Genomic DNA, 111,310 nt, shown 5'->3' with positions numbered 1-111,310 from the left:
TCAGCCCCGTGGGCAACACGGTGGCCGAAGGCTGGGCCAATATCCTGGCCGGTCAGTCCGGCATTGACCGCATCACCCGTTTCGATGCCAGCAACTTCGCCTGCCAGTTCGCCGGCGAGGTCAAGGGCTTCGACGTCAACGCTTACTTGAACAGCAAGGAAGCGCGGACGATGGACACCTTCATCCACTACGGGATGGCGGCGTCCATTCAGGCGGTGCAGGACGCCGGCCTGCCGACGAACGATCAGCTGACCGAGGAGCAGGCCGAGCGCATCGGCGTGCTGGTCGGTTCGGGCATCGGTGGTCTGCCGATGATCGAGGAAACCCACGCTGAACTGGCGGCTCGCGGCCCGCGCCGCATCACGCCCTTCTTCGTGCCGGCCTCGATCATCAACATGATTTCGGGCCATGTCTCGATCAAATACGGTTTCCAGGGTCCGAACCTGGCCATCGTCACCGCCTGCACCACCGGTCTGCACTGCATCGGTGAAGCGGGCCGGATGATCGAGTATGGCGATGCGGACGTGATGATCGCCGGCGGTGCCGAGTCGACCGTCTCCCCGCTGGGCATCGGCGGCTTTGCCGCGGCCCGAGCGCTGTCGACCCGCAACGACGATCCCAAGACCGCCTCGCGGCCCTGGGACAAGGACCGCGACGGCTTCGTGCTGGGCGAGGGCGGTGGCGTGCTGGTGCTCGAGGAGTACGAGCATGCGCTCAAGCGCGGCGCCAAGATCTACTGCGAGCTCGCCGGCTTCGGCATGGGTGCCGATGCGTACCACATGACGGCGCCCAACGTCGACGGGCCGAAGCGCTCGATGCGCGCGGCGCTGCGCAATGCTGGCATCAATCCGGACCAGGTGCAGTACATGAACGCGCATGGCACCTCGACGCCGCTGGGCGACGTCAACGAGACCAACGCGATCAAGCTGGCCTTCGGCGAGCATGCCAAGAACATGGTCGTCAGCTCGACCAAGTCGATGACCGGCCACCTGCTGGGCGGCGCCGGCGGTATCGAGTCGGTGTTCACCGTGCTGGCCGTGCACAACCAGGTCGCGCCGCCGACGATCAATATCTTCAACCAGGATCCCGAGTGCGACCTGGACTACTGCGCCAACGAGGCGCGGCAGATGGAGATAGCCTACGCCGCCAAGAACAACTTCGGCTTTGGCGGCACCAACGGCACGCTGATCTTCAAGCGCGTCTAAGCGCAGGGCGCTGGCCGTGAGTGCGGCCCGCCCCTTCCATCGCCATGCGCCGGCGCTGCAGGTCGAGACCTCGGCGCGGCCGCGCTTGCAGGCGCTGATCGCCGCGCTGGCAGGCCTCTCGGCCCTGGCCGCCTTGGCAGCGGCGGCCACCCATATCCCCGATTGCTGGTGGCTGCTGCCCGCCGTGCCGCTGGCCGCGCTGCTGGGCTGGAGGCTGGCGCGTGTGCGGCCGCTGCGCCTGCAGTGGGACGGCCAGGCCTGGCATCTGGCGCCCAGCGAATCGCGCGAGCCCGGCCCGGCGGTGCGGGTCGAGGTCGTGCTGGATTTCGACGACTGCTTGCTGCTGCGCTGCGAGGAGCCGGGGCGCGGGTCGCCGCTGGGCCTGCCCGGGCGGCGGCGCTATCTGCCGCTGGCGCGCGCAAGCGTCGGCGCCGCCTGGGGCGCGCTGCGGGCCACGCTATATTCGACGCATCCCGACGCCCCGGCCCGCTAGCCGCGCTTCACCGCATGAGTTCCGCCGATCCCGATGCGCCGCTGGTCGAACTGGCCCAGCGCGGCGATATGCGGGCCTTCGAGATGCTGGTGATCAAGTACCAGCGCCGCATCGAACGGCTGATCGCGCGCAGCGTGCGCGATGTCGATCTGGTCGCCGACATCAGCCAGGAGTCCTTTCTGCGCGCCTACCGCGCATTGCCCGGCTTTCGCGGCGACAGCGCCTTCTACACCTGGCTGTACCGGATCGCGATCAATACCGCGCGCAAGAGCATGGCGCGGCTGCAGCGCGACCCGGTGCGCGTCGAGTCATCCCTCAAACAAGGGGATGGCGAGGAGGAACCTCTGCGGGCGGAGCAGACACTAAGCGACGGAGCGACGCCGGAAGGGCTGCTTTCCAGCAAGGAGGTCGCCGCCGCCGTCAATGCGGCGGTCGATCAGTTGCCGGAGGACTTCCGGCGCGCGCTGCTGCTGCGCGAGGTCGACGGCCTGGCCTACGAGGAGATCGCCGTGTTGATGGACTGTCCGGTCGGCACGGTGCGCTCGCGCATCTTCCGCGCGCGCGAGGCGGTGGCGGCCAAGCTGCGGCCGCTGCTCGACACGAGGACCGGCGGGCGCTGGTGAAGGCTATGGACGATGGAAAGCAAAGGACGATGAAGCACGAGGCGGTTGCCGCCGAAGATCTGTCGGACCTGCTCGATGGCCGGGCCAGCCCGGCGCAGCTGCGCGCGCTGTGCGCCGCCTGGGCCGACGACGCGGAACTGCGCCGCAGCTGGCAGGCCTGGCATCTGCTCGGCGACAGCCTGCGTTCGGCCGAGCTGGTCGGCCAGGCGCAGCGCAGCGAAGCGTTACTGGACGCGCTGCACCAGCGTCTAGCGCAGGAACCACCGCGCTCCGCGACACAGCCGCTGGCTCGCTGGCTGGCGCCCTTGGCGGTGGCCGCCGGCTTCGTCGGCCTGGCGCTGTTGATGCCAGGGCTGCGACCCGAGTTGCCGCAGTCCCAGCTGCAGGTACGCGCCTTGCCGAACGCATCGCTGGCCTTGTTGCCGGCGCCTGGCGGTCTGATGCTGGACCGCGCGGCGCCCAGCTTTGCGCAGACGATGACGGCGCCCGTGCATCCGGCCCTGCTGGGCGCCGCCGCGCCGCTGCCAGACGGCGCGGGCGAGGTGACTTCCGGGGCGCCGGCGCGCTGATGGCATCATCGGGCTTGCCCGCCCCGCACTTGAATAGTCGGACGCGCATCCCCACGTCGGCGACGTGAAGACCCCTCGAACCTCGAATGCCATGCATACAAAGTCTGCCGCAGTCCCCTCCCGCTCCGCGATGACGCGCTGGTCCGGCGCCTTGCTGTCGGCCTCGCTGCTCTCGCTGAGCCTCGGCCTGGCGCCGCAGATCAGCGTCGCGCAGGCCCGCGAGCTGCCGGACTTCACCGAGATGGTCGAGCGCGTCGGCCCCGCCGTCGTCAACATCCGCACCTCGGAGCGGGTGCGCATGAGCCGCAGCGAGAACCCAGAGATCGACGAGCAGATGCAGGAGTTCCTGCGCCGCTTCGGCATTCCGGTGCCCAATCAGCGCCGCGGCGCGCCGCGTGATGAGGACGCGCCGCAGCGCCGCGGCGTCGGCTCCGGTTTCATCCTCAGCGCCGACGGTTTCGTGATGACCAACGCCCATGTGGTCGAGGGCGCCGATGAGGTCTTCGTGACCCTGACCGACAAGCGCGAGTTCAAGGCCAAGATCATCGGCAGCGACCGCCGTTCGGACGTCGCCGTCGTGCGCATCGAGGCCACCGGCCTGCCGACGGTAAAGATCGGCGACATCAGCCGGCTCAAGGTCGGCGAGTGGGTGATGGCGATCGGCTCGCCCTTCGGCTTCGACAACACGGTGACCGCCGGCATCGTCAGCGCCAAGGCGCGCGACACCGGCGACTTCCTGCCGCTGATCCAGACCGACGTGGCGATCAACCCCGGCAACTCCGGCGGGCCGCTGCTGAATATGCGCGGCGAGGTGGTCGGCATCAACTCGCAGATCTACAGCCAGTCCGGTGGCTTCATGGGCATCTCTTTCGCGATTCCGATCGACGAGGCGATCCGCGTTTCGGACCAGCTGCGCAGCAGCGGCAAGGTCGTGCGCGGCTTCATCGGCGTGCTGCCGGATGACCTGACCAAGGAGGTGGCCGAGTCCATCGGCCTGGGCAAGCCCAATGGCGCCATCGTTCGCCGCGTCGAGCCCAATGGCCCGGCCGACAAGGCCGGCATGGAAGGCGGCGACGTGATCACCAAGTTCGATGGCAAGGCGATCGAGAAGGCGGTCGACGTGCGCCGCGTCGTCGCCGCGATCAAGCCGGGCAGCAAGGTGCCAGTGCAGGTCTTCCGCCGCGGCGCCCACAAGGAGCTGAGTCTGACCGTCGGCGAGATGCCTGACGACCGCCAGGCCAGCGCCGGTGGCGGCAGCGAGCCTAGCAGTCCGTCCAGCCCGCCGGCGGCCTCCCAGGCCCTGGGCCTGACGGTATCCGAAATCCCCGATGCGCAGAAGCGCGAACTGAAGCTGCGCGCCGGTGTGCGCGTCGATGCGGTCAGCGGCGCGGCCTCGCGCGCCGGCCTGCGCGAGGGCGACCTGATCCTCTCGGTCGAGAACGTCGAGATCGGCAACGTCAAGCAGTTCCAGGCCCAGCTGGCCAAGCTGGAGAAGGCCAAGGTGATCAATCTGCTGGTGCGCCGCGGCGACCAGGTGAACTTCATCCTGCTGCGTCCGTCGCGCTGAAGACGGGGCTGTGGATGGCGGGGTCCGGTCGCGGGTCTTTTCGCAATGCGGAAATATCGACACCTGCCGGCCCGGATCAAGGAGCGCGCTGGCGTCGAAAATCGACGTTGGCACCCGCTAACTTGGCCGGGGCCAGGCCGGATTGTTCGAGCCATCGCGTAGAATCGGGGCTCGCAAAGGCGTCTTTGCTCGCTTTCGGCGACGCAAATCGAAGGCCTTCCAACAATCCCCAGGCCATCCACAAGAGTCTGTGGATAACTTGTTGACAACTTCGATGTTGGCGGGCCGCAACGACCGGAGATGACGCAACGGCGCGGTTTCCAGCGGGGGGCTTTTGGCTACAATGGAAGCCCAACAAGCAGTTGCCATACGTTTTTGTTGGAAGGCGCGTCACCGTTTCGACGTGCCTTTTTTTTATGTCCGGCACGGCCCCTCTGGGGCCTTCACATCGCTGCGCGATATGAGCCTTCCATGCAACGGCTTTCGCCGTTGAAGCTTACGGCCGCGCATCGCGAGACAGAGCATGAACCACATCCGCAATTTCTCCATCATCGCCCACATCGATCACGGCAAGAGCACGCTGGCCGATCGCATCATTCAGCGTTGCGGCGGGCTGTCCGATCGCGAGATGGAGGCGCAGGTGCTGGACTCGATGGACATCGAGCGCGAGCGCGGCATCACGATCAAGGCGCAGACCGCCGCACTGCAATACAAGGCCAAGGATGGTCAGGTCTACAACCTGAACCTGATCGACACGCCGGGGCATGTGGACTTCTCCTATGAAGTGAGCCGGTCTCTCTCGGCCTGCGAGGGCGCGCTGCTGGTCGTCGATGCGAGCCAGGGCGTGGAGGCGCAGACGGTTGCAAATTGCTACACGGCCCTGGATCTCGGCGTCGAGGTGGTGCCGGTGCTGAACAAGATGGATCTGCCAAATGCCGATCCCGACAACGCCAAGGCCGAGATCGAGGATGTGATCGGCATCGATGCCGACGACGCCATCCCCTGCAGCGCCAAGACCGGCATGGGCATCGACGAGATCCTGGAGGCGGTGATCGCCCGCATGCCCGCCCCGCGAGGCGTCGTCGAGGCGCCGCTGCGGGCGATGATCATCGACAGCTGGTACGACGCCTACGTCGGCGTGGTGATGCTGGTGCGCGTCGTCGACGGCACGCTGAAAAAGGGCGAACGCATCCGCATGATGGCGACCGACGCCGTCTATCCGGCCGACCAACTGGGCGTGTTCACGCCCAAGAGCGAGTCGCGCGAGGCGCTGAACGCGGGCGAGGTCGGCTTCATCATTGCCGGCATCAAGGAACTGGCCGCCGCCAAGGTCGGCGACACGATCACCTTGGAAAAGAAGCTGCCGAACAACCTCGGCCCGGCGGACAGCCCGCTGCCTGGCTTCAAGGAAATCCAGCCCCAGGTATTTGCCGGCCTCTACCCGACCGAGGCGAGCGAGTACGACTCGCTGCGCGACGCGCTGGAAAAGCTCAAGCTCAACGACTCCTCGCTGCGCTATGAGCCGGAAGTCTCGCAGGCGCTGGGCTTCGGTTTCCGCTGCGGTTTCCTGGGCCTCTTGCATATGGAAATCGTCCAGGAGCGGCTCGAGCGCGAGTTCGACCAGGACCTGATCACGACGGCGCCCAGCGTGGTCTACGAGGTGGTGGCCGGCGACGGCCAGATCATCGAGGTCGAGAACCCCTCGAAGATGCCGGAGCAGAGCAAGATCGCCGAGATCCGCGAGCCCATCGTCACCGTGCATCTGTACATGCCGCAGGACTATGTCGGCCCGGTGATGACCCTGGCCAACCAGAAGCGCGGCGTGCAGCTGAACATGGCCTACCACGGCCGCCAGGTGATGCTGACCTACGAGATCCCGCTGGCCGAGATCGTGCTGGACTTCTTCGACAAGCTGAAGAGCGTCTCGCGCGGCTACGCCTCGATGGACTACGAGTTCAAGGAATACCGAGCCTCGGACGTCGTCAAGGTCGACATGCTGATCAACGGCGATCGCATCGACGCGCTGTCCATCATCGTCCACCGCAGCCAGAGCCAGTACCGCGGCCGCCAGGTCGCCGCCAAGATGCGCGAGATCATCCCGCGCCAGATGTACGACGTGGCGATCCAGGCGGCGATCGGCGCCAACATCATCTCGCGCGAGAACATCAAGGCGCTGCGCAAGAACGTGCTGGCAAAATGCTATGGCGGCGACATCACGCGCAAGCGCAAGCTGCTGGAAAAGCAAAAAGCCGGCAAGAAACGCATGAAGCAAATCGGCTCCGTCGAGGTGCCGCAGGAAGCGTTCCTGGCCATTCTGCAAGTCGAAGACTGAACCCAAAACCAAGCCATTGATGAGTGCTCTGACCGGACTTCTCTACGCCGCCCTGCTTGCCTATCTGGGCGGCTGGTACACCGGCTACTGGAACGGCAACTTCTCGCTGCTGCTGTTCATCCTCACCGTCGTGACGCTGGGCTACTGGCTGGCCGAGCGCTTCCACTTCCAGCCGGCGCGCGCCGCCGCGGCCAGCCAGCTGGTCGCCAGCGATTTGCAGCGCCGCGAGAAGCTGGCGGCCCAGGGCATCTCGCGCGTCGATGGCGACATCGAGGGTGCGCGCCAGCAGATCCTGCAGCAGCCCTGGTGGCTGGACTGGACCGCCGGCCTGTTCCCGGTCATCCTGGCAGTGTTCTTCCTGCGCAGCTTCCTGGTCGAACCGTTCAAGATCCCGTCCGGCTCGATGGTGCCGACGCTCCTGGTCGGCGACCTGATCCTGGTCAACAAGTTCCACTACGGCGTGCGCCTGCCGGTGCTGAACAAGAAGATCATCGAGAACAATCCGGTGCAGCGCGGCGACGTGATGGTGTTCCGCTACCCGCAGAACCCGAGCCAGGACTACATCAAGCGCGTGGCCGGCATTCCCGGCGACGAGGTCACCTACGCGAACCAGCGCCTGTACATCAACGGCCAGCTGGCCGCCGTCCAGCCCCAGGGCAATTACTACGACGAGGACGCGATGAGCTACCGCCCGCGCTTCCTCGAGAAGCTGGGCGAGAAGGAGCACCAGATCCTCGTCAATCCGCAGATCAATCCGCTGGCGCCGCAGTTCTTCCATCCGGACGAGTTCCCCTTCAAGGAAAACTGCCGCTACAACGTCGACGGCCTGAGCTGCAAGGTGCCCGCCGGCCATTACTTCATGCTCGGCGACAACCGTGACAATTCGCGCGACTCGCGCTTCTGGGGCTTTGTGCCGGACGAGAACATCGTCGGCAAAGCCTTCTTTGTTTGGATGAATTTCGGTAATCTCAAGCGCATCGGTTCATTCAACTGAGGGACCGCGGCGCGCAGCGCCGCCGGTGAGAAAGACCAACACCAAGAGGGACAAGATCGAGATGACGCATCCTCGTCAAAGCGCCAAGCAGCGCCAGGCAGCCCGCCGGCAGCGCGGCATCAGCCTGCTGGGCCTGCTGTTCTGGGCCGTGCTGATCGCCTTCACCGGCGTCGTCGCGGCGCGCGTCTTCCCGACGGTGCTCGAGTACTACACGATCAAGCGCGTCATCGACCGCATCGCCGTCTCCAACCCGGCCACCGTGCCGGCCGTGCGCGCCGAGTTCGAGCGCGCCAAGCAGGTCGAGTATTCGATCACCAGCATCTCGGCCCAGGACCTGGTGATCAGCAAGGAAAACGACAAGCTGAAGATCGCCTTTGCCTACGACAAGCAGGTCGATCTGGCCGGCCCGGTCTTCCTGCTGATCAAGTACGAAGGCCAGTCGCGCTGAGGCGCGGTCACCTTGCGGCAGTACCGATGAGTTCGCAGCTCGCCTCCCTCCAGCAGCGCCTGGGCTACCGTTTCAAGCAGCCCGAGCTGCTGATCCGCGCGCTGACCCATCGCAGCTTCGGCGCCGAGCACAACGAGCGCCTAGAGTTCCTTGGCGATGCGGTGCTGAGCTTGGCCGTGTCCAGCCTGTTGTACGAGCGCTTCGGCGGCTCCGACGAGGGCGATCTGACCCGCGTGCGCGCGCATCTGGTGCGCGAGGACAGCCTGCACAAGCTGGCCCTGGGCCTGGATCTGCCGCAGGTGCTGCGCATGTCCGAGGGCGAGGCCAAGGGCGGCGGCGCGCAGCGCCCGTCCATTCTGGCCGACGCGATGGAGGCGCTGATCGGCGCCACCTTCGTCGACGGCGGCTACGAGGCCGCGCTGGCCCTGGTCGCGCGCCTGCTATCCGAGGTGATCGCCGGCGCCGGCAGCTCGGACAACTGGGCCAAGGACGCGAAGACGGCCTTGCAGGAATGGCTGCAGGCGCGCAAGCTGCCGGTGCCTGGCTACCGCATCACGGAAACGCGCGGCCAGGCGCATGCCCAGACCTTCGAGGTCGAGTGCGCGGTGCCCTCGCTGAACCTGGTCTCGCATGGCGAAGGGCGCTCGCGCCGCGCCGCCGAGCAGAGCGCCGCCCGTCGTATGCTCGACGAACTGATTGCACGCGACAAGCCAGGTTCTGGCCTGCGCGACTGATTGACCGGAGGCCGGCCCCGCGCCGTCACAGCATGAGCGACGTTCCCCCATCCCCCGCGCCCGAAGACGCGGCGCCCAGTCAGCGCTGCGGCCTGATCGCCATCGTCGGCCGCCCGAACGTCGGCAAGTCGACCCTGCTCAATGCGCTGGTCGGCCAGAAGGTCTCGATCACCTCCGACAAGGCGCAGACGACCCGCCACCGCATCACCGGCGTGCGCACCGTCGACGAGGCGCAGTTCGTCTTTGTCGACACGCCCGGCTTCCAGACCCGCCACAACGCGGCCCTGAACCGCAATCTGAACCGCACCGTGCACGGCGTGCTGTCCGACGTCGACGTCGTGCTCTTCGTCGTCGAGGCGGGCCGCTTCGGGCTCGATGACGCCAAGGTCTTGTCGCTCTTGCCCGAGGACAAGCCGGTCGTGCTGATCGCGAACAAGCTCGACGCCGTGCACCGCCGTGCCGAGCTGGCGCCCTGGCTGAAGAGCATGCAGGAGCGCCGCAACTTCAGCGAGTTCGTGCCGCTGTCGGCCAAGAAAGAGTCCGACGTCACCCGCCTGTTCAAGATCCTCAAGCCCTATCTGCCCGAGCAGGGCTGGTTCTACGAGGAAGACGCGCTGACCGACCGCAGCGAGAAGTTCCTTGCCAGCGAGATCATCCGCGAGAAGCTGTTCCGCCTGACCGGCGACGAGCTGCCCTACACCTCGACCGTCGTCATCGACAAATGGGAAGACGAGGGTGAGCTGCGCCGCATCAGCGCCTCTATCGTCGTCGAGCGCGATGCCCACAAGGGCATGATCATCGGCCAGGGGGGCGAGCGCCTGAAGCGCATCGGCTCCGAGGCGCGCCAGGAGCTCGAGCACCTGATGGACGGCCGGGTCTTCCTGGAACTGTGGGTCAAGGTCCGCTCCGGCTGGGCCGACACCGAGGAACATCTGCGCACCTACGGCTACGAATAGATCGTGAGCCCCCCGGTCGCTTCGCTCCTGTCCCACGGACCTGTGGGGTCCGCCGCGCGGCCCCTGGAGGCTGCCCGGCTTGGGGCGGCCCGGCGCCGGGCATGATGCGGAAAGCTCCTGCCGTCCAGCAGGCCTTTGTCCTTCATCACTACGACTGGAGCGAATCCAGCCTGATCCTGGACCTGTTCACCCGCGAACAGGGCCGCATGGCCGTGGTCGCCAAGGGGGCGAAACGGCCTTACTCGCAGCTGCGCGCGGTGCTGCTGCCCTTCCAGCGCATCCAGGTCACGCTGTCCAAGCCGGCAAAGTCGGCCGACGGCGAGGGGCCCGAGGTCGTCACCTTGCGCGGCGCCGAATGGGCCGGCGGCGCGACCATGCCGGCCGGCGCGGCGCTGTTCAGCGGCTACTACCTGAACGAGCTGCTGCTCAAGCTGCTGGCGCGCCAGGACCCGCATCCGGCGCTGTTCGATGCCTATGCCGACACCTTGCCCGAGCTGCACGCCAGCGAGGACGCGCAATCACAGGCGGCGCTGCGCGCCTTCGAGCTGCGCCTGCTGGACCAGCTGGGCCTCCTGCCCGATCTGAGCCTGGCGACCTTGACGCAGACGCCGGTGCAGGCCGAGCGCGGCTACGCGATCTCGCCCGAGGCCGGCGTGATCGCCAGCGAGGAGGCGGCCGCGCTGGACGGCGCAGCGCTGGTGCAGCTGCAGGCGGCGCTGTTGCACGGCAGCGGCGCCGCCTTGCGCCAGGCCTGTGCGCCGGTGCTGCCGGCCTTGCGCGCGCAGCTGCGCGGCCTGCTTCACTATCATCTGGGGCAGAAGCCGCTGCGCACCCGCCAGGTGATGCTCGATGTGCAGAAACTGATGGAAAGAATATGAAGCCCCCACGCTCACTTCGTTCACTGCCCCCCGAGGGGGCGCGCTGGGCCCTTCGGGCGGCCGGGCGGGCCCAGCGATGAACCCCCTCGTCGCTCCGGAATCTTCGGGCCATGGCGCGCGCTGCGCGCTGTCGGTCAATGTCAACAAGGTCGCGCTGCTGCGCAATACCCGGCACCTGGGCATCCCCAGCGTCACTCGCGCGGCCGAGCTGTGCCTGGAGGCGGGCGCGCAGGGCATCACCGTCCACCCGCGGCCCGATGCGCGCCATATCCGCACGCAGGACGTGCATGAGCTGGCCGCGTTGATGCAGCGCTGGCCGCAGGCCGAGTACAACATCGAGGGCAACCCGACGCAGAACCTGATGGACTTCGTGCGCCAGCTGCGCCCGCATCAGGTCACCTTCGTGCCCGACAGCGAGGACCAGTTCACCTCCGACCATGGCTGGAACCTGCCGGCCGATATGGCGCGCCTGAAGCCGCTGATCGAGGAGTGCCAGGCACTGGGCGTGCGCGTCAGCCTCTTCATGGATCCGCAGCCGCAGGCGATGGCCCTGGTCGCCGAGCTCGGCGCCGAGCGCATCGAGCTCTATACCGAGACCTATGCCAGCGCCTGGGGCACGCCGCGCCAGGCCGAGCTGCTGGCCGGCTTCACCGCCACCGCGCAGGCGGCGCTGGCGCTCGGCCTGGGCATCAACGCGGGCCACGACCTGAACCGCGACAACCTCACGGACTTCCTGCGCGCGGTGCCCGGCGTGCAGGAGGTGTCGATCGGCCACGCGCTGATCGCCGACGCGCTGGAACTCGGCTATGCCGAGACCGTGCGCGACTACCAGCGCTGCATCCAGCGCGCCTATGGCTGAGCTGCGCGCGGCCGTCGAGGCCGATCTGCCGCGCATCGCCGCGTTGGCGCGCTGGGTCTGGCTCGATAGCTATGCCGGGCCCGGCGTCAGCGACAGTTTTGCGCGCTATGTCGACGCGGCCTTCGACCCGCGCACGCTGCGCCAGGCACTGCCGGGCGGCATGTGGGTGATCGAAGAGGGCGGCTTCCTGCTGGCCTGGGCCCAGGCCGATGCCGGCGCGCCTTGCCCGGTCGAGCGCGATGAGGCGCTGGTGGAGCTGGTGCGCCTCTACGTCGCGCCGCCCCAGTGCGGCCAGGGCCACGGCAAGCGGCTGCTGGACCATGTCCGCGCGGCCCATCCCCGGCGATCGCTCTGGCTGACGCCCTGGGAAGGCAATGCCGGCGCGCTGCGCTTCTACCGCCGCGAGGGCGCCGAGCTGTGGGGCGAGACCTGGTTCGAACTCGAGGGCCAGCGCCACCGCAACGAAGTGCTCGGTTGGAGTCCCCTGCAATGATTTACGGCATCGGCACCGATATCTGCGACATCCGGCGCATTCGTGAGACCCTGGCGCGGCGTGGCGAGCGCTTTGCGGAGAAGGTGCTGGGGCCGCATGAGATGGCCGTCTTCCGCGAGCGGCGTGCGCGCGTCGAGGCGCGCGGCGTCGCCTACCTGGCCACCCGCTTCTCGGCCAAGGAGGCCTTCTCCAAGGCGATCGGCATGGGCATGCGCATGCCGATGACTTGGCGCCATTGCGAGATCGTCAAGGCGCCCAGCGGCAAGCCCGAGATCCGCCTGCATGGCGCACTGGCCGAATGGTTCGAGGCCAAGGGCCTCAAGGCCCATGTGACCGTCACCGACGAAACCGAATACGCGGCGGCCTTCGTGGTCGTCGAAACGAAGAACTGAAGAAGATCGGAAGATGAACGAGAAGATCCTGCATGCCCCGCTGCTGCTCGATGTGGCGGGCCTGGAACTGAGCGCGGCCGAGCGCCGCCGCCTGGCCCATCCGCGGGTTGGCGGCCTGATCCTGTTCGCGCGCAATTTCGAGAGCCGCGCCCAGTTGACCGCGCTGACGGCTGAGGCCAAGTCGATACGGCCCGATCTGCTGATCGCCGTGGACCATGAGGGCGGGCGCGTGCAGCGCTTCCGCAGCGATGGCTTCACCCAGCTGCCGTCGATGCGCGCGCTTGGCGAGCTGTGGATGGACGATGCGATGCGGGCTACGGCCGCCGCCACCGCCTGCGGCTTCGTGCTGGCGGCCGAGCTGCGAGCCTGTGGTGTCGACTTCAGCTTCACGCCGGTGCTCGATCTGGACTTTGGCGAGAGCGGCGTCATCGGCTCGCGCAGCTTCCACCGCGATCCGCGTGTCGTCAGCCTGCTGGCGCAAGCCCTGATGCAGGGCCTGCTGATGGCCGGCATGGGCAGCTGCGGCAAGCATTTCCCCGGCCATGGCTTCGTCAAGGCCGACAGCCATGTGGACCTGCCGGTCGACCGTCGCGGCCTGAAGGCCATCCTGGCCGAGGATGCGAAACCCTATGACTGGCTGGCGCTGAGCCTGTCGGCCGTCATGCCGGCGCATGTGATCTACCCCAAGGTCGATGCGCGGCCGGCCGGCTTCAGCCGCCGCTGGCTGCAGGACATCCTGCGCGAGCGCCTGGGCTTCGGTGGCGCCATCTTCAGCGACGACCTGGGCATGCAGGGCGCGCGCGTGCTGGAGGGCCGCGCGATCGGCTTCGGCGAGGCGGCGCTGACCGCGCTGCAGGCCGGCTGCGATCTGCTGCTGCTGTGCAACCAGTCCGCTATCGACGAGGGCGCGGCGATCGACGCGCTGCTGGCCGAGCTGGAGGCCGCCGCGGCCGATGGCCGCTGGACGCCCGAGCCGGACAGCGAATCGCGCCGTCTCGACCTGCTGCCGCAGACGGTGCCGCTGACCTGGGACGAGCTGATGCGCAACCCGCGCTATCTGGCCGCGATCGAGCGCCTGGTCTGAACGCTTTCTCTCTCGTCATGTACTGAGCTATATTTCCTCATCGCCGCGCGAAGCGGCCGCAGGAGGATGCGCGCATGACCATCGATGGCCGAAAGTCGGGCCGCCGCCTGGCGCTGACCCTGCTGCTGCTGACCGGCATGGCCGCCCAGGCCGCCGAGCTGACCATCTCGGCCGCCGCCAGCCTGGCCAATGCCTTCAAGGAACTGGCCCCGGGCTTCGAGGCCCAGCATCCGGGCACCCGGCTGCTGTTCAATTTCGCTGCCTCCGACGCGCTGCTGGCCCAGATCGCCAAGGGCGCGCCGGTCGACGTGTTCGCCTCGGCCGACCAGGAGACCATGGACAGGGCGCAGGCGCAAAAGCTGATCCTGCCCGACAGCCGGCGCAATTTCGTTCGCAACGCCCTGGTGCTGGTGACGCCGCGCGAGGGCGGCGTCGCGCTGAGCAGCCTGGCCGATCTGCAGAAGCCCGCGGTGCGCCGCATCGCGCTGGGCAAGCCGGAGGCCGTGCCGGCCGGCCGCTATGCCAAGGGCGCGCTGGAGGCGGCGCGGCTGTGGCCGGCCCTCGAGCCCAAGGCCGTCTACGCCGGCAATGTGCGGCAGGCGCTGGACTATGTGGCGCGCGGCGAGGTCGAGGCCGGCTTCGTCTATGCGACCGATGCGGCGGTGCAGCGGGACAAGGTCAAGCAGCTCTTCGTCGTGCCGATCGACACGGTGATCCGCTATCCGCTGGCGGCCGTCGCCGGTGGTGCGCATGCCGAGCTGGCGCGGCGGTTCATCGAGCATGTGCTGTCGCCGACCGGCCAGGCCGTGCTCGCCCGGCACGGCTTCCAGCAACCCTGAGATGAAACCCCTCGTCCAAGGAATACCTTGGCCGGTCCCCCGGGGGGACGGCGATGCTCGCGGCATCGGACCGCGAGCACATCGCCAAGGCGGGCCGGCTTGGGAGCGGCCCGGCGCTCGGCCCGCGACTTTGATACATCGCGCGTTTCGCGAGTGCGCTGGGGTTTGCTCAAATGGCTGAAGCCTGGGTCGCGCTGGCGCTGTCGCTGAAGGTGGCCGGCTGGGCCACCGCCCTCAATCTGGTCTTCGGCACGGCCGCCGGCTTCGCGCTGGCGCGGCTGCGCTTCCCGGGCCGCGACCTGCTGGACGCGCTGCTGACCCTGCCCATGGTGCTGCCGCCGACGGTGCTCGGCTACTACCTGCTGGTGCTGCTGGGCCGGCGCGGTGCCTTTGGCGCCTGGCTGCACGAGCAGTTCGGCATCCAGCTGATCTTCAGCTGGCAGGGCGCCGTCATTGCGGCGTCCATCGTCGCCTTCCCGCTGGTGATGAAGTCGGCGCGTGCCGCCTTCGAGGGCGTCGACGCCCAGCTCGAGCGCGCCGCGCGCGTGCTGGGTCTGAGCGAGGCGGCTGTCTTCTTCCGCGTCACCTTGCCGATGGCCTGGCGCGGCCTCTTGGCCGGCCTGCTCCTGGCCTTCGCCCGCGCGTTGGGCGAGTTTGGCGCGACGCTGATGGTGGCCGGCAGCATCCCGGGCCGCACCCAGACCTTGTCGGTGGCCGTCTACGAGGCGGTGCAGGCGGGCCAGGACGATGTCGCCAATCTGCTGGTGCTGATCATCTCGCTGACCTGCGTCCTCGTGCTGCTGGCGGCCGGGCGGCTGGCGCCGGCGCGGAGCGTGCCGGCATGAGCTTCACGGTGCAGATCCGCAAGCAGCTGCACAGCGGGGCGCGCAGCTTCGAGCTCGATGTCGGCTTCACGACGGCGGCGCGGCGCACGGTTGTCTACGGCCCCTCGGGCGCGGGCAAGAGCCTGACCTTGCGCGCGATCGCCGGGCTCCTGCGGCCGGACTCGGGCCGCATCCTGCTCGACGAGCAGCCGCTCTTCGACGCCGAGGCCGGCATCGACCTGCCGGCGCGCCATCGCGGCCTCGGCTATCTGTTCCAGGACTATGCGCTGTTCCCGCATCTGAACGTGCGGCAGAACATCGCCTTCGGTCTGCGCCGCGGCCTGCTGAACCCCTCGCGGCGCGAGCGCGATCCGGCCGTCGAGCGCTGGCTCGAGGTCTTCGAGCTGGGCCCGGTCGCGCAGCAGCATCCGCATGAGCTGTCCGGCGGCCAGCGCCAGCGCACGGCCCTGGCCCGCGCCCTGGTCAGCGGGCCGCGCGCGCTGCTGCTCGACGAGCCCTTCTCGGCCCTGGACCCGGAGCTGCGCCTGCGCATGCGCGAGGAGTTGCTGGCCCTGCTCGAGCGCATCGCCATGCCGATGCTGATGATCACCCACGACCCCGAGGATCTGGCCTGCTTCGGCCAGGCGCGGCTGCGCTTGCGCGAGGGCCGCATCGTCGACGAAGCATCGGCGCGGCCCGGCGCAAACGCCCTTGTGGCGGACGAGGGCGGACGGTGAGCGGGAAGGAGTCCGCCGCCACGCTGGGTGTCGGTGCCGAGCTGCGCCTGCAGCAGGGCGGCGTCGACCTGGGCGGCAGCCGGCATCTGGCGCTGCTGGCCGAGATCGCGCGCCTGGGCTCGCTGACCCATGCAGCCCGGGCGGTCGGCTTCAGCTACAAGGGCGCCTGGAACGCGATCGAGCACATGAGCAATGTGGCGGGCGAACCCTTGCTGGAACGGATGGCCGGCGGCCGCAGCGGCGGCTTCACGCGGCTGACCGCGCGCGGCGCCGGGCTGCTGCGCAACTACCAGCTGATCGAGCAGGAGCATGCGCGCTTTGTGGCTCGGCTCAATGCCCAGGCGCGCGGACTCGGCGCCGACTATGCCCTGATGGAGAGCTTGGCGATGAAGACCAGCGCGCGCAACCAGTTCGCCGGAGTGATCACCGCGATCCGCGCCGGCGCGATCAACGACGAGATCGAGCTGCGGGTGATCGGCGACCAGACCCTGGTCGCCACCGTCACCCACGAGAGCTGCGTCGAGCTGGGCCTCGCGGTCGGCGCCAAGGCCTTTGCCCTGATCAAGGCCTCGTCCATCCTGCTGATGACCGGGGCCGATGATGTGAAGCTGTCCGCGCGCAACCAACTGCGCGGCCGGGTCGCGCGGCTGGGCGAGGGCGCCGTCAACAGCGAGGTGATCGTCGAGCTGCCCGGCGGCGGCTCGATCGCGGCCATCGTCACCCGCGCCAGCGTGGAGTCGCTGGGCTTGGCCGTGGGCGTCGAGACAACGGCCGTCTTCAAGGCCTCCAGCGTCATCATCGGTGTAGCGGTGTGAACCCCTCGTCCAAGGAATACCTTGGCCGGTCCCCCGAGGGGACGGCGATACTTGCCGGATCGACCGGCAAGCACATCGCCGAATCGGGCCGGCTTGGGGCGGCCCGGCGCTCGGCCCGCAGGTCCGTGTGCCGCGAAGCGCCATAAAAAAGCCACCCGAGGGTGGCATTGTTTTGACCTGCAGCGATCAAGCTCGGTAGTTGTTCAGCATCCGGTAGCTGCGCGCATAGAGCGCGAAGACCAGGGCCGCCACGAGCGCGAAGCCGGCGAAGAAGAACATCTGGAAGGCGGTGACGCTCAAGCCGGTGCTGGCGATCTGCGCGGTCACGGCCTCGCTCTTGACACTGGAGTTCGACAGCAGCACCCAGAGATTGCCGATGGTCACCGACAGGCTCCAGAAGCTCATGATCACGCCCTTCATCGCCAGCGGCGCCTGGCTGTAGGCGAATTCGAGGCCGGTGGTCGAGACCAGCACCTCGCCCAGGGTCAGGATTGCATAGGGCAGCACCTGCCAGACGATGGAGACGGCGTGCTTGTCGTCGATCCACAGCTGCAGGCCGCCGACGACGATCCAGGCCAGGCCCGACATCGCAATGCCGGCGCCCATGCGGCGCAGCGCCGTCAGCCGCAGGCCCATCCGCTTCAGCAGCGGGTAGAGCAGCAGGTTGTTGAAGGGGATCAGGATCATCACCAGGGCCGGGTTCAGCGCCTGCATCATCGAGGACTTGAACCACTCGGGTTTGACCATCTGGTCGGCCTGCAGCACCCAGGTCGAGGCCTTCTGATCGAACAGCGACCAGAAGGGCGTGACCAGGGCGAACAGCACCAGCAGGCGCAGCACCGCGCGCACGCCATCGACCGCCTCGGCCGGATGGACGGCGCGGGCGCGTTCGAGCTGGATCCAGGCGCCGATGCCGGCCAGGCCCAGGCTCAGCACCAGCACCAGGCACAGCGCGGCGACGATGCCGATCTGCGGCGTCAGCGCCAGCGCGCCGAGCGACAGCACCAGGCCCAGGCCGGCCAGCGCCTTGCCCTGCGGGCCGGCGCCCAGCGCCGTGCGCACGACGGGCAGGAAGCCATGCGGGTTCTTCGCCGTCGGCGGCAGATGGACGTACTTCTTGCGGCCGCTCCAGAAGCACAGCGTCGCGATCGCCATCAGCACGCCGGGGATGCCGAAGGCGACGCTGGCGCCGAACTTGTCCAGGAAGATCGGCATCAGCAGCGAGGCGAAGAAGCTGCCGAAATTGATGATCCAGTAAAAGGCGTCGAAGACCTTCTGCGCCAGCGAGCGATTGCTCTTGTCGAACTGGTCGCCGATGAAGGAGCTGACCAGGGGCTTGATGCCGCCCGAGCCGAGCGCGATCAGGAAGAGGCCGGTGTAGAAGCCCTTGATGCTGCTCTCGAAGATGGCCAGGCAGGCGTGTCCGGCGCAGTAGACCAGGCTCAGCCAGAGGATGGTGCGGTACTTGCCGAAGAAGCGGTCGGCCAGCCAGCCGCCCAGCAGCGGGAAGAAATAGACGCCGATGACGAAGGTGTGGAAGACCTCCTTGGCCTCGCCCTTGCGCAGATGTTCCGGCACGGCCAGCAGCAGGCTGCTCATCAGGAACACGGTCAGGATGTTGCGCATGCCGTAGAAGCTGAAGCGCTCGCAGCCCTCGTTGGCGATGATGAAGGGGATCTGCGGCGGCATCTGAGGCCGGCCGGCGGCTTGGCTTGGAGTGCTCACTAAAAACTCGGGCTCGATGGCGGAAAGAAAAAACCGCCGGACTGGCGAACCAGACCGGCGGTGTCGTGGGGCCTTGGCTTACTGCTGTTCGAAAGGCAGCTTGATCTGGGCCAGATCCTTGCGCGTCTCGACCAGCACCAACGGGCCCTCGTCGATCGTCACGACCGGCGGACGCTCGCGCGGCACATGGATGGGCTTGGGCTCGGCGGCGATGGCCTCCTGGGCCGCGCGCACCTTGTCGGCGTCGGAGTTGACCCATTGCAGACCGGCGCCTTCGGCGACCGCCTGCAGCGCGGTGACCGACAGCTCGAAGGCCGGCACGGTCACGGCCGGGGCGGCTGCAAGCGCGGCGGCCGGTGCCGGCACCGCCTGCTCGGCGACCACCGGCTGCTCGATCACCGGGGCCGGCTCGGCCTGCACCGGCAGGCCGGCTTCGACGACCGGCTCGTTGCCGGCGGCGAGCTCGCCGTTCGCGGCGGCTTCGCCCTCGCCGGCGGCGTCGATCTGGCCATCGGCCTGACCTTCGCGGCGCTCGCGGCGGAAGCGGTCGCGGCTGCGGCGGCGGCGGCCGTCGCGGGCCTGACCCTCGCCGACATCGTCACCCTCGCTGCGCTGCACATCGGCCTCGGCGCCCGGCTCGACCGCCTCGCCTGCCTCGGTCGCGTCGACCTGGCCGGCGGCGACTTCGCTGCCGCTGGCTTCGCCGGCACGGTCCTCGCGATCGCGACCACCACGGCGGCGGCGACGGCCACGGCCCTGGCGCTCTTCGCTGCCGGCGGCCTCGCTGGCGCCGGCGGCTTCGCTGCCCTCGGCCTGCGTGTCGACAAAGGCCGGCGCGTCATGCTCGGCCGCGACCGGCATGTCCAGCGCTGCCTGCACCGGCAGCGTGGCGACCTGTTCGGCCGTCGCCGCCGGCGTCACGCCGCGTTCCTGGCGCTCGCCACGCTCACCGCGCTCGCCGCGGTTGCGGCGGCCACCTTCGCCGCGCTCGGCACGTTCACCGCGCTCAGCGCGCTCGCCGCGTTCCTGGCGCTCGGCGCGCACGACCTCGTTGCCGGTCTCCGGCTTGGCCTCCCCGCGTTCGCCGCGACGGTTGCCGCGCTCGCCACGCTCCGGACGCTGCTGGGTCGACGCGGCCTCGCCACGGGCTTCCTGCGGGCGGCCTTCGCCGCGCTTGCGCTCGCCGGCACGCTCGCCGCGTTCGCCACGCTGCTCGCCATTGCGCTCGCCGCCACGGCCACCGCGGCCGCCACGGCCGCCATCGCGGCCGCCGCCCTCACGCTTGCCGGCGCGTTCGCCGGCCGGCTTGGCGCCAGCTTCGGGCTTGGCCGCCGCCGGGGCCGGCGCGGGCGCTGCCTCGCCGCCGAACAGGCTCTTGATCCAGCCGAAGAAGCCACCGCCGGCCGGAGCCGGGGCAGGGGCTGCCACCGGCGCGGGCGCCGCGGCCTTGACCGGCTCGGGCTTGGGCGGCGTCGGCGCGGAGACCGGCGCCGGCTGCTCGGGCAGGATGCCCTTGATCACCGGCTCCTGCTTGTTCTTCTTGTCGCCAGCATCGCGGCGGGTGATGCCCACCTCGTCGTCCGGCTCCTCGATCATCGTGTAGCTGGCCTGCAGATTCTCCAGGCGCGGATCGTCGTGGCGCAGGCGCTCGAGCTTGTAGTTGGGCGTCTCGAGATGCTTGTTCGGCACCAGCAGCACGGTGACGCGCTGCTTCAGCTCGATCTTGGTGATCTCGGTGCGCTTCTCGTTCAAGAGGAAGGAAGTCACCTCGACCGGCACCTGCACATGCACGGCGGCGGTGTTGTCCTTCATCGCCTCTTCCTGGACCATGCGCAGGATCTGCAGCGCCGACGATTCGGTGTCGCGGATATGGCCGGTGCCGTTGCAGCGCGGGCAGGTGATGTGGTTGCCTTCGCTCAAGGCCGGGCGCAGACGCTGGCGCGAGAGCTCCAGCAGGCCGAACTTGCTGATCGAGGCGAACTGCACGCGGGCGCGGTCCTGGCGCAGCGCATCGCGCAGGCGCTGCTCGACCTCGCGGCGGTTCTTCGACTCTTCCATGTCGATGAAGTCGACGACGATCAGGCCGCCCAGATCGCGCAAGCGCATCTGGCGGGCGATCTCGTCGGCCGCCTCGAGATTGGTGCGGGTCGCGGTTTCCTCGATGTCGCCGCCGCGGGTGGCGCGGGCCGAGTTGACGTCCACCGAGACCAGGGCCTCGGTGTGGTCGATCACGATGGCGCCGCCCGAGGGCAGGTTGACCGTGCGGCTGAAGGCCGTCTCGATCTGGTGCTCGATCTGGAAGCGGCTGAACAGCGGCGCGTCGTCGCGGTAGCGCTTCACGCGATGGCCCTGGTCGGGCATCACGTGGTTCATGAACTGGTGCGCCTGCTCGAACAGATCGTCGGTGTCGATCAGGATCTCGCCGATGTCGGCGGTGAAGTAGTCGCGGATCGCGCGGATCACCAGCGACGACTCCTGATAGATCAGGTAGGCACCCTTGCCGCCCTTGGCCGCGTCGTCGATCGCCGACCACAGCTTGAGCATGTAGTTCAGGTCCCACTGCAATTCAGCAGCGGAACGGCCGATGCCGGCGGTGCGGGCGATCAGGCTCATGCCCTTCGGATACTCGAGCTGGTCGAGGTTTTCCTTCAGCTCCTCGCGGTCCTCGCCCTCGATGCGGCGCGAGACGCCACCGCCGCGCGGGTTGTTGGGCATCAGCACCAGGTAGCGGCCGGCCAGCGAGACGAAGGTGGTCAGCGCCGCGCCCTTGTTGCCGCGCTCTTCCTTCTCCACCTGGACCAGCAGTTCCTGGCCTTCCTTGATCGCGTCCTTGATCGTCGCGTTGCGCACCTCGACGCCGTCGCGGAAGTACTGGCGCGAGATTTCCTTGAAGGGCAGGAAGCCGTGGCGGTCCTCGCCGTAGTCGACGAAACAGGCTTCGAGCGAGGGCTCGACCCGGGTCACCACGGCCTTGTAGATATTGCCCTTGCGCTGTTCCCGGCCTTCGATCTCGGTCTCGAAGTCGAGCAGCTTCTGGCCATCGACGATCGCGAGGCGCCGTTCTTCCGGCTGCGTCGCGTTGATCAGCATGCGCTTCATGTCATCACTCCTCGCGCGCCCTTCCTGGGCGCGCAGCATCACGCCGCCGCTGCTTTGAAGCCAGCGACGGACCAACCGATGCACGGGCAAGGAGGAAAGAACCGAGGAAGGAATCGCCCTGGACTGGTCGTGATCGCTACCGCGGTCGGCGGGCGCTCAGAGAATCAGCGTTGGCGCGTGCGACGCAACAGTCGCGGCGGCGCTTGCCCGCTCCCGTGAACGCGCGTCATCTTGACGATGCAGCGCGGCCCGGCCACGGCGACGCCCGGCAGCCGCATCGGTTTCGAACCGGGGCTGCACCTGCGTGCGGTGGGGGGTGGGGGGAGTGAAAGGGCTCATCCGCGTGGACTGTTGGACGCTGGCGCGAGGCGGCCGGACATCGTCCGCCTCACGCCGTGGAAACCTTTTTCTTGTGTCCGGCCGGCTCAGTGGAGCCGCGCCCGACGTGGTTCGTTCTTCATTGCTCTGCCGCACGGCAGCCCGAGCCGCCTTGTCGCTTGGGGACAAGGCCCGCTCTCGCGGCCATGCGTTGCATCACCCTTTGTTCGGTGCGCTCGAATCGAATCGCCGCGCGCCTACACCCTGCCGCCCGCGTAAAATCTGAAAAATCAAATACTTACGGCGGCAACGTGGTGAGCAACATTATAAGGGCCAAAGCCCGGCCGCCGAGCGCCGCAAAAGCCAGGCCGCCGGCCGCCGTCAAAAAACCGGTCCCGGCGGCCCCGCAGCAGAGCGTTAACGGCGCCGCTGCTGCAGCAGCCGGTAAGCGCGCGCCAACATCGGTGCCCCAGGCCGCACCGGCCGTGCGTCGTGTGACGATCGACGAAGGCTCGGCGGGGCAGCGCCTGGACAACTTCCTGCTGCGCGAACTGAAGGGCGTGCCCAAGACCCATGTCTACCGCCTGATCCGCGCCGGCGAGGTGCGGGTCAACAAGGGCCGGGCCCAGGCCGACACGCGGCTGGAGCTGGGCGACGAGGTGCGCGTGCCGCCGGTACGCCTGCCCGAGCGGGTGGAGGCCGAGAAGGACTTCGTACCGGCGCGCGAATTCCCCATCGTCTACGAGGACGAGCACCTGATCGCCGTGAACAAGCCGGCCGGCGTCGCCGTCCATGGCGGCTCCGGCGTCAGCTTCGGCGTGATCGAGCAATTGCGCCGGGCGCGGCCGCAGGCCAAGTTCCTGGAACTGGTGCACCGGCTGGACAAGGAAACCTCGGGCCTCTTGCTGATCGCCAAGAAGCGCAGTGCGCTGACCTCGCTGCAGGACCAGTTCCGCGAGCGCGAGACGGGCAAGACCTATGCCGCGCTGGTGATCGGCGACTGGGCCGAGAACAAAAAGGTCATCGACGTGCCGCTGCTGAAATTCGTCGGCAGCGACGGCGAGCGCTGGGTGCGGGCGGTCGAGCACTCGCACGATCCGCAGGCCGGCCAGGCCAAGCGCTCGATCAGCCTGGTCAAGGTCGCGCGCAAGCTTGACGGCCACACCTTGCTCGACGTGACCATCAAGACCGGCCGCACGCACCAGATCCGCGTCCATCTGCAGCATGCCGGCCACCCGATCGTCGGCGACCCCAAATACGGCGATTTCGAGGCCAACCGGGCGCTGGCGCGCGGCGCGCTGAAGTTCGAGCGCATGTTCCTGCACGCCAAGCGCCTGCGCTTCCAGCACCCGGCGCGCGAGGAAGAGATCGAGCTGAGCGCGCCGCTGCCGCCCGAATGTGAGAAGCTGATTGCCGCCCTGACACCGAAACAATGAGACCCCAACGTTTTGATCTGATCGCCTTCGACTGGGATGGCACCTTGTTCGACTCCACCGCGCTGATCACGCGCAGCATTCAGAACGCCGCCGTCGATCTGGGCCTGCCGCGGCCCAGCGACGCGGCCGCCAGCTATGTGATCGGCATGGCCCTCTATCCGGCGCTGGCCCATGCGGTGCCCGAGCTGCCGCCGGAGCGCTACCAGGAGATGGGCCTGCGCTACCGCCATCATTACCTCGGTGCCCAGCACGAGATCAGCCTGTTCGACGGCACCTTGGAAATGCTGGCGGCGCTGAAGGACCGGCATCACTGGCTGACCGTGGCCACCGGCAAGAACCGCCGCGGCCTGGACGAGGCGCTGCGGCTGGCCGCGCTGCAGCAGATGTTCGACGGCAGCCGCACCGCCGACGAAACGGCCGGCAAGCCGAATCCGCAGATGCTGCTGGAGCTGATGCGCGAATTCGGCGCCGAGCCGGAGCGCACGCTGATGATTGGCGACACCACGCATGACCTGCAGATGGCCGTAAACGCCGGCTGCGCCTGCGTCGGCGTCAGCTACGGCGCGCACGATCACGAGAGCTTCGCCGAGTTCAATCCGCTGTTCGTCGCCCACTCGACGGCCGAGCTGCGCGATTGGCTATTGCAACACGCCTGATGCTTCCACGATGAACGACACCAAGGACAAGTCCGCGCCGCTGCCCCTTTGCGCATCCGAGGATCTGCAGGAGCGCGGCCGCGCCTTTGGCTTCGATGTGCTGCAATACCGGCAACCGGCGCGCGCCTTCGCCTTGCGCTTCGAGGGCCAGGCGGTGGCCTATCTGAACCGCTGCGCCCATGTGCCGACCGAGATGGACTGGCAGGAAGGCGAGTTCCTCGATGGCGACAAGCGCTTCATCATGTGTTCGATTCACGGCGCGGTCTACGATCCGCTCAGCGGGCGCTGCGTGAGCGGCATGTGCGGCCGCATCGGCCTGAGCAAGATCGAGCTCGAGGAGCGCGAGGGCAAGGTCTATTGGTATCCTTCCCGTGACACCCGGCCCGTGTTCGAGGACTGAGCAGACAGCCAAGCACCGGGCCCCAGCCCCCACACCCCATGAACTCCGACGACTCCCTGCCCCCGCCGATCCGCGACCCGCTGCCCGAACCCGCCGCGCCCAAGGCGCCGGCCGGCTACGAGCATTTGCTGGCCCAGTTCGCCCATGACTACCTGCGCGACCGCCGCAGCGAGCGGCGCTGGAAGCTGTTCTTCCGCCTGCTCTGGCTGGCCCTGATCGTGTTCGCCGCCTGGGCCTTCTGGGCGCAGAGCCACCATATCGCCTCGCCGTCGACGCCGCACACGGCCCTGGTCGAGGTGCATGGCGAGATCGATGCCGACACCGAGGCCAGCGCCGAGCTGATGCTGTCGGCGCTGAAGAGCGCCTTCGAGGATCCGGGCGCGCAGGCCATCGTGCTGCGCATCAACTCCCCCGGCGGCAGTCCGGTGCAGGCCGGCATCGTCTACGACGAGATCCGCCGCCTGAAGGCCAAGCATGGCAAGAAGGTCTATGCCGTGGTCGAGGAGATGTGCGCCTCGGGCGCCTACTACATCGCCGCCGCGGCCGACGAGATCTATGTGGACAAGGCCTCCATCGTCGGCTCGATCGGCGTGCTGATGGACGGCTTCGGCTTCACCGGCCTGATGGACAAGCTGGGCGTCGAGCGCCGGCTGCTGACCGCCGGCGAGAACAAGGGCATGCTGGATCCGTTCACCCCGCTGCAGCCCAAGCAGCGCGCCTATGCGCAGCAGATGCTGGACCAGATCCACCAGCAGTTCATCGCCACCGTGCGCGAGGGCCGCGGCAAGCGCCTGAAGGAAACGCCCGAGATGTTCTCGGGCCTGTTCTGGAACGGCGAGCAGGCGGTCGCGCTGGGCCTGGCCGATCACTTCGGCAATCTGGACTTCGTCGCCCGCGAGGTCGTCAAGGCCGAGGACGTGATCGACTACACGCCGCGCGAGAACGTCGCCGAGCGCCTGGCCAAGCGCTTCGGCGCCGCCATCGGCGAGGGCGCCGTCAAGGCGCTGCGCTCGCTGGCGCCGCTGCGCTGATCGATCAGCCGCGCATGCGCACCTCGCGCGATTCGCCCAGATCGCGCGGCGGCTCGCCGCCCAGGGCCGCCTTGGCCATCGCGAACAGCTGCACCAGCTTGTTCTCCTTCACGTCCCAGTAATGGGCGTGGGTGATCTGCACCTCGACCAGGGCCAGGTCCGGGTCCTCGGCGCCGCCGGGAAACCAGGCCTCGGCCAGCTTGTTCCACAGCTGCCGGGCCTTGGCGCGGTCCTCGACGACGCGGGCGCGGCCCGAGACCGAGACATAGCGGTCCTGGCCGCCGTCGGCATAGCTGACGTTGACCTCGGCCCCGCTGGCCAGATCGCCGACCGGCTCGCTGCGGCGCGACATGAAGAACCACAGGCTCTCGTCCTCGTCGATCGCCCGGTTCTGCGTCGTCATCGGGCGCGAGTGCAGATGGCCGTTGCCGTGGCGGGTGGTGAACATCGCGAAGCGGATGTCCTTGATCAGTTCCCAGAGTCGTTCGCGCGAACTTTCGGCTGCTTCCATGGCGTGCTCCCGTTGCTGAAAACCCATTGAAGCCCGCGCGCCGAGCGCCGGTAATCGGCCCGCGACGGGCGCGCTTGTAGGACGGGACCGGCTTGCCGCATTGATTGATAGACTGCGGCCCGTGTCCGCGAAGCTTTTGCCCCGACTGCTGACGACCACGCTGCTGCTGGCCGGCGGCCTTGCCGCGGCGCAGGTGCCGGGCCTGAGCCTGGAATCGCTGCCGCGGCCGAGCACGCCGCCGCCCGAGGCCGGTCCGGTGGTGCCGGCCCAGGTCGAGCGCTGGCGCCGCGAGGGCGAGGCCTACGAGCATGGGGACGGCGTGCCGCGCGATGCGGTGCAGGCGGCCCAGCTCTACTGCCGCGCCGCGCGCTATGGCGATCCGGTCGCCCAGTACAACCTGGCTTGGATGCTGACCAATCCGCGCGGCATCGAGCGCGATGATGCCCAGGCCGCGCACCTGTTTGCCGCCGCCGCCGAACAGGGCCTGGCCCAGGCGCAGAACATGGCCGCCGCGATGGGCACGCCGCAGGGCCCGCCGCCGGCCTGCCTGCGCCCGCCGGACAGCGATCCCAAGCCGCTGGCCGCCGCCGCCAAACGCCAGCCCTGGACCCTGCCGCCCCCGGCGCCGCCGGCCAATGCGCCGGCGGTGATCGTGCGCTTCGTGCAGCTGGTGGCGCCCGACTACCAGCTGGCGCCGCATCTGGTGCTGGCCGTGATGGCGACCGAATCGAACTTCGACCCGCTGGCCCTGTCGCCGAAGAATGCCCAGGGCCTGATGCAGCTGATCCCCGACACGGCGGCACGCTTCAACGTCAAGAAGCCCAGCGACCCGACCCAGAACATCCGCGGCGGCATGGCCTATCTGCGCTGGCTGCTGGCCTATTTCGAGGGCGATGTCGCGCTGGCGCTGGCGGCCTACAACGCCGGCGAGAAGGCGGTCGACCGCTACCGCGGCGTGCCGCCCTATGCCGAGACGCGCCTCTATGTGCGCCGCATCCTCGCGGCCATCGGCGGCCAGCGCTCGCACCCCTTCGACCCCTCGGTGACGCCGCCCTCGCCGATGCTGGCCCTGATGCGCGGCGGCGATTCGATCGCGGCGACCGCGGCGCCGGCGCGGCCGCCGCAGCGGCGCCCTTAGCGGCGCAGCCTCCGCCGGCTTGTCGACGGCGGCGCGGCCGGCGCTATTGCACACTGCGGCGATTTACTCATTCATTCCGCTACGGAGCCTTGCAGCACCATGGTCACCCCCGAGCAATTCAATCAGCGCGGCGCCGGCAATCTGCCCGGCCATCTGGGCATCGTCGTCACCGCGGCCGGCGCCGGCGAGGTGCAGGCCGAGCTGAGCGTGCGACCCGAGCTGATGGCGCCGAACGGCTTCCTGCACGCCGGCAGCGTCGTCACCCTGGCCGATACCTCGGCCGGCTTCGGCTGCCTGGCCCATCTGCCCGAGGGCGCGACCGGCTTCACCACCATCGAACTGAAGTCCAACCACCTGGGTACCGCGCGCGAGGGCACCATCGTCAGCACCGCCAAGGCCGTGCACCTGGGCAAGACGACCCAGGTCTGGGATGCGGTCGTCACCCACCGCGAGACCGGCAGGACGATCGCGCTGTTCCGCTGCACGCAGATGATTCTCTACGCCAAGTAGGCCTCGGCCACGGCGCTCGCCGGGGCTAGCTCCGGCAGCAGCGTCAGCGCGCGCCGCGCCTGCTGCTGCTCGGCCGGGCTCATCGGCTGCAGCAGCGTGATCTCGCCGGCCGCCAGGGTCGCCACCGGCAGCGCGTCGCGGTAGAGCACGCGCGAGCCGGCCAGGCGCGGCAGCCGCGGGCCGGGCAGCAGCGTGCCCAGCAGATTGGCCGGATCGCTGGCCGACAGGCAGAGCAGGCCCGTGGCCGGCGGATGGCGGCGCAGCTCGCGCATGCGCGCCACCGCCTCCGGCAGCGCGAACTGCTCGCCCGACAGGCCGGCAATGAAGCGCCCGCCGCGCAGCTCGCCGCGCGCCTCCAGCCGCCGGCACAGGCGCACCAGCTCGCGCCAGGGCGGCAGCCAGGCCGCCTCGCGCTCCAGCAGGCGCCAGGCAATCACGCCATAGCGGCGCAGCAGGGTCTTCAGCACATGCTCGATGTCCTCGGGCGCGGCCGGCTGCGTGCGCGTCGGCAGCAGCGACCAGCGCCCGGCGTCGGCGATGCCCGGCAGCGGCCGCGCGCGCTGGCGCCGCGCCGAACGGCTGGGCACGCGCTTGGACGGCGGCACCATCAGCGCCCGCAGGCCGGCGAAGCTGTCGCAGCTGGCGCGGCCGCGCAGCACCAGCTCGGCCAGCGCGTCCTCCAGCTCCGAGGGCAGCAGCCGCGTGCCCTGCAGCATCTCGTCGAAGAAGGAGGCGCCCTGGGCGGCCAGATGGTCGGCCAGGCGCTGCGCGCGCGGGCTCAGCAGCTCGGCGTCCTGCGCCGGCGCCGGCGCGACGCGCGCCCACAGCGCGGCGCTGCGCCGCGGCAGCAGCAGGATGGGCGTGGCGCGCAGCGAATTGCCGCCGCTGCCGGGACCGCTGGCGCTGGCCGGCCGCAGCCGGATCCAGGTCGTGCGGCCGGCGGTGCAGAGCTCGTCCAGCCAGGCGCTCGCGTAGTCGCGCAGCCGCGCCGGCAGGATCTCGCTCTCCCACAGCCCGGCCGGCGCCTCGTAGCCCTCCAGCTGGACCAGCAGCGCCGGCAGCGCCTCGGCACCCTCCAGCTGGCTGCCAGGGCCGAGCTGCTGCCAGTCGAACAGAAAGCGCTGGAACTCGCGCGGCTCGACCGGCGCGATCTCCTGGCGCAGGCGCTTGAGCGTGTAGCGGTGGATGCGCGCCAGCAGATGGCGCTCGCACCATTCGACGGCCGCCGCGTCCGCCGTGAAGCGCCCCTGCAGCACGCTGCCCTCCGCCTGCAGGGCCAGCAGTGCCGGCTCGATCTGCTCGCGCGGCAGCCTCAGCTGCGCCATCAGCGCCTCCACCGTCACCGGCCCCAGGCCGGCCAGCCGCGCGCGCAGCAGCTCGCGCAGCGCGTCCTCGCGGCCACCAGGCGGGATCTCGTAGCCGGCCGGCGGCGCGATTGCCGGCTGCAGCGCCGCCGCCGGGTAGAGCAGGCGCAGCTCGGCCAGGCGCTCGGCCACGGTCCACAGCCCCTCATCGTCATCGAGCGCCAGCCGCGTCGTCCGCTGCGCCTGGGCCAGCGCCGCCAGCCAGCCGGCCCAGCCCTCGTTGGCGCGGACCTCCGCGTCGGTCACCACGCCCAGCATGTTCAGGGCCTCGTGCATCTCGTCGGCATGGCGCGCCAGCGGCCAGGCCTCCTCGCGCACGGCGTCGATGGCGGCCGGGTCGAGCCGGCCGAGTTCGTCGGCAGCTTCGGGATCGGCATAACGGCGTGCCTGCACGGCCTGCGTGCGGCGCTCCTCCAGCGGCGCGTCGTCGAGGAAGGCGTAGGGCTTGGCGTTCAGCGCCTCGGCCGCCAGCGGCGAGGGCGCGGGCAGATCGCGCGCGACGAGCTCGATCTCGCCGGCCTCCAGCCGACGCAAGAGCGCCAGCCAGCCCTCGGCGTCCATCGCCTCGTAGAGGCAGTCGTCCAGCGTCTGGCGGACCAGCGGATGGTCCGGAATCTCGCGCTCGCCGGCGATGTTCTCCAGGCAGGCCACCTGGTCCGGGAACACCGCGGCCAGCAGGTCCTCGGCGCGCATGCGCTGCAGCTGCGGCGGCACCTTGCGGCCGCCGCGAAAGCGCGGCAGGGCCAGCGCATTGGTCGCGTTCCAGCGCCAGCGCTGGCCGAACAGCGGCGCGTCCAGCAGCGCCTGCACCAGCACGTGCAGGGCGGTGGCGCTGTGCAGATAGCGCGCCACCTCGGCCAGCACGAAGCTGTGGCCGGTCGACAGCGAGAGCACGATGGCGTCTTCGGTGGCCGCCGCCTGCAGCTCGAAATTGAACTGTCGGCAGAAGCGCTTGCGCAGCGCCAGGCCCCAGGCGCGGTTGAGCCGGCTGCCGCGCGGCGAGTGGACCAGCAGCTGCATGCCGCCCGATTCGTCGAAGAAGCGCTCGAGCACGATGCGCTGCTGCGTCGGCAGCACGCCCAGGGCGGCCAGCGCGCGGCCCAGGTAGTCGACCAGCTGGACGGCCGCGGCCTCGTCGAGGCGCAGGGTCTCGCGCGCCCAGGCCAGCGGATCAGGCGCGGCCTCGAACTCGGCGCGCAGCCGCGCGACCGCGAAGCTCAGCTCGTCGCTGCGGCCCGGCGCCTCGCCGAGCCAGAAGGGGATGTTGGGGGCCGCGCCCTGCGCGTCCTCGACCCGCACCATGCCCGGCTCGACGCGCAGGATGCGGTAGCTGGCGTTGCCCAGCTGGAACACGTCGCCGGCCAGGCTCTCGACCGCGAAGTCCTCGTTGACGGTGCCGATCTTCTCGGCCTGCGGTTCCAGCATCACCTGGTAGTCGCCGGCCTCCGGAATCGTGCCGCCCGAGGTCAGGGCCGTCATCCGCGCACCGCGGCGCTCGCGCAGGCGGTGCTGCACCGCATCGCGATGCACATAGCCGGCGCGCGGGCCCTGGCGGGTCGTGAAACCCTCGGACAGCATGCGCAGCACGGCCGTGTACTGCTCGCGGCTCAGCTGCCGGTAGGGCCAGGCGCGGGTCAGCAGCGCGAACAGCGCATCCTCGTCCCATTCGCGGCAGGCGACCTCGGCGACGATCTGCTGCGCCAGCACGTCCAGCGGCGCCGGCGGAATGCGCAACGCATCGAGTTCGCCGCGGCGGACGGCGTCCAGCAGGGCTGCGCATTCCACCAGCTCGTCGCGCGTCTGCGGGAACAGCCGCGCCTTGGGCACGCCGCCCACCGCATGGCCCGAGCGCCCGGCGCGCTGCAGCAAGGTGGCGATGGAACGCGGCGAGCCAAGCTGGCAGACCAGCTCGACCTCGCCGATGTCCAGCCCCAGCTCCAGCGAGGCGGTGGCGACCAGCACGCGCAGCTCGCCGCGCTTGAGCCGCTGCTCGGCCAGCAGGCGGGCCTCCTTGGCCAGGCTGCCATGGTGGGCCGCCACCGCCTCGTGGCCCAGGCGCTCGCCCAGCTGGCGCGCCGCGCGCTCGGCCATGCGCCGCGTGTTGACGAAAACCAGGGTCGTGCGATGGGCCAGCACCAGCTCGGCGACGCGGCCGTAGACCTGCTCCCACTGGTCGTTGGAGATCACCGCCGACAGCGGCGTGGGCGGCACTTCGAGCGCCAGATCGCGCCGGCGCGTGTAGCCGATGTCGACGATCTCGCAGGCAGTGCCGCCGGTCAGGAAGCGCGCGACCTCGTCGATCGGCTTCTGCGTCGCGGACAGGCCGATGCGCTGCACCGGCCGGCCGCACAGCGCCTGCAGCCGCTCCAGGCTTAGCGCCAGATGGCTGCCGCGCTTGCTGGCCGCCACCGCATGGATCTCGTCGACGATGACGCTTCGCACCGAGGCCAGCATGCGGCGGCCCGAGACCGAACCGAGCAGCACATAGAGCGACTCCGGCGTCGTCACGAACACATGCGGCGGCTTGCGCAGCAGCTGCGCGCGCTCGCGGGCCGGCGTGTCGCCGGTGCGCACGGCCGTGCGGATCTCGACATCGGGCAGGCCCAGGCGCTGCAGCTCGGCGCGGATGCCGGCCAGTGGCAGCTCCAGATTGAGCTGGATGTCGTTGGACAGCGCCTTTAGCGGCGAGACGTAGACGACCGCGCATTCATCCGGCAGGCCGCCCGGCGCCAGGCCGGCGCGGACCAGCTCGTCCAGCGCCGACAGAAAGGCAGTCAGCGTCTTGCCGGAGCCGGTCGGCGCCGCCACCAGCGTGTGCCGCCCGGCCTGGATCGCCGGCCAGGCCGCCCGCTGGGCCGGCGTCGGCGCGGCGAAGCGCTGCTGGAACCAGGCCTGGACGGCGGGGTGGAAGGCGGAGGACGACATGGCTAACGATATCGGGGCGGGCGGGACGATCTCAAGCCTCGGGCATCGATAACCGGACGGCTCAGAAACCGATCGCCAGCAGGCTCCAGCTGGTTACCACGGTGATCAGGGCCGCTACGCCGTAGCAGAGCAGGCGCGTGCCGGCGCTGGCATGGATGCCGACGTCGTGCAGGCTGTGATAGATGCGGTGGGCCGCATGCCAGGCGAACAGCGCGATCACGGCGAACAGAAAGGCCTTGCCCAGCCAGTGCTGGGCGAAGGCGAGCATGCGCGGGTAGCTCATGAAGTCGGCGGGCAGGATCAGGCCCAGCGGCACGAGCAGGCCGGTGATTAGCACCAGCATGGGCCCGAGCAGGGCCGACAGCATGCCGCCGGCGCCGAACAGGCCCCAGAAGATCGGCGCATTCGAGCGCCGGCGCGGCAGCGGCTTGCTCGTCATGGCTTCAGCATCCAGGCCAGCAGCAGGAGCACGAGGGCGGCGGCGGCGGCAATCATGCCGACGCGGGTGATCGTCGTGGCCGCGACGCGCTCGCCGCCGACGAACATCATCGGCATCGTCTTGGGCATGATCTCGAACCAGCTGATCGTGTGATAGACCATGGCGACGAGCAGCAGCAGATGGAAGACGAGCGCGGGCCAGCTACGCAGCGCCTGCAGCCAGCCCTCGAAGGCCTCGGGCCCCTGGGCCAGGCGCCAGACGCCCGTCATCAGCACGATGGCATAGGCGAGCACGCCCAGGGCGGTCGCCTCGCGCCACATATAGCGGACGAAGAAGGGATCGCGCTTCCACCAGCCGCTCATCGGCCGCTTGTAGGGCTTTCTTGTCATCCTGCGGCTCCCTTCGGCGCGACGAAGCGCAGGAAGTAGTCCTTGGTGCTGGCGACCTTGTTCTGGTTGACCGCATTGGCCGGGTCCACGCCCTTGGGGCAGACCTCGCTGCAATAGCCGACCGCCGTGCAGCTCCACACGCCTTCCTCGGCGTTGACGATCTGCATCCGCTGCTCGCGGGCGCCGTCGCGCGAGTCGGCGTTGTAGCGGTGCAGCAGCGCCATCGCGGCCGGGCCGATGAACTTGTCGTCGATGCCGTACTGCGGGCAGGCCGCATAGCAGAGCAGGCAGTTGATGCAGGAGCTGTACTGCTCGAACAGCTCGAGCTCATGCGGCGTCTGCAGGTATTCGCCGGCCTCCAGCGGCTGCGGCGTCTTCGGCACGATATAGGGCGTGATGCTCTCGAGCTTGCCGAGGAAGTCCTCGATGTCGACGATCAGGTCGCGCTCGATCGGAAAGTGGGCGAGCGGCTCGACGCGCAGGCCCGCCGGCGCATAGTCGCGCAGAAAGGTCTTGCAGCCCAGGCGCGGCTTGCCGTCGACCATGACGCCGCAGCTACCGCAGATCGCCATCCGGCAGCTCCAGCGGAAGCTCAAGGATCCGTCGAGTTCGTCCTTGATCAGCTGCAGGCCCTGCAGCACCGACATGTCATCGGTATAGGGAACCTCGAAGCGTTGCCAGACGGGCTCCTGGTCCTGCTCGGGGCGGTAGCGCAGCACCTCGATGGCAATCGTCTTCATTCGGTGGCCTCGGCCTTCTCGCCGGCGGCGCCGTAAGCGCGCACGCCGGGTTGGGACTTGGTGATGCGCACATCGGAGTAGGCGATGCCGGGGGCGTCGTCGCCGCGGTAGCGCGCCAGCGTGTGCTTGAGGAAGTTCTGGTCGTCGCGCTCGGTGAAGCCGTCCAGGCGCTGGTGCGAGCCGCGCGACTCGCGACGCTCGAGCGCCGAATGCGCGATCGCCTGCGCGACGTCGAGCTGGTAGGACAGCTCCAGCGCCAGCAGCCACTCGGTGTTCCAGCCGCGCGAGCGGTCGTCGAGCCGGATCTTCTTGCAGCGCTGCCGCAGCTCGGCGAGCTTGTCGCAGGTCTGCTGCATCTGCGCTGCGCTGCGGTAGATGCCGCAGCCGTCTTCCATCGTCGCGGCCATCTCGCGGCGCAGCGTGGCGATGCGCTCGCTGCCCGCCTGCGCAGTGAGCAGGCCCAGCGCCCGCTGCTGGGCCTGCTCGGCCTGCGCGGCCAGCTTGGCGGCGTCCGCCCGCTGCGCCTGCGCCGCATGACGCGCCGCCTGCACGCCGGCCACCTTGCCGAAGACCAGCAGCTCGGTCAGCGAGTTGGAACCGAGCCGGTTCGCGCCGTGCAGGCCCACGCTAGAGCATTCGCCGGCCGAAAAGAGGCCCGGCAGCGAGGCCGAGGTGTCCGCGGCGGCCTCGATGCCGCCCATCGTGTAGTGCACGGCCGGCAGCACCGGGATCGGCGCTTTGGCCGGATCGACGCCCAGATACTCCTCGGCCAGTTCGTAGATCTGCGGCAGGCGCTCACGCAGCTTCCTCTCGCCCAGATGGCGCAGGTCCAGGTGCACGACGGGCACGCCGTTGGGCCCGTCTATCGTGCGGCCCTTGCGCTTCTCGTGCCAGTAGGCCTGGCTCAGGCGGTCGCGCGGGCCCAGTTCCATCGCCTTGTTGCGCGGCTCGGGCGACGCCGGCCCGAGGCCGTAGTCCTGCAGATAGCGGTAGCCGTCCTTGTTCAGCAGGAAACCGCCCTCGCCGCGACAGGCCTCGGTGAACAGCAGGCCGGTGCCGGGCATGCAGGTCGGGTGGTATTGCACGAACTCCATATCGCGCAACGGCACGCCATGCCGGTAGGCCAGCGCCATGCCGTCGCCGGTGACGATGCCGCCATTGGTGTTCTCGCGGAACACACGGCCGGCGCCGCCGGTGGCGATGATGACGGCCGGGGCCTGGATCAGGCGGAACTCGCCGCTGGCGATCTCGATCGCGACGACGCCCTGCACACCGCCATCGTCGCTGAGCAGATCGACGGCGAAATGCTCGTCGAAGCGCTTGATCATCGGGTATTTGATCGAGGTCTGGAACAGCGTGTGCAGCATGTGGAAGCCGGTCTTGTCGGCGGCGAACCAGGTGCGCTCGATCTTCATGCCGCCGAAGGCGCGCACATTGACATGGCCGTCCGGCTTGCGGCTCCAGGGGCAGCCCCAGTGCTCCATCTGCACCAGTTCGCGGTGCGCCTCCTTGACGAAGAACTCGACGACTTCCTGCTCGCACAGCCAGTCGCCGCCGGCCACGGTGTCGTTGAAATGGTGATCGAGGCTGTCGTGCGCCTGCGTCACGGCGGCCGATCCGCCCTCGGCGGCCACCGTGTGGCTGCGCATCGGATAGACCTTGGAGACCAGCGCGATGCTGAGCTTGGGGTTCTCCTCGGCCACCGCGATGGCTGCGCGCAGACCGGCGCCGCCAGCCCCGATGATCGCAACGTCGGCCTTGAAGATGTCCATATCGGCGAGGGGCCGCAGACGGCCACACGGTTAGCGGACGGACGAAGGGACGGAAAGACCTGTCACCCGGCGGTGCCAGGTCATCGGCGATCATAGTGAGGCGAGGCGCAAGGTCAATCCCGGCGCGGGTGCCGCCGGACTTCGGGTCGGATGCGTCGGGTCGGTCCCGGGAGTGACAATTGCCGGTGCTGTCGCAGCAGCCTCGTCGCTGCGCTTCACACCCATTGCTAAAGGAGAACGGCAGTGACCAGCAAGAACACGATCTGTCTCTGGTACGACGGCGCGGCGCTGGACGCCGCCCAGTTCTATGCCCAGACCTTCCCGGACAGCGCGGTCGGCGCCGTCCATCGCGCGCCCGGCGACTATCCATCCGGCAAGCAGGGCGATGTGCTGACGGTCGAGTTCACCGTCGCCGGCATTCCCTGCCTGGGCCTGAACGGCGGGCCCGCCTTCAAGCACAGCGAGGCCTTCTCCTTCCAGATCGCGACCGAGGACCAGGCCGAGACCGACCGGCTGTGGGACGCGATCGTTGGCAACGGCGGCCAAGCCAGCGCCTGCGGCTGGTGCAAGGACAAATGGGGCCTGTCCTGGCAGATCACGCCGCGCGCGCTGACGGCCGCCATCACCGATCCCGATCCGGCCGCCGCCAAGCGCGCCTTCGAGGCGATGATGCAGATGGGCAAGATCGACATCGCGGCGATCGAGGCGGCCCGGCGGGGATAGCGCCGGCTTGAATCCCTCCTCGCGCGGCGCCACCCTGCTGGGCCTGCTTGCCATCCTGTTCTGGAGCACCTCGGTCGGCGTCACGCGCAGCACGATCGAGTTCCTGGGCCCGACCGGCGCGCCGGCGCTGCTGTTCAGCCTGTCGGCCCTGCTGCTGTGGCCGCGGCGCCGCCCGCTGCGCGAGCTGCCGCGCCCGTACCTGATCGTCGGCGCGACCTTGTTCGTCGCCTACGAGCTCTGCTTCGTGCTGGCCCTGGGCCTGGCGCGCGACCGCGGCCAGGCGATCGAGATCGGCATGGTCAACTATCTATGGCCCAGCCTGACCGTGCTGTGCTCGGCGCTGGCCGGCCGCCAGCGCCTGAACGCGCCCATGCTGGGCGGCCTGGCGCTGGCCTTCGCCGGCGTCATCGCCGCCTCCTCGCCGCCCGAGGGAATGTCGCCGACGCGCTTTTTCCTGAACGCCGCCGACAACCCGCTGTGCTACGGCCTGGCGCTCGCCGGCGCGATCGTCTGGGCGCTGTACAGCACCGCCACCAAGCATCTGGCCCAGGGCAGGAACGGGCTCTGGTTCTTCATGCCGCTGAGCGCCGTCGCCTTCTGGATCATTCATCTGCTACAGGCCAGCCCGCCGCCCATGGACTGGTCCGCCCGCGTGGTCGTTCAGGTCGGCCTGGCCGGCGCGGCCGTCACGCTGGCCTACAGCCTGTGGAACACCGGCGTGCTGCACGGCAATATCCATCTGCTGGGCCTGGCCGCCAACGGCACGCCGCTGCTGTCGGCGCTGTTCGCCTCCATCCTGCTCAGCACGCCGCTGACCGGCATGTTCTGGATCGGGGCGGCCACGGTGGCCCTGGGTTCGCTGCTGGCGGCCCTGGGCGCAAGACGGCGTGGCGGCGCGGCGGCCTGAGGAATGGCGGCCTGGCGAACTGCATCGTTCGCAACCCCTAGCCGTCGATGCTGAACTTTAGGGTTAGCCCTGTTCTCGCTTGCATCGAGCGGCCGTACGGTCGCTACGACCAATCACAGGAGACGACCGATGCCGAGCATGAAGTCACTTCTCGCCTGTCTGGCCTTGCTGGGACATGCCATGTCCTTTGCGCAGGCCCCCTCGGACAGTGTTGAACGCGTCACGCGCTTTGGCAAGATCGTCGGTATCGACGATTCCGCCGCCAGCGGCACCTATGCCTGGAAGGGCGTGCCCTTTGCCAAGCCGCCGGTCGGTGCGCTGCGCTGGCGAGCACCGGTCGACCCCGAGGGCTGGAAGACGGCCCGGCCCACCCAGCAGTTCGGCCCGGCCTGCGTCCAGTACGGGCGCATCTACGGGCCCGGCGCCAACAACCGCTACGACCCGACGATAGGCACGACGCTGGGCCAGGCGGTCGGCAGCGAGGACTGCCTCTACCTGAACATCTGGCGCCCGGCGGACCGCCGCGGCAATCTGCCGGTGATCGTGTTCGTGCATGGCGGCAGCAATGTCTCGGGCTATACCGCCGACCCGGTCTACGACGGCGCTGCCCTGGCGAAGAGCGCCAATGCGGTGGTCGTCAGCGTCAACTACCGCCTGGGCATCTTCGGCTTCCTGAACCTGCCGCAGCTGAAGAGCGGCAGCGATCCGCTCGAGGATTCGGGCAATTTCGCGCTGCTCGACATCGTCAAGGCGCTGCAATTCATCCGGCACGACATCGCCAAGTTCGGCGGCAATCCGACCAATGTCACCCTGATGGGCCAGTCGGCCGGGGCCATCAATGTCTACGCCTTGCTGACGACGCCGGTGACCGTTCAGGCGCGACCGCAGCTCTTCCATCGCGCGGTGCCGCTGAGCGGCGGCATCTCGCTGAGCGCCAACCTGCCGCCCGGCCGCCTGCCGACGCTCAATCCGGCCAGCGTCTACCTGAACCAGGGCAACCGGCTGCTGCAGGAATCGCTGGTGGCCGACGGCCTGGCGGCCGGCCTGCCGGAAGCCGCTGCCTGGGTCGCTAGCCACACGCCCGAGCAGGTGGCGAGCTATCTGCGGTCCAAGTCGCCGGCCAGCCTGCTCTTCACCCTGCTGAGCAAGCTGGCAGCCGTGGGTCTGGCCGGTTCGGGGCCGATCCCGGACGGCACGATGCTGCCCTTGAATCCCATCGCTTCGATCGCCGCCGGGCAGTATCTGCGCGTGCCGGTGATGGCCGGCAACACGCGTGACGAGGGCAAGCTGTTCCCGACCTTTCTGACCCTGCTGGGCGGCCCCAGTGGGCGCCTGGTCAACGACAAGCAGCTGTTCGACATCCAGTTCGCCTATCAGCCCGATGCACCGGCGCAGATCGCCATCGAGCAGTGGATACCGGCGGCCTACCTGCCGGTCGGCACGCCTGGCAGCGGCTTCACCGCCCGCACCGAGCTGCTGGATGTGCTCTTCCTGCAGGCCTCCGCCGACAATGTGCTGGCGACGCTGAAGTCGCAGCAGAACGAGGTCTGGTACTACCGCTTCGACTGGGACCTCGAGCCCGCGCCCTTCAACGACATCTACGGCGCGGCCCACGCCTTCGATCTGCCCTTCCTGTTCGGCAATTTCGGCCCCTCGCTGTTCGCGCATATCGCCAACAGCAGCGCCAACCAGCCGGGCCGGCTGGCGCTGTCGCGCGCGATGATGGCCAGCCTGGCCGCCTTTGCCCGCAGCGGCGACCCGAACGCCCCTGCGGCCTTGGGGCTCGACTGGCCGACCTGGCCGTCGAGGCTGATCTTCGACGCGTCTCTGACGGACGCGGCGCTGTCGGTCCAGCCCTAGCCGACGCGAGCAGGGCGGGTGCGGCCGTCGTACCATTGAGGCATGCGCAAGCTGCTCGCCCTGATCGCCGTGCTCCTCGGCTGCCTGATGTTCGTCGGGCAGTCCATGGCCGCGACTTCGGCGCGCTACAGCGACTGCTGCCTGCAGGGCTGCGAAGGCTTGATGCAATGCGCCAACCTCGCCTGCGAGGTCTGCGTGCTGCCGCAGGTGATCCCGGCGTCGCCTTCGATCGTGATCCCTTCGCCGGCGCAAGCCGAGCCGAGCCTGTCCGGCAAACGGCTGCGGGTCGGCCCCCTGCGTGAACCCTGGAACCCGCCGGATTAGATGGAGGGCCGTCCGCACGACCCTCCATCAACAAGGAAAGGTTTTCATGAAATCCAGACTGATCAAATTGGGCGCCGCGTTGGCCCTGCTCGGCGGCTCCGCCGCGGTGCTGGCCGCTCAGGCCTGCTGTGGCGACATCGCCTGCTGCCTCGAGCAGCTGCTGTGCTGCTTCTAAGAGCGGCCTGAGCTGAACCGTGGGCCGGCGCTTGCGCCGGCCTTTTGCTTGATGGGCTCAGCGATCACGGCCGGCCTGAGACGCCGGCGCTTCCGCTTGGCCGGCGCTGCCCAGCGATGCTAGGGCACGCCGAAGACCGCTGGCAGTTGGCGATTCGAGGTACACGCGCGCTGGTCGAGCTCGCGCTGCAGACCCTCGGCGACCGGCGTGCTGGCCGCAGTCATTGATCACGCCGCAGTGCAGCTCGTAGTCGCTGGCGATCGCATTGCCGCCCAGCAGCTTGCTGATGCGCCGGCGCGAGCCGCCGGGCACGGCCACCGGCGCCGCGGGCGGCTGCTCGGCCTGCAGAACGGAAAACACATTCGGCTTGCTGCACATCGAATCGACCTCCGACATTCCATTCATTGACCCATCAACAGCGCGCCACGGCGCTCAGTAGCGCAGCGGGTATTCGACCCAGCTGGCCAGGGCTTGCCCGGCGGGCCGGCGTATTGGAGAGGGCGTAGAGAAGGGCGGTGACGCCCAGCGCGACAGGCCTGGTCTTGTGCGGCATGGCTCGTGAGTCCTGCTGGAACTGGCACGGGCTGGCGGGCGCTGGCTGGTGCGGTGGAGGAAGAAAAAATCGATGGCCGGAATGCCTACTTGGTCAGGATCAGCTTGCCCAGCGAAGTCAGGCGCAAGCGATAGAGCTGGCCGGAATGCTCGATCTCGATCTCGATCTCGCGCTCGTTGCCGAACAGCGTCAGGCTGTTCAAGCGCTTGCGCCCGGCGATCGCCGGCGGGCTCGCGGCCGGCAAGGGTTCATCGACCGTCTCGGGGCGGCCGGACGGTGGACCGGCGGGTGAGGGACTTGCTGTTGGCATGGTGTTATATTAAATGCGAACCATTCGCAATTGCAATGAAAACTTGAGAAACTTGAGAGAGGGCGTCGGCGGCGACCGGGCCGGTGGAATTGAGCCTGAGAACGCTTCGTATGCAGAGCGCCGGCGCGCGGGTTTTGCTGGGCTGCGGCGGGCCGAGCACGCACAATGCGCGGTAGTCCACAACGAGGAGAGAACAATGAAGGGCGACGCCAAGGTCCTGGAATTCCTGAATGCGCAGCTGAAGAACGAGCTGACCGCGATCAACCAGTACTTCCTGCATTGCCGGATGCTGAAGAACTGGGGCTTCGAGCGCCTGGCCAAGCACGAGTACCAGGAGTCGATCGAGGAGATGAAGCATGCGGACAAGCTGATCGACCGCATCCTGGTGCTGGAGGGCCTGCCAAATCTGCAGGACCTGGGCAAGCTCTATATCGGCGAGAGCGCCGTCGAGATCCTCGACTGCGATTTGAAGATCGAGATGGGCTCGCACCCGCTGCTGAAAGACGCGATCGCCCATTGCGAGGCGGTGCGCGACTATGTCTCGCGCGAGGTGCTTGAGGAGATCCTGAAGGACACCGAGGAGCATATCGACCACCTGGAAACCCAGATCGCCCTGGTCGCCCAGATCGGCGAGCAGAACTGGCTGCAGAGCCAGATGGGTGGCGCCGAGTCCTGAGCGGCCGCTTCTTCGCCTCATCCGATGCGGGCCTCCCGGGTCTTGGCCGGGGAGGCCCGACTTTTTGCACGGGTTTGTTGCGAATTTGATTGAGAAGAGTTCGCATTTGCGTTAGAGTTGGTCCTGCTCAATCTGAGCGCCAGCCCCTTCGCGAGCCATGATCGTCTGCCTTTGCCACCGTGTTTCCGACCGCGACATCCGCCGCAGCGTCGATGCGGGCGTGCGCAATTTCGAGGTGCTGCAGGACGAAACCCGGGTCGCCTCCGCCTGCGGCTGCTGCCACGACTGCGCCCGCGAGGTCTTTGACGCGGCCGTGGCCAAGAGCGGCTGCCCGGGCCTGTGCCATATCGGCACGGCCGGCAGCGGCTATCCGACCGTCGAACTGGTGCGCGCCTGATCCGGCGCTGCCCCGGCCGGCTATGCTGGCCGCATGGATAGCGCCGCCGCCGAACTGTTCCCGAGCTTCACCTCGCGCCGCCTGGAAGTCGGCGACGGGATCGAGATCCACGCCCGTCTCGGCGGCTCCGGCCCGCCGTTGCTGCTGCTGCACGGCCATCCGCAGAGCTCGGCCATCTGGCACAAGGTCGCGCCGGCGCTGGCCGCGCATTTCAGCCTGGTGCTCGGCGATCTGCGCGGCTATGGCGAGTCGTCCAAGCCGGCCGGCACGGCCGATCACGGCAACTACAGCAAGCGGGTGATGGCCGAGGACATGCGCCGCGTGATGGCCGCGCTGGGCCACCGGCGCTTTGCCGTGCTGGCCCACGACCGCGGCGCGCGGGTCGCGCACCGGTTGGCGGCCGATCATGCGGACGCGGTCGAACGCCTGGTGCTGCTGGACATCGCGCCGACCTTGGCGATGTACGAGCAGACCGGCGAGGCCTTCGCCCGCGCCTACTGGCACTGGTTTTTCCTGATCCAGCCCAGCCCGCTGCCCGAGCGGCTGATCGAGGCCGACCCGGCCGCCTATGTCCGCGAGGTGATGGGCCGGCGCGGCGCCGGTCTGGCACCCTTCCACCCGGCCGCGCTGGCCGAGTACATGCGCTGCATCGCCTTGCCCGGCGCCGCGCATGCGGTCTGCGAGGACTACCGGGCGGCCGCCGACATCGATCTGGCGCATGACCTCGCCGACCGCGAGGCGGGCCGGCGGCTCGCGATGCCGCTGATGGCGCTGTGGGGGGCTGAGGGCGTGGTGCAGCGCTGCTTCGATCCGCTGGCCGAATGGCGACGCGTCGCCGACGATGTGCGGGGCCAGGCCTTGCCCTGCGGCCATTACATCCCCGAGGAAGCGCCGCAGGCGCTGCTGGACCAGGCGCTGCCTTTTCTGCTGGCCCGCTGAGCGGGGCCCTTCAGCGCGCGCCGGCCGCCGACAGCAGGGCGACCGTCTCGGCCTGGCCGGCCTGGCGCGCGATCTCCAGCGCGGTCAGACCGCGGTCGTCGCGCAGCGCCGGGTCGGCACCCTTATCGAGCAGCAGGCGCACGACCGGCGCATGGCCCTGGCCGGCGGCCCACATCAGCGCCGTCAGACGATGGTCGTAGCCGGCGTCGAGCGCAACGCCGCGCGCCAGCAGCAGCGCGACGATCTCGGCATGCCCCTGGCCGGCGGCATAGACCATGGCCGTCTTGTCGACCTGGTCGGTGGCGTCGATTCTTGCGCCGGCGTCGAGCAGGCGGCGCACCAACACAATGTCGCCCGAGTGGCAGGCAGCCATCAATGGCGTGACCCGGTTCAAGGCGGCCAGCTGCACATCGCTGCCGGCATCGAGCATCACCGTGCCGAGCTCGGTCTGGCCGCGCTCGGCGGCGATCAGCAGCGCGGTCTTGCCCAGCCGGTTGCGCGCATTGGGCGCGGCACCCTGGGCCAGCGCGCGCTTGACGGCCGGCACATCGCCCTGGCGCGCGGCGATCAGCAATTGCGCATTGGCGCTGGTGTCGGTCTCGCGCTGGCCGCCGGCGGGGGCGCCGCTCAGCAGCAAGGCCAACGCCACGGTTGGGGCCAGACAGGAAACAAGGCTCGATCGCTTCACCGCATCACCTCCGCAGACGACCTGACCCCCCAAGTCTGCGGCAATTCGGCGTTTGCAGCGCGGGGAATTCCCATTATTCTTGCGCGCTGAGGATACGCGCGACCCGACTGTCGCCCATGTGTCCGCCAGCGCTGCAGCAACGGAGCAGCCGGGCGACGCAGCTGAGCCCTCCACGTGCCCTCCACGCGCTCCCTGTCAGGTACCGGGACCTTTGCGCCATGACGTGATGCCATGGCGCGGGGGATAAGAGCAAAGCAAAGGAGACCTCCATGCACATCGATCTTCGTCACTCCGCCGCGAGGGCCTTGCTGGGCCTGACGCTTGCCGTTGCCTGTACCGGCGCCTGGGCCCAGGCGGAGGTGCAGGGCGGCGCCGCGCCGACCGGCCAGCCGCTGCCCAAGGACATCGCCGTTCCGCAGTCGCGGCTCGACGCTGCCGGTGGCGACGCGGTCAACTTCCTGCATTCGAACGGCAGCTATGCGCAGACGCGCTACTACCCGGCCAGCCAGATCAACACCGGCAACGTGGCCAAGCTGCGGCCGGTGTTCAGCTTCCAGACCGCGGTGCTCGAGTCGATGGAGACGGCCCCCATCGTCGTCGACGGGATAATGTTCATCACCACCTCCTACAACCATGTCTATGCGCTGGACGCAGCGACCGGCAAGGAGTTCTGGCACTTCAAGCACAAGATGGGGCCGGTGACGACCTATTGCTGCGGGCCCAACAACCGAGGCGTCGCCGTGCTCGACGGCAAGCTCTTCATGGGCACGCTGGACGCCAAGCTGATCGCGCTGGAGGCCAAGACCGGCAAGCAGCTGTGGGAGACGCAGATCGCCGATCCCGAGCTCGGCTATTCGGAGACGATGGCGCCGGTGGTGGTGAACGGCAAGGTGCTGATCGGCACCAATGGCGGCGAGTACGGCGTGCGCGGCTTCGTCAAGGCCTTCGACGCCAATGACGGCAAGCTGCTGTGGACCTTCTACACGATCCCGGAGAAGGGGCACGAGGGCGTCTGGGCCGTCAACGACGCGACCGGCCGCAATATGCTGCGCGACATCGCGGCCGAGAAGGCGCAGCTGGAGCAGAAGGGCGGCGACTTCTACAAGACCCTGGGCGGCGGCGTCTGGATGGCGCCCGCGGTCGACAAGGAGAGCAACACCGTCTTCTTCGTCGTCGGCAACCCCAGCCCCGACCTCTACGGCCGCGAGCGGCCCGGCGACAATCTGTACACGAACTCGATGGTCGCCATCGACCTGAACACCGGCGCCTACAAATGGCATTACCAGTACATCGCCCACGATGTCTGGGACCTGGACGCCGTCTCGCCGGTGATCCTGACCGAGGCCAAGGACAAGGCCGGCAAGATGCGCAAGGTCGCCATCCACGGCGGCAAGACCGGCCATATCTATGTGCACGACCGCGCCACCGGCGAGCTCTTGCGCTTCAGCGAGGCGATGGTGCCGCAGGAGAATATGTGGGTGCTGCCGACCAGCAGCGGCGCGCGCATGCTGCCCGGCGCCAATGGCGGCGTCGAATGGAGCCCGATGGCGGTCAACGCCAAGCTGCGCCTGGCCTATGCGGCCAATCTGCACCAGCCGATGACCTACCACGTCGAGGAATCGCGTTATCCGGGTGGCAAGCTCTGGCTCGGCGGCGCCTTCAAGACGATTCCGAGCGAGAAGCAATGGGGCCGGCTGGCGGCGGTCGACATCGACACCGGCAAGATGGTCTGGAAGTTCGACACCGAGCAGCCGCTGATCGGCGGCGTGCTGGCCACCGCCGGCGACCTGGTCTTCAACGGCGAGGGCAATGGCTTCTTCCGCGCCTTCGATGCCAAGACCGGCAAGAAGCTGTGGGAGTACCAGGCCGGCGCCGGCGTCAATGCACCGGCCGTGTCCTATCAGGTCGGCGGGAAGCAGTACATCGCGGTGGCGGCCGGCGGCAACACGCAGCTGGACTTCAAGCGCGGCAACACGGTGCTGGTCTTTGCGCTGCCTTGAGTCGGCAATGAGGCGCCGCGGCCCGGTCCTTGCGCTGCTGCTCGCCGGTCTCGGCGCCGGCGCGGCGGCGCAGCAGCAGCAAGGGGCCGCGCCGGCCATGCCCGAGAAGGCCGCGGCCTGCGTCGCCTGCCACGGACCGGGCGGTGCCAAGCCGATCCAGGACGACTATCCGCGCCTTGCCGGCCAGACCTCGCGCTATCTCTATCTGCAGTTGCGCGACTATCAGGAAGGCCGGCGGGAGAACCCGCTGATGTCGCCGATGGCGGCCGGCCTCAGCCGCGACGAGATGCGCGCGCTGGCCGACTACTTCGCCGCGCAGAAGCCGCAGCCGCAGGGCTTCGCGGTCGACGCGGCCAAGGCCCGGCTGGGCAGGGCCAAGGCCGACGAGACCTTGTGCACGATGTGCCATCTGGGCGGCTTCTCCGGCCAGAACGAGGTGCCGCGCGTGGCCGGCCAGAACCCGGCCTATGTCGTCAAGCAGCTGGCCGACTTCAAGGCCGGCCGCCGTACCAACGACGCCGGCACGATGAGTTCGGTCTCCAAGACGCTCAGCGAGGCCGATATCGAGAACCTGGCCCATTACCTGGCCGGGCTCTGAGGCCGCGGGCTGGCGGCTCAGGCCTTCAGCAGGCCCTTGCGCTCGATGAAGTCGATCACCTCGGCTAGGCCGGCGCCGGTCTTCAGATTGCTCATCACGAAAGGCCGCGTCGGTCGCATGCGCCGCGTGTCGGCCTCCATCACCTCCAGATTGGCACCGACATGCGGCGCCAGATCGGTCTTGTTGATGACGAAGAGATCGCTCTTGGTGATGCCGGGCCCGCCCTTGCGCGGGATCTTCTCGCCGGCGGCGACGTCGATCACATAGATCGTCAGGTCCGACAGCTCGGGGCTGAAGGTGGCTGCCAGGTTGTCGCCGCCCGATTCGATGAAGACGATGTCGGCGTCCGGATACAGGCGCAGCATGCGGTCGACCGCCTCCAGATTGATGGAGGCGTCCTCGCGGATCGCCGTGTGCGGGCAGCCCCCGGTCTCCACGCCCATGATGCGCTCGGGCTCCAGCGCGCCGGCGACGGTCAGGAGGCGCTGGTCTTCCTTGGTATAGATGTCGTTGGTGACGACCACCAGGTCGTAGCGCTGGCGCAGTGCCTTGCACAGCACCTCGACCAGCGTCGTCTTGCCCGAGCCGACCGGCCCGCCGACCCCGACCCGCAGCGGCGGCAGTTTCTTGGTACGACCGGCGATCGCGTGGAGGGCTTGCTGCGGCTTGCCGCCGGAGCTCATGCTGCTGATGTCGCTCATGGATTGTCTCTTGCACCGATGAATGAAGAACCTAGCACGGAGACTAGCAAACTCGATGCCACGGCTCCGCGGGCGGCTGCCAGGCGATGAAAAGAAAAGGATCCGCAGCGACTCGCGTCGCGGCGGATCCAAAGGGAGTGAGAGGAATATCTTCGAAGCCTGGGGACAGGTCTTGCCTGTCCCATCGGCTCAGGCCGCCATCACTTCTTCGCTTCGGTCTTGGCTTCGGCCTTCACCTCGGCCGTGGCGGTCGGCGCCGAGGCGCTGGCGGCATGGGCATGTGCATGCTTCTTCGTCGTCGTCGCGGCATGCTTGGTGGCCGGGGCCGTCGTCGCGGGCGCTGCGGCCGTCGTAGTGGTCGTCGTTGCCGCAGCGGTGGCTGCCGGCGTGGTGCTCGGCGTCGCCGCAGTGGTCGCGGTCGTGGCCGTTGCAGCGGGCGCGGCCGTCGTCGGCGCAGGGGTCTGGGCCATCGCAACACCGGCAGACAGAACCAGCAGCGAGGGGATCAGGGCGGTCTTCAGGACGTTCATCATCAGGATTTCTCCAGTGGTTGCGAAAGGTGCCTGTACAACGAGACCCTGGAAACCGGCGTTGACGCTCGCGCGGCGCGTTTGCAATGCGTTACATCGCCGCGATCGCGGCCTCGATCACGGCTTGGACCGCCGCATTCGCGCTTGTGCGCAGGCAGGAAAGCCTGGACATCGCGTACTCACGCGAGGCGCCACAATCCCGGCACAAGCCATCGGCAGAGACAAGCAAGCACGCGAGAAAGAAAGAGCCCGACGATGAACGACAGCAAGACCCGGACGCAGCCCTTCGACTGGAACAGCGCCTACCCCAGCCTGCGCAGCCCCGTGTTCGCGCGCAACATCGTCTCGACCTCCCATCCGCTGGCGGCGCAGGCCGGCCTGCGCATGCTGGACCGGGGTGGCAATGCGGTCGACGCAGCGATCGCGACGGCCGCCTGCATGACCCTGGTCGAGCCCTGCAGCAACGGCCTGGGCTCGGACGCCTTCTGCATCATCTGGGACGGCAAGGAGCTGCATGGCCTGAATGCCTCGGGCACTGCGCCGGCCGCCTGGACGCCCGAGTACTTCTTCCGGCGCTATGGCGCCGATGCGAAAGCGCTGCCCAAGCGCGGCTGGGACGCGGTGACCGTGCCCGGTGCGGTGGCGGGCTGGGTGGCGCTTTCCGAGCGCTTCGGCAAGCTGCCGTTTGCCGACCTGATGGCGCCGGCGATCGAGATTGCCGAGCGCGGCTACGCGGTGCCGATGGTCGTGCAGAGCAAATGGACGATGGCCGCGGCGGTGCCGGAGCTGACCTCGCAGCCGGGCTTTGCCGAGACCTTTCTGCCGTACGGGCGCGCGCCTCAGGTCGGCGAGCAGTTCCGCTTCTCCGCCGCGGCGCGCAGCCTGCGCCTGATCGCCGAGAGCAGGGGCGAGGCCTTCTACCGCGGCGAGATCGCCGAGGCGATCGCCGCCTTCGCGCGCCAGACCGGCGGCGCGATGACGACGGCCGATCTGGCTGCCTACCGGCCCGAATGGGTCAAACCGATCTCGCAGAGCTATGCGGGCCACGAGCTGCACGAGATCCCGCCCAATGGCCAGGGCATTGCCGCGCTGATCGCGCTGGGCATACTCAAGCATCTGGACCTGCCCGCGCATGCGGTCGACAGCGTCGCCTCCACCCATATGCAGATCGAGGTGATGAAGCTGGCCTTCGCCGATGTCTACCGTTATGTCAGCGATGCGCGGACGATGAAGGTCGGCGTCGACGAGCTGCTGGACCCGGCCTATCTGGCCCAGCGCGCCAAGCTGGTGGACATGAAGCGCGCGCAGGACTTCAAGGCCGGCAACCCGGTCAAGGGCGGCACCATCTACCTGACGGCCGCCGACGAGAGCGGCATGATGGTCAGCTTCATCCAGAGCAATTACATGGGCTTCGGCTCGGGCCTGGTGGTGCCGGGCTATGGCGTCTCGCTGCAGAACCGCGGCCATGGCTTCACGCTGGAGGCCGGCCATGCGAATGTCGTCGCGCCCGGCAAGCGGCCCTTCCATACGATCATCCCGGCCTTCCTGACCAAGGACGGCCAGCCGGTGATGAGCTACGGCGTGATGGGCGGCAATATGCAGCCCCAGGGCCATATGCAGACCCTGGTGCGCATGCTGGACTACCGCCAGCAGCCGCAGGCCGCCTGCGACGCGCCGCGCTGGCGCTTCAACGAGGGCCTGTCCATCAATGTGGAGCCGAGCATGAAGCCGGCCACCATCGAGGGCCTGCGCGCGCTGGGCCACCAGATCGGCGACATCCACGACAGCTACCAGGACTTCGGTGCCGGCCAGTTCATCTGGCGGCTCGGCGATCCGGCCGTCGAGGGCTATGTGGCGGCCAGCGATCCGCGCCGCGATGGTGCGGCTGTCGGCTTCTAGGGACCGCCGGGTCCCGGCGTAAGGGGCCAGCTGCTGCTAGGATAGTGGCACCATGACCAAGCTCCTCGACCGCAGCCGATGCCGCACGCCCCGTGCCGCCGGCGCCTGCGCGGGCGGTTTTGGCCCGCTGCCGTCCGCTCCGCGCTGAGCCGCGTTCGGCGGCACGAAGAAGAAGTTCGGATCCTGCGCTCACGAGGCCGGGGTCCAGATCGCGGAGATGTCCCCATGCAAACCCGGCTGCTTTTCCGGCTGCGGTCCTTTGTCCAGTTGCTGCGCCAGCGCTGCAGCCTGCCGCCCGGCGATCTGCTGCGCGATGCCGTCTACCGGCGCCTCTGGTCCTCCATCCTGATCAGCTCGCTGGGCGGGCAGATCACCATGCTGGCCCTGCCGCTGACGGCGGCCGTGCTGCTGAACGCGAGCCCGACGCAGATGGGCCTCCTGACGGCGATGGAAATCGCCCCCTTCGTGCTGTTCTCCCTGCCCTCGGGCGTCTGGCTCGACCGCGTGCGCAAGCTGCCGGTCTATGTGATCGGCGAGGCCTCGCTGGCCGTCGCCGTCGCGACGGTGCCGCTGGCCGCCTGGATGGGCTGGCTGACGATGAGCTGGCTCTACGTCGTCGGCTTCATCCTCGGCACTGTCTACACGACGGCCGGCAGCGCCGCCCAGATCGTGCTGACCCAGGTCGTGACGCGCGACCGCCTGGTCGAGGCGCACGCGAAGAACGCGCTGGCCTCCTCCGGCGCCGAGGTCGCGGGGCCGGGTCTTGCCGGTGCGCTGATCAAGCTGATGGGTGCGCCGATGGCGCTGGCCGTCGACGCGGTGCTGGTGCTGGTCTCGGCGCTGATCCTGCGCGGCATCAAGGTTCACGAGGAGCTGCACCGCGGCAGCAGCGCCGACTTCTGGCGCGACCTGAAGGCCGGCGTGCAGTTCGTGCGCCGGCGCGCGCTGCTGGTCAGCCTGGCCAGCGCGGTCGGCGGCTGGCAGCTGTGCAATAACGCGGCCCAGGTGGTGCAGATCCTGTTCGCGACCCGTAGCCTGGGCCTGTCGGCCCAGCAGGTGGGCCTCAGCTATGTCGCCCTGGGCGCCGGCACCGTGCTGGCCAGCATCTTCGGCCACCGCATCAGCCGCCGCTTCGGCCCCGGCCCCTCGCTGGTGCTGGGCATCGCTGCCAGCGGCCTGGGCTGGCTGCTGTTGTCGCTGATGCCGGCCAATGCGCTGGGCGTGGCCGCCTTCGCCTTCATGCTGTTCGCCTTCGGCGTCGGCGCGGTGCTGATCTTCATCAACTTCCTGGCGCTGCGCCAGGCGGTCACGCCGGCACCGATGCTAGGGCGCATGACCAGCACCATGCGCTGGCTGATCCTGATCCCGGCCGGCCCCGGCGCGCTGCTGGGCGGCTGGCTCGGCGAGCATGTGGGCCTGCGCGCGGCGCTGGCCTTTGCCGGCACGACCGCGCTGCTGCTGAGCCTGATGGCCTGGCGCCACCCGGTGATCCGCCAGGTGCGCGAGCTGCCGGCGCCGGAAAACGTCGAGGAGCAGCTCGGCGCCGAGGCGGCCCCGGGCCTGCCGCCTGATATGGTGCCCAACAAATGACGATGAACCCGCTGCTGATCGAGGTGCCCGAGGCTATCGAGACCGAGCGCCTGCTGCTTGCCGCGCCGCGCGCGGGCATCGGCCCGGCGCTGGCCGCGGCAATCGGCGAGTCGGTTGCCGAGCTGCGCCCCTGGATGCCCTGGGCGCAGCAGGCGCCGAGCATCGAGGACTCGGAGGCGGTCGCGCGGCGCCAGCTGGCCGACTTCGTGCTGCGCAAGGACCTGTGCTTCCAGATCTACGACCGCGCCGCCGCAGGCCGGCGCCTGCTGGGCGGCACCGGCCTGCACCGGATGGACTGGGAAGTGCGGCGCTTCGAGATCGGTTACTGGATCCGCAGCTCCGCCCAGGGCCAGGGTTATGTCAGCGAGGCCGTCCAGGCCATGGCGGCGATGGCTTTCGAGCGGCTGCGCGCGCGCCGGGTCGAGATCCGCTGCGACGACGTCAACCTGCGCAGCCGCGCGGTGGCCGAGCGCTGCGGCTTCGAGCTCGAGGGCATTTTGCGCAGCGATGGCCTGAACCCGGCCGGCGAGCCGCGCAATACCTGCGTCTACGCGCGCCTGGCCTGAAGCCCGATCAGAGTGCAGTCGGCAGGCCGCCGAACTGCAGGGGCGGCCTCATCGGGGCTCGGCCGGCGAGAAGCGGTCGACCGCGTCGGTGATGATGCCGTCCACGCCGCTGGCGATCAGCCAGCGCGCGCTGGCCGGATCGTTGACCGTGTAGACCAGCGCCCGCAGGCCGGCCGCGTGGATCGTCGCCACCGTCGCCGCGTCCATCAGCGGGTAATGGGTGACGACGGCGACGCAGCCCAGACCGCGCGCCTGCTCCAGCCAGCCGGGTTTCAGCGCATCGAGCAGCAGCGCGCGCGGCAGTTCCGGGGCGGTCTCGGCCGCGCCCAGCAAGGCCTCGGGCCTGAACGAGCTGAGCAGCGGCCGGCTTGCCGCATCGGCCCACAGCCGCAGCACTTCGCGGCCGACCATCTGGCCGGTGCGCAATTCCTCGCCCGGCGTCGGTTTCAGCTCGATGTTCAGCGCATGGCCGTTGGCCAGGCTGAAGCCGGCGATGCTGTCCAGGCTCGGCAGCGGCTCGCCGGCATAGCTGCGGCCATGCCAGCCGCCCGCATCGAGCCGCGACAGCTCGCTCCAGTCGCGCTCGGCGGCCAGGCCGCGCTCCGGCGTCGTGCGGTCCAGCGTCGCGTCGTGCAGCAGAAAGGGCACGCCGTCGCGGCTCAGCTTCACATCGCATTCGAAGGCGCGGTAGCCGTGCCGGGCACCCAGCCGAAAGGCCGCCAGCGTGTTTTCCGGCGCCAGCTTGCCGGCGCCGCGGTGCGCGATCCAGAAGGGCAGCGGCCAGGCGCCGGTGGCGTCCATGCCGCTCAGGCCTCGACGCGCTGCTGCGTCTGCGGGTCGAACCAGTGCAGATGCTGGGCGGTGATGGCCAGGCGCAGCGTGGCGCCGAGCTCGGGTGGCGTCTCGGTCGCGTCGATGCGCAGGGTGAACGGCGTTGCCTCGCCGAGCCGGCCGTAGACCAGGCGCTCGGCGCCCAGCATCTCGATCATTTCGACCCTCAGCGGCCAGCCACTGGCCGCACGCCAGTCGTCCACATGCTCCGGACGCAGGCCGAGGATCAGCTCGCCGTCGCGCGGCGCGGCGGCCGGCAGCTCCAGCGCGACGCCGTCGATCTCGAAGCGGCGGCCCTGGGCCCGGCCCTTCAGCAGGTTCATTGGCGGCGAGCCGATGAAGCTGGCGACGAAGGTGGTCTGCGGCCGGCCGTAGACCTGCTCGGGCGTGCCGATCTGCTCCATATGGCCGGCGTTCATCACGATCATGCGCTGCGCCAGGGTCATCGCCTCCACCTGGTCGTGGGTGACGAAGAGCGAGGTGACGCCCAGCTCGCGGTGCAGCTTCTGGATCTCCAGCCGGGTGGCGGCGCGCAGCTTGGCGTCCAGGTTCGACAGCGGCTCGTCGAACAGGAAGACCTGCGGATTGCGCACGATCGCGCGGCCCATCGCGACGCGCTGGCGCTGGCCGCCGGACAGCTCGCGCGGCTTGCGCTCCAGCAGATGGCCCAGCTCAAGGATCTTGGCCGCCTTGTCGACGCGGGCCTTGATCTCGGCCAGCGGCGTCTTGGCGATCTTCAGGCCATAGGCCATGTTCTCGAACACCGTCATATGCGGGTAGAGCGCGTAGTTCTGGAACACCATCGCGATGTCGCGGTCGGCGGGCTCGATCTTGTTGACCACGCGCGGGCCGATCGCGATCTCGCCGCCGGAGATTTCCTCCAGGCCGGCCACCATGCGCAGCAAGGTCGACTTTCCGCAGCCCGAGGGGCCGACGATGACGATGAACTCGCCGTCGGCGATCTCGGCATTGACGCCATGGATGACTGGATTGGCCTTGGCGCCGCGGCCGTAGCGCTTGACGACATTGCGCAGGGAGATGCTTGCCATGTGCTTCTTGCTCTATTTCTCGGTGTCGACCAGGCCCTTGACGAACCAGCGCTGCATCAGGATCACGACCAGGGCCGGTGGCAGCATGGCCAGCACGGCGGTGGCCATGATGATGTTCCATTCGTTGCCGGCATCGCCTCCGGAGATCATGCGCTTGATGCCGATCACCACCGGGTACATGTCCTCCTGCGTCGTCACCAGCAGCGGCCACAGGTACTGGTTCCAGCCGTAGATGAACTGGATCACGAAGAGGGCGGCGATGCTCGTCCGCGACAGCGGCAGCAGCACGTCCTTGAAGAAGCGCATCGGTCCGGCGCCGTCGATGCGCGCGGCCTCGACCAGCTCGTCGGGCACCGTCATGAAGAACTGGCGGAACAGGAAGGTGGCGGTGGCCGAGGCGATCAGCGGCACGGTCAGGCCGGCATAGCTGTTCAGGAGGCCGAGGTCGGAGACCACCTGGTAGGTCGGGCCGATGCGCACCTCGACCGGCAGCATCAGGGTGACGAAGATCGCCCAGAAGAAGAAGCCCTTGAAGGGGAAGCGGAAGTAGACGATCGCGAAGGCCGACAGCAGCGAGATCGCGATCTTGCCCAGCGCGATGCTCAGCGCGCAGATCAGGCTGACCGTCATCATCCGCGCCACCGGCGCCTTGGAGCCGACGCTGGCCTCGTTGCCGAGCAGGGCGCTGCGGTAGTTGTCCAGCAGATGGCTGCCCGGCAGCAGCGGCATCGGCGCCTGCACGATCTCCTGGGCCGTCTGCGTCGAGGCGACGAAGGTCACATAGAGCGGAAAGGCGACGATCAGCACGCCCAGGATCAGCACCAGGTGCGAGAGGAGGGTCAGGGCGGGGCGGCGTTCGACCATGTCAGTGAGCTTGAGCGTATGAGACTTGCGGGCCGAGCGCCGGGCCGTCCCAAGCCGGCCCGCCGTGGCGATGTGCTTGCCGGTCGATCCGGCAAGCATCGCCGTCTCCCCGGGGGACCGGCCAAGGTAGTCCTTGGACGAGGGGCTTCATATCAGTACTGGACCTTTTTCTCGACGTAGCGGAACTGCAGCACTGTCAGCCCGACGACGATGGCCATCAGGACGACCGACTGCGCGGCCGAGCCGCCCAGGTCCATGGCCTTGAAGCCGTCGTAGTAGACCTTGTAGACCAGGATGGCCGTGTCCTTGCCGGGGCCGCCGTGGGTGGCCGCGTCGATGATGCCGAAGGTGTCGAAGAAGGCGTAGACGATGTTGATGACCAAGAGGAAGAAGGTGGTCGGCGACAGCAGCGGGAAGACGATGGTCCAGAAGCGCCGCCAGGGCCCGGCGCCGTCGATTGCCGCCGCCTCGATCAGCGATTTGGGGATCGACTGCAGGCCGGCCAGGAAGAACAGGAAGTTGTAGGAGATCTGCTTCCAGACGGCGGCCAGCACGACCAGGGTCATCGCGTCGTTCGAGTTCAGAAGATGGTTCCAGCTGATGCCCAGCGCATTGAGCCCGTAGGAAACGATGCCGATCGAGGGTGCGAACATGAACAGCCACAGCACGCCGGCGATCGCCGGCGCCACTGCATAGGGCCAGATCAGCAAGGTCTTGTAGACGGCCGCGCCGCGCGCGACGCCGTCGGCCATCACCGCCAGCAGCAGCGAGATCGCCAAGCCCAGCGCCGCGACCAGGACCGAGAACAGCGCCGTGGTCTTGAAGGAGGCCAGGTAGCTGGCGTCGCCGAAGAGCTGGCGGAAGTTGTCCAGCCCGACCCACTCGGTCGACATGCCGAAGGCGTCCTGCTGCTGCAGCGATTGCAGCAGCGCCTGGCCGGCCGGCCAGAAGAAAAACACGCTGATGACGATCAGCTGTGGCGTCAGCAGCAGCCAGGGCAGCCAGGCCGAGCGGAACAGGACGCGCTTTTCGACGGCCATCAGCGCCCCTCGCCCGGCGGGTACGCCGGTCGGCCCCCCGAGGGGGCGGCGATCCTCGCCGGATCGACCGGCAAGGACATCGCCAAGCGGGCCGGCTTGGGAGCGGCCCGGCGCTCGGCCCGGAGAGGCTCTGCCCTCGACTTCACTTGCTATTGGCCTTCTGGAAGCGCTCCAACTGCTCGTTGCCGCGCGAGATCGCCGCGTCTATGCCTTCCTTGGGCGACTTCTTGCCGCCCCAGACCTGCTCGAACTCCTCGTCGATGATGGTGCGGATCTGCAGGAAATTGCCCAGGCGCACGCCGCGCGACTTGTCGGTCGTCTTGCGGATCATCTGGGTCACCGCGACGTCGGTGCCGGGGTTCTCCTTGTAGAAGCCGCTCTTCTCGGTCAGCTCGTAGGCGGCCCTGGTGACCGGCAGGTAGCCGGTGCGCTTGTGGCTCTCGGCCGCGACCTCGGGCCGCGACAGGTATTGGAAGAAGGCTGCCACGCCCTTGTACTCGGGGGCCTTCTTGCCGGCCATCACCCACAGGCTGGCGCCGCCGATGACGGTGTTCTGCGGCGCGCCGGGCACGTCGGGGTAATAGGGCAGCGGCGCGATGCCGTTGGCGAACTTGGCGTTCTTCTTGATATTGGCGTAGAGGCCCGAGCTGCCGGTCATCATCGCGCATTCGCCGGAGACGAAAGTGTTGTCGGCGGCATTGCCGCGGCCGCGGTAGACGAACAGGCCCTGCTTGGCCATGTTCGCCAGGTTCTCGATATGGCGCAGGTGCAGCGGCGTGTTGAAGGCCAGGCGCGTATCCAGGCCGCCGAAACCGTTGTTCTTGGTCGCGTACTCGACGTTGTGCCAGGCCGAGAAGCTTTCCAACTGGGTCCAGCTGACCCAGGAGGTGGTGAACGGGCATTTGTGGCCGGCTGCCTTCAGCTTGGCCGCCGCGGCGGCCACCTCGGGCCAGGACGAGGGCGCCTTGTTCGGGTCCAGACCGGCGGCCCTGAAGGCGTCCTTGTTGTAGTGGAAGACCGTCGTCGAGCTGTTGAAGGGGAAGGAGAGCATCTGGCCGTTGGGCGCCGTGTAGTAGCCGGCCACGGCGGGCACATAGGCGGTCTGGTCGAACTTCGCCCCGGCCGTCTTCATCACCTCGGCCACCGGCACGATCGCGCCCTTGCTGGCCATCATGGTCGCCGTGCCCACCTCGAAGACCTGCAGGATGTGCGGCGCGTTGCCGGCGCGGAAGGCGGCGATCGCCGCCGTCATCGACTCGTCGTAAGTGCCCTTGAAGGTGGGCACGATTCGGTAGTCCTTCTGGCTGGCGTTGAAATCCTTGGCCAGGTCGTTGACCCATTCGCCCAGCGGGCCGCCCATCGAATGCCACCACTGGATCTCGGTCTGGGCCAGCGCCGCATGCGGGGCGCCGGCGGCGGCGAGGGCGAGCAGGGCGGAAGCGAGGACTCGGGTCTGGGCGATGCGCATCATTCGGGTCTCCAGGCTGTTGTTCTGGCCGCGAGTATCGAGCCGTTTGCGGCGACCGATTGTGACATCGCGACGCCCGGCGCGACATGGGGGCTTGGCGGGCGGCGCCAGCCGCGGCGATGTGCCTGGGGTAGGATTCCGTCCTGGCGCGCTGGCGGCCGCTGTCCCGACCCCGGAAAGCGGGCCGCCGCGCCTGCCAAGCCGGGGTCCACCAGCCCGTCGCCGCCAGCCCGTCCGGGCACCCGTCCATGCTTTCCCGAGGGGGCGCTCCGCGCGTCCCGCCGCCATGAATGCACCGCATCCGCTGATGCCCGATCAGACCGAAGAAGCCGTCGCCGTCGGCGGCGTCGCCGCCCGACTGCGCGAGATTCCGTACAACTACACCTCTTTTTCGGACCGCGAGATCGTCATCCGCCTGCTCGGCGCGCCGGCCTGGGAGCTGCTGAACAAGCTGCGCGAGGAGCGCCGCACCGGTCGCTCGGCCCGCATGCTCTACGAGGTGCTGGGCGATATCTGGGTGGTCCAGCGCAACCCCTATCTGCAGGACGACCTGCTCGACAACCCGAAGCGCCGCCGCCTGCTGATCGAGGCGCTGAACCACCGGCTGCACGAGGTCGAGAAGCGCCGCGACCCGGCCAGCGACCCCCAGCGCGACGCCTCGGTCGGCGAATTGCTGACGGCGGCGCGGCGCGCGGTGGCCGACTTCGGCGCGATGTTCGCGGCCGTCTACGATCTGCGCCGGCGCGCGCTGAAGCTGCTGGGCCGCCACACGGCCAAGGACAATATCAAGTTCGACGGCCTGTCGCGCGTCTCCCATGTGACCGATGCGACCGACTGGCGAGTCGAATACCCGTTTGTCGTGCTGACGCCGGACAGCGAGGCCGAGATGGCCCAGCTGGTCAAGGGCTGCATCGAACTGGGCCTGACCATCATTCCGCGCGGCGGCGGCACCGGCTACACCGGCGGCGCCGTGCCCCTGGTCTGGAACTCGGCCGTCATCAACACCGAGAAGCTCGAGGCGCTGCGCGGCGTCGAGATGCTGGAACTGCCTGGCGTCGACAAGCCGGTCGCGACGATCTTCAGCGAGGCCGGCGTCGTCACCCAGCGCGTCGCCGATCTGGCCGAGCAGCATGGCTATGTCTTCGCCGTCGATCCGACCTCGGCCGAGGCTTCCTGCGTCGGCGGCAATGTGGCGATGAATGCCGGCGGCAAGAAGGCCGTCTTGTGGGGCACGGCGCTGGACAATCTGGCGTCCTGGAAGATGGTGACGCCGGAGGCCAAGTGGCTCGAGGTCATCCGCCTGAACCACAACCTCGGCAAGATCCACGATGTCGAGACGGCCAGCTTCGAGCTGCGCTATTTCGACGCGACGGGCAAGAAGCTCGAACGCACGGAGCGCCTGGACATCCCCGGCTCGACCTTCCGCAAGGAGGGCCTGGGCAAGGACGTCACCGACAAGTTCCTGGCCGGCCTGCCCGGCGTGCAGAAGGAGGGCTGCGACGGCCTGATCACCAGCGCGCGCTGGATCGTGCACCGCATGCCCGCCCATGTGCGCACGGTCTGCCTGGAGTTCTTCGGAAATCCCAAGGACTGCGTGCCTTCGATCGTCGACATCAAGGACTTCATGTTCGAGGAGATGAAGAAACCGGGTGGCGCGATCCTGGCCGGCCTGGAACACCTGGACGACCGCTATCTGAAGGCGGTCGGCTACTCGACAAAGAGCAAGCGCGGCGGCCTGCCGAAGATGGTCTTGATCGGCGACATCGTTGGCGACGATGCCGATGCGGTGGCGCGCGCGACCAGCGAGGTCGTGCGCTTGGCCAATGGCCGCTCGGGCGAGGGCTTCATCGCGATCAGCGCCGATGCGCGCAAGAAGTTCTGGCTGGACCGCAAGCGCACGGCGGCGATCTCGAAGCACACGAATGCCTTCAAGGTCAACGAGGACGTCGTGATCCCGCTGCCGCGCATGGGCGAGTACACGCTGGGCATCGAGCGCATCAATATCGAGCTGAGCCTGCGCAACAAGCTGGCCCTGGTCGACGCGCTGCGCGGCTTCTTCTCGACCGGTCGTCTGCCGCTGGGCAAGAGCGATGACGCCAGCGAGATCCCCAGCGCCGAGCTGCTGGAGGACCGCGTGCAGCAGGCGCAGGCGCTGCTGAGCGAGGTCGGCGCGCTGTGGCAGCAGTGGAAGGACGGGCTGGACACGGCCCAGGCCGAGCTGAGCGGCCGGACCTTCTTCGACGAGTTGCAGGACAAGAGCCTGCGCGCGTCCTGGAAGACGCAGATCCTGAAGCCGCTGCAGGCGATCTTCGCCGGCGCCGCCTTCGCCGCCATCATCGAGGAATGCAAGCGCATCCACCAGGAGGTGCTGCGCGGCCGGGTCTGGGTGGCCCTGCACATGCATGCCGGCGACGGCAATGTGCATACCAACATCCCCGTCAACAGCGACAACTATGAGATGCTGCAGACGGCGCACGAGGCCGTCGCCCGCATCATGAAGCTGGCGCGCAGCCTGGACGGCGTGATCTCGGGCGAGCATGGCATCGGCATCACCAAGCTGGAGTTCCTGACCGACGAGGAACTGGCCGGCTTTGCCGACTACAAGTCGCGCATCGACCCCGAGGGCCGCTTCAACAAGGGCAAGCTGCTGCGCCTGGGCGGCCCCGACGCGCAGACGACCTATGCCGATCTGACCAATGCCTACACGCCTTCGTTCGGCCTGATGGGGCACGAGTCGCTGATCATGCAGCAGAGCGACATCGGCGCGATCAGCGATTCGATCAAGGACTGCCTGCGCTGCGGCAAGTGCAAGCCGGTCTGCGCGACCCATGTGCCGCGCGCGAACCTGCTCTATTCGCCGCGCAACAAGATCCTGGCGACCTCGCTGCTGGTCGAGGCCTTCCTCTACGAGGAGCAGACCCGCCGCGGCGTGTCGATCAAGCATTGGCAGGAATTCGAGGACGTGGCCGACCATTGCACGGTCTGCCACAAATGCGCGAGTCCCTGCCCGGTCAAGATCGACTTCGGCGACGTGACGATGAATATGCGCAATCTGCTGCGCAAGATGGGCCAGAAGGGCTTCCGCCCCGGCAATGCGGCGGCGATGCTGATGCTCAACGCGACCTCGCCCGAGACGATCAAGCTGGCGCGCACGGCCATGGTCGGCGTTGGCTTCAAGGCGCAGCGCCTCGCCAACGATCTCTTCCGCCGCCTGGCCCGCAAGCAGACCGAGGCGCCGCGTGCGACCGTCGGCACGGCCCCGGTCAAGGAGCAGGTGATCCACTTCATCAACAAGAAGCTGCCCGGCGGCCTGCCGAAGAAGACGGCGCGCGCGCTGCTGGATATCGAGGACAAGGACTACGTCCCCATCATCCGCAATCCGCAGGCGACCACGTCCGAGACCGAGGCGGTGTTCTATTTCCCCGGCTGCGGCTCGGAGCGTCTGTTCAGCCAGGTCGGTCTGGCCACGCAGGCCATGCTCTGGCATGCCGGCGTACAGACGGTGCTGCCGCCCGGCTATCTGTGCTGCGGCTATCCGCAGCGCGGCTCGGGTCAGTTCGACAAGGCCGAGCAGATGATCACCGACAACCGGGTCTTGTTCCACCGCGTCGCCAACACGCTGAACTACCTGGACATCAAGACCGTCGTCGTCTCCTGTGGCACCTGCTATGACCAGCTGCAGGGCTACAAGTTCGAGGACATCTTCCCCGGCTGCCGCATCATCGACATCCATGAGTACCTGCTGGAGAAGGGCATCACGCTGGGCTCCTCGACCAGCTACCTCTACCACGACCCCTGCCACACGCCGATGAAGCTGCAGGAGCCGATGAAGACGGTGAAGGCCCTGGTGGGCGACAACGTGGTCAAGAGCGAGCGCTGCTGCGGCGAGAGCGGCACCCTGGGCGTGACCCGGCCCGACATCTCGACCCAGGTGCGCTTCCGCAAGGAAGAGGAGCTGCGCAAGACGGAGGCGCAGTTGCGCGACAGCGGCAAGGTCGCGGCGGCCGAGAACCTGAAGATCCTGACCAGCTGCCCCAGCTGCCTGCAGGGTCTCAGCCGCTACGGCAACGACCTGCAGAACGGCCTGCTGGAGGCCGACTACATCGTTGTCGAGATGGCGAACCAGATCCTCGGCAAGGACTGGATGCCCGAGTACGTGGCCAAGGCCAACCAGGGCGGCATCGAGCGCGTGCTGGTGTAAATGAAGAAGGGCCGCTGATGCAGCCCTTTCTTTTACTTCACTCCGCCGACAGCTTGCGCTCCCTGATCAGCGCATGCCAGGTCTGCGTCTCCTGCTGGATGAAGCGGGCGAGCGCCGGGCCGTCGCCGGGCGCGACCTCGAGGCCGAATTCCTCCAGCCGCGCCTTCACCTCCGGCGTCGTGATCGCCTTGTTCATCTCGGCGGTCAGCCGCGTGACGATGGGCTCCGGCGTGCCCTTGGGCACGAACAGGCCCTGCCAGGCGGCGACGTCGACGTTCTTCAGGCCCAGTTCCTCGAAGGTCGGCACCTCGGGCAGCTGCGGGATGCGCTTCTTGCTCAGCACGGCCAGGGCCTTGAGCTTGCCGGCGCGGATCTGTGGCAGGCCGGCGGCGGTGTCCAGGATGGCCATGGGCACGATGCCGGCGATCAGGTCCTGCACGGCGAAGGCGGTGCCGCGGTAGGGCACATGGACGATGAAGCTGCCGCTGCGCTCCTTGATCATCTCCATGGCCAGATGGTGCGGGCTGCCGATGCCCGGCGAGCCATAGCTGTATTTGCCCGGATGAGCCTTGACATCGGCCAGCCACTGGCTGGCGCTGCTGAAGCCCGAGTTCGGATTGACGGTCAGGATCAGCGGGAAGCGCGCCATGAAGCCGACCGGCGTGAACTCGCTCGGCGAGTAGGCGAGCTTCTTGTACATCGCGCTGTTGAACACCATCGCGCCGTTGTCGCCGGTCAGGAGGGTGTAGCCGTCGGCCGGCGACTTGGCGGCCGCCTCGGTGCCAATGCTGCCGGCCGCGCCCGGGCGGTTGTCGATGAAGAGGGTCTGGCCCAGCTGCTTGCCGAGTTGCGGCGCCAGCTGGCGGGCGAGGAAGTCCGAGCCGCCGCCGGCCGGGTAGGCGACGATCCACTTGATCGGCTTGGACGGCCAGGCCTGGGCCTGGACGAGGGCGGGCAGCAGGCCCAGCGCAAGAAGGCAAAGGCGGCGTGTCAGGGCGGGGGCGGACATCGGCGTTCATCCTCGGGTTGCTAAAGTCGGCCGATCTTAGCCAGCGTCTTGCCCGATATGAACGAGCTCCGCCCCGCCTGTCCTCTTTGTGCCGAAACCGGCGGGCTGCTGGTCGCCCGCGGAGAACGCTGGCGCGTCGTGCGCGTCGAGGACGCGCCGAGTTTCCCCGCCTTCTACCGGCTGATCTGGAACGGCCATGTGGCCGAGTTCAGCGATCTGGATGCCGCGCAGCGGCTCGAATGCATGGAGGCGGTGACGGCCATCGAGCGCGCCCTGCGCGAGGCGCTCGCGCCGAGCAAGATCAATCTGGCCACGCTGGGCAATGTGGTGCCGCATCTGCACTGGCATGTGATCGCGCGCTTCGACTGGGACAGCCATTTCCCCAACCCGATCTGGGGCGAGACGCGCCGCCAGGTCGAGGGCGGCGCCGCGGCGCGGCTGGCGCTGCCGGTCGAGGCCTTGGACGAGCGGGTGCGGGCAGCGCTGGCCGCCGCTCAAAGCCCCGGCGCGTAACGCTGCACGATCGCCGCCTGGCTGCCGTCCTGCTGCATCGCCTCGGCGGCCTTGTTGTAGCGGGCGACGAAGTCGGGCGCTATCGTCTTGCGGCTGAAGGCGACGGCGGCCGTCGGATGGTTGGCGACGAGTCCGGTGTCCTTGATCCGCTCCTGCAGACCGAGCTGGGCCAGCTCGCGCCGGCCCGTCATCTCGTTGACCAGCACGCCGTCGAGCCGGCCTGCGTCGACCATCAGCCAGAGGCTGCGCCGCGATGGCGTGCGGTGAACGCTGCGGGCGAACTCCGGGTCGCGCATCAGCTCGTCATAGTCCGGCCCGTAGGCGACCCCCAGCTGTGCCCCCAGCCGGAAGCCGCTGCCGCGCAGATCGGCCAGCCGGCTCAGCGAGGCCCATTTGCGCAGCTCGTCGGCACGCACGAACAGGCGGTTGCGCGACTGCGGGCCGGGCGCCGAGAAATAGGCAAAGCGCTCGCGTTCGGGCAGACGCAACGTGCCGGGCAAGATATCAAGGCGGCCGGCCTCCAGCTCCGCCAGCGCGCGCGCCCAGGGCATCTCGACCCAGCGCGCGCTGCAGCCCAGGCGCCTGAGCGTCTCGCGCACCAGTTCGACGTTCAGTCCGATCAACTCGCCATCGGCGCTGCCCCGCATGCTGAACGGCGGATCCTCGTTCCAGCGCACGGTCTTCTCGCAAGCCGCGGCAGGACAGGTCAGCAGCGGCAGCACCAGGGCAGTGGCGGCGGCCAGCAACTCAGCCGCAGGGATCGGACGGGAACGCCATTTCATCGGCCCCTATTGTGGGGCCTGCGCCGCCGACCCCGCGCTCACTGCTCCAGCAGCGCGACGCGGTAGCTGGCATCGCCGCCGGCTTCGTCGCGTGCCGGCGTGAAGACGACGAGGAAGCTGAACAGCTGGCCGTCCTCCTTGTTGACGCAGCTGACGTTGTGCATCGCGCGGCGCACCGGCTGGCGGTAGGCGACCGGGCCGCCGGAGTGCTTGACCTCGGAGGTGCCGTCGCCCTTGACGCGGAACTGCACCCGCATCGTGCCGCTCAGGTTCTCGCGCGAGATGGCGCCGACCAGGCCGTCCTGCAGGGTCGCGGCGATGCCGGGGCAACTGGCCTGCACGTCGAAGCGCGCGATATCGGCCGGCCGGCGCCCCTCGACCTCGACGCGCTGCAGGTCCTGCGCGAGCGCCAGCGCGCTGCCGAAAGTCATGGGCAGGGCCAGCAGCAGGCCGCGGGTCAGGGAAGGTGATTGCTCGAACATGATGAGGAACTCCATCGGTAGGCGGATCAGGCCGGGCGGTGCGATCTGGGTCCAGATTAGGAAGCGGCCCGCCGCGCTCCAAGCTGAAGGCGACGAAATGCGGAAGCGGTGAAACCAAGCCACCGAATTCCGCGACGAATCGCAAACCGCGGAAACCCGTGCTTTTCGATGGGGTCAGGTCTTGCTGGCTGTGCCCGGATGCCGAAAGTCAGGGTCCGGTGCAGGCGGCAGCCGCCATGAAAAAGGGCCGGCAAGGCCGGCCCCATGTCGAAAGTCAGTGCCTTACCAGATCGTGATCGGATCGGCGGCGACCATGGGCGCGCCGGCCGGGCAGCTGAAGGCCTTGGCGAAGGCGGGCATATTCGACATCGGCGCCAGCACGCGGTACTTGCCCGGCGAATGCGGGTCGGTGCGCAGCTGGTTGACCAGGGCCTCGGGCCGGGTCTTGACGCGCCAGATCAGGGCGTTGGACAGGAAGAAGCGCTGCTCGGGCGTGTAGCCGTCGATCTTCTCGGCCTTGCCGCTGCGCTTGAGCGCCGTCTGCAGCGCGTCGAAGGCGATCGGCATGCCGGCCATGTCGGAGATGTTTTCGCCCAGGGTCAGGCGGCCGTTGATGGGCTCGCCGGGCACCGGCTCGTAGCCGCCGTAGAGTTTGACGACGCGATCGGCGCGCGCCTTGTAGGCGCTGGCGTCGGCCTCGGTCCACCAGTCGTTCAGATTGCCGACCGCGTCGAACTGGCGGCCCTGGTCGTCGAAATGATGGGTGATCTCGTGGCCGATCACCATGCCGATGCCGCCGTAGTTCAGCGCGTCGTCGGCCTTTGCGTTGAAGAAGGGCGGCTGCAGGATGCCGGCCGGGAAGGTGATCGAGTTGTAGCCGCCGGCCTGGGCATTGACGACATGCGGCGACATGCTCCAGCGCAGGCGGTCGACCGGCTTCTCCAGATCATCCATCTGCTTGGCGGTGAACCAGGCGGCCGTGCGCAACAGATTGCCGGCGTAGTCGTCGGCGGCCAGCGTCAGGCCGGTGTAGTCGGGCCATTGGTCCGGCGCACCGATCTTGGGCACCATCGCATCGAGCTTCTCCAGCGCGCGTTGCTTGGTCGGCGCGCTCATCCAGGCCAGCTCCTGGATGTGCTGGCGCATCGCCGCCTTGACGTCGGCGACCAGCTGGCGCGAGCGCGTCATCGCCTCGGGCGAGAAGGCGCGCCAGACGAAGACCTCGCCGAAAGTCAGGCCCAGCGGCAGGCTGCCGGTGCGGCCGGCGATCGCCAGGATCACGCTTTCCTCGCGCGGCGGCGCGGCCTTCAGGCCGCGGATCGTCGCCTCGCGGTAGTCGAAATGGGCACCGGCGAAGGCCTGGGGCAGGCGGTCGGCGCTGGCGTCGAGCAGGCGCAGCTTCAGATAGCTGCGCCAGGTCTCGATCGGCGTTGCCGCCGCCAGCTCGGCGACGCGCTTCAGAAAGGCCGGCTGGCCGACGATGACGCGCTCGACGCCACCCTTGCGATTGGCGGTCTCGGTCAGCGGCTTCAGATAGGCGCTCCAGTCGAAGCCGGGCGCCGCCTTGTCGAGCTCGGCCGGGCTGAAGGGGTTGTAGCGCGCGTTCGGGTCGCGCAGCTCGGCGCGCGGCTTGGTGGCCTCGGCCAGCTGGGTCTCGAAGGCGTAGAGCGCGTCGAGTTGGGCTTCGCTGGGCGCCGGTCCGTTCGGCCCGGCGGCGGCCGTCAGCAGCCGGCGCGCGTAGACGCGGTAGGCATCCTGCAGGCGCTTGCTGTTGGCGTCGCTCTTGAAATAGTCCTCGCGGTCGGGCAGGCCCAGGCCGGCCTGGCCGATCTGCAGCGCATGGCGGCGCACGTCCTTGGCGTCGGCGCCGACGAAGACGCCCAGCGGCGCGGAGACCTGGACCCGGTTCAGCGTCGCCAGCAGCGCCGGCAGCTGCTCGCGCTTGTCGAGCGCGTCGATGCGGCTCAGCAGCGGCTGCAGCGCCTTCAGGCCGCCGGCCTCGATCGCGTCCAGATTCATGCCGCTGGCGAAATAGGTGGCGGCCAGCTTCAGGCCCGGCGTCGTCTGCAGGGACGGATTGGCCCTCAGGTCGCGCAAGGCCTGCTGCAGGATGGCCTCGTTGGCCAGGCGCAGGTCCTCGAAGCCGCCGATGCGCGACTGCGAGGCCGGCATCTCGACCTGCTCGGCCCATTTGCCGTTGACGAAGCCGTAGAAGTCGGTGCAGGGATCGATCCGGCCATCGAGCTGTTTGACGTCCAGGGCGCTGGCGTTCAGCACGGGCAGGGCGGCGAGGGCGGCGGCGGTGGCAAGCAGGGAAAGTCGGCGGCGCATCATGAGGGCGGGGAGCTTCGGTCGGTTTGACAAGCGGGCAAGGGTAGACGAGGCAGTGTGCACCGGCATCGGGGCTTGTCCGTGCGCACGCCGCCCAGCGCTACACTGTCGGCCCCTGTTCCGCTTCTGGCGCAGCATCGCGCTGCGTATCCTTCGCCCATGGCCGGCCTGAGTTCGACGAGCCCCGTCCCCACCGACATCACCGTGCACCAGAGCTCGCGCGTGCTCGAGGTGGCGTTCAGCGACGGCGCGCGCTTTCGCATCCCCTTCGAGCTGATGCGGGTCTACAGCCCCTCGGCCGAGGTGATGGGCCATGGCCCGGGTCAGGAGGTGCTGCAGACCGGCAAGCGCGAGGTGCAGATCACGGCGCTGACGCCGGTCGGCCATTACGCGGTCCAGCCGCAGTTCTCCGATGGCCATGACAGCGGCCTGTTCTCCTGGGATTATCTGTACCGGCTCGGCGCCGAGCAGGATCAGCTGTGGCAGGACTACGAGCGGCGCCTGGCCGAGGCCGGCGTCGGTCGCGATGACGCGATGCCCGCCAAGGCCGGCTCGTCCTGCGGCCATTCACATTGAGATCGACTTCCATGAGCAGCACCCATTTCGGCTACGAGACCGTCGACGAGCAGGACAAGGCCAGCCGCGTGCGCGGCGTCTTCGATTCGGTCGCGTCCCGCTACGACGTGATGAACGACCTGATGTCGATGGGCATGCACCGCGCCTGGAAGGCCTACACGGTGGCGGTGGCCAATCTGAAGGCGGGCGAGCGGGTGCTGGACATCGCCGGCGGCACCGGCGATCTGTCGCGTGCCTTTGCGAAGAAGGTCGGCGAGACCGGCATGGTGGTGCACACCGACATCAACGAGGCGATGCTGCGCCAGGGGCGCAACCGCCTGCTCGACGAGGGCCTGGTGCTGCCGACGGGCCTGTGCGACGCCGAGAAGCTGCCTTTCAAGAGCGGCAGCTTCGATCTGGTCAGCGTCGCCTTCGGCCTGCGCAATATGACGCACAAGGACCAGGCATTGGGCGAGATGTGCCGGGTGCTGAAGCCCGGCGGCCGCCTGCTGGTGCTGGAGTTCTCCAAGGTCGCCGCGCCGCTGCAAAAGCCGTATGACTGGTATTCGTTCAAGGTGCTGCCGCGGCTGGGCAAGCTGATCGCCGGCGACGCCGACAGCTACCGCTATCTGGCCGAGTCCATTCGCATGCATCCGGGCCAGCAGGAACTGAAGGCAATGATGAAGACGGCCGGCTTCGGCCATGTCGACGTCCACAACCTCAGCGCCGGCGTCGTCGCCCTGCATGCCGGCATCAAGTGCTGAGCGGTGATGGCGATGACGCGCTCGCGCCACGCGAGCTAGGGTAAACGCCGATCTCTGCACCCGCCGTCGACCCCCTGGTTCATGGGGGTGCCGGGAACTGCCCGGCAGCGGCCGGGTCCATTCTTGCGCGAGGGGCGGCATCCGATTTGCCATGCCTGGCCGGCGCGGTCCTCTGGGGCGGCGGCGGAGCCGGGCGGTGCCCATGCCCGAGGGGCCTCATCCGGCAGGGTTTCTCCGGGTGGGGCACCGCCGGGAAGGGGGGACGGGATGCCTCATTTGTCATTTCGCAAAGCTACACTGGTTCGTCCCTTGAGGGCGGGTGCTGCCACGCAGCAGATCTCGCGCCATTGCTGGCGCCGCGCGGAGAAGAAAGAAAGTCATGGTCATGAAACTCGTGCAATCCGAATTCGCTGGCCGTCGCGCCGCATCGGGCGTCCGGCTGATCGCGGTGGCCGCCTTGGCAGCGCTGGCGCTGGCCGGCTGCGGTGACGACAAGAAGTCGGACAAGGCCTCGCAGACGGCGGCCAAGGTGAACAAGGAAGAGATCACCGTTCACCAGATCAATTACGTGCTGCAGCGCCAGCCGGGCCTGAAGCCCGAGCAGGCCGAGGCGGCCAGCCGCCAGGTGCTGGAACGCCTGATCGAGCAGGAACTGGCGGTGCAGAAGGCGCAAGACATGAAGCTCGACCGCGATCCGCGCGTGGTCCAGCAGATCGAGGCGGCCAAGCGCGAAATCATCGCCCGCGCCTATGTCGAGCGCGTCGGCGAGGCGGCCGTCAAGCCGAGCAACGACGAGATCAGCAAGTACTACAACGAGAAGCCGGCGCTGTTCCGCGAGCGCCGCATCTACAACCTGCAGGAACTGGCCATCGAGGCCAAGCCGGAGCAGGTCGACGCGATCCGCGCCAAGCTGGAAGCCTCGAAGAACATCCCGGAGTTCGTCGAATACCTGAAGGCCAATGACATCCGCTTCACCGGCAATCAGGCGGTGCGTGCCGCCGAGCAGCTGCCGCTGGCCAATCTGGACGCGATTGCACGGCTGAAGGACGGCGACTCGGCGATCAGCCGCACGCCCAACGGCCTGGCCGTGCTCTTTGTCGTCGGCTCGCGCAGCCAGCCGGTCGACGAGGCGCGTGCGCGCCCGCAGATCGAGGCCTTCCTGACCAACCAGCGCAAGGTCGAGCTGGTGCAGAAGGACATCAAGGCGCTGCGCGACAGCTCGAAGATCGAATACGTCGGCAAGTTCGCCGAGGGCGCGCCCGCGGCCGCTGCAGCCGGCGCCGCGCCGGCCCTGGCACCGGCCGCCACCGAAGCCACGCCGACCGCGGCCCCCGTCGCCGCGCCGACCACTCCGGCGCCCACGCCGGCCGCCAGCGGCCTCGATGCCGCAGCCATCTCGAAGGGAATGGGGCTCAAATGATGGACAAGACGATGATGCACAGGACCCGCCGCGGCGCGGTGGCGCTCGGCCTGATCGGCACGCTGGCCAGCCTGCCGGCCGCCGCGCAGACCGGCAAGCCGGCAACGCCGACGACGCAGCCGCCGCAGCAGCAGCAGGCCCAGCCGGTCGGCGCGGTCAGCGGCAATGCGGCCGAATACCGGCTCGGCGCCGGCGACGTGCTGCGCATCAGCGTCTACCAGAACCCCGACCTGGGCCTGGAGACCCGCGTCTCCGAGGGTGGCGTCGTGTCCTTCCCGCTGCTGGGCAATGTGCGCATCGGCGGCCTGTCGGTCAGCCAGGCCGAGCGGGCGATCGCCGACGGCCTGAAGAACGGCAACTTCGTCAAGAACCCGCAGGTCACCATCGTCGTGCTGCAGGTCAAGGGCAACCAGGCCAGTGTGCTGGGCCAGGTCAACCGGCCGGGCCGCTATCCGATCGAGGTGGCCGATATGCGGCTGACCGATCTGCTGGCCAATGCCGGCGGCGTGGCCCCGACCGGCGGCGACCTGCTGGTGCTGACCGGCACCCGCAACGGCCAGCCGCACCGTGTCGAGATCGACCTGCCCAGCGTGTTCGCACCGGGCGGCCGCAGCCAGGACGTGTTGATCCAGAACGGCGACGTGCTGTGGGTCGAGCGCGCGCCGATGGTCTATATCTACGGCGAGGTGCAGCGCCCCGGCCCGATGCGGCTGGAGCGAGGCCTGAGCCTGATGCAGAGCCTGGCCACCGGCGGCGGCCTGACCCAGCGCGGCACCGAAAAGGGCATCCGCGTGCACCGCAAGGGTGCCGACGGGAAGGTCCAGGTCCTGCAGCCGGCCATGGACGAGGCGCTGCGCGACGGGGATGTCGTGTACGTCAAGGAAAGCCTTTTCTGATCCAGCGAGGCGAGCGAACCCTATGTCTTTCTCCCAATTCCTTTCGATCCTGCAGGCGCGCTGGAAGGCATCGCTGGCGGTCTTCCTGGCACTGCTGGCGATCACGCTGGTGATCAGCCTGGTACTGCCCAAGCAGTACACGGCGGTCGCCTCGGTCGTGCTTGACGTGAAGCCCGATCCGCTCAGTGCCGTGCTGTATCCGACCGGCGCCAACCCGGCCATGATGGCGACACAGGTCGACGTGATTACCAGCGATCGCGTTGCGTACAAGGTTGTGCGCAATCTGAAGTTGAATGAGAACGCCACGATCCGCGAGCAGTGGCGTGACGCGACCGACGGCCAGGGCTCGATCGAACAATGGCTGGCCGAAACCTTCCAGAAAAACCTCGACGTCAAGCCCTCGCGCGAATCGAACGTCATCAACGTTTCCTACCGCGCTCCCGATCCTCGCTTCGCCGCCGGCTTGGCGAATGCCTTTGTGCAGGCCTATCTGGAAACCAACCTGGAGCTGCGCGTCGAGCCGGCCAAGCAGTATTCGGGTTTCTTCGATAGCCGCGCCAAGGACGCGCGCGACACGCTGGAGAAGGCTCAGTCGCGACTGTCCGAATTCCAGAAGGAAAAGGGCATCATCGCCTCGGACGAGCGCATCGATGTCGAGAACGCACGACTGAACGAGTTGTCCAGCCAGCTCGTGGCCCTGCAGGCCTTGGCCAGCGACTCGAGCAGCCGTCAGTCGGCCGCCCGCGGCTCGGCCGACCGCATGCAGGAAGTGCTGTCCAATTCGCTGATCGCCAGCCTGAAGGCCGATCTGTCGCGCCAGGAGGCCCGGCTGCAGGAACTCAACTCCAAACTCGGCGACGCTCATCCGCAGGTGGTCGAGCTGCGCGCCAATGTGGCCGAGCTGCGCCGGCGCATCGATGTCGAGACGGCCAAGGTCAGCAACAGTCTCGGCGTGGCGAACACCATCAATCAGCAGCGCGTTAGCGAGTTGCGCGCCTCGCTGGAGGCCCAGCGCAACAAGATCCTGCAGATGAAGGCCGTGCGCGACGAGGGTTCGGTGCTGCTGCGCGATCTGGACAATGCCCAGAAGGCCTATGACATGATCGCCCAGCGCTACAACCAGACTTCGCTGGAGAGCCAGGCGACGCAGAGCAATGTGTCCGTACTGTCCCCGGCCGTGCCGCCGCGGGAGCACACCTCGCCACGCCTCCTCCTCAACATGATCGTGGCCGTGTTCGTCGGCGGTCTGCTGGCGGTGGGTGTGGCCGTCGCGCTGGAGATCTTCGATCGCCGCGTGCGCAGCGCCGAGGACGTCGTCAACGCGGTTGCGCTGCCGATCATCGGCGTGATGCAGAAGCCGACGGCCAAGCGCCTGTTCGGTCGCACCGCGAAGGCCAATCTGATGCAGCGGCGCCTGCTGGGCTTCTCCGATAAGGGAGCCTCGGCATGAGCGCGGTGAATGTGGAAGATTCCGAGAACGTGAGGACTGCCTTGAACAAAACCAATGACAGCCAAGCCGTCCATGACCGTTCGATCGGCGACATCATCCGCGATGCCCGAAATCTGAGCGCTGCCGAGGTCGAGCGTGTACTGGTTTATCAGCGCGAGAATGGCGTGCGCTTCGGCGAGGCCGCTGTTGCGCTGGGTCTGGTCAGCGAAGACGATGTGCTGCATGCGCTGGCTCAGCAGTTCCACTATCCGCTCGCCAATGCCGAACGGCGCCTGTCCAGCCCCGAACTGGTCGTGCTGAACCAGCCGTTCTCGGTGCAGGCCGAGGCGATCCGGGCTGTGCGCAGCCAGGTCATCATGCGTCAGCAGCAGGGCGCAGCTTCCTCGCATGCTTCGCTGGCCGTCATCAGCCCGCAGACCGGCGATGGCAAGACCTATTTCGCCGCCAATCTGGCCGTCTCGCTGGCCCAACTGGGTGGCCGCACGCTGGTCGTGGATGCCGATTTGCGTGGTCCACGCCTGCACGAGGTGTTTCGTGTGCCCAACAACGCCGGTCTGTCGACGATTCTTTCCGGCCGGGCCGAGTCGCAGGTGATCCAGGGTGTGGAAGGCGTGCCGGGCCTGTTCGTGCTGCCGGGCGGCGCCATCCCGCCGAACCCGCTGGAATTGGTCGAACGACCGGCTTTCGGCCTGCTGATGCGGGAATTGGGGTCCAAGTTCGATCATGTGATCGTCGACACGGCGGCTGCGATGTACGGCTCCGATGGCTGCGTGGCGGCAGCCAAGTGCGGTTCCGCCATCGTGATCGCTCGCAAGGATGCCTGCCGTTATGAAGCGCTGCAGGACCTCGTCGCCAGCCTGTCGGGTAGCTCCGTCCAATTCCTCGGCGCGGTCGTCAACGAGTTTTGATCGGGGCCGATCTTGCCGAGCGATCGCGTGATGACATCGCCCAAGCGGGCCCAGCCCTGGCTGCCGACGGGGGTCGACGCGCCTTCCGCGCTCATGGTGGCGGCGGCACTGCTGATCGTCTACGGCCCGGTCTACTGGGAATTGAGTCAGACGATATGGCGCAGCGATGAGCAGGGCCATGGCCCGATCATCTTCGCCGTTAGCATGTGGCTGCTGTACAGCGCGCGGCACCAACTGGCAGGCTTGGAGTCGCGGCCCGCGAGCGCTGTCGGCTATGGTCTGCTGATCTTCGCTGGCTTGCTCTTCGCCGTGGGTCGGTCGCAGGACATCTGGATCTTTGGCATGGGCTCGCAGATCGTCGTGTTGGCGGCTCTGGCCTTGATCTTCAAAGGCTGGGCCGCGCTGCGGCTGATCTGGTTTCCGCTGTTCTTCCTGTTGTTCATGGTGCCGCTGCCGGAGGCGCTGGTCGCGGCCGTCACCTCGCCGCTGAAGACGGCCGTGTCCTCGGTCGCCAGTTCCTTGCTGTACCTGCTCGGCTATCCGGTCGGCCGCTCGGGCGTCATGCTGACGATCGGCCAGTACCAGTTGCTGGTAGCGGATGCCTGCGCCGGTCTGAACTCGATGTTCACGCTCGAGGCCTTGGGCATGCTGTACATGAACCTGATGCGCTACACCTCGGCCGGTCGCAATATCGCACTGGCGCTGCTGCTGATTCCGATCGCCTTCGTCGCCAATATCTGCCGGGTGATGATTCTGGTGCTGGTGACCTATTACTTCGGCGACGCGGCCGGCCAGGGTTTCGTCCATGGTTTCGCCGGCATGGTGCTGTTCATGGTTGCCCTGGTCTTCATGTTGGTGGCGGACAAGCTGCTTGGCTATTTCTTCAGGGCCGAGCGGAGGGGCGCGCGATGAAGCTCGGCAAGCTACGCTTCCACGCGGTCGCCGTTTCGCTGTGCCTGCTGACGGCCTCGGTGCTGGGTCATGTAGGCCGGCCGACGATCCATTTGGCCGACCAGCGCCAGAAGGTCAATCTGGAACAGATGTTCCCGACCCGGGTAGGCTCCTGGCGACTCGATGAGAACCAACCGGTGGGCATCGTCGCGCCGGATGTGAAGGCCTTGTTGGACAAGCTCTACGCGCAAACGCTGACGCGGACTTATGTCAATTCCGAAGGGGTACGGGTCATGCTTTCGGTCGCCTATGGTGGCGACCAGTCAGATGCCACTCGCGCGCACCGACCAGACGTCTGCTATCCCGCCCAGGGTTTCGACATCGTCTCGAACCGCAGCGACACGTTGGCCCTCCCCGATGGAGCCCTGGGCGTGCGCCGCATGGTGGCCAAGCTGAACAACCGGATCGAGCCGGTGACCTTCTGGTTCGCCGTCGGCGAATACACGGCGGTGACAGGCCAGGATCAGAAACTGATTCAACTTCGCTACGGCCTGCGCGGCATCATCCCAGACGGCATGCTGGTGCGCGTGTCCACCATCAATCCGGACGAGAAAAGCGCCTATGCCGTGCAGTCGAAATTCATCGCGGAACTGCGGCAGAGCATGCCGCAGAACTTCGTCTCGCATGTTTTTGGCAGTCATTTGAAAACCTGAAGGCGTGTTGTGGCAGGACCCAAAGTTGCATTGATTACCGGCGTGACCGGCCAGGACGGCGCCTATCTGGCCGAACTGCTGCTGGACAAGGGCTATGAGGTGCACGGCATCAAGCGCCGTTCCTCGCTGTTCAACACCGACCGCGTCGACCACCTGTACCAGGACCCGCATGTGGACCACCAGCGCTTCAAGCTGCACTACGGCGACCTGACCGACTCGACCAATCTGATCCGCATCATCCAGCAGGTGCAGCCCGACGAGATCTACAACCTCGCGGCGATGAGCCATGTGGCGGTTTCCTTCGAAACGCCCGAGTACACCGCCAATGCCGACGGCATCGGCACCTTGCGCATCCTGGAGGCGATCCGCATCCTGGGGCTGGAGAAGAAGACCCGTTTCTACCAGGCCAGCACCAGCGAGCTCTATGGCCTGGTGCAGGAGATTCCGCAGAAGGAGACCACGCCCTTCTATCCGCGCAGCCCCTATGCGGTGGCCAAGATGTACGCCTACTGGATCACGGTCAACTACCGCGAAGCCTATGGCCTCTACGCCTGCAACGGCATCCTGTTCAACCACGAGAGCCCGCTGCGCGGCGAGACCTTCGTCACCCGCAAGATCACCCGAGCGATCACGCGCATCTCGCTGGGCCTGCAGGACTGCCTGTACCTGGGCAATATGAGCGCGCTGCGCGACTGGGGCCATGCCAAGGACTACGTCGAGATGCAGTGGCTGATGCTGCAGCAGGAACAGCCGGAGGACTTCGTCATCGCCACCGGCGTGCAGTACAGCGTGCGCCAGTTCGTCGAGTTCGCTGCCCAGGAGCTGGGCATCACCGTCGCCTTCGAGGGCGAGGGCGTCAACGAGATCGGCGTCGTCAAATCGGTGAGCGGCGACAAGGCCAGGTGCAAGGTCGGCGACGTGATCGTGCGGGTCGACCCGCGCTACTTCCGGCCGACGGAAGTCGAGACGCTGCTGGGCGACCCGAGCAAGGCCAAGGCCAAGCTGGGCTGGGAGCCGAAGACTACGCTGAAGGAGTTGGTCGCCGAAATGGTGCAGGCCGACTACACGGCCGCGCGGCGCGACAGCCTGGTCAAGATTGCCGGCTTCCAGGCCTACGACTACAACGAGTGAACGGGGCGGCGGCATGATGGACAAGAAGGCCCGCATCTTCGTCACCGGCCACCGCGGCATGGTCGGCTCGGCCCTGCTGCGCCGACTGCAGGCCGGTGGCTACACAAATCTGATCACCGCCGGCCGCGACACGTTGGAGCTGCTCGATCAGGCTGCCGTTGCCGCCTTCCTAGTTGAACACCGGCCCGATTACATCTTCATTGCTGCCGCCAAGGTCGGCGGCATCCAGGCCAACAACGTCTACCGCGCCGATTTCCTCTATCAGAACCTGATGATCGAGGCGAACCTGATCCACGGGGCCCACGCGGCCGGCGTGCAGCGCCTGATGTTTCTCGGCTCCAGCTGCATCTACCCACGCGACTGTCCGCAGCCGATCCGCGAAGACTATCTGCTGACCGGCCCGCTGGAGCCGACCAACGAACCCTATGCGATCGCCAAGATCGCCGGCATCAAGCTCTGCGAGGCCTACAACGCGCAATACGGCCGGCAGTACGTCAGCGTGATGCCGACCAATCTGTACGGGCCCAACGACAACTACGACCTCGCCAACAGCCATGTGCTGCCCGCGCTGATCCGCAAGGCGCACGAGGCCAAGCTGCGCGGCGACGCCGAGTACGTCGTCTGGGGCAGCGGCACGCCGCGGCGCGAGTTCCTCTATGTCGACGATCTGGCCGACGCCTGTGTGCATCTGATGGAGCAGGGCTACGACGGCCCCTTGGTCAATATCGGCACCGGCGAGGACGTAACGATCCGCGAGCTGGCCGAGACGGTGATGCAGGTGGTCGGCTTCCAGGGTCGCATCGTTTACGACAGCAGCAAGCCGGATGGAACGCCGCGCAAGCTGCTTGATGTGAACAGATTGGCGGCGCTAGGCTGGTCGGCCAAGACCAAGCTCCGCGATGGTATTCGGTTCGCCCATCAGGATTGGCTTGCCCGCTCATGATCGCAAAGCACTTTTTCGGAACCGGCCATGTTGTCTAGGTCCAGCTACCCGAGCCCGGTATCGCCGCTGCGGCTTATTCTTTTTTGGCTTTGCGGCGCCATCCTGCTCTTGCTGTTCATGGGCGTGCTGATGATCGCGCCGCTGCCGGGCTTCGCGCTCCTGATGCTGCTGCTCGGGGGCGGGGTGATCATCTTTGCGGTCCCGGCCGCCTGGCTCGCGGTGGCGCTGGTGCTGCTCACCTTTGCGCTTGTGGGGCCGGCCGAGTCGCTGGGCCGGATTCCCAAGCTTTTCTGGCTTCCCTATCTGCTCGGCCTTGCGATGGCCGTGAAGGCCATGATCATGGCGCCGGTTGCGCAGCTGGGACGTGGCCAAAAGGCGGCGCCTATGGCCGGTGTCGGTGGATCCAAACTGATGGGCGGCGCCTTTCTGCTGCTGGTGCTCTTCTCGCTCGCCGTGAATGCCAGCGGCGGCGTGCAGTTCATCCTGGCGACCCGGGACTATTTCTGGTTGCTGGGTCTGTTGGCCCTGGCGCTGGTGTCGCGCCTGGAACTGGACAAGGCCCTCGTCTGGTTGCGTTTGCTGCCGGCCCTGATCTTGATCCAGTTCCCCTTGGTGCTTTATCAGCACTTCTTCGTGTCGCGAAGCACGAGATTCACCACCCATGATGCCGTTGTCGGGCTGTTCGGCGGCAATGCGGAGGGTGGCGGGGCCAGCGGTGCAATGGGCATGTTCTCCTTGGTGGTGGTGGTCTACGCCTTTGCCAGATTCCGCCACGGTCTTATGTCTTGGTACGCGGCGCTCGCGGTGATCGCGGCCGGTCTTGCCGCGATCGGTCTCGCGGAGGTCAAGTATGTTGTGCTTGTCTCCCCCTTGGTGGTGCTCGCTTTCTTCGGCCTGCGAGAAACGCTTCGCCGGCCCATGCTGCTCATGAGCCTGGTGCTTGTGTGCGCCCTCATCCCCGTGTTCCTTTACGCCTACTGGAAGATGTTCGAGCCGCCTGGCGCCAAGACATACGGCGGCTTTGGCAAGTACGTCAGCGTCATCGTCGAGCGCAATCTTGACTCGGAGCAGATCGATATGACAACCGGCGAGATGAGCCGGATCTCTGCGCTGAAGTTCTGGGCCAAGGAAAACAGCCTGCGTACCGACCCCTTGCGGACCGTGATAGGACACGGCATCGGCAGCTCACGGATCGGCTTTTTCCCGGGTGAGGTGGCGGTCAAATATCGTTTCAAGATCGGCCGCTCTTCACTGGCCGTGCTGCTATGGGAAACCGGGGCCTTGGGCGCGGGCCTGGTGGTCGGCCTGCTGCTGGCCGGTCTGCGATTGGCTGCCAAGGCCAGGCGCCTGCTGCCGGCGGATGCCAAGGAAGCCTTGATCGCGTGTCAGTTCTCGACGGCGGTGTTGGTGGTGGCCCTGCTGGGCTTGCCCTACAACGCCGACCTGGTCGGCACGCCACAGCTGCAGTTGCTGGTCATCATGGCTTTTACCCTTGTGCTGATGGTCATTCGCCAGTTCGGCGCGCCACAGCGGCCGGGCTTGTCGGGCCGCTGAGGGTCCATGCCGACGCCAGTCTCCAGCCGGGCCACGCCCCAGGCCGTTCCTGTGTTAACCATCAAGCCGGCAAGGCAATGATGAAGATCACTGTCGTCACGGTCTGTCTGAATGCGGAGAAACATATTCGTCGGTGTTGCGAGTCGGTAAGGCTGCAGCGTTGGCCGGATCTGGAGCATTTGGTGGTGGACGGAGGTTCCACCGATGGCACGCTGGCCCTCGTGAAGGCCGCTTCGATTCCCGATGTGCGCATTTATTCCGGCCCGGATGCTGGCATCTACGACGCGATGAACAAGGCCATCGGTCTCAGCACCGGAGACGCGATCCTGTTCCTGAATGCGGACGACTGGTTTGCTCATGAGGACGCGCTCGGTGCGCTCGCGCGCAAGTTGCAAACGGAGGAGCGCCTGGGCCTCGTCTATGGCGACGCCATCGTCATCGACGGTGATCGAGCGGTGATCAAAGGCCAGGCTCATCTCGATGAAGGCTCGATCGGATGCGAGATGGTGTGCCATCAGACGATTCTTGCCAGCAGAAGCGCGTTCGAACAAGTCGGGGGATTCGACACGCAGTACAGGCTTTGTGCGGATCTGGACTGGCTGATGCGAGCCATCGATGCGGGCGTGGGATATGGGCATGTGCCCAATGCCGTCTGTTTCTATAGTGCCGGCGGCGAGAGCGACAAGGCCCAGAGCCGGCGCAAGGCGGAGAAGCAGGCGATCCTCGTTCGGCGGCGCAATCCGGCGCGGCGTTGGGGTCAACGCTTGCGCGCCGCGCTGCGGCGCCGCCTCAAGACAAGGTTTTCCTTTTATTGACCCATGCAAGCCACCGTTGAGAACTCGTCGGTCGGGGCGGGCAAGCCCAGGCCGCTGATTTCGGTGCTGATCAAGGCACTGAACGAAGAGCGCCGCATCGGCGCTTGCCTCGATTCTGTGATGCTCGCCATCCGGGGCCTGGATGCGGAAGTGCTGCTGGTCGACTCGCTGTCGAACGATCGCACGGTGGAGATCGCCCGACGCTATCCGATCCGTATCGTCCAGTTCCAGCGGATCGAAGATCGAGGCTGCGGTGCGGCCGTGCAACTGGGTTTCCAGCAGGCCCGCGGCGAGTACATCTATGTGCTGGATGCCGATATGGAGCTGATGCCCGGCTTTCTTGCGCTGGCCCTCCAAAGGCTGGCAGACGACCCCGGGTTGGCCGGTGTGGGCGGGCGATTGGTGGACAGATGTGTGCTGACCGAATACGACAAGCGTCGTGCCCGCGCAGCACTGCAGCAGGTCGCGGATGTGGAGGTGCTTGAACTGGGCGGTGGCGGCCTGTACCGGCGCAATGCCGTAGACCAGGTCGGCTACCTGGCCAATCGCTGGTTGGCCGCGTTTGAGGAGGCCGACCTGGGCGCGCGCCTGAATGCTGCCGGTTGGCGCCTGCTGCGGCTCCATGCAGTGGCCGTGACCCACGAGGGTCATGTGGAAGGAAATTGGGCGATGCTGCGACGCCTCTGGCGCAATGGGCGGGCTCAGGCGACCGGGGCCTTCCTGCGCGCGGCCTGGGGCCAGCCGTGGTGGCGTCTGGCCTGCCGCAAGCAGCGCCATGTGCTGCTGGTCGCTGCCATCTGGGGACTGGGCGGCTTGGTCGCCTGCATTTTGGGCGTCGTCGGAGCGGGTTGGATGCTTGCACTGCTGGCCCTAGCCGCTGTGCCGGTGCTATTGCTGGCGGCCCTGACCTTGCGCAAGCGCTCTCTGCGTGAGGCCAGCTGGGCCCTGGCGACCTGGCATATGTTCGCCGCTGCCGCCTTGCTGGGCAGCCTGGCGACCCCGCGCGATCCTTGCGAGCTCATACTGGGTCGGGTGCTGTCCGGAGAATCAGCGAGCTAAGAACGCATGCTTTCGATCTATCGACTCTCCCATCTGCTCTGGCGCCTCGGCGTGCCGGTACTTCCCTACTTGCTGAAGGCCTTGAACAGAATCCTGTTTGCGGTGGTGTTGCCCCCGTCGACTCGTGTGGGAAAGGGAGTCGTGTTCAGCTACCACGGCCTGGGAACTGTTGTGCACAAACGGGCCGTGCTGGAAGACGACGTCATCGTCGGGACCGGTGTCACCATTGGCGGGCGATCGGGACATGAGACCGTCCCGACCATCGGTGCCGGAGCGATGATCGGCAGCGGCGCCAAGGTGTTGGGTCCGATCAGAGTCGGGCGCGGGGCCTCCATCGGCGCAAACGCCGTCGTTTTGTCCGATGTTCCGGACTACGCCGTAGTGGTCGGAATTCCGGCCAGGGTCGTGCGGATCCAGGACTCCAATGAGGTGGTCGACTACAAGACCTTCTCCGAGGCCCGACGGGACGCGGATCTGCAATGAACAGGCGAGCGCGCCGTGTTCTGATGATCGGTCCGGGTGAACGCATGCCGGGCGGCATGAGCGCCGTCATTCAGACTTATCGAGCCGCCGGTCTGTTCGACGAGGGTTCGGTCTGCTACCTGTCCTCCTACGAAGGCGCTGCGGCGCTGACGCAGCTGCGCACGTTCGGGCGAGTGGTCCTGCGGCTGCTGGCGACATTGGCGCTCCGCCGCATCGACGTCCTGCACGTGCACAGTGCCTCGCGGGGCAGTTTCTGGCGCAAGTCCGTACTTTGCTGGCTGGCCCGGCTGTTCGGTGTGCCTTATGTCTTCCATCTGCATAGCGGCGAGTTCAGCGACTTTTATGCCGCGCATTGCGGCCGCCGGGCGCGGGCCTGGGCGCGGCGCACACTGGCCCGGGCGTCCTTGGTGCTGGTGCTGACCCCTTCGTGGATCAGCGCGCTGCGCGCTATCGAACCTGCCGCGAACCTGGCGGTGCTGCTGAATCCGGTGGTGCTGCCGCCTTGGCAGGCGCCGCGGCCGGGCCCGGGGCGGCGTATCCTTTTCCTCGGCCGGGTCCGAGAAAAGAAGGGCGCTTACGATTTGCTGCAGGCATTCGCGCTGTTGCATCAGCGCATGCCCGGCGTCTTTTTGCAGCTGGCTGGCGATGGGGAACTCGATGTCGCCAGGCAATTGGCTGAGAGCCTTGCCCTGCCGTCCGACTGCTATGAGCTGTCGGGTTGGGTCGATGGCCAGCTTAAGGCGCAGGCCCTGGCCGCAGCCGATGTCTTCGTGCTTCCTTCTTACTTCGAAGGTCTGCCGATCGGCATTCTGGAGGCGATGGCTGCAGGGGTGGTCGTGGTAGCCAGCCGGGTAGGCGGGATCCCCGACGTCTTGCGCGACGGTGAAAACGGCTTGTTGGTTGCGCCGGGCGATCGGCAGGGCTTGGCGGCCGCATTGCAGCTGAGCCTCGGTGATCACGACCTGCGCCTGCGCCTGTCGATACAGGCCCGGGAGGACGCGTCGGCGCATGACCATCATCGCATCGCCTCTGAGTTGCTGCGGTTTTACGAGGTGGCTGCCAACGGAGGGGCTCGATGAAGAAACGCGTGCTGCTGGTCGCTTCCGGCGGTGGCCATTGGGTGCAGCTGCTGCGCATTCGGCAGGCCTGGGCTGATATGGACATTGCTTATGTGACGGTGCAGGAAAGCTACCGCTCGCAAGTGGCCGATGGCCGTTTTTATCGGGTGACCGATGCCACCCGCTGGGACCGGTGGAAGCTCTTGCGCATGATTGCGGAGATGGCGCTGATCGTGCTGCGGGAGCGGCCGGATGTCGTGATCACGACCGGCGCGGCGCCCGGCGTGGCGGCATTGCGACTGGGCAAATGGTTCGGTGCGCGGACGGTGTGGATCGACAGCATCGCCAATGTGGAGGCGATGTCGATGTCCGGTCAAAAGGTGCGTGCATTCGCCGATCTGTGGCTGACCCAGTGGGAGCACCTGGCACGTGACGAGGGTCCTCGCTATGAAGGGGCGGTGCTTTGATTTTCCTGAGTGTTGGATCGCAAATGCCCTTCGATCGATTGGTCAAGGCCGTGGACGCCTGGGCGCAGTTCAGGCAGCCCAGGATCGAAATCCTGGCCCAGATCGGAGACTCCTCGTATCAGCCGGTGGCGCTCGAATCGGTGAAGACGCTATCGCCGGCAGAGTTTGGCGCTCGTCTCGATGCCTGCAGCCTCTTTGTGGCGCATGCGGGAATGGGATCGGTGCTGTCGGGCCTGGAACGTGGCAAGCCCATGCTCTTGCTGCCCCGCTTGGGCGCCTTGCGCGAAACGCGCAATGATCATCAGGTCGCTACCTTGCGTTGGCTGTCAGGCATTCAAGGCATCTATGCGGCCGATGACGAGACGGCGATTCCTGCGTTCCTGGACCGGTTCATGGATGCGGCGCTACCCGCGTTGCCGGCGCCGGACCACTTGGCGCAAACGGCCAGCCAGCTGAGGTTGCAGTCGGCCTTGCGCGACTTCATTGCTCAGGCATGAACTCGTCCCTTGTTCGGTACGCCATCCGGCGCGCGACCGTGAGTGCCAGGCCGGCAGCAGTGACCTGGCCGGCTGCACGATGATGGACTACCTGAGGAGGCGGTTCGATCGACTGAACCCCCGCACGCAGCGCTTGCTGCGAACCGCGGTGGTGAATTACTTTGCCCGCTTCGCCTCGGCGCTGACGGTGCTGATCACCATTCCGATGGCGCGCCAGACGATGTCCGGCGAGCGCTTCGGCATCTGGATGATGCTCGGAGCCTTGCTGACCTTCTTCTCCTTTGCCGATTTCGGCGTCGGGAATGGGGCGCTCAATCGAGTCACCGCGGCGCTGCGCAAGGGCGACAAGCTGGAATTGGGCCGGGCGATGTCGGCTGCGTATTGCTGTACCGCCGTGTCCGGCGCGCTGCTGATTGCGCTGTGGTTCGTGTGGGCGTTCGCAGCCAAGGATCCGCTCGCCTTCGCGGGCAAGGTCCCTGAAGTCCTGCGTCGTGAGACGCTGGTCGCGTTCTCGGCCTTTGTCGTGCTGGTTGCCGTCAACATCCCGCTGCAGCTGGTGCAGAAGTTTCAGCTGGCCTATCAGGAGGGCTACCGGATCGGCTTTGCGCAGCTGGCCTATTCGCTGTGCACCGTGATTTCTCTGCCGCTGGCGCTGTACTTCAAGACCAGTCTGGTGGTCCTGCTGTTGTGCACCTTGGGCATGCAGGTGTTCGTGCAATTGGTCAATATGGCCACCTGGTTTTCGGCCCGCGGCCTGTTCGACATCCTGCGCCATGCGGGCTTGCATGCGCCAACCGTCCTGCATCTGCTGCGCACCGGTTCCGCGTTTTTCATGCTGCAGCTTTGCGCGGTACTTGCCTACAACTCGGATGCTTTTTTCATCACGCAGCAGCTCGGTCAGGCCGTCTATGGTGACTTTGCCGCCGTCCAACGGATCTTTCTGTTCGTGTCAGGAACATTGGGGGCGGCGCTCCTGGGCCTGTGGCCGGCCTTTGGGGAGGCCATCGGTCGGGGCGAAATCGCCTGGGTGCGCCGAACCTACACGCGAGCGATGCTGATGGCGATTGCCGTCATGGGCTCGATCTGCCTGTTTATCACCTTCGCGATGCCGCTCATCGCCCGCTACTGGCTGCATATGGATGTGCCGCCGGCCACCGTGTTGCCGCTCGTGCTCGGTACCTGGGCCGTCATCGACATGCTGGAGAAAATCACGACGAGTCTGCTGAACGGCGCGGGCCTGTTGCGGCCGCAGCTGCTGGCGGCGATGGCGATGGCCGCTGCGGCGCTGGCGGGCAAATGGCTGCTGGTTTCCCTGGTCGGGCCTTGGGGATCAGTTCTGGCCACCATTCTCGCTTACACCCTGATCGTCGTCCCCGTGCAGATCATCCTGCTCAGGCGACTCCTGGTTTAGCGTAAGCGATGGTGGCCCGCCTGGTGCTTCGGCTGACCGCCATTCCGCTTGGAAAAATCGCCTACTGAACGAGCGAACGGACGAACTCTTCGTTGAAGACTTTGCCCTTGTCTCGCACCAGCACGGCTCGGTGGATGAGAACGGATCGGACGGGATAGCGCGTATCCCAGTTGTTGCCGTCTTCGAGCCAGTGGTAGTAGCCCGCCTTGGCATAGGGCAACTCGGTCGTGTTGTATCCGAGCGGCCCCTGCTTGGAGAACAGCAGCGTGCCATCGCGCCAAACCTTGAGTTCTGGGCCGTCTGCCGTGAACGGGGAGATCGTCGCCTGGAAGACAAAGGTCATCCACTTGGTCGTGATCGGCGATGTGTCTTGCCACGGCTTCACGATCGTCGAGCTCGTTTTCTGCGCCGATGCGCTGCTGTTGTATCGCGTTTCAATGCGCAGCTTTCCGTCGCGAAGATAAAGACCCATGAAAGGATTGAAGCCGGTGGCATGCCATTGGCTCAGCAACTGGTCGTCGGCAGCCATGCCGCCTTCGGCGACGCGAATGGATATCGCGTACCAGAAGTTTTCCTTGACCGGCAGCGAGGTCGGCGTGGCAGGCGGGGCGATGGCTTCGCAGCGCTTGCCGCCCGCGGTCAGAACGTCGTCCATCCCGACTCGCAGCATGAACACCTGTCGGCTCGTGTTGAGAGGATCGGTGACGCGGCCGAACCGGAGCGTCGAACCGTCGGGCAAGCGACTGCCATGGATGCCGGTCTCGCCGTACTTTCCAAACGCACCATAGACGCCATTGCAGTTGACGCCCGACCAGGTCTGGGTCGTCACGCTTTGCATCGCGTTGAGATCGGCAATGCTGTTGCTTGAGGTCAGCTGCATCGTCGGCGCTACCGCCATGGCCTTCATGGTGGGAGAAACATCTGCGATATTGACGTCCGCCGGCGCTTCCTCTTGTGCCGTCTGAGGCGCGGCATCGAGTGCACCTGCGAAGCTGTAGTCCGCCGCGGGCAAATAATCGACCGGGGCGGTCGAATTTTGTGCCCATTGCGCGGCGCTGGCTGTGTCCACGCCCGGCTGCCCGCTCACAAACGTCGCTGCCGAGCCGCCACTGGAAGAGGCTTCGGCAGAGCTGGAGCTCGCGACGATGGTGCCAGCATTTGCTTGAGCCTCTGGTCCGTCGGGACTGTCGTCGCCGCCTCCCCCGCAAGCACCCAGGAGCATGCAAGAGCCGAGAAATGACAGAAGAGTGAGCATAGAGAGGGAAGAGTACTGCTTCATGAAAGAGTCCAGTGGGCCGGAAGGGTTGGCTACGAGGTAATGGAATCTTCGGATTGCAGGGCCCTTGGCTAAATGTGCAGATGTCTCATGCCAAGTTGCATGGGGGTAAGACTTTGCAACGGCTGAGCAGTACGTCCCGGACGGCGATGCGCGCGTTGCGCTGCCCTTGGCGATCGAGTGTTCGATGTCTTCGCTTGCCGTGACGAAAGCACGCTTGGCGCGGCGAACTTGAGCGGCCGTGCAAGTCCGTCCCTGAAGTCGGGGGGCGGGGACGGGCAACACTCGAGGCTGGGCGAGAATGGTGCGCTTGTTGAATCGCTACGGCCCTAGCGCAGCATCGGAACTGGGAGACTCTGTTGAAAGTACTCGTGACCGGCGCCGCCGGCTTCATCGGCATGCATGTCAGCCAGATCCTGCTGGCGCGTGGCGATCAGGTCGTCGGCTTGGACAATCTGAACGACTACTACGATCCGCGGCTGAAGCGCGACCGGCTGGCGCGTTTGACCGGCACGCGGGGCTTCGAGTTCGTCCAACTCGATGTGGCCGATCGCGCGGGCACGGAGAAATTGTTCGCCGAGGGCGGCTTCGATCGGGTCGTCCATTTGGCGGCCCAGGCCGGCGTGCGCTATTCGATCGAGAATCCGCACGCCTATATCGACAGCAATATCGTCGGCTTCACCAACATCCTCGAAGGCTGCCGCCACGCCAAGGTGCAGCACCTGGCCTATGCCTCCAGCTCCAGCGTCTACGGCGGCAACACGCTGATGCCGTTCTCGGAGCACCACAGCGTCGACCATCCGGTCAGCCTCTACGCCGCGACCAAGAAGGCCAACGAACTGATGGCGCATACCTACAGCCATCTGTTCGGCCTGCCGACGACGGGCTTGCGCTTCTTCACCGTCTATGGGCCCTGGGGGCGGCCGGACATGGCGCTGTTTCTGTTCACCAAGGCCATCCTCGAAGGCCGGCCGATCAATGTGTTCAATCACGGCAGGATGGTGCGCGACTTCACCTATATCGACGATATCGCCGAGGGTGTGGTGCGGGTGCTCGACCGGCCGGCGACCGCCGATCCGGACTACGACGCCATCAAGAGCGATCCGGCGCGTTCGAACGCACCGTACCGCGTCTTCAATATCGGCAACCATGCGCCGATCGAGTTGATGAGCTTCATCGAGGCGATCGAGCAGGCGATCGGCCGCGAGGCGATCAAGAACTTCATGCCGCTGCAGGACGGCGATGTGCCGGCCACCCATGCCGATGTCGAGGAACTCGCGGCCTGGACCGGCTTCCGCCCGGCGATGCCGGTGCCCGAGGGCGTGGCGCGCTTCGTCGCCTGGTATCGGGATTACTACAAGCTCTGAGGCCGGTGGGCCTGAGCCATCCAATACGCTGAGGGAATGCGCTTGCTATGAAAGTCACCGCTATCGGCACCGGCTATGTGGGCCTGGTCACCGGCGCCTGCTTGGCCGAGATGGGCAACCATGTGGTCTGCCTCGACGTGAACCCGGAGAAGATCCGCATCCTCAACGAGGGCGAGATTCCGATCCATGAGCCGGGTCTGCTGGAAATCGTGCGCCGCAATGTGGCGGCCGGCCGCCTGCAGTTCACCACCGATGTGGATCTGGCCGTCCAGCATGGCACGCTGCTGTTCATCGGTGTCGGCACGCCGCCGGGCGAGGACGGGTCGGCCGATCTTCAGTACGTGCTGGCGGCGGCACGCTCGATCGGCCAGCGCATGAGCGACTACAAGGTCATCGTCGACAAGAGCACGGTGCCGGTCGGCACCGCCGATCGCGTCCGTGCGGCGATTGCCGAGGAACTGGCCAAGCGCGGCGTCGAGATTGCCTATGCGGTGGTCTCCAATCCGGAATTCCTGAAGGAAGGCGCGGCGGTCGAGGACTTCATGAAGCCGGACCGCATCATCGTCGGCTCCGACGACGAGCAGGCAACCCTGCTGATGCGCGCGCTGTATGCGCCCTTCAACCGCACGCAGGACCGCATGATGGTGATGGACCTGCGCAGCGCCGAATTCACCAAATACGCGGCCAACGCGATGCTGGCCACCCGCATCAGCTTCATGAACGAATTGGCGCTGCTGGCCGAGCGGGTCGGCGCCGACATCGAATGGGTGCGCCGCGGCATCGGCTCCGATCCGCGCATCGGCTTCCAGTTCCTCTATGCCGGCGCCGGCTATGGCGGCTCCTGCTTCCCGAAGGACGTCAAGGCGCTGATCCGCATCGGCCGCGAGCATGGCCAGGCACTGCATGTGCTCAATGCGGTCGAGGCGGCCAACGAGCGCCAGAAACGGGTGCTGGTGGACAAGATCGTCGCGCGCTTCGGCGAGGACCTGCGCGGCAAGCGCTTCGCGCTCTGGGGCCTGGCCTTCAAGCCCAATACCGACGATATGCGCGAGGCGCCGGCGCTGGTCATCGTCGAAGAGCTGCTGCGGCGTGGCGCCGAGGTGGCGGCCTACGATCCGGTCGCGATGGACGAAGCCCGCCGCCTGCTGGGCGCTGCGCCGGGGCTGAGCTTCTGCGAGCGGGCTGAAGCTGCGCTGCTGGGCGCGCAGGCGCTGGTGCTGGTGACCGAGTGGAAGGAGTTCCGCACGCCCGACTTCGAGCGCATCAAGCTCGAGCTCACCCAGCCGGTGATCTTCGATGGCCGCAATCTCTACGACCCGGCGCTGATGAAGGCCCTGGGCATCGAGCACCACGGCATCGGTCGCGGCCAGGGCTGAAGCGCGGCGCGCGTGACGGCGGCGACGATGGGATACTTGCGCCTTCCCTGAAGGAAGAGTCGATATGGTCAAGATCAACAACATCGTCGTCGACAACGCCCGGCCCTTCGTGCTGTTCGGCGGCGTCAATGTGCTGGAGTCCGAGCAGTTCGCAGTCGACGTCTGCGGCGAATACGTCCGCGTGACGCAGGAGCTAGGCATCCCCTATGTGTTCAAGGCCTCCTTCGACAAGGCGAACCGTTCGTCCATCCACAGCTACCGTGGCCCGGGTCTCGAGGCCGGCCTGAAGATCTTCGAGGCGGTCAAGAAGGCGCATGGCGTGCCGGTGCTGACCGATGTGCACGAGCCCTTCCAGGCCGCCGAGGTCGCCACCGTCGCCGATGTGCTGCAACTGCCGGCATTCCTGGCCCGCCAGACCGATCTGGTCGTGGCGCTGGCCAAGACGGGGCGGGTGATCAATATCAAGAAGCCGCAGTTCGTCAGCCCGCCGCAGATGCGCAATATCGTCGAGAAGTTCGAGGAGGCCGGCAATCCGAAGCTGATGCTGTGCGACCGCGGCGCGCAGTTCGGCTATGACAACCTGGTCGTCGACATGCTGGGCTTCGGCGTGATGAAGCAGGTCAGTGGCGGCAAGCCGGTGATCTTCGACGTGACGCATGCGCTGCAGCAGCGCGAATCGGGCGCCGCGGCGTCCGGCGGCCGTCGCGGCCAGGTGACCGAGCTGGCGCGCGCCGGCATGGCGCTGGGCCTGGCCGGCCTGTTCCTGGAATCGCATCCCGAGCCGGAGAAGGCCAGGTGCGATGGTCCGAGCGCGCTGCGCCTGTCGCAGCTGAAGCCCTTCCTGGAGCAGGTGAAGGCGATCGACGATCTGGTCAAGCGCCTGCCGGCGCTGGACACGCACTGAGTCGCGAGCCGGGCGGCTCGCCGGGCTCAGTCGAAGGTCTTGGCCTCGGCCAGCAGCGGCGCCTTGGCGTCCTTTTCGGCCAGCAGCGCTGCCATGCCGAGTTCGGGCCATTCGATGCCAATCGTCGGATCATCCCAGCGCACGCAGCCTTCGGCCTGGGGCGCGTAGTAGCCGGTCGTCTTGTAGAGGAAGTCGGCCGTCTCTGACACGACGACGAAGCCATGGGCGAAGCCGGGCGGAATCCACAGCTGCTTCTGGTTTTCGGCCGTCAGCTCGACGCCCACCCAGCGGCCGAAGTTGGCGCTCGAGCGGCGCATATCGACCGCCACGTCGAAGACGGCGCCGGATACGCAACGCACCAGCTTGCCCTGGGCATGCGGATGCAGCTGGTAGTGCAGGCCGCGCAGCACGCCGCGGCCGGAGCGCGAATGGTTGTCCTGCACGAAGCGCAGCGTGTTGCCGGTCGCCTGATTGAAGCGCTCCTCGTTCCAGCTCTCGGTGAAGAAGCCGCGCGCATCGCCGAAGACCTTGGGCTCGACGATCAGCACCTCGGGCAGGGCGGTCGGGGTGATAGTGATCATCATCAGAAGATCTTTTCCTTCAGCAGCTGCTGCAGGTACTGGCCGTAGCCGTTCTTCAGCATGGGCTGGGCCAATGCCTCCAGTTGCGCGGCCGTGATCCAGCCGCTGCGGAAGGCGATCTCCTCGGGGCAGGCGACCTTGAGCCCCTGGCGTTTTTCCAGGGTGGCGATGAACTGGCCGGCCTCGAGCAGGCTGTCATGCGTGCCGGTATCGAGCCAGGCATAGCCGCGGCCCATGATCTCGACGCTCAGCTGGCCCTGCTTCAGGTACTGGGCGTTGACATCGGTGATCTCCAGCTCGCCGCGCGGGCTTGGCTTGATGCTGGCGGCAATGTCGCAGACCTGCTCGTCGTAGAAGTACAGGCCGGTGACCGCGTAATTGCTCTTCGCTGCCTTCGGCTTCTCCTCGATCGACAGTGCGCGCTGTTGGGCGTCGAAGTCGACGACGCCATAGCGCTCAGGGTCATGCACGTGATAGGCGAAGACGGTGGCGCCGCTGCTGTTTGCGTTGGCGTTGTCCAGCAGGCCCTGGAAGGCATGGCCGTAGAAGATGTTGTCGCCCAGCACCAGCGCGCTCGGGTCGCCGGCGATGAACTGCTTGCCGAGAATGAAGGCCTGGGCCAGGCCGTCGGGACTCGGCTGCACGCAGTAGCTGAGATTGATGCCCCAGCGGCTGCCGTCGCCGAGCAGCGCCTCGAAGCGCGGCAGGTCCTGCGGCGTGCTGATCAGCAGGATGTCGCGCATGCCGGCCAGCATCAAGGTGCTGAGCGGGTAGTAGACCATCGGCTTGTCGTAGACCGGCAGCAACTGCTTGCTCAGCGCCAGGGTGGCCGGATGCAGGCGCGTGCCGGATCCGCCGGCGAGGATGATGCCCTTGCGGTTCTTCGTCGTCATCATCGCTTCCTCAGAGAATTTCGGCCAGCATGCGCTCGACGCCCAACTGCCAATGCGGCAGCTTGAGGCCGAAGCTGCGCTCGAGCTTGCGGCAGTCCAGCCGGGAGTTCAGCGGCCGGCGCGCCGGCGTCGGATAGTCGCTGGTCGGAATGGCCAGCACCTGGTCCGGCTGGACCTTAATCGCACGGCCCTGGCGACGCGCCCATTCGATGACAAACGTGGCATAGGCATGCCAGTTCGTCTCGCCCGAGGCCGTCGCGTGATAGAGCCCCGAGAGCTTCGGGTCGGCCAGGGTCGCGCGAATCATATGGGCGGCCAGATCGGCCAGCAGATCGGCACCGGTGGGCGCGCCGATCTGGTCGGCGATCACCTTCAGCTGCTCGCGCTCGGTCGCCAGCTTCAGCATGGTCTTGGCGAAATTGCCGCCGCGGGCCGCATAGACCCAGCTGGTGCGCAGGATCAGATGTGCGCAACCGCTGGCCATGATGGCCTGGTCGCCGGCCAGCTTGCTCGCGCCGTAGACGCTCAGCGGATTCGTCGCCGCGTTCTCGTCGCGCGCTTGGTCGCCGGAGCCGTCGTAGACATAGTCGGTGCTGTAGTGGACGAGCAGGGCGCCCGTGCGGGCGGCCTCGGCGGCCAGCAGGGCTGGCGCCGTCGCATTGATCGCACGCGCCAGCGTGTCGTCGGCCTCGGCCTTGTCGACGGCCGTGTAGGCGGCCGCATTGACGATCAGCTGGGGCGCGATCTCGCGCAGCTTGGCGATCAGCGCCTCGCCCTCGGCCAGATTCCAGCCGTCCTCGATATCGCGGGCATGGACTTCACCAAGGAGGCTCAGCGAACGCTGCAGCTCCCAGCCAACTTGTCCGCCCTTGCCGATCAGAAGTATCTTCATCTCAGCCGCCGTACTGCTGCGAGACCCAGTCGCGATAGGCGCCGCTCTGCACGCGGGCAACCCAATCCGGATGATCCAGATACCACTGCACCGTCTTGCGGATGCCGGTCTCGAAGGTCTCGGCCGGCCGCCAGCCGAGCTCACGCTCGATCTTGCGCGCATCGATCGCGTAGCGGCGGTCGTGGCCGGGACGGTCCTTCACATAGCTGATCAGGCGGCTGTAGGGGCCGGCTGGGTCGGGCCGCAATTCGTCCAGCAGCGCGCAGACCGTCTCGACGATGTCGATGTTGGCCTTTTCGTTCCAGCCGCCGATGTTGTAGGTCTCGCCGAGCCGGCCGCCGGCCAGCACCGCGCGGATGCCGGAGCAATGATCGGTCACGTAGAGCCAGTCGCGGATCTGCTGCCCGTCGCCATAGACCGGCAGCGGTTTGCCGGCCAGGGCGTTGACGATCATCAGCGGGATCAGCTTCTCGGGGAAGTGATAGGGGCCGTAGTTGTTCGAGCAGTTGGTCGTCACAACCGGCAGGCCATAGGTATGGTGCCAGGCGCGCACCAGGTGGTCGCTGGCCGCCTTGCTGGCTGAGTAGGGACTGTTGGGCTCGTAGGGATTGGTCTCGGCGAAGGGCGGGTCTTGGGCTTGAAGCGAGCCGTAGACCTCGTCGGTCGAGACATGGTGGAAGCGGAAGCTGGCCTTCTCCTCGCCGGCCAGCTGCGACCAGTAGGCGCGCGCCGCTTCGAGCAAGTTGAACGTCCCTTCGACATTGGTCCGCATGAAGGCTCCCGGGCCGCTGATCGAGCGATCGACATGGCTTTCCGCGGCGAAGTGGACGATGGCGCGGGGGCGGTGCTCGGCCAGCAACCGATCGATCAGCGCGCGGTCGCAGATATCGCCCTTGACGAAGACGTGCCGCGCATCGCCATCCAGCGAAGCAAGATTCTCCGGATTGCCGGCATAGGTCAGCACGTCCAGATTGACGACCGGCTCGTCCGACTGCCGGAGCCAGTCCAGCACGAAGTTGCTGCCAATGAAGCCGGCGCCGCCGGTGACGAGAATACTCATGGTTCTGCTGCCGCCTCAGCTGCGGCCGTAGGTGTCTTCGAAACGGACGATATCGTCCTCGCCCAGGTAGGAGCCGGACTGTACCTCGATAATCTCCAGTGGCACCTTGCCCGGATTGGCGAGACGGTGGGTCTGGCCCAGGGGGATGTAAGTACTCTGGTTCTCGCTCAGGAGGATCACCTTGTCGCCATTGGTGACCTCGGCCGTGCCCGAGACGACGATCCAATGCTCGGCGCGGTGGTGGTGCATTTGCAGGCTCAGCGAGGCGCCCGGCTTGACCATGATGCGCTTGACCTGGAAGCGCTCGCCATGGTCGATGCTGTCGTACCAGCCCCAGGGGCGGTGGACCTTGCGATGCAAGCTTTGCTCGCCGCGCTTCTCGGCGTTCAGGCGGGCCACGATGTGCTTGACGTCCTGGCTGCGCGCGCGGTCGGCCACCAGCACCGCGTCCGGCGTCTCGACGATGACGACGTCGTTCAAGCCGACGACACCGACCAGGCGGCTCGTCGCATGGACCAGGGTGTTGCTGCTGTCGCTGACGATCGCGTCGCCGCGGCTGGCATTGCCGGCCGCGTCCTTGGGCGCGACCTGCCAGACCGCCTCCCAGGCGCCCAGATCGTTCCAGCCGGCATCCAGGGCCACCATGCGCAGCGCGAACTCGCTGCCGGGGCAGCGCTCCATCACCGCATAGTCGACCGACTCGGACGGAACGGCGCCGAACTCGGCCTTGGCCGGGCGGACGAACTTGGCGTCGATCTTGCGCGCATCCCAGGCGGCGCGTGTCGCCGCGACGATGTCGGGACGGAAGCGTTCCAGCGCCTTCAGCCAGACGCTGGCGCGCAGCACGAACATGCCGCTGTTCCAGAAGTAGCTGCCCTCGGCCAGATAGCGTGCGGCGGTGGCCGCATCGGGCTTCTCGACGAACTGGGCGACGGCCAGTCCATCTGAAGCGGACGCAGCGCGGATATATCCGTAGCCGGTCTCCGGCCGGTCCGGCCTGATGCCCAGGATCGCGATCGCGCCTCCAGCGGCTGCTGTGACCGCTTGCTGCAAGGCAGAGCTGAAGGCGGCGTCGTCGACCACCGTCTGATCGGCCGGCGTCACCACCAGCACCGGATCATCGCCGCCGTCCAGCGCCTGCAGCGCGGCCAGGGTCAGCGCCGGTGCGGTATTGCGGCCGACCGGCTCCAGCAGCACGGCGCTGGGCTCCAAGCCAATCTCGCGCAACTGGTCCAGCACCATGAAGCGGTGCTCCTCGTTGCCGACGATGCTGGGGCCGGCCAGTTCCAGGCTTTCGCTGGCCAGCGCGGCCAGCCGGCTCGCAGCCTGCTGAAACAGGCTGGTATTGCCGGACAGGATCAGGAACTGCTTCGGATAGCCGGCCCGCGACAGCGGCCACAGGCGGGTGCCGCTCCCGCCGGCCATGATGACCGGCTGCACCTTGATTTTGTTCATGCGAAGACTGTCGGTGAGGTGATTCAGGTGGGCTCGAAGCCGTGCGGGTTCAGGCTTTGCCAGCGCCAGCTGTCCTCGCACATGCGGGTCAGATCGTAGCGGGCGCGCCAGCCCAGGCGCTGCTCCGCCAGCGTCGGGTCGGCATAACAGGCGGCAACATCGCCGGCGCGGCGCGGCACTACATCGTAGGGTACGGCGCGGCCGCTGGCCGCTTCGTAGGCGCGCACCAGCTCCAGCACGCTGTAGCCGCGGCCGGTGCCCAGATTGACCGTGATCGATTCGCGGCCGGCGAGCAGGAAGCGCAGTGCCGCCACATGGCCCTCCGCGAGATCGAGCACATGGATGTAGTCGCGCACGCCGGTGCCGTCCGGCGTCGGATAGTCATCGCCAAAGACCGACAGCCGATCGCGCCGGCCGACGGCAACCTGGGCCACATAAGGCATCAGATTGTTCGGTGTGCCGCGCGGATCCTCGCCGATCAGCCCGCTCTCGTGGGCGCCGACCGGGTTGAAATAGCGCAGCGACGCGGTCTGCCAGTCGGGATCGGCGGCACCCAGGTCGCGCAGAATCGTTTCGCCGATCAGCTTGGTCGAGCCATAGGGGTTGACCGCCGCCAGTGGCGCGTCCTCGCGCAGCGGCAGGCTTTCCGGCACGCCATAGACGGTGGCGCTGGAACTGAAGACGATGCGCTTGCAGCCATGCTCGCGCATTTGTTCGCAGATATTGATCAAGCCGCCGATATTGTTGCGGTAATAGGCCAGCGGCTGCTGCGTCGATTCACCGACTGCCTTGAAAGCGGCGAAGTGCACCAGGGCCTGCGGCCGGTGCGTAGCGAACACCTGCCGCATCGCCGCCGCATCGCAGACGTCGGCGCGCTCGAAGACGGGCGTCTGGCCGCTGAGCCGCGCCAGGCGCTCCAGCACGACCGGCGAGCTGTTGGAAAAATCGTCGACGCCGACGACCCGGTAGCCCGCCGACAGCAGGGCCAGCCAGGTGTGGGAGCCGATATAGCCGGTGGCCCCGGTCAGCAGAACGGTCGTGGCGGATGCAGAACTCATGCAGGTATCAAGGGATCAGTAGAAGACCGCCTGGACATTGCAGCCGAAGCTGCCGGTATCGAAGGCGTATTGCGGGATGCTGCTGTCTCGGTCCAGATGGTTGAGCAGGCAGCTGACGCTCCAGGTGCGCGAATAGGCCCAGTTGGCGCCGAGGTTGTAGGCGAAATCGCGGTCGAAATCGCGCGACTGGAACGCGGTGGAGTTGCGGTCGGCGCGGCTGTAGAAGAGGCCGGCATTCAGCGACACCTTGCCGGTCAGCTGGTAAGTGCCGTTCAGCCGCAGCGCCGTCGTCAGCCGGCTCTGGTCGGTGACGCCGGGCAGACCTTCCTGGCCGGTCTCGCGCGACAGCTGGGTGAAGAAGGTCCAATGCCCGGTGGGCTGCCAGTTCCAGTTGATCAGACCGGTGAAGCCGGAGTAGTTGCTGGAGGTGATGACCGTGTGCTCGGTCTTCGTGTAGCTGATCCGCGCATTGAGCTTGCTGGCGCCGCTGGCATCCCAGCCGGTCGTCAGGTCGATATCCTTGCGCTTGTAATCGTCCTGAAACGAGGCGATCTGGACACCGCCAAAGAAAAGCGGATAGTGCGGATAGACGCCGTCGGTCTGGCGGTAGGCGACGCCCAGTCGCAGATCCTGGCTGGGCCGGTAGACCAGGCCCAGCGAACCGGCCGTCTGGTGGTAGTCCAGCTGGTCGTATTCGGGCGCGCTGAAGTCGCGCTTGCGGTAGCTGATGATGGCCTCGGCCGAATAGCGCGTCACCAGGCCGACGCGGAACAGCGCCTGCGCGTTGTCGTTGCGCTCGATGTTCTTTTTGAACACCTGGTCCACGCCACGACCGACGTTGTAGTCGGCCAGCGCCTCGCTGGAATTGAACGTGAACGAGCCCGACAGCCGCTCGATCGTCGACCAGTCCAGGCCGCCCTTCAGCGAATAGGCATGGTTGTCCAGCTGCTTGTTGTCGTTGTACCTGTTGCCCTGCACCGAGGCATCGGCATACAGGCGCTGGCGGCCGAGCCGCTGGTCGAAGCCGCCCAGCAGGCTGGCCGAGGCGACCGTGTCGCTGTTCGAGCTGAAGGCCTGCCGGTAGACATTGGAGACCTGGCTGAGGCCCAGCGAGCCGCCGAAGTAGTAGGGGTTCGATTCGGCGGCCGCTGGCGCCGCAGCTGCCGCCAGACAGGCGAGCGCCAGCCAGGCACCACGGCGGTTCGTTTTGAGGATCGAGTCCATGGATCTCCTAAGACCTTGGGCTTGCTGCGGGCCGGCCAACACTGCCGGGTCAGTAGGCATGAGCGTCGAAGATCACCAGCCGTGCGGTCCGGATGATGATTTGCAGATCCAGTGCCAGCGACCAGTTGCGCAAATATTCCAGATCGTATTCGACCCTTGCCTTCATTTTGTCTATCGTGTCCGTTTCGCCACGCAGGCCGTTCACCTGGGCCCAGCCGGTGATGCCCGGCTTGACCTTATGGCGAACCATATAGGCCTTGATCAGCTTGCGGTACTCCTCGTTGTGCGCAACCGCGTGCGGGCGCGGCCCGACGATGCTCATGCGGCCCTGCAGCACATTGATGAACTGCGGCAACTCGTCCAGCGAGGTGCGGCGGATGAAGGCGCCGAAGGGCGTGATGCGCGGATCGGCCTTGGTCGCCTGCTTGACGACCTCGCCATTGTCCTGGACGCGCATCGAGCGGAACTTGTAGACGATGATCTCCTCGCCGTCGAGGCCGTTGCGGCGCTGCTTGAAAATCACCGGCCCCGGCGAGCTCAGCTTGACGCCGATCGCCACCGCCAGCAGGATGGGCGAGATCAGCAGCAGGATCAGGATCGAGATGACGATGTCGCTGATCCGCTTGACCAGTTCGTTGGTGCCGGTGAACGGCGTCTCGCAGATGCCGACCACCGGCACCCCGTTGATGTCCTGCAAGCGGCCCTGGATGATGCTGATGCCGAACACGTCCGGCACGAAGAAGAGTGAGGCCGTCGTGCCCTGGATCTGTTCCAGCAGTTGGACGATGCGCGGCTGCGAACCCAGCGGTAGGGTGATGTAGACCTCGCGCACGCCGCGCTTGCGCACGTAGTCGCTGAGCTCGGCCAGCGTGCCGCGCATCTGGCCGGCCGTGTCGGGATGCAGGCGATCGTTCTGGCGGTCATCGAAGAAGCCCAGGAATTCGACGCCCTTGTCCTCGCTCTCGCGCAAGGCCCGCGCGACCTTGGCGCCCAAGGGGCCGGCGCCGACAATGACGGCGGTGCGGCGCGCCGCCGGCAGCCTGGCGCGCCAGCGCCGGATACGGCGGCCGATCTCGACGGCAATGCATTGCACGATGGGCGTCAGCCCGGCCCACCAGAGCAGCACCTCGTTCTCGAAATAGCCGAGGCTGCTGGTCGCATAGCCGCACAGCGCCAGGATGATCAGCAGCACCAGCCAGGAACTGATCACGTCGATGGTGGCGCTGACCGGATGGTCGCCGAAACGGTTGCGGCCCGGGAAGGTCAGTGCAAAGATCAGCAGGCACAGGGTCAGCGTCGAGCGCAGCACCGGCTCATTGAAATAGGCGTTCACCGCCAGGAAGCACAGGACAATGATGCCCGGCTCCAGGAACGCGGCGATCAGGGACTCGACCGATTGTGGCGCGCTATAGAAGGTTCTTTTGTAGCTGCGGTCCTCGAACATCGTTCCTAGGTTCCTCTTGAGAGCCATGGCGCTGGGAGCATGGGCGACCCCCTCCCAGACCGGGCCATGCGAGATGATTCTCGCTCAAATCGGTGGTGCTCCTGCCCGGGCCAGCCCCCTAGGTCAGGCGCTGGGCGCAAGGCAGGCGCGAGGCGCGCCAGCCGGCTCTGCCTACAATCCCGCCATGCTTCATACATGGTCTTCCCTTGTCGCGCCGGCGGTGCAGGATCGCATGGTCCTGCTACTGAATCATGTCATCTCGCGCGAAAGCCATGCGATGGCCCGGCTGATGCCGTTCGCTGGGCGCACCGTGCTGCTGCGCGCCAGCGGCTGGCCCAGCGTCCTGCCGGCCGTGCCGGATCTGCTGCTGGGTGTCACCGCGGCCGGGCTGTGGGAGCGGCTCGACGCCGCGCCGGGCGAGGCGGCGGAGGAAGTGCTGCGGGTCGAGCTCGACGCCTCCAACCCGGCCCTGCTGGCCCTGGCCGGCCTGGCCGGCGAGCGGCCACGGGTGATCGTGCAGGGCGATGCCGCCTTTGCCGCCGAGATCAACTGGCTGATCGCCAATCTGCGCTGGGACATCGAGGACGAACTGGCCGCGCTGATCGGCCCGGCGCCGGCGCACCAGCTGGCCGGCTGGGGGCGCGCCGCGGCGCAGGCGCTGGCCGGTCTGGCCACGGCGATGCACAAAAAGACGGCATGAGGTATCTGTCGCGGCTGCTGGTCATTGCCTGGACCGTTTTCCGCTTTGGTCTGGACGATCTGGCCCTGTCCGGCCTGCGGCGGCGACGTTTCCGCCTGCTGCGCCGCGTCGCGACCTTGGGCCGCCAGTGGGAGCAGCCGCGCGGCGTACGGCTGCGCCTGGCGCTCGAGCATCTGGGCCCGATCTTCGTCAAGTTCGGCCAGGTGCTGTCGACGCGGCGCGATCTGGTGCCGGCCGACATCGTCGAGGAGCTGGCCAAGCTGCAGGACCGGGTGCCGCCGTTCCCGGCCGCCGAATCGAAGGCCCTGGTCGAAAAGGCCTTCGGTCGCCCGGTGGAGGCGCTGTTTGCCAGCTTTGACGCCGAGCCGGTCGCCAGCGCCTCGATCGCCCAGGTCCATTTCGCGGTGCTCAAGGACGGCCGCGAGGTCGCGGTCAAGGTTCTGCGGCCCGGCATGCTGGACGTCATCGACGACGATCTGGCGCTCTTGCGCACGCTGGCCGGCTGGGTCGAGCGCTTCTCTGCGGATGGACGGCGACTGAAGCCGCGCGAGGTCGTGGCCGAGTTCGACACCTATCTGCACGACGAGCTGGACCTGGTGCGCGAGGCGGCCAATGCGGCCCAGCTGCGCCGCAATATGGCGGGCCTGGACCTGATCATGGTCCCCGAGATGATGTGGGAGATGTGCAGCTCCGAGGTCATCGTGATGGAGCGCATGAAGGGCGTGCCGATCTCGCAGACCCGGACCCTGATCGACGCCGGCATCGACATCCCCAAGCTGGCCCGCGACGGGGTGACGATCTTCTTCACCCAGGTCTTTCGCGACGGTTTCTTCCACGCCGACATGCACCCCGGCAATATCCAGGTCAGCATCGAACGGGCCACGCATGGCCGCTATATCGCGCTGGATTTCGGCATCATTGGCACCTTGACCGAGGTCGACAAGGACTACCTGGCGCAGAACTTCATCGCCTTCTTCCAGCGCGACTACAAGCGCGTGGCCGAGCTGCATATCGAATCGGGCTGGGTGCCGCCGCAGACCCGGGTCGACGAGCTGGAGGGCGCTGTCCGCACCGTCTGCGAGCCGCATTTCGACCGGCCGCTGAAGGACATCTCGCTGGGCCAGGTGCTGATGCGCCTGTTCCAGATCTCGCGCCGCTTCAATGTCGAGATCCAGCCGCAGCTGGTGCTGCTGCAGAAGACCCTGCTGAACGTCGAGGGCCTGGGCCGCCAGCTGGACCCGGAGCTGGACCTGTGGGCGACGGCCAAACCCTTCCTCGAACGCTGGATGAATGAACAGGTCGGCTGGCGTGCCTTCCTGAACCAGCTGAAGAAGGAGGCGCCGCGCTATGCCCAGCTCTTCCCCGAACTGCCGCGCCTGTTGCACGACAGCTTGAAGCGCCAGGCCTCGCCGCAGGATGCGCAGGCGGTCGCAGCCCTGCTGCTGGAGCAGCGCCGCACCAACCGGCTGCTGCAGGCCCTGGCCTATGGCGCGATCGGCTTCGCGCTGGGTCTGGTCGCGGCACAGCTCTTGCTGCGTGTTTATGCGGGCTGAGCGCCGCTACGCGCTCAACGATAATGCGCGTTTTTTCGGGCCGGTCGCCGCTGCGGCGCCGCCCGCGTTCAACCTTTTTCCCGTCCGGCCCCGCCAGGGCTCTTGACATGAACATCACGCTGATCGTCTTCGTCGTGCTCTATCTGCTGGGCACGCTGGCCCTGGGCGTCTGGGCCGGCACCCGCATCAAGAACACCAGCGATTTCGCGATCGCCGGCCGCAGCCTGCCGCTGATCATGGTGATCACGACGACCTTCGCGACCTGGTTCGGTGCCGAGACGGTGATGGGCATCCCGGCCAAGTTCGTCCAGGGCGGCCTGGGCGCCATCGTCGAGGATCCCTTTGGCGCCGGCACCTGCCTGATCCTGGTCGGCCTGTTCTTTGCCACCAAGCTCTACCGCCAGAACCTCTTGACGATCGGCGACTTCTACCGCCAGCGCTACGGCCGCGGCGTCGAGGTGTTCTGCTCGGCGGCCATCATCCTCAGCTACCTCGGCTGGGTGGCGGCGCAGATCACCGCGCTGGGCCTGGTGTTCTCGGTGCTGACCCAGGGCGCGATGAGCGAGACCGCGGGCATGATCGTCGGCACCCTGGCGGTGCTGATCTATGTGGTCGTCGGCGGCTTCCTGGCCGTGGCATGGACCGACTTCATCCAGATGATCGTGCTGGTGATCGGCCTGTCCATCATCGCCATCTTCTCGGCCGACCTGGCCGGGGGCGCCGACAAGGTGTTCGCGCTGGCGCAGAGCCAGGACCTGTTCCGCTTCCTGCCCGAGCCTACCTTCACCGAGGTGGCCATGTTCGTCGGCGCCGGCCTGACCATGATGCTGGGCAGCATCCCGCAGCAGGACGTGTTCCAGCGCGTGATGTCGGCCAAGGACGAGAAGACCGCCCGCAACGGCGCCGTCATCGGCGGCCTCAGCTACATCCTGTTTGCCGCCGTGCCGATGTTCGTCGTCGCCAGCGCCGTCGTCGTGATGGGCCAGCAGGCGCTGGACATCGCCAAGGACGACTACCAGAAGCTGCTGCCGACCTTCGTGCTGACCAAGATGCCGCTGGTCATGCAGATCCTCTTCTTCGGCGCCCTGCTGTCGGCGATCAAGAGCACCTCCTCGGCGACCTTGCTGGCGCCCTCGACCAGCTTCGTCGAGAACATCCTGAAGAATCTGCGCCCCGGCATGAAGGACAAGCAGCAACTGCTGGCGATGCGCCTGACCATCATCATCTTCGCCGCCCTGGTGCTGGCCTATGCGATCGCGATGCGCGGCACCTCGATCTACGAGCTGGTGTCCTCGGCCTACCAGATCACCCTGGTCGGTGCCTTCGTGCCGCTGGCCATGGGCCTTTACTGGAAGCGCGCGACGACCCAGGGTGCGATCGTCTCGCTGGCCGCCGGCATCGGCACCTGGATCGTCTTCCTGCCCCAGGTCAGCCTGCTGGGCGAGCTGTTCCCGGGCCAGCTGGCGGGCCTGCTGGCCGGCATCGCCGGCATGCTGGTCGGCAGCCTGGCGCCGCAATGGTTGCGCAACCGCCAGGAGCACAAGCGCCATGTGGGCGGCCTGCCGGACGAGGCCTCGGCCTGAGCCGGCCGCTCGCCGGACTAGGGCAAGCCCTATAATTTCTCCTTTTTGATCAATAGCTTAGTCAACCATGCCGATCTATGCCTACCGCTGCGCCTCCTGCGGTCATGCCAAGGACGTGCTGCAAAAGCTCGCCGATGCACCGCTGACCCAGTGCCCGGCCTGTGGCGCCGAGACCTTCAGCAAGCAGGTCACGGCGGCCGGCTTCCAGCTGAAGGGCTCCGGCTGGTACGCGACTGACTTCAAGGGTGGCACGGGCGCAAGCAGCGCCGCTGCCCCGGTGCCCGCTGCCGAAGCGCCGGCCGCGGCGCCCGCCCCGGCGGCCCATACCTGCAGCGGCTCCTGCAGCCACTGAAGCCGCCCGTGAAGAAATACATCATCACCGGCCTGCTGGTCTGGCTACCGCTGGTCATCACGATCTGGGTGCTGCTGTGGGTGCTGGGCATCGTCAACGGCGTGTTCGCCTCGCTGGTCGGCGCCGCCCAGGCGGTGCTGCCGGCCTCGATGGCCGATTCGCTGGACAGCCTGCGCGACGTGCCGGGCCTGGGCCTGCTGATCCTGGTCGGCGCGATGCTGCTGACCGGGATGGCAGTGGCCAATATCTTCGGCCAGTGGGCGCTGCGGCAATGGGACCGGATGATGTCCCACATCCCCATCGTCAAGAGCATCTACAGCTCGGTCAAGCAGGTCTCCGACACCTTGTTCTCCAGCAGCGGCAACGCCTTTCGCGAGGCGGTGCTGGTGCAGTACCCGCACCAGGACTCCTGGACGATCGCCTTTGTCACCGGCAGGCCGGGCGGCGAGGTGGCCGAGGCGCTGGGTGAGGAGCATGTCAGCCTCTATGTGCCGACCACGCCGAACCCGACCTCGGGCTTCTTCCTGATGATGCCGCGCGCCAATGTGCGGCCGCTGCGCATGAGCGTGGACGCGGCCCTGAAACACATCATCTCGATGGGCGTCGTGGCGCCGGACGAGCCGCCGCCGGCGATCGCGCTCGATACGCGAAACCAGCCGGGTTGAGCGCCCCGGCACGCGCTCAACCCTGAGGGCTGTCGAACAGCCTGCCAGCGCCGCCGAATAACGGGCTCGCGCGCCGCGCGGCCCCCAAGAACAGAAGGAAAGAAATCATGCGAACCTGCTATGCCGGCCAAGTCAGCGAGAAGCTGCTCGACCAAACCGTGACCCTGATGGGCTGGGCCCACCGCCGCCGCGACCATGGCGGCGTGATCTTCATCGACCTGCGCGACCGTGAGGGCCTGGTCCAGGTCGTCTGCGACCCGGATCGCGCCGAGATGTTCAAGGTGGCCGAAGAGGTCCGCAACGAGTTCTGCCTGAAGGTGATCGGCAAGGTCCGCGCCCGCCCGGCCGGCACCGAGAACAACAACCTGACCAGCGGCAAGATCGAGATCCTCTGCCACGAGCTCGAGGTGCTGAACCCTTCGGTGACGCCCCCGTTCCAGCTCGACGACGAGAACCTGTCGGAGACGACGCGCCTGACGCACCGCGTGCTGGACCTGCGCCGCCCCTACATGCAGAACAATATGATGCTGCGCTACCGGGTGGCCATGGAGGTCCGCAAGTACCTGGACGAGCAGGGCTTCGTCGACATCGAGACGCCGATGCTGACCAAGAGCACGCCGGAAGGCGCGCGCGACTACCTGGTGCCCAGCCGCGTGCACGACGGCATGTTCTTCGCGCTGCCGCAAAGCCCTCAGCTGTTCAAGCAGCTCTTGATGGTGGCCGGCTTCGACCGCTATTACCAGATCACCAAGTGCTTCCGCGATGAGGACCTGCGCGCCGACCGCCAGCCCGAGTTCACCCAGATCGATATCGAGACCAGCTTCCTGACCGAGGAAGAGATCCGCGCGATGTTCGAAGGCATGATCCGCCATGTCTTCATGAAGGCGCTGAAGGTCGACCTGGGCGACTACCCGGTGATGAAGTACGCCGACGCGATGCATCTGTACGGCTCGGACAAGCCGGACCTGCGCGTCAAGCTGCAGTTCACCGAGCTGACCGACGTGATGGGCGATGTCGACTTCAAGGTCTTCTCGACCCCGGCCACCACCAAGGGCGGCCGCGTCGTCGCGCTGCGCGTGCCCGGCGGCGCCGCGATGAGCCGCGGCGAGATCGATGCCTACACCGAGTTCGTCAAGATCTACGGTGCCAAGGGCCTGGCCTGGGTCAAGGTCAACGAGGTCGCCAAGGGTCGCGAGGGCCTGCAGTCGCCCATCGTCAAGAACCTGCACGACAAGGCCATCGCCGACATCCTGGCGCGCACCGGCGCGCAGGATGGCGACCTGATCTTCTTCGGCGCCGACAAGGCCAAGATCGTCAACGACGCGATCGGCGCGCTGCGCCTGAAGGTCGGCCACAGCGAGTTCGGCAAGAGCACGGGCCTGTTCGAGGACCGCTGGGCGCCGCTGTGGGTGGTCGACTTCCCGATGTTCGAGGAAGACGAGGAGAACAAGCGCTGGGCCGCCGTCCATCACCCGTTCACCGCGCCCAAGGACGGCCATGAGGACCTGATGACTAGCGACCCGGGCGCCTGCATCGCCAAGGCCTACGACATGGTGCTCAACGGCTGGGAGTTGGGCGGCGGCTCGGTGCGTATCCACCGCGCCGACGTGCAGGCCAAGGTCTTCGAGGCGCTCAATATCTCGCCGGAAGAGCAGCGCATCAAGTTCGGCTTCCTGCTGGACGCGCTGCAGTACGGCGCGCCGCCGCATGGCGGCCTGGCCTTCGGCCTGGACCGCATCGTCACCATGATGACCAAGGCCGAGTCGATCCGCGACGTGATCGCCTTCCCGAAGACGCAGCGCGCGCAGTGCCTGCTGACCGGCGCGCCGTCGAACGTGGACGAGAAGCAGCTGCGCGAGCTGCACATCCGCCTGCGCAACCCGGGCGCGGCCGCCGCCTGACCGGTCTTCCGCCGTCGCGAAAGGGCGCCCTCGGGCGCCCTTTTTTCTGCCCGAATGCCCCTATGCTTGCGATCCTTGCTCAGGATCGACGGACGAATGGACATCACCGGCCCCGACGCCCAGGAAAAAGCCCGCTGGGAACGAATCATCATGCGCCGCCCCAGCCTGGCGCTGCCGCGGCTGCGCGCGCTGATGCGCAGCAAGCGCGGCGGCGACGCCGGCGTCGCGCGCGCGGCCCTGCTCGGCGCCTTCTTCATCCTGGAGCGCTGGGGCCGCGCGGCCGAACTGCAGGACGAGCTGCAGATCGCGCTGCAGCAGGTGCGCGCGCGCAAGGGCGGCGGCAGCCTGGCCGAGGCGGCCGATTTCTCGGAGGCGCTGGGCCGCCTGCATTACCAGCGCGGCGACTATGTCGAGGCCTGCAATGCCTGGAGCCAGACCCTGGACTGGGCCGCCGACGACTCGCGCAGCGCCTGCCTGGCGCGCATCGGCCTCGCGCACCTCTGCTATGCGCTGGGCGACTGGGCGCGCGGCGGCCGCGTGCTGGACCAGGCCGAGCTGCATTACCAGCGCCTGGCCCACGATCCCTATCTGCGCGCCAAGATCGCGCTGAACCGCGCCGTCTCGCTGCGCACGACGCTGGGCCCGCAGCCGGCGCTGTCGGCGCTGAACGAGGCGCTGGCCGCCGCCCGCGAGGCCGGCCACAGCGACTACCAGGCCGAGGCGACCTGGCAGCATGCGCGCTGCGCCCGCGACACCGGCGACGCCGCGCTGGCGCTGCAGCTGGCGCAGGACGCGCTGGCGCTGGCGCAGCGCTGCGGCTACCGCTGGCTGCAGGCGCAGGCGGCGCTGCTGCTCAGCGAGATGTACAAGGACGATGTGGCGCTGGGCTGGGCCGGCCAGGCGCTGACCCTGGCCGAGGCGATCCAGTCGCGCTCGCTGCAGGCGGCGGCCCATGGCCGCCTGGCCGAGCTGATGCAGGCGCATGGCGAGTTCGGCCCCAGCTGGCACCACCAGCAGCAGCGCCAGCGCCTCGAATCGACCCTGGGCCAGAGCCAGCTGCCGGCGCAGCTGGAGGCGCTGGCCCGCTTCGACACGCATCCGCCGGCGCCTGCCGCGCAGCGGGCCGAGGCCGAGCCGCTGCTGGCCGGCCTGGACGGCCTGGCCGAGGCCGGCCGGCAGCTGAACGAGCTGCTGAACCGCGAGCACATCCGCCGCGACGAGCTGATCGCGCTGGCCCAGCAGGTTGCCGCCGAGGCGCAGCGCCTGAAGAGCCTGCTGCAGTAGGCGGCTCCCGCGGGCGCGCTTGTCGGACGGCCCGCCGGCCGCCTGTCGGAGATGGCCGGACGGCGCGTTCTTCGCCGGCGGCGCGGCTATGCTATCGGCCATGAGCAGTCCTGCAGCCCTGGCGCGTCCCTACAAGATCCCCGAGTCCGTGCTGGTGGTGATCCACACGCCGGATCTGCAGGTGCTGCTGCTCGAGCGCGCGGACAAGCCGGGTTTCTGGCAGAGCGTCACCGGCTCCAAGGACGCCGTCGACGAGCCGCTGGCCGAGACCGCCCGGCGCGAGGTGCGCGAGGAGACCGGCATAGACGCCGGCCAGCTGCGCGACTGGGAGTTCAGCAACCGCTACGAGATCTACCCGGTCTGGCGGCACCGCTACGCGCCCGGCGTCACTCACAATCTGGAGCATGTGTTCGGCCTGACCGTGCCGGCCGGCACCGCCGTGCGGCTGGCGCCGCGCGAGCATCTGCAATACCGCTGGCTTGACTGGCGGGCCGCCGCCGATCTGTGCTTCTCGCCCTCGAATGCCGAGGCGGTGCTGCAGCTGCCGCGTTTTCTCCGGGGGGGGCCGCGATGAGGCCGGCCTTTCGTGCCTCGGTGCAGGCGCCGCAGACCAGCATCCTGAGCCCGCATCTGCGCGTGGCGACCTACAACATCCACAAGGGCGTGCGCGGCGTCGGCTCGCGCAAGCGGCTGGAGATCCACAACCTGGGCCTGGGCGTCGAGGCGCTGGATGCCGATCTGGTCTTCTTGCAGGAGGTGCGGCATTTCCACCACCGCGAGGCCAAGCATTTCGAGCGCACCTGGTTCGGCTGGCCCGAGCAGGGGCAGGCCGAATTCCTGGCACCCGAGGGTTATGAGGTGGCCTACCGCACCAATGCGGTCACCAAGCATGGCGAGCATGGCAATGCCCTGCTGTCGCGCTGGCCGATCGGCGATATCGGCCACCACGATGTGTCGGATCACCGCTTCGAGCAGCGCGGCCTGCTGCATGTGCCGGTGCAGTGGCAGGGCCATCGGGTGCACGCGGTCGTCGCCCATCTGGGCCTGATGCACGCGAGCCGGGTGCGTCAGGTGCAGCGCCTGGCGGAGTTCATCGCCGCCCATGTGCCGCCGAACGAGCTGCTGGTGATCGCCGGCGACTTCAACGACTGGGGCGAGAAGCTCGACGCACCGATGCGCGAACAGGGCCTGGCGCGCGCGCAATCGCCCAGCGGCAGTGGCCGCCAGGCGACCTTTCCCTCGCGCCTGCCTTTCTTCTCGCTGGACCGCATCTACACCCGCGGCCTGCGCTGCGTCGCGACCCAGGTGCCGCGCGGCACCAGCTGGGCGCGGATGTCGGATCATCTGCCGCTGGTCGCCGAGCTGGAGCTGATCTAAGTGGGGCGCAGGGAGCGCTTCAGCCGACTCTCATCCTGGTATGGCCCGGCGCGGCCGAGCTTCAGCGGCGGCAACGAGGCGGTGCTGCTGCGCGGCGGCGACCAGCTGTTCCCGCTGCTGGCCGAGCGCATCGCCTGCGCCACCAACGAGGTCTGGCTGGCCACCTATATCCTCTTCCACGACAGCGCCGGCAAGCAGCTGGTCGAGCAGCTGCGCGCGGCCGCCGCGCGTGGCGTGCGCGTGCGCGTGGTCGTCGACGGCTTCGGCTCGCGCGCCAGCATCGCCTGGCTGCGCGAGGCGCTGGCCGGCTCGGGCGTCGCGCTGGCGGTGTTCCGCCCCATCGATCGCTGGTGGAGCTGGCTGCAGCCGGGCCAGCTGCGCCGCCTGCATCAGAAGCTGTGCGTGATCGACGGCGAGCATGCCTTCGTCGGCGGCATCAATATCGTCGACGACCGCATCGACATCAACCATGGCGCCAGCGAGCTGCCCCGGCTGGATTTCGCGGTGATGCTGCGCGGGCCGGTCGTGCTGCCGGTCGCGCAGTCCGCGCGCGCCGTCTGGACCCGCGCCTGGCTGGGCCGCGACTTCGGCGAGGAGCTGCTGGCGATGATGCGCAGCCCCGAGCCGGTGCGGCGTATGCGCCGTCTGCTGCGCGGCCTGCGCATGCCGCAGGGCAAGGGTGCGGCGCAGCGCTGGCAGGACCTGCCGCCGGTCTGCGCCGCCTTCGTGCTGCGCGACAACCTGCGCCAGCGCAGCACGATCGAGCATGCTTATGTGGAGGCGATCCAGCTGGCGCAGCGCAGCGTCGACCTGATCACGCCCTACTTCTATCCGGGCAGCTCCTTCCGGCGCGCGCTGCGCGCGGCGGCCCGGCGCGGCGTGCGCGTGCGCCTGCTGCTGCAGGGCAAGCCCGACTACCGCATCGCCGCGATGGCGGCGCGCGCGCTCTATGCCGAGCTGCTCGGCTATGGCGTGGAGATCTACGAATACATGCCGGCCTATCTGCATGCCAAGGTCGCCGTCGTCGACGGCTACTGGGCGACGGTGGGCAGCTCCAATATCGATCCGCTGTCGCTGCTGCTCAATCTGGAGGCCAATGTGATCGTGCTCGACCAGGGCTTTGCCGCCGCGCTGCAGGCCGAGTTCGACGCCGCGCTGCGCGACTCGCTGCAGGTGCAGCGCAGCAGCGACCGCGGCCTGCGCGCGGTACTGCGCCGCGGCCTGGTCGCCTGGATCGCCTACGTGTATCTGCGCGTGGCCGGTGCGACCGGTCGCTACTGAGCCGCGGCCAGCACCTCGGTGCGCAGCTGCTCGGTCAGCTCGCGCTTCGGGTCGGCGAAGTCCGCCGAGGTCTTGATCGAGTAATGGCGAGGATGCGGGAAGGGCGAGGGCAGATCGCTCTTGATGCGGCCCGGCCGCGCCGTCATCACGACGACGCGCGAGCCCATGAAGATCGCCTCGTCGATGTCGTGGGTGACGAAGAGCACGGTCTTCTTCTCGCGTTCCCAGATGCCCAGCAGCAGCTCCTGCATCAGCTCGCGGGTCTGGTGGTCGAGCGCGCCGAACGGTTCGTCCATCAGCAGCATGCGCGGGTTATTGGCCAGCGCGCGCGCCAGCGCGGTGCGCTGCTGCATGCCGCCGGACAACTGCTTCGGGTAGTGGCGCGCGAACTTCAGCAGGCCGACCTTGGCCAGAAACTCCTCGGCAACCTCGATCTGTGCGCGTCGCGGGATGCCGCGCTCGCGCAGGCCGAAAGCGACGTTGTCCAGCACATTGAGCCAGGGAAACAGCGTATAGCTCTGGAACACCATGCCGCGATCGGCGCCGGGGCCGGTGACGGCCTTGCCGTCCAGCAGGATCTGGCCCTCGCTCGGTCGGTCCAGTCCCGCGACGATACGCAGCAAGGTCGACTTGCCGCAGCCCGAGGGACCGAGGATGGTGACGAAGTCGTTCTCGCCCACCTCCAGATCGGTCGCCTGCAGCGCCACCGTTTCGGCGAAGCTGCGGCTGACGCCGCGGATCGACAGGATGCTCATAGCTGTGCCCACGGAAACAGCCGCCGGTTCGCCGCCTTGAAGGCGAAGTCGCTGACCAGGCCGATTAGGCCGATGACGATGATGCCGAAAATGATCTGGTCGGTGGCCAGCAGCGCCTGGCTGTCGGTGATCATGTGGCCGATGCCGCTGGAGGCGCCGATCAACTCGGCGACGATCACATAGGTCCAGGCCCAGCCCAGCACCATGCGCAGGATCTCGGCGATCGCCGGCGCTGCGCCGGGCAGCAGCACGCGCCGCAGCAGACCGGCATCAGACACGCCGAGCGTATAGGCCGCCTCGACCAGATCGCGTCGCGTGCCGCCGACCTGCACGGCGATCATCAGCACCAGCTGGAAGAAGCTGCCGATGAAAATGACGGCCAGCTTTTGCGCCTCGCCGATGCCGACCCAGAGCATCAGCAGCGGGATGAAGGCCGAGGCCGGCAGGTAGCGCGCGAAGGAGACAAAGGGCTCGAAGAAGGCCTCGACCGGCTTGTAGGCGCCCATCAAGACGCCCAGCGGCAGCGCCAGCAGCGCGGCGATCGCGAAACCGCCGACCACGCGCCAGACCGTCATGCCGATGTCGACGGCAAAGCCCATCTGCGTCAGCAGCACCCAGCCGGACTTCAGCATGCTGAGCGGGTCGGCCAGAAAGGTCTTGCTGACGAAGCCGCCCAGCGTCGCCGCCGCCCAGACGGCGATGAACAGCGCGAAGAAGGCCAGACCCAGGAGCAGCCGCGCGCGCGGCGCGACCGGCTGCAGCGGCTTCATTGAATGAAACGCGTATCGGCCAGCTTCGTCAGATCGGGCAGCGCCTTGATGATGCCCAGCTCCAGCAGCAGATCGGCGGCCTCCTTGCTGAAGGCGGCATGCTCGCCGGCGAAGAACTTCTGGTTGGCGGCCTTATCCTGCCAGCGCAGATAGGCCTGGCTCTTCTCGAAGGCCTCGCCGCTTTGCTTGACGTCGGCGCCCATGATCTCGAAGCTTTTCTTCGCCTCGCTCCGGATCATCGCCAGCGCCTCGAAATAGCTGTCGGCCAGGGCCTGGGCGGCCTTGGGGTTCTCGGCCAGGAATTTGGGCGTGCAGCCGAAGGTGTCCATCACCATCGGATAGTCCAAGGTCGTCGCGATGATCTTGCCGGCCTCGGGCTTGGCGCGCACGCCGGACAGATAGGGCTCGTAGGTCATGCCGGCGTCGAGGTCGCCGGTGCCGGCGATGAAGGCATTGGCGGCGGCCTGCGGCTCGAGATTGACGACCTTGACGTCCTTCACCGAGACGCCGTTCTTCTTCAGCATCCAGGCCAGCGTGAAGTAGGGCGCCGTGCCGGGCGCGCTGGCCGCCACCGTCTTGCCCTTCAGATCGGCGATTTTCGCGATGCCCGGCTTCACCACCATGCCGTCGGCGCCGAAGCTCTTGTCGAGCTGGAAGATCTGCGTGGTGGCGACGCCGTTGGCGTTCCAGACGATCCAGGTCTCCACCGTCGTCGCCGCGCATTGCACGTCGCCGGAGGCGATCGCCAGATGGCGGTCCTTCTGCGGGATCTTCTTGATCGTCACGTCCAGGCCGTTCTTCTTGAAGATGCCGGCCTCCTTGGCCAGGGTCAGCGGCGCGAAGCCGGTCCAGCCGGAGATGGCGATGCCCAACTTGGTCTCCTGCGCCCGAGCGGCGGGCAGGGCGGCGGCCAGGGCGATCGTCGTGCAGCAGGCGAGCAGGGCAGTCTTCATCGGGAGCTCCTAGGGTTTGGATCAGCGACCGTAGAGAAAACGCAGCATGCCCTCGACGCGCGCGGCCCAGGCGGCCTCGTCGTGTCCTGCATCGACCTGTTCGAGATATTTCAGGCTCCGGCCGGCCTGCCAGCCGCGGGCCTGCAGCGCATCGCGCAGCTCGCGCGCCAGCTGCAGCGCTTCGATCCCGCCCTCCTGGCCGCCCATGTCCAGCCAGACGCGTGGCCGCGGGCCGCCCGCATGAGCCTGCACATCGCGGACGATGAACTTCTGGTCCCACCAGATCGACGGCGAGACGACCAGGCCGGCGCCAAAGCTGTCACCGTGATGTAGCAGCAGCCACATCGTCACCAGCCCGCCCAGCGAGGAGCCGCCGACGGCGGTGTCGGCCGCACCGGGCTTGGTGCGGTAGCGCGCGTCGATCGCCGGCTTCAGCTCCTCGATCAGATAGCGCGCATAGCGCGGCGCGCCGCCGCCTATCGCTTTGACCTTGTCCTTGTCAGCGGGATCGAAGTCCGGCAGCGCGGCCGTCGGCGTGTAGTCCTCGAAGCGATCAGCGCCATGGGCGACGGCGACGATGATGGCCGGCGCGATCGCCTTCGTGCCCATCAGCCGCTGCGCCGTCTCGTCGACCTGCCATTCGGCGCCGGCCGAGGCGGCGTCGAAGACGTTCTGGCCGTCGTGCAGATACAGCACCGGATAGCGGCGCTGCGGCTCCTCGGCATAGCCGGGCGGCAGCCAGACCTGCACCTCGCGCGCGCCGACATGCTTGGACTCGATGGCCGGCAGCTTCTCGATCGTGCCGACCCGCGACAGCGGCAGCTGCGCCGGCTCGGCATTGAAGGCGCGCGCGACGGCGATCTCGGGCCGGTCCGCCAGCAGCAGCGGATGGTTGCGGCCCTCCTCCCAGCCCTGGTCATGGCCCCGGCCGGCGCGCAGCATGTGCAGCTTGTACTGCACCGGCTGGCCGCCGAAGGGCGCCTTCTCGAACACGACCTGACCCTGGTAGCGGCCCTCGGTGCCGCCGGGCTTCAGCAGGACCGGCGGCCCCCAGGACAGCGGCGCGGCGCTGCCCTGCACGCCTAAGGCGTCGCGGGCCGGGTCGAAGCGGCCGGCGGCGATCTCGGCGCGCATATCGATGTCGAAGCGCACCGTGGTGGCGGCGCCGGCAACGGCGGTCGCCAGCAGCAGCGGCAGGGTACTCAGGAAGCGGAGAACGGGGAGGCGTCTGGGCATCGTGGTCTTGCGGCCGTCATCAATCAGGGCAGCACGACCATACCAGTTTCCTCGCCGCACAGGCGGGCCAGCGCGCCGCCCTGCACCAGTTCCGTCGCCCGCTCGATATCGGGCGCCAGGTAATGGTCGACCGGCATCGCGGGGCAGGTCTTGCGCAAGAGCGCGTGCGCATGTTCCAGCGCCGCCGAACTGGCCAGCGGGCGCAGGAATTCGATGCCCTGGCCGGCGGCCAAGAGCTCGATGCCGATGATGTGGGCCGTGTTGTCCAGCATGCTTCCCAGGCGGCGCGCGCCGAAGGTCGCCATCGACACATGGTCCTCCTGGTTGGCCGAGGTCGGCAGCGAGTCGACGCTGGCCGGATGGGCCAGGGACTTGTTCTCGCTGGCCAGGGCGGCGGCCGTCACATGGGCAATCATGAAGCCCGAGTTCAGACCGGCATTGGCCGTCAGGAAGGGCGGCAGGCGCGAGACGCTGGCGTCGATCAGCATCGCGATGCGGCGCTCGGCGATCGCGCCGACCTCGGCGATCGCGCAGGCCAGCGCGTCGGCGGCCAGGGCCACCGGCTCGGCGTGGAAGTTGCCGCCGCTGACCATGTACGAGGAACCATCCTCGTTGGCGAAGACCAGCGGGTTGTCGGTGACGGCATTGGCCTCGCGCAAGAGCACGTCGCGCACATAGCGGGCCTGGTCCAGGCAGGCGCCCATCACCTGCGGCTGGCAGCGCAGGCAGTACGGGTCCTGCACGCGCTCGTCGCCCTCGCGATGCGAGGCGCGGATCTCGCTGCCGGCCAGCAATTGCCGGTAGGCGGCCGCCGCCTCGATCTGGCCCGGCTGGCCGCGCACCGCGTGGATGCGCGCGTCGAAGGGGCCGTCGCTGCCGCGCGCGGCGTCTAGGCTCAGCGCGCCGCTGACCAGCGCCGAGGCATAGACCAGCTCGAAGCGCAGCAGGCCTTCCAGCGCCAGCGCCGTCGAAGTCTGCGTGCCGTTGATCAGGGCCAGGCCCTCCTTGGCCTGCAAGACCAGTGGCTTGACGCCGGCCTTCTCCAGCTCGGGAC

107 protein-coding genes (2 of these 107 cut by a window edge) are annotated in these 111,310 nt (G+C 67.7%); 71 read left to right on the top strand and 36 right to left on the bottom strand.

Annotated elements, in window-relative coordinates; all coding sequences use genetic code 11:
* The 19 genes from fabF to QWJ38_RS11535 all read left to right on the top strand — a co-directional run.
* Positions 1-1,205, top strand: partial view of a beta-ketoacyl-ACP synthase II gene (fabF, locus tag QWJ38_RS11625; protein ID WP_290359249.1) — the 3' portion only. Its footprint begins 40 nt before the window's first position; only the last 1,205 of its 1,245 coding nucleotides appear in the window; the start codon falls outside the window, past its left edge; the stop codon is at positions 1,203-1,205.
* Positions 1,206-1,221: 16 nt separating this feature from the next.
* On the top strand, positions 1,222-1,698 hold the full coding sequence (locus tag QWJ38_RS11620) for a hypothetical protein (RefSeq protein ID WP_290359248.1): 477 nt from the start codon (positions 1,222-1,224) through the stop codon (positions 1,696-1,698).
* 14 nt (positions 1,699-1,712) lie between these two features.
* Entirely contained in the window at positions 1,713-2,321 is a 609-nt protein-coding gene (locus QWJ38_RS11615) for a sigma-70 family RNA polymerase sigma factor (protein ID WP_290359247.1), read from the top strand.
* A 29-nt stretch (positions 2,322-2,350) separates the two neighbouring features.
* Positions 2,351-2,890 carry a sigma-E factor negative regulatory protein gene (locus QWJ38_RS11610; protein ID WP_290359246.1) on the top strand — a complete coding sequence of 180 codons (540 nt, stop codon included), beginning with the start codon at positions 2,351-2,353 and terminating at the stop codon, positions 2,888-2,890.
* 130 nt (positions 2,891-3,020) lie between these two features.
* Positions 3,021-4,457, top strand: coding sequence for a DegQ family serine endoprotease (locus QWJ38_RS11605; protein ID WP_290359245.1), 1,437 nt, complete (start codon positions 3,021-3,023; stop codon positions 4,455-4,457).
* 523 nt (positions 4,458-4,980) lie between these two features.
* Positions 4,981-6,789: a translation elongation factor 4 gene (gene lepA / locus QWJ38_RS11600; RefSeq protein ID WP_290359244.1), complete on the top strand. Its 1,809-nt coding sequence runs from the start codon at positions 4,981-4,983 to the stop codon at positions 6,787-6,789.
* A 19-nt stretch (positions 6,790-6,808) separates the two neighbouring features.
* Positions 6,809-7,783, top strand: coding sequence for a signal peptidase I (gene lepB, locus QWJ38_RS11595; RefSeq protein ID WP_290359243.1), 975 nt, complete (start codon positions 6,809-6,811; stop codon positions 7,781-7,783).
* Between the two features lie 61 nt (positions 7,784-7,844).
* Entirely contained in the window at positions 7,845-8,231 is a 387-nt protein-coding gene (locus QWJ38_RS11590) for a DUF4845 domain-containing protein (RefSeq protein WP_290359242.1), read from the top strand.
* 26 nt (positions 8,232-8,257) lie between these two features.
* Entirely contained in the window at positions 8,258-8,965 is a 708-nt protein-coding gene (gene rnc / locus QWJ38_RS11585; RefSeq protein ID WP_290359241.1) for a ribonuclease III, read from the top strand.
* A 32-nt stretch (positions 8,966-8,997) separates the two neighbouring features.
* A complete protein-coding gene (gene era, locus QWJ38_RS11580; protein ID WP_290359240.1) occupies positions 8,998-9,921 on the top strand; it encodes a GTPase Era in 924 nt (307 codons plus the stop codon).
* A gap of 101 nt (positions 9,922-10,022) precedes the next feature.
* Positions 10,023-10,799, top strand: a complete 777-nt coding sequence (gene recO / locus QWJ38_RS11575) for a DNA repair protein RecO (RefSeq protein WP_434063971.1) — start codon at positions 10,023-10,025, stop codon at positions 10,797-10,799.
* Between the two features lie 76 nt (positions 10,800-10,875).
* The gene (locus QWJ38_RS11570) at positions 10,876-11,658 is read left to right on the top strand and encodes a pyridoxine 5'-phosphate synthase (RefSeq protein ID WP_290359238.1); all 783 of its coding nucleotides are present in this window, start codon (positions 10,876-10,878) and stop codon (positions 11,656-11,658) included.
* Complete coding sequence (locus tag QWJ38_RS11565) at positions 11,651-12,151, top strand: GNAT family N-acetyltransferase (protein ID WP_290359237.1); 501 nt, start codon at positions 11,651-11,653, stop codon at positions 12,149-12,151. The genes QWJ38_RS11570 and QWJ38_RS11565 overlap by 8 nt, the downstream gene beginning before the upstream one ends.
* Positions 12,148-12,543, top strand: a complete 396-nt coding sequence (acpS, locus tag QWJ38_RS11560) for a holo-ACP synthase (protein ID WP_290359236.1) — start codon at positions 12,148-12,150, stop codon at positions 12,541-12,543. The genes QWJ38_RS11565 and acpS overlap by 4 nt, the downstream gene beginning before the upstream one ends.
* A 13-nt stretch (positions 12,544-12,556) precedes the next feature.
* Positions 12,557-13,627: a beta-N-acetylhexosaminidase gene (nagZ, locus tag QWJ38_RS11555; protein WP_290359235.1), complete on the top strand. Its 1,071-nt coding sequence runs from the start codon at positions 12,557-12,559 to the stop codon at positions 13,625-13,627.
* 74 nt (positions 13,628-13,701) lie between these two features.
* Positions 13,702-14,466, top strand: coding sequence for a molybdate ABC transporter substrate-binding protein (modA, locus tag QWJ38_RS11550; protein ID WP_290359234.1), 765 nt, complete (start codon positions 13,702-13,704; stop codon positions 14,464-14,466).
* Positions 14,467-14,639: 173 nt separating this feature from the next.
* The gene (gene modB, locus QWJ38_RS11545; protein WP_290359233.1) at positions 14,640-15,311 is read left to right on the top strand and encodes a molybdate ABC transporter permease subunit; all 672 of its coding nucleotides are present in this window, start codon (positions 14,640-14,642) and stop codon (positions 15,309-15,311) included.
* Positions 15,308-16,027, top strand: a complete 720-nt coding sequence (locus QWJ38_RS11540) for an ABC transporter ATP-binding protein (RefSeq protein WP_290359232.1) — start codon at positions 15,308-15,310, stop codon at positions 16,025-16,027. Before modB ends, QWJ38_RS11540 begins: the two co-directional genes overlap by 4 nt.
* A complete protein-coding gene (locus QWJ38_RS11535; RefSeq protein ID WP_290359231.1) occupies positions 16,024-16,842 on the top strand; it encodes a TOBE domain-containing protein in 819 nt (272 codons plus the stop codon). Before QWJ38_RS11540 ends, QWJ38_RS11535 begins: the two co-directional genes overlap by 4 nt.
* A gap of 186 nt (positions 16,843-17,028) precedes the next feature.
* Here the strand turns inward: QWJ38_RS11535 and QWJ38_RS11530 are convergent, their stop codons facing one another.
* Positions 17,029-18,531 (bottom strand): POT-type proton-dependent oligopeptide transporter, encoded by a 1,503-nt coding sequence (locus tag QWJ38_RS11530; protein ID WP_290359230.1) that lies wholly within the window; start codon positions 18,529-18,531, stop codon positions 17,029-17,031.
* Positions 18,532-18,645: 114 nt separating this feature from the next.
* Positions 18,646-21,666: an Rne/Rng family ribonuclease gene (locus QWJ38_RS11525; protein ID WP_290359229.1), complete on the bottom strand. Its 3,021-nt coding sequence runs from the start codon at positions 21,664-21,666 to the stop codon at positions 18,646-18,648.
* Between the two features lie 803 nt (positions 21,667-22,469).
* Here QWJ38_RS11525 and QWJ38_RS11520 point away from each other — a divergent pair.
* From QWJ38_RS11520 to QWJ38_RS11505, 4 genes are read left to right on the top strand one after another with little or no spacing between them, the layout of a single operon-like run.
* Positions 22,470-23,420 (top strand): RluA family pseudouridine synthase, encoded by a 951-nt coding sequence (locus QWJ38_RS11520; RefSeq protein WP_341850496.1) that lies wholly within the window; start codon positions 22,470-22,472, stop codon positions 23,418-23,420.
* Entirely contained in the window at positions 23,417-24,076 is a 660-nt protein-coding gene (locus QWJ38_RS11515) for an HAD family hydrolase (protein ID WP_290359227.1), read from the top strand. Before QWJ38_RS11520 ends, QWJ38_RS11515 begins: the two co-directional genes overlap by 4 nt.
* A gap of 10 nt (positions 24,077-24,086) precedes the next feature.
* Positions 24,087-24,476: a Rieske (2Fe-2S) protein gene (locus tag QWJ38_RS11510; protein WP_290359226.1), complete on the top strand. Its 390-nt coding sequence runs from the start codon at positions 24,087-24,089 to the stop codon at positions 24,474-24,476.
* Between the two features lie 38 nt (positions 24,477-24,514).
* The gene (locus tag QWJ38_RS11505) at positions 24,515-25,507 is read left to right on the top strand and encodes a S49 family peptidase (RefSeq protein ID WP_290359225.1); all 993 of its coding nucleotides are present in this window, start codon (positions 24,515-24,517) and stop codon (positions 25,505-25,507) included.
* A gap of 4 nt (positions 25,508-25,511) precedes the next feature.
* Here the strand turns inward: QWJ38_RS11505 and QWJ38_RS11500 are convergent, their stop codons facing one another.
* A complete protein-coding gene (locus QWJ38_RS11500; protein WP_290359224.1) occupies positions 25,512-26,018 on the bottom strand; it encodes a pyridoxamine 5'-phosphate oxidase family protein in 507 nt (168 codons plus the stop codon).
* Between the two features lie 121 nt (positions 26,019-26,139).
* Between QWJ38_RS11500 and QWJ38_RS11495 the strand changes: the two genes are divergently transcribed.
* Both QWJ38_RS11495 and QWJ38_RS11490 read left to right on the top strand, forming a co-directional pair.
* Positions 26,140-27,156, top strand: coding sequence for a transglycosylase SLT domain-containing protein (locus QWJ38_RS11495; RefSeq protein WP_290359223.1), 1,017 nt, complete (start codon positions 26,140-26,142; stop codon positions 27,154-27,156).
* 99 nt (positions 27,157-27,255) lie between these two features.
* Complete coding sequence (locus QWJ38_RS11490; RefSeq protein WP_290359222.1) at positions 27,256-27,666, top strand: PaaI family thioesterase; 411 nt, start codon at positions 27,256-27,258, stop codon at positions 27,664-27,666.
* Here the strand turns inward: QWJ38_RS11490 and QWJ38_RS11485 are convergent.
* The 5 genes from QWJ38_RS11485 to frdA form a co-directional block, all read right to left on the bottom strand.
* Positions 27,654-31,955: a DEAD/DEAH box helicase gene (locus QWJ38_RS11485; protein WP_290359221.1), complete on the bottom strand. Its 4,302-nt coding sequence runs from the start codon at positions 31,953-31,955 to the stop codon at positions 27,654-27,656. The two genes, QWJ38_RS11490 and QWJ38_RS11485, sit on opposite strands and share 13 nt — an antisense overlap.
* A gap of 61 nt (positions 31,956-32,016) precedes the next feature.
* Entirely contained in the window at positions 32,017-32,394 is a 378-nt protein-coding gene (gene frdD / locus QWJ38_RS11480) for a fumarate reductase subunit FrdD (protein ID WP_290359220.1), read from the bottom strand.
* The gene (locus QWJ38_RS11475) at positions 32,391-32,783 is read right to left on the bottom strand and encodes a fumarate reductase subunit C (protein WP_290359219.1); all 393 of its coding nucleotides are present in this window, start codon (positions 32,781-32,783) and stop codon (positions 32,391-32,393) included. The genes frdD and QWJ38_RS11475 overlap by 4 nt, the downstream gene beginning before the upstream one ends.
* Entirely contained in the window at positions 32,780-33,523 is a 744-nt protein-coding gene (locus tag QWJ38_RS11470; RefSeq protein WP_290359218.1) for a succinate dehydrogenase/fumarate reductase iron-sulfur subunit, read from the bottom strand. Before QWJ38_RS11470 ends, QWJ38_RS11475 begins: the two co-directional genes overlap by 4 nt.
* Complete coding sequence (gene frdA / locus QWJ38_RS11465; RefSeq protein ID WP_290359217.1) at positions 33,520-35,295, bottom strand: fumarate reductase (quinol) flavoprotein subunit; 1,776 nt, start codon at positions 35,293-35,295, stop codon at positions 33,520-33,522. Before frdA ends, QWJ38_RS11470 begins: the two co-directional genes overlap by 4 nt.
* Positions 35,296-35,538: 243 nt before the next feature.
* Here frdA and QWJ38_RS11460 point away from each other — a divergent pair, with 243 nt between their 5' ends.
* The 5 genes from QWJ38_RS11460 to QWJ38_RS11440 all read left to right on the top strand — a co-directional run bounded on the left by QWJ38_RS11460 (position 35,539) and on the right by QWJ38_RS11440 (position 39,284).
* A complete protein-coding gene (locus tag QWJ38_RS11460) occupies positions 35,539-36,018 on the top strand; it encodes a VOC family protein (RefSeq protein ID WP_290359216.1) in 480 nt (159 codons plus the stop codon).
* 7 nt (positions 36,019-36,025) lie between these two features.
* Positions 36,026-36,925, top strand: coding sequence for an aromatic amino acid DMT transporter YddG (gene yddG, locus QWJ38_RS11455; RefSeq protein ID WP_290359215.1), 900 nt, complete (start codon positions 36,026-36,028; stop codon positions 36,923-36,925).
* Between the two features lie 138 nt (positions 36,926-37,063).
* A complete protein-coding gene (locus QWJ38_RS11450; protein WP_290359214.1) occupies positions 37,064-38,785 on the top strand; it encodes a carboxylesterase/lipase family protein in 1,722 nt (573 codons plus the stop codon).
* A gap of 42 nt (positions 38,786-38,827) precedes the next feature.
* Positions 38,828-39,109: a hypothetical protein gene (locus tag QWJ38_RS11445; protein WP_290359213.1), complete on the top strand. Its 282-nt coding sequence runs from the start codon at positions 38,828-38,830 to the stop codon at positions 39,107-39,109.
* Between the two features lie 46 nt (positions 39,110-39,155).
* Positions 39,156-39,284 carry a hypothetical protein gene (locus QWJ38_RS11440; protein WP_290359212.1) on the top strand — a complete coding sequence of 43 codons (129 nt, stop codon included), beginning with the start codon at positions 39,156-39,158 and terminating at the stop codon, positions 39,282-39,284.
* Positions 39,285-39,341: 57 nt separating this feature from the next.
* Here QWJ38_RS11440 and QWJ38_RS11435 read toward each other — a convergent pair whose 3' ends face one another.
* The gene (locus QWJ38_RS11435; RefSeq protein WP_290359211.1) at positions 39,342-39,689 is read right to left on the bottom strand and encodes a hypothetical protein; all 348 of its coding nucleotides are present in this window, start codon (positions 39,687-39,689) and stop codon (positions 39,342-39,344) included.
* A gap of 233 nt (positions 39,690-39,922) precedes the next feature.
* Positions 39,923-40,147, bottom strand: coding sequence for a hemin uptake protein HemP (gene hemP, locus QWJ38_RS11430; RefSeq protein ID WP_290359210.1), 225 nt, complete (start codon positions 40,145-40,147; stop codon positions 39,923-39,925).
* A 196-nt stretch (positions 40,148-40,343) separates the two neighbouring features.
* Here hemP and bfr point away from each other — a divergent pair, with 196 nt between their 5' ends.
* From bfr to QWJ38_RS11415, 3 genes are all read left to right on the top strand, one after another.
* A complete protein-coding gene (bfr, locus tag QWJ38_RS11425) occupies positions 40,344-40,823 on the top strand; it encodes a bacterioferritin (RefSeq protein ID WP_290359209.1) in 480 nt (159 codons plus the stop codon).
* Between the two features lie 157 nt (positions 40,824-40,980).
* A complete protein-coding gene (locus tag QWJ38_RS11420; RefSeq protein WP_290359208.1) occupies positions 40,981-41,220 on the top strand; it encodes a (2Fe-2S)-binding protein in 240 nt (79 codons plus the stop codon).
* 33 nt (positions 41,221-41,253) lie between these two features.
* Entirely contained in the window at positions 41,254-42,159 is a 906-nt protein-coding gene (locus tag QWJ38_RS11415; protein ID WP_290359207.1) for an alpha/beta fold hydrolase, read from the top strand.
* A gap of 10 nt (positions 42,160-42,169) precedes the next feature.
* Here QWJ38_RS11415 and QWJ38_RS11410 read toward each other — a convergent pair whose 3' ends face one another.
* Positions 42,170-42,847, bottom strand: a complete 678-nt coding sequence (locus QWJ38_RS11410) for an ankyrin repeat domain-containing protein (protein ID WP_290359206.1) — start codon at positions 42,845-42,847, stop codon at positions 42,170-42,172.
* 269 nt (positions 42,848-43,116) lie between these two features.
* On the opposite strand from QWJ38_RS11410, the gene QWJ38_RS11405 reads away from it, so the two are divergent.
* Positions 43,117-44,847, top strand: coding sequence for a pyrroloquinoline quinone-dependent dehydrogenase (locus tag QWJ38_RS11405; RefSeq protein ID WP_290359205.1), 1,731 nt, complete (start codon positions 43,117-43,119; stop codon positions 44,845-44,847).
* 7 nt (positions 44,848-44,854) lie between these two features.
* On the top strand, positions 44,855-45,445 hold the full coding sequence (locus tag QWJ38_RS11400; protein WP_290359204.1) for a c-type cytochrome: 591 nt from the start codon (positions 44,855-44,857) through the stop codon (positions 45,443-45,445).
* A 17-nt stretch (positions 45,446-45,462) separates the two neighbouring features.
* Here QWJ38_RS11400 and ureG read toward each other — a convergent pair whose 3' ends face one another.
* The gene (gene ureG, locus QWJ38_RS11395; RefSeq protein ID WP_434063970.1) at positions 45,463-46,146 is read right to left on the bottom strand and encodes an urease accessory protein UreG; all 684 of its coding nucleotides are present in this window, start codon (positions 46,144-46,146) and stop codon (positions 45,463-45,465) included.
* Positions 46,147-46,346: 200 nt separating this feature from the next.
* Positions 46,347-46,679: a hypothetical protein gene (locus tag QWJ38_RS11390; protein ID WP_290359203.1), complete on the bottom strand. Its 333-nt coding sequence runs from the start codon at positions 46,677-46,679 to the stop codon at positions 46,347-46,349.
* Positions 46,680-46,931: 252 nt separating this feature from the next.
* Between QWJ38_RS11390 and QWJ38_RS11385 the strand changes: the two genes are divergently transcribed.
* From QWJ38_RS11385 to QWJ38_RS11375, 3 genes are all read left to right on the top strand, one after another.
* A complete protein-coding gene (locus QWJ38_RS11385; RefSeq protein ID WP_290359202.1) occupies positions 46,932-48,575 on the top strand; it encodes a gamma-glutamyltransferase family protein in 1,644 nt (547 codons plus the stop codon).
* A 225-nt stretch (positions 48,576-48,800) separates the two neighbouring features.
* Positions 48,801-50,165 carry an MFS transporter gene (locus tag QWJ38_RS11380; protein WP_290359201.1) on the top strand — a complete coding sequence of 455 codons (1,365 nt, stop codon included), beginning with the start codon at positions 48,801-48,803 and terminating at the stop codon, positions 50,163-50,165.
* Positions 50,162-50,731 carry a GNAT family N-acetyltransferase gene (locus QWJ38_RS11375; protein ID WP_290359200.1) on the top strand — a complete coding sequence of 190 codons (570 nt, stop codon included), beginning with the start codon at positions 50,162-50,164 and terminating at the stop codon, positions 50,729-50,731. The genes QWJ38_RS11380 and QWJ38_RS11375 overlap by 4 nt, the downstream gene beginning before the upstream one ends.
* Positions 50,732-50,779: 48 nt before the next feature.
* On the opposite strand, the gene ugpQ is transcribed toward QWJ38_RS11375, so the two are convergent.
* From ugpQ to ugpB, 5 genes are all read right to left on the bottom strand, one after another.
* Complete coding sequence (gene ugpQ / locus QWJ38_RS11370) at positions 50,780-51,532, bottom strand: glycerophosphodiester phosphodiesterase (RefSeq protein ID WP_290359199.1); 753 nt, start codon at positions 51,530-51,532, stop codon at positions 50,780-50,782.
* 5 nt (positions 51,533-51,537) lie between these two features.
* Positions 51,538-52,611: a sn-glycerol-3-phosphate import ATP-binding protein UgpC gene (locus tag QWJ38_RS11365; protein ID WP_290359198.1), complete on the bottom strand. Its 1,074-nt coding sequence runs from the start codon at positions 52,609-52,611 to the stop codon at positions 51,538-51,540.
* Positions 52,612-52,623: 12 nt separating this feature from the next.
* The gene (gene ugpE / locus QWJ38_RS11360) at positions 52,624-53,475 is read right to left on the bottom strand and encodes a sn-glycerol-3-phosphate ABC transporter permease UgpE (RefSeq protein WP_290359197.1); all 852 of its coding nucleotides are present in this window, start codon (positions 53,473-53,475) and stop codon (positions 52,624-52,626) included.
* Between the two features lie 152 nt (positions 53,476-53,627).
* Positions 53,628-54,515 (bottom strand): sn-glycerol-3-phosphate ABC transporter permease UgpA, encoded by an 888-nt coding sequence (gene ugpA, locus QWJ38_RS11355; protein WP_290359196.1) that lies wholly within the window; start codon positions 54,513-54,515, stop codon positions 53,628-53,630.
* 142 nt (positions 54,516-54,657) lie between these two features.
* Positions 54,658-55,986 (bottom strand): sn-glycerol-3-phosphate ABC transporter substrate-binding protein UgpB, encoded by a 1,329-nt coding sequence (ugpB, locus tag QWJ38_RS11350; protein WP_434063969.1) that lies wholly within the window; start codon positions 55,984-55,986, stop codon positions 54,658-54,660.
* A 283-nt stretch (positions 55,987-56,269) separates the two neighbouring features.
* Between ugpB and QWJ38_RS11345 the strand changes: the two genes are divergently transcribed.
* Entirely contained in the window at positions 56,270-60,184 is a 3,915-nt protein-coding gene (locus QWJ38_RS11345) for a DUF3683 domain-containing protein (RefSeq protein ID WP_434063968.1), read from the top strand.
* 37 nt (positions 60,185-60,221) lie between these two features.
* On the opposite strand, the gene QWJ38_RS11340 is transcribed toward QWJ38_RS11345, so the two are convergent.
* Complete coding sequence (locus tag QWJ38_RS11340; RefSeq protein ID WP_290359194.1) at positions 60,222-61,193, bottom strand: Bug family tripartite tricarboxylate transporter substrate binding protein; 972 nt, start codon at positions 61,191-61,193, stop codon at positions 60,222-60,224.
* Positions 61,194-61,250: 57 nt separating this feature from the next.
* Here QWJ38_RS11340 and QWJ38_RS11335 point away from each other — a divergent pair, with 57 nt between their 5' ends.
* A complete protein-coding gene (locus tag QWJ38_RS11335; RefSeq protein WP_290359193.1) occupies positions 61,251-61,706 on the top strand; it encodes an HIT family protein in 456 nt (151 codons plus the stop codon).
* On the opposite strand, the gene QWJ38_RS11330 is transcribed toward QWJ38_RS11335, so the two are convergent.
* The 3 genes from QWJ38_RS11330 to QWJ38_RS11320 form a co-directional block, all read right to left on the bottom strand.
* Positions 61,688-62,488 carry a substrate-binding periplasmic protein gene (locus tag QWJ38_RS11330; RefSeq protein WP_290359192.1) on the bottom strand — a complete coding sequence of 267 codons (801 nt, stop codon included), beginning with the start codon at positions 62,486-62,488 and terminating at the stop codon, positions 61,688-61,690. The two genes, QWJ38_RS11335 and QWJ38_RS11330, sit on opposite strands and share 19 nt — an antisense overlap.
* 38 nt (positions 62,489-62,526) lie before the next feature.
* The gene (locus QWJ38_RS11325; protein ID WP_290359191.1) at positions 62,527-62,970 is read right to left on the bottom strand and encodes a hypothetical protein; all 444 of its coding nucleotides are present in this window, start codon (positions 62,968-62,970) and stop codon (positions 62,527-62,529) included.
* Positions 62,971-63,252: 282 nt separating this feature from the next.
* A complete protein-coding gene (locus tag QWJ38_RS11320) occupies positions 63,253-65,304 on the bottom strand; it encodes a M13 family metallopeptidase (protein ID WP_290359190.1) in 2,052 nt (683 codons plus the stop codon).
* A 156-nt stretch (positions 65,305-65,460) separates the two neighbouring features.
* Between QWJ38_RS11320 and QWJ38_RS11315 the strand changes: the two genes are divergently transcribed.
* The 18 genes from QWJ38_RS11315 (at position 65,461) to QWJ38_RS11230 (ending at position 82,316) form a co-directional block, all read left to right on the top strand.
* Complete coding sequence (locus QWJ38_RS11315; protein WP_290359189.1) at positions 65,461-65,877, top strand: gamma-butyrobetaine hydroxylase family protein; 417 nt, start codon at positions 65,461-65,463, stop codon at positions 65,875-65,877.
* An 11-nt stretch (positions 65,878-65,888) separates the two neighbouring features.
* The gene (ubiE, locus tag QWJ38_RS11310; protein WP_290359188.1) at positions 65,889-66,620 is read left to right on the top strand and encodes a bifunctional demethylmenaquinone methyltransferase/2-methoxy-6-polyprenyl-1,4-benzoquinol methylase UbiE; all 732 of its coding nucleotides are present in this window, start codon (positions 65,889-65,891) and stop codon (positions 66,618-66,620) included.
* Between the two features lie 385 nt (positions 66,621-67,005).
* Entirely contained in the window at positions 67,006-68,040 is a 1,035-nt protein-coding gene (locus QWJ38_RS11305; protein ID WP_290359187.1) for an EpsD family peptidyl-prolyl cis-trans isomerase, read from the top strand.
* 11 nt (positions 68,041-68,051) lie between these two features.
* The gene (gene epsE / locus QWJ38_RS11300) at positions 68,052-68,936 is read left to right on the top strand and encodes a polysaccharide export protein EpsE (protein WP_290359186.1); all 885 of its coding nucleotides are present in this window, start codon (positions 68,052-68,054) and stop codon (positions 68,934-68,936) included.
* A 22-nt stretch (positions 68,937-68,958) separates the two neighbouring features.
* Positions 68,959-70,386, top strand: coding sequence for a chain length determinant protein EpsF (gene epsF, locus QWJ38_RS11295; RefSeq protein WP_290359185.1), 1,428 nt, complete (start codon positions 68,959-68,961; stop codon positions 70,384-70,386).
* Positions 70,383-71,294 carry a polysaccharide biosynthesis tyrosine autokinase gene (locus QWJ38_RS11290; RefSeq protein WP_290359184.1) on the top strand — a complete coding sequence of 304 codons (912 nt, stop codon included), beginning with the start codon at positions 70,383-70,385 and terminating at the stop codon, positions 71,292-71,294. The genes epsF and QWJ38_RS11290 overlap by 4 nt, the downstream gene beginning before the upstream one ends.
* A 30-nt stretch (positions 71,295-71,324) precedes the next feature.
* Positions 71,325-72,206: an exosortase B gene (gene xrtB, locus QWJ38_RS11285; protein WP_290359183.1), complete on the top strand. Its 882-nt coding sequence runs from the start codon at positions 71,325-71,327 to the stop codon at positions 72,204-72,206.
* Positions 72,203-72,898 carry an exosortase-associated protein EpsI, B-type gene (gene epsI, locus QWJ38_RS11280; protein ID WP_290359182.1) on the top strand — a complete coding sequence of 232 codons (696 nt, stop codon included), beginning with the start codon at positions 72,203-72,205 and terminating at the stop codon, positions 72,896-72,898. The genes xrtB and epsI overlap by 4 nt, the downstream gene beginning before the upstream one ends.
* 30 nt (positions 72,899-72,928) lie before the next feature.
* On the top strand, positions 72,929-74,029 hold the full coding sequence (gmd, locus tag QWJ38_RS11275) for a GDP-mannose 4,6-dehydratase (RefSeq protein ID WP_434063967.1): 1,101 nt from the start codon (positions 72,929-72,931) through the stop codon (positions 74,027-74,029).
* A gap of 16 nt (positions 74,030-74,045) precedes the next feature.
* Positions 74,046-74,972 (top strand): GDP-L-fucose synthase family protein, encoded by a 927-nt coding sequence (locus QWJ38_RS11270; RefSeq protein ID WP_290359787.1) that lies wholly within the window; start codon positions 74,046-74,048, stop codon positions 74,970-74,972.
* A gap of 27 nt (positions 74,973-74,999) precedes the next feature.
* Entirely contained in the window at positions 75,000-76,526 is a 1,527-nt protein-coding gene (locus QWJ38_RS11265) for a hypothetical protein (protein WP_290359180.1), read from the top strand.
* A 77-nt stretch (positions 76,527-76,603) separates the two neighbouring features.
* The gene (locus tag QWJ38_RS11260) at positions 76,604-77,341 is read left to right on the top strand and encodes a glycosyltransferase family 2 protein (protein WP_290359179.1); all 738 of its coding nucleotides are present in this window, start codon (positions 76,604-76,606) and stop codon (positions 77,339-77,341) included.
* 3 nt (positions 77,342-77,344) lie between these two features.
* Positions 77,345-78,400, top strand: coding sequence for a glycosyltransferase family 2 protein (locus tag QWJ38_RS11255; RefSeq protein ID WP_290359178.1), 1,056 nt, complete (start codon positions 77,345-77,347; stop codon positions 78,398-78,400).
* A 6-nt stretch (positions 78,401-78,406) separates the two neighbouring features.
* On the top strand, positions 78,407-78,883 hold the full coding sequence (locus QWJ38_RS11250) for a serine O-acetyltransferase (protein ID WP_290359177.1): 477 nt from the start codon (positions 78,407-78,409) through the stop codon (positions 78,881-78,883).
* A complete protein-coding gene (locus QWJ38_RS11245; protein WP_290359176.1) occupies positions 78,880-79,962 on the top strand; it encodes a glycosyltransferase family 4 protein in 1,083 nt (360 codons plus the stop codon). Before QWJ38_RS11250 ends, QWJ38_RS11245 begins: the two co-directional genes overlap by 4 nt.
* A complete protein-coding gene (locus tag QWJ38_RS11240) occupies positions 79,959-80,408 on the top strand; it encodes a glycosyl transferase (protein ID WP_290359175.1) in 450 nt (149 codons plus the stop codon). The genes QWJ38_RS11245 and QWJ38_RS11240 overlap by 4 nt, the downstream gene beginning before the upstream one ends.
* The gene (locus QWJ38_RS11235) at positions 80,405-80,905 is read left to right on the top strand and encodes a glycosyltransferase (protein ID WP_290359174.1); all 501 of its coding nucleotides are present in this window, start codon (positions 80,405-80,407) and stop codon (positions 80,903-80,905) included. The genes QWJ38_RS11240 and QWJ38_RS11235 overlap by 4 nt, the downstream gene beginning before the upstream one ends.
* A gap of 79 nt (positions 80,906-80,984) precedes the next feature.
* Entirely contained in the window at positions 80,985-82,316 is a 1,332-nt protein-coding gene (locus tag QWJ38_RS11230) for a lipopolysaccharide biosynthesis protein (RefSeq protein WP_290359173.1), read from the top strand.
* 61 nt (positions 82,317-82,377) lie between these two features.
* Here QWJ38_RS11230 and QWJ38_RS11225 read toward each other — a convergent pair whose 3' ends face one another.
* Positions 82,378-83,595: a heparin lyase I family protein gene (locus QWJ38_RS11225; RefSeq protein ID WP_290359172.1), complete on the bottom strand. Its 1,218-nt coding sequence runs from the start codon at positions 83,593-83,595 to the stop codon at positions 82,378-82,380.
* 356 nt (positions 83,596-83,951) lie between these two features.
* On the opposite strand from QWJ38_RS11225, the gene QWJ38_RS11220 reads away from it, so the two are divergent.
* The 3 genes from QWJ38_RS11220 to kdsA all read left to right on the top strand — a co-directional run bounded on the left by QWJ38_RS11220 (position 83,952) and on the right by kdsA (position 87,239).
* Positions 83,952-84,959, top strand: a complete 1,008-nt coding sequence (locus QWJ38_RS11220) for an NAD-dependent epimerase (RefSeq protein WP_434063966.1) — start codon at positions 83,952-83,954, stop codon at positions 84,957-84,959.
* Positions 84,960-85,006: 47 nt separating this feature from the next.
* Positions 85,007-86,335: a UDP-glucose dehydrogenase family protein gene (locus tag QWJ38_RS11215; RefSeq protein ID WP_290359171.1), complete on the top strand. Its 1,329-nt coding sequence runs from the start codon at positions 85,007-85,009 to the stop codon at positions 86,333-86,335.
* 64 nt (positions 86,336-86,399) lie between these two features.
* Positions 86,400-87,239, top strand: coding sequence for a 3-deoxy-8-phosphooctulonate synthase (gene kdsA / locus QWJ38_RS11210; protein WP_290359170.1), 840 nt, complete (start codon positions 86,400-86,402; stop codon positions 87,237-87,239).
* A gap of 26 nt (positions 87,240-87,265) precedes the next feature.
* Here the strand turns inward: kdsA and rfbC are convergent, their stop codons facing one another.
* From rfbC to QWJ38_RS11170, 8 genes are read right to left on the bottom strand one after another with little or no spacing between them, the layout of a single operon-like run.
* Complete coding sequence (gene rfbC / locus QWJ38_RS11205) at positions 87,266-87,823, bottom strand: dTDP-4-dehydrorhamnose 3,5-epimerase (protein WP_434063965.1); 558 nt, start codon at positions 87,821-87,823, stop codon at positions 87,266-87,268.
* On the bottom strand, positions 87,823-88,713 hold the full coding sequence (gene rfbA, locus QWJ38_RS11200) for a glucose-1-phosphate thymidylyltransferase RfbA (RefSeq protein ID WP_290359169.1): 891 nt from the start codon (positions 88,711-88,713) through the stop codon (positions 87,823-87,825). The genes rfbC and rfbA overlap by 1 nt, the downstream gene beginning before the upstream one ends.
* 10 nt (positions 88,714-88,723) lie before the next feature.
* On the bottom strand, positions 88,724-89,605 hold the full coding sequence (rfbD, locus tag QWJ38_RS11195) for a dTDP-4-dehydrorhamnose reductase (protein ID WP_290359168.1): 882 nt from the start codon (positions 89,603-89,605) through the stop codon (positions 88,724-88,726).
* A gap of 1 nt (position 89,606) precedes the next feature.
* On the bottom strand, positions 89,607-90,665 hold the full coding sequence (gene rfbB, locus QWJ38_RS11190) for a dTDP-glucose 4,6-dehydratase (RefSeq protein ID WP_290359167.1): 1,059 nt from the start codon (positions 90,663-90,665) through the stop codon (positions 89,607-89,609).
* Between the two features lie 15 nt (positions 90,666-90,680).
* Positions 90,681-92,120 (bottom strand): mannose-1-phosphate guanylyltransferase/mannose-6-phosphate isomerase, encoded by a 1,440-nt coding sequence (locus tag QWJ38_RS11185; protein ID WP_290359166.1) that lies wholly within the window; start codon positions 92,118-92,120, stop codon positions 90,681-90,683.
* A 23-nt stretch (positions 92,121-92,143) separates the two neighbouring features.
* Positions 92,144-93,178, bottom strand: a complete 1,035-nt coding sequence (galE, locus tag QWJ38_RS11180; protein ID WP_290359165.1) for a UDP-glucose 4-epimerase GalE — start codon at positions 93,176-93,178, stop codon at positions 92,144-92,146.
* 15 nt (positions 93,179-93,193) lie between these two features.
* Positions 93,194-94,402, bottom strand: coding sequence for a porin family protein (locus tag QWJ38_RS11175; protein WP_290359164.1), 1,209 nt, complete (start codon positions 94,400-94,402; stop codon positions 93,194-93,196).
* 49 nt (positions 94,403-94,451) lie between these two features.
* Positions 94,452-95,873 carry an undecaprenyl-phosphate glucose phosphotransferase gene (locus QWJ38_RS11170; RefSeq protein ID WP_290359163.1) on the bottom strand — a complete coding sequence of 474 codons (1,422 nt, stop codon included), beginning with the start codon at positions 95,871-95,873 and terminating at the stop codon, positions 94,452-94,454.
* A 157-nt stretch (positions 95,874-96,030) separates the two neighbouring features.
* On the opposite strand from QWJ38_RS11170, the gene QWJ38_RS11165 reads away from it, so the two are divergent.
* The 10 genes from QWJ38_RS11165 (at position 96,031) to clsB (ending at position 106,542) form a co-directional block, all read left to right on the top strand.
* The gene (locus tag QWJ38_RS11165; RefSeq protein WP_290359162.1) at positions 96,031-96,546 is read left to right on the top strand and encodes a hypothetical protein; all 516 of its coding nucleotides are present in this window, start codon (positions 96,031-96,033) and stop codon (positions 96,544-96,546) included.
* Positions 96,543-98,099, top strand: a complete 1,557-nt coding sequence (gene ubiB, locus QWJ38_RS11160) for a ubiquinone biosynthesis regulatory protein kinase UbiB (RefSeq protein WP_290359161.1) — start codon at positions 96,543-96,545, stop codon at positions 98,097-98,099. Before QWJ38_RS11165 ends, ubiB begins: the two co-directional genes overlap by 4 nt.
* A 107-nt stretch (positions 98,100-98,206) precedes the next feature.
* On the top strand, positions 98,207-99,682 hold the full coding sequence (locus tag QWJ38_RS11155; RefSeq protein WP_290359160.1) for a high affinity choline transporter 1: 1,476 nt from the start codon (positions 98,207-98,209) through the stop codon (positions 99,680-99,682).
* A 67-nt stretch (positions 99,683-99,749) separates the two neighbouring features.
* On the top strand, positions 99,750-100,034 hold the full coding sequence (locus tag QWJ38_RS11150) for an FmdB family zinc ribbon protein (protein ID WP_290359159.1): 285 nt from the start codon (positions 99,750-99,752) through the stop codon (positions 100,032-100,034).
* A gap of 8 nt (positions 100,035-100,042) precedes the next feature.
* On the top strand, positions 100,043-100,699 hold the full coding sequence (locus tag QWJ38_RS11145) for a DUF502 domain-containing protein (protein WP_290359158.1): 657 nt from the start codon (positions 100,043-100,045) through the stop codon (positions 100,697-100,699).
* A 107-nt stretch (positions 100,700-100,806) separates the two neighbouring features.
* Positions 100,807-102,600 (top strand): aspartate--tRNA ligase, encoded by a 1,794-nt coding sequence (aspS, locus tag QWJ38_RS11140; RefSeq protein ID WP_290359157.1) that lies wholly within the window; start codon positions 100,807-100,809, stop codon positions 102,598-102,600.
* Between the two features lie 96 nt (positions 102,601-102,696).
* Positions 102,697-103,884 carry a tetratricopeptide repeat protein gene (locus tag QWJ38_RS11135; protein WP_290359156.1) on the top strand — a complete coding sequence of 396 codons (1,188 nt, stop codon included), beginning with the start codon at positions 102,697-102,699 and terminating at the stop codon, positions 103,882-103,884.
* 100 nt (positions 103,885-103,984) lie between these two features.
* Complete coding sequence (gene nudB, locus QWJ38_RS11130; RefSeq protein WP_290359155.1) at positions 103,985-104,458, top strand: dihydroneopterin triphosphate diphosphatase; 474 nt, start codon at positions 103,985-103,987, stop codon at positions 104,456-104,458.
* A complete protein-coding gene (locus tag QWJ38_RS11125; protein WP_290359154.1) occupies positions 104,455-105,261 on the top strand; it encodes an endonuclease/exonuclease/phosphatase family protein in 807 nt (268 codons plus the stop codon). The genes nudB and QWJ38_RS11125 overlap by 4 nt, the downstream gene beginning before the upstream one ends.
* On the top strand, positions 105,262-106,542 hold the full coding sequence (clsB, locus tag QWJ38_RS11120; protein ID WP_290359153.1) for a cardiolipin synthase ClsB: 1,281 nt from the start codon (positions 105,262-105,264) through the stop codon (positions 106,540-106,542).
* Here the strand turns inward: clsB and QWJ38_RS11115 are convergent.
* The 5 genes in view from QWJ38_RS11115 to hutH are tightly spaced (at most 23 nt apart) and all read right to left on the bottom strand, a layout consistent with a single transcriptional unit that may run on beyond the window.
* A complete protein-coding gene (locus tag QWJ38_RS11115) occupies positions 106,536-107,297 on the bottom strand; it encodes an ABC transporter ATP-binding protein (protein ID WP_290359152.1) in 762 nt (253 codons plus the stop codon). The two genes, clsB and QWJ38_RS11115, sit on opposite strands and share 7 nt — an antisense overlap.
* Positions 107,294-108,067 carry an ABC transporter permease gene (locus tag QWJ38_RS11110; RefSeq protein WP_290359151.1) on the bottom strand — a complete coding sequence of 258 codons (774 nt, stop codon included), beginning with the start codon at positions 108,065-108,067 and terminating at the stop codon, positions 107,294-107,296. Before QWJ38_RS11110 ends, QWJ38_RS11115 begins: the two co-directional genes overlap by 4 nt.
* Positions 108,064-109,020: an ABC transporter substrate-binding protein gene (locus tag QWJ38_RS11105; protein ID WP_290359150.1), complete on the bottom strand. Its 957-nt coding sequence runs from the start codon at positions 109,018-109,020 to the stop codon at positions 108,064-108,066. Before QWJ38_RS11105 ends, QWJ38_RS11110 begins: the two co-directional genes overlap by 4 nt.
* 21 nt (positions 109,021-109,041) lie before the next feature.
* Complete coding sequence (locus QWJ38_RS11100) at positions 109,042-110,256, bottom strand: alpha/beta hydrolase (protein ID WP_290359149.1); 1,215 nt, start codon at positions 110,254-110,256, stop codon at positions 109,042-109,044.
* 23 nt (positions 110,257-110,279) lie between these two features.
* Positions 110,280-111,310 carry the 3' portion of a histidine ammonia-lyase gene (gene hutH, locus QWJ38_RS11095; RefSeq protein WP_290359148.1) on the bottom strand. Its footprint extends 520 nt past the window's final position, so the window shows 1,031 of its 1,551 coding nt (coding positions 521-1,551); the start codon falls outside the window, past its right edge; it ends in the stop codon at positions 110,280-110,282.

It is taken from the genome of Roseateles violae (assembly GCF_030410485.1).
GTDB lineage: Bacteria > Pseudomonadota > Gammaproteobacteria > Burkholderiales > Burkholderiaceae_C > Roseateles_D > Roseateles_D violae.
Note: the sequence above shows the minus strand (reverse complement) of the source record. Positions and strands in the feature narration are given on the sequence as shown.

Bases quoted from the DNA above. Each gene is read 5' to 3' on its own strand.
- QWJ38_RS11615 (WP_290359247.1), top strand. From the start codon at position 1,713: ATGAGTTCCGCCGATCCCGATGCGCCGCTGGTCGAACTGGCCCAGCGC.
- QWJ38_RS11610 (WP_290359246.1), top strand. From the start codon at position 2,351: ATGAAGCACGAGGCGGTTGCCGCCGAAGATCTGTCGGACCTGCTCGAT.
- QWJ38_RS11605 (WP_290359245.1), top strand. From the start codon at position 3,021: ATGACGCGCTGGTCCGGCGCCTTGCTGTCGGCCTCGCTGCTCTCGCTG.
- lepA (WP_290359244.1), top strand. From the start codon at position 4,981: ATGAACCACATCCGCAATTTCTCCATCATCGCCCACATCGATCACGGC.
- lepB (WP_290359243.1), top strand. From the start codon at position 6,809: ATGAGTGCTCTGACCGGACTTCTCTACGCCGCCCTGCTTGCCTATCTG.
- QWJ38_RS11590 (WP_290359242.1), top strand. From the start codon at position 7,845: ATGACGCATCCTCGTCAAAGCGCCAAGCAGCGCCAGGCAGCCCGCCGG.
- rnc (WP_290359241.1), top strand. From the start codon at position 8,258: ATGAGTTCGCAGCTCGCCTCCCTCCAGCAGCGCCTGGGCTACCGTTTC.
- era (WP_290359240.1), top strand. From the start codon at position 8,998: ATGAGCGACGTTCCCCCATCCCCCGCGCCCGAAGACGCGGCGCCCAGT.
- recO (WP_434063971.1), top strand. From the start codon at position 10,023: ATGATGCGGAAAGCTCCTGCCGTCCAGCAGGCCTTTGTCCTTCATCAC.
- QWJ38_RS11570 (WP_290359238.1), top strand. From the start codon at position 10,876: ATGAACCCCCTCGTCGCTCCGGAATCTTCGGGCCATGGCGCGCGCTGC.
- QWJ38_RS11565 (WP_290359237.1), top strand. From the start codon at position 11,651: ATGGCTGAGCTGCGCGCGGCCGTCGAGGCCGATCTGCCGCGCATCGCC.
- acpS (WP_290359236.1), top strand. From the start codon at position 12,148: ATGATTTACGGCATCGGCACCGATATCTGCGACATCCGGCGCATTCGT.
- nagZ (WP_290359235.1), top strand. From the start codon at position 12,557: ATGAACGAGAAGATCCTGCATGCCCCGCTGCTGCTCGATGTGGCGGGC.
- modA (WP_290359234.1), top strand. From the start codon at position 13,702: ATGACCATCGATGGCCGAAAGTCGGGCCGCCGCCTGGCGCTGACCCTG.
- modB (WP_290359233.1), top strand. From the start codon at position 14,640: ATGGCTGAAGCCTGGGTCGCGCTGGCGCTGTCGCTGAAGGTGGCCGGC.
- QWJ38_RS11540 (WP_290359232.1), top strand. From the start codon at position 15,308: ATGAGCTTCACGGTGCAGATCCGCAAGCAGCTGCACAGCGGGGCGCGC.
- QWJ38_RS11530 (WP_290359230.1), bottom strand. From the start codon at position 18,531: ATGCCGCCGCAGATCCCCTTCATCATCGCCAACGAGGGCTGCGAGCGC.
- QWJ38_RS11525 (WP_290359229.1), bottom strand. From the start codon at position 21,666: ATGAAGCGCATGCTGATCAACGCGACGCAGCCGGAAGAACGGCGCCTC.
- QWJ38_RS11515 (WP_290359227.1), top strand. From the start codon at position 23,417: ATGAGACCCCAACGTTTTGATCTGATCGCCTTCGACTGGGATGGCACC.
- QWJ38_RS11510 (WP_290359226.1), top strand. From the start codon at position 24,087: ATGAACGACACCAAGGACAAGTCCGCGCCGCTGCCCCTTTGCGCATCC.
- QWJ38_RS11505 (WP_290359225.1), top strand. From the start codon at position 24,515: ATGAACTCCGACGACTCCCTGCCCCCGCCGATCCGCGACCCGCTGCCC.
- QWJ38_RS11500 (WP_290359224.1), bottom strand. From the start codon at position 26,018: ATGGAAGCAGCCGAAAGTTCGCGCGAACGACTCTGGGAACTGATCAAG.
- QWJ38_RS11490 (WP_290359222.1), top strand. From the start codon at position 27,256: ATGGTCACCCCCGAGCAATTCAATCAGCGCGGCGCCGGCAATCTGCCC.
- QWJ38_RS11485 (WP_290359221.1), bottom strand. From the start codon at position 31,955: ATGTCGTCCTCCGCCTTCCACCCCGCCGTCCAGGCCTGGTTCCAGCAG.
- frdD (WP_290359220.1), bottom strand. From the start codon at position 32,394: ATGACGAGCAAGCCGCTGCCGCGCCGGCGCTCGAATGCGCCGATCTTC.
- QWJ38_RS11475 (WP_290359219.1), bottom strand. From the start codon at position 32,783: ATGACAAGAAAGCCCTACAAGCGGCCGATGAGCGGCTGGTGGAAGCGC.
- QWJ38_RS11470 (WP_290359218.1), bottom strand. From the start codon at position 33,523: ATGAAGACGATTGCCATCGAGGTGCTGCGCTACCGCCCCGAGCAGGAC.
- frdA (WP_290359217.1), bottom strand. From the start codon at position 35,295: ATGGACATCTTCAAGGCCGACGTTGCGATCATCGGGGCTGGCGGCGCC.
- QWJ38_RS11450 (WP_290359214.1), top strand. From the start codon at position 37,064: ATGAAGTCACTTCTCGCCTGTCTGGCCTTGCTGGGACATGCCATGTCC.
- QWJ38_RS11445 (WP_290359213.1), top strand. From the start codon at position 38,828: ATGCGCAAGCTGCTCGCCCTGATCGCCGTGCTCCTCGGCTGCCTGATG.
- QWJ38_RS11440 (WP_290359212.1), top strand. From the start codon at position 39,156: ATGAAATCCAGACTGATCAAATTGGGCGCCGCGTTGGCCCTGCTCGGC.
- QWJ38_RS11435 (WP_290359211.1), bottom strand. From the start codon at position 39,689: ATGAATGGAATGTCGGAGGTCGATTCGATGTGCAGCAAGCCGAATGTG.
- hemP (WP_290359210.1), bottom strand. From the start codon at position 40,147: ATGCCAACAGCAAGTCCCTCACCCGCCGGTCCACCGTCCGGCCGCCCC.
- bfr (WP_290359209.1), top strand. From the start codon at position 40,344: ATGAAGGGCGACGCCAAGGTCCTGGAATTCCTGAATGCGCAGCTGAAG.
- QWJ38_RS11420 (WP_290359208.1), top strand. From the start codon at position 40,981: ATGATCGTCTGCCTTTGCCACCGTGTTTCCGACCGCGACATCCGCCGC.
- QWJ38_RS11415 (WP_290359207.1), top strand. From the start codon at position 41,254: ATGGATAGCGCCGCCGCCGAACTGTTCCCGAGCTTCACCTCGCGCCGC.
- QWJ38_RS11405 (WP_290359205.1), top strand. From the start codon at position 43,117: ATGCACATCGATCTTCGTCACTCCGCCGCGAGGGCCTTGCTGGGCCTG.
- QWJ38_RS11400 (WP_290359204.1), top strand. From the start codon at position 44,855: ATGAGGCGCCGCGGCCCGGTCCTTGCGCTGCTGCTCGCCGGTCTCGGC.
- ureG (WP_434063970.1), bottom strand. From the start codon at position 46,146: ATGAGCGACATCAGCAGCATGAGCTCCGGCGGCAAGCCGCAGCAAGCC.
- QWJ38_RS11390 (WP_290359203.1), bottom strand. From the start codon at position 46,679: ATGATGAACGTCCTGAAGACCGCCCTGATCCCCTCGCTGCTGGTTCTG.
- QWJ38_RS11385 (WP_290359202.1), top strand. From the start codon at position 46,932: ATGAACGACAGCAAGACCCGGACGCAGCCCTTCGACTGGAACAGCGCC.
- QWJ38_RS11380 (WP_290359201.1), top strand. From the start codon at position 48,801: ATGCAAACCCGGCTGCTTTTCCGGCTGCGGTCCTTTGTCCAGTTGCTG.
- QWJ38_RS11375 (WP_290359200.1), top strand. From the start codon at position 50,162: ATGACGATGAACCCGCTGCTGATCGAGGTGCCCGAGGCTATCGAGACC.
- ugpQ (WP_290359199.1), bottom strand. From the start codon at position 51,532: ATGGACGCCACCGGCGCCTGGCCGCTGCCCTTCTGGATCGCGCACCGC.
- QWJ38_RS11365 (WP_290359198.1), bottom strand. From the start codon at position 52,611: ATGGCAAGCATCTCCCTGCGCAATGTCGTCAAGCGCTACGGCCGCGGC.
- ugpE (WP_290359197.1), bottom strand. From the start codon at position 53,475: ATGGTCGAACGCCGCCCCGCCCTGACCCTCCTCTCGCACCTGGTGCTG.
- ugpA (WP_290359196.1), bottom strand. From the start codon at position 54,515: ATGGCCGTCGAAAAGCGCGTCCTGTTCCGCTCGGCCTGGCTGCCCTGG.
- ugpB (WP_434063969.1), bottom strand. From the start codon at position 55,986: ATGATGCGCATCGCCCAGACCCGAGTCCTCGCTTCCGCCCTGCTCGCC.
- QWJ38_RS11345 (WP_434063968.1), top strand. From the start codon at position 56,270: ATGAATGCACCGCATCCGCTGATGCCCGATCAGACCGAAGAAGCCGTC.
- QWJ38_RS11340 (WP_290359194.1), bottom strand. From the start codon at position 61,193: ATGTCCGCCCCCGCCCTGACACGCCGCCTTTGCCTTCTTGCGCTGGGC.
- QWJ38_RS11335 (WP_290359193.1), top strand. From the start codon at position 61,251: ATGAACGAGCTCCGCCCCGCCTGTCCTCTTTGTGCCGAAACCGGCGGG.
- QWJ38_RS11330 (WP_290359192.1), bottom strand. From the start codon at position 62,488: ATGAAATGGCGTTCCCGTCCGATCCCTGCGGCTGAGTTGCTGGCCGCC.
- QWJ38_RS11325 (WP_290359191.1), bottom strand. From the start codon at position 62,970: ATGTTCGAGCAATCACCTTCCCTGACCCGCGGCCTGCTGCTGGCCCTG.
- QWJ38_RS11320 (WP_290359190.1), bottom strand. From the start codon at position 65,304: ATGATGCGCCGCCGACTTTCCCTGCTTGCCACCGCCGCCGCCCTCGCC.
- QWJ38_RS11315 (WP_290359189.1), top strand. From the start codon at position 65,461: ATGGCCGGCCTGAGTTCGACGAGCCCCGTCCCCACCGACATCACCGTG.
- ubiE (WP_290359188.1), top strand. From the start codon at position 65,889: ATGAGCAGCACCCATTTCGGCTACGAGACCGTCGACGAGCAGGACAAG.
- QWJ38_RS11305 (WP_290359187.1), top strand. From the start codon at position 67,006: ATGAAACTCGTGCAATCCGAATTCGCTGGCCGTCGCGCCGCATCGGGC.
- epsE (WP_290359186.1), top strand. From the start codon at position 68,052: ATGATGCACAGGACCCGCCGCGGCGCGGTGGCGCTCGGCCTGATCGGC.
- epsF (WP_290359185.1), top strand. From the start codon at position 68,959: ATGTCTTTCTCCCAATTCCTTTCGATCCTGCAGGCGCGCTGGAAGGCA.
- QWJ38_RS11290 (WP_290359184.1), top strand. From the start codon at position 70,383: ATGAGCGCGGTGAATGTGGAAGATTCCGAGAACGTGAGGACTGCCTTG.
- xrtB (WP_290359183.1), top strand. From the start codon at position 71,325: ATGACATCGCCCAAGCGGGCCCAGCCCTGGCTGCCGACGGGGGTCGAC.
- epsI (WP_290359182.1), top strand. From the start codon at position 72,203: ATGAAGCTCGGCAAGCTACGCTTCCACGCGGTCGCCGTTTCGCTGTGC.
- QWJ38_RS11270 (WP_290359787.1), top strand. From the start codon at position 74,046: ATGGACAAGAAGGCCCGCATCTTCGTCACCGGCCACCGCGGCATGGTC.
- QWJ38_RS11265 (WP_290359180.1), top strand. From the start codon at position 75,000: ATGTTGTCTAGGTCCAGCTACCCGAGCCCGGTATCGCCGCTGCGGCTT.
- QWJ38_RS11260 (WP_290359179.1), top strand. From the start codon at position 76,604: ATGATGAAGATCACTGTCGTCACGGTCTGTCTGAATGCGGAGAAACAT.
- QWJ38_RS11255 (WP_290359178.1), top strand. From the start codon at position 77,345: ATGCAAGCCACCGTTGAGAACTCGTCGGTCGGGGCGGGCAAGCCCAGG.
- QWJ38_RS11250 (WP_290359177.1), top strand. From the start codon at position 78,407: ATGCTTTCGATCTATCGACTCTCCCATCTGCTCTGGCGCCTCGGCGTG.
- QWJ38_RS11245 (WP_290359176.1), top strand. From the start codon at position 78,880: ATGAACAGGCGAGCGCGCCGTGTTCTGATGATCGGTCCGGGTGAACGC.
- QWJ38_RS11240 (WP_290359175.1), top strand. From the start codon at position 79,959: ATGAAGAAACGCGTGCTGCTGGTCGCTTCCGGCGGTGGCCATTGGGTG.
- QWJ38_RS11230 (WP_290359173.1), top strand. From the start codon at position 80,985: ATGATGGACTACCTGAGGAGGCGGTTCGATCGACTGAACCCCCGCACG.
- QWJ38_RS11225 (WP_290359172.1), bottom strand. From the start codon at position 83,595: ATGAAGCAGTACTCTTCCCTCTCTATGCTCACTCTTCTGTCATTTCTC.
- QWJ38_RS11215 (WP_290359171.1), top strand. From the start codon at position 85,007: ATGAAAGTCACCGCTATCGGCACCGGCTATGTGGGCCTGGTCACCGGC.
- kdsA (WP_290359170.1), top strand. From the start codon at position 86,400: ATGGTCAAGATCAACAACATCGTCGTCGACAACGCCCGGCCCTTCGTG.
- rfbC (WP_434063965.1), bottom strand. From the start codon at position 87,823: ATGATGATCACTATCACCCCGACCGCCCTGCCCGAGGTGCTGATCGTC.
- rfbA (WP_290359169.1), bottom strand. From the start codon at position 88,713: ATGACGACGAAGAACCGCAAGGGCATCATCCTCGCCGGCGGATCCGGC.
- rfbD (WP_290359168.1), bottom strand. From the start codon at position 89,605: ATGAAGATACTTCTGATCGGCAAGGGCGGACAAGTTGGCTGGGAGCTG.
- rfbB (WP_290359167.1), bottom strand. From the start codon at position 90,665: ATGAGTATTCTCGTCACCGGCGGCGCCGGCTTCATTGGCAGCAACTTC.
- QWJ38_RS11185 (WP_290359166.1), bottom strand. From the start codon at position 92,120: ATGAACAAAATCAAGGTGCAGCCGGTCATCATGGCCGGCGGGAGCGGC.
- galE (WP_290359165.1), bottom strand. From the start codon at position 93,178: ATGAGTTCTGCATCCGCCACGACCGTTCTGCTGACCGGGGCCACCGGC.
- QWJ38_RS11175 (WP_290359164.1), bottom strand. From the start codon at position 94,402: ATGGACTCGATCCTCAAAACGAACCGCCGTGGTGCCTGGCTGGCGCTC.
- QWJ38_RS11170 (WP_290359163.1), bottom strand. From the start codon at position 95,873: ATGGCTCTCAAGAGGAACCTAGGAACGATGTTCGAGGACCGCAGCTAC.
- QWJ38_RS11165 (WP_290359162.1), top strand. From the start codon at position 96,031: ATGCTTCATACATGGTCTTCCCTTGTCGCGCCGGCGGTGCAGGATCGC.
- ubiB (WP_290359161.1), top strand. From the start codon at position 96,543: ATGAGGTATCTGTCGCGGCTGCTGGTCATTGCCTGGACCGTTTTCCGC.
- QWJ38_RS11155 (WP_290359160.1), top strand. From the start codon at position 98,207: ATGAACATCACGCTGATCGTCTTCGTCGTGCTCTATCTGCTGGGCACG.
- QWJ38_RS11150 (WP_290359159.1), top strand. From the start codon at position 99,750: ATGCCGATCTATGCCTACCGCTGCGCCTCCTGCGGTCATGCCAAGGAC.
- aspS (WP_290359157.1), top strand. From the start codon at position 100,807: ATGCGAACCTGCTATGCCGGCCAAGTCAGCGAGAAGCTGCTCGACCAA.
- QWJ38_RS11135 (WP_290359156.1), top strand. From the start codon at position 102,697: ATGGACATCACCGGCCCCGACGCCCAGGAAAAAGCCCGCTGGGAACGA.
- nudB (WP_290359155.1), top strand. From the start codon at position 103,985: ATGAGCAGTCCTGCAGCCCTGGCGCGTCCCTACAAGATCCCCGAGTCC.
- QWJ38_RS11125 (WP_290359154.1), top strand. From the start codon at position 104,455: ATGAGGCCGGCCTTTCGTGCCTCGGTGCAGGCGCCGCAGACCAGCATC.
- QWJ38_RS11115 (WP_290359152.1), bottom strand. From the start codon at position 107,297: ATGAGCATCCTGTCGATCCGCGGCGTCAGCCGCAGCTTCGCCGAAACG.
- QWJ38_RS11110 (WP_290359151.1), bottom strand. From the start codon at position 108,067: ATGAAGCCGCTGCAGCCGGTCGCGCCGCGCGCGCGGCTGCTCCTGGGT.
- QWJ38_RS11105 (WP_290359150.1), bottom strand. From the start codon at position 109,020: ATGAAGACTGCCCTGCTCGCCTGCTGCACGACGATCGCCCTGGCCGCC.
- QWJ38_RS11100 (WP_290359149.1), bottom strand. From the start codon at position 110,256: ATGCCCAGACGCCTCCCCGTTCTCCGCTTCCTGAGTACCCTGCCGCTG.